The organism is Aquimarina spinulae, assembly GCF_943373825.1.
GTDB classification, from domain to species: Bacteria; Bacteroidota; Bacteroidia; order Flavobacteriales; family Flavobacteriaceae; genus Aquimarina; species Aquimarina spinulae.
Genome location: NZ_CALSBP010000002.1, coordinates 2,335,318 through 2,450,660 on the forward strand (window position 1 = coordinate 2,335,318; position 115,343 = coordinate 2,450,660).

Sequence of the window (115,343 nt, forward strand, 5' to 3'; positions counted from 1 at the left end):
ATTTGCTGTGGCCAAGATAGGAAACATAGATGTAGGAGAATTCCCATTGTTATTAGCCCCAATGGAAGATGTAAGTGATCCTCCTTTTCGTGCATTGTGCAAAGAGCAAGGTGCCGATGTAGTGTATACAGAATTTATTTCTAGTGAAGGGCTAATTCGTGATGCTGCCAAAAGTGTTATGAAACTTGATATTTATGAAAAGGAACGTCCGGTTGGTATTCAGATTTTTGGAGCCAACTTGGATTCAATGCTTAAATCTGTTGAGATTGTAGAAGCATCGGGCCCTGATATTATTGATATTAATTTTGGGTGCCCTGTAAAAAAAGTAGTAAGTAAAGGTGCAGGAGCAGGGATTCTTAAAGATATTGACCTCATGGTTTCTCTTACCGAAGCTATGGTTAAACACACCAAATTACCCGTTACTATAAAAACACGATTGGGTTGGGATCACAATTCTATCAGGATTGTAGAAGTTGCAGAACGGTTACAGGATGTAGGAGCCAAAGCCATTTCTATTCATGGTCGTACACGAGCACAGATGTATAAAGGTAATGCAGATTGGAAACCTATTGCCGAAGTAAAAAACAATCCGAGAATGCACATTCCTGTATTTGGTAATGGCGATGTAGATACTCCCGAGCGTGCTATGGAAATGAGAGATCAATACGGTCTTGATGGGGCCATGATTGGTCGTGCCAGTATTGGTTATCCCTGGTTTTTCAAAGAAGTAAAACACTTCTTTAAAACCGGCGAACATTTACCACCACCAACTATAGAAGAACGAGTAAATGCAGCTCGTAGACACTTACAAATGGCAATCGATTGGAAAGGTGAAAAACTAGGTGTTTTTGAAACCCGTAGACATTATACCAATTACTTTAAAGGAATACCTCATTTTAAAGAATACCGAACCAAAATGGTAACTAGTGATCTCTCCCAGGATGTATTTGCTGCTTTTGATGAAGTACAGTCCACATTTTCAGGATTTGAGTTCGTATAATTTTTTTTATTCCGAACCTAATTCACAAGATATTTTATAGCATAGTTTTCAGAATAATACAACGTATTGCTTTAAATTTTAGAAGAGGTCAATTCACTAACTTCTGATTAATCCTGCTAGAGGCCAATAAAGAAGCTATAAAACCGATAATAGTAATCGTAAAAAAGACTACAACAAAGCTAATTACAGTAATACGAGTCGGATACGGTAATGAGGGGGTAATCATTAATAATCCAAATTGTTGTTGTAATACGATAAGTATAAACCCTAATAACAAACCTAATATTGTGCCCAAAACGGTCATAAGCGAACCTTGAAACAAAAATATTTTTCTAATACTAGGCAGAGAAGCCCCTACATTATAGAGCGTTTTTACATTGCTTTTCTTATCAATAATCATCATAATAATAGCTCCAGCAACATTAAACAAAGCAATAATAGCAATTAACGTAATCACCAGATAGGATACTAAGTTTTCAGTATTCAACATCTTATACAGTGTATCGTTAAGTTGCATTCTGTTTTTTACAATCACATTATGATCAAAAATCTGTTGTAATCCTTTTATCACCACTTCTTCATTAGCTTGTGGTAATAGTTTAAGCTCTATATGAGTCACTTTATCTTCTGGTAATTTCAACAATTTGCGTACTAATCCTGTAGTTGCAAAAATGTATTTTTTATCAAGTTCTTCATTTACGCTATACACCCCAATATTTACAGCTTTCTCTGATCTAAATGCTTTTGAAGGATCACTGGGAATACCTTTACCTGGCTTTGGCACATAAATACTAAGCAGATTTGTATAGGTTTGCTCTACTCCCATATTAAGTTCTCTGCTAATTCCATTACCCGCAACGATCTGGAAATCATTATCGGTTAACCAATCCCCAAATACCAGTATACTATCGGTGTGAATAACATTGTGATAATTAGCATCTACCCCTTTGATATAGGACATCTTTTGTTTACCCACAAACTCTAAGAAAACACGCTCTTCTACTATTTCAGAAAAATGAGCAACTCCTTCAAGTTTAGCTAGCTTTTCTTTTTGAGTATCGGTGAATGTAAATGTCTTTCCGCCTGACGGAAAAACCTTAAGATCGGGATCAAAATATGAAGAAAATTGAAGGCTAAAATCCTTAAGCCCCGCAAATCCTGATAACACAAGAAATAATGCCATCGCTCCTATGACCACGCCAGTTGCAGCAATAATTGTAATAATATTAATGGCGTTGCTACTACCAGGAGAAAACAAGTATCGCTTTGCGATGTAGTATGAAAAATTCAAATCCTTATGATGAGCATTAGATATGTATGAAATTTTAATTCTGCAATAAAGATAAGAGAAAAGAAAATTCTATTTCTTCTACTTTCTATGATTTTTCTATTTGTGAGGACTGCTAAAAATTACTTCTTTTTACGTTTTTCGAGAAGTTCGGGATTATTTATAGGATCTTCTTTACCCTTTACAGCCTCTTCTATATTAGAAATATACTCGAGAGAATCGTCAATAAAATAGGATAATTCTGGCATACGACGTAACTGATTTTTAGTACGTTGTGCTACCTGATGTTTTATTTGTGATTTTACCTGGTTTACTTCTTTTAATACTCTTTCTCCTTCCTGATGTGGGAAGACGCTCATATATACTTTTGCAATAGAAAGATCTGTAGTTACGCTTACTTTGGTAACGGAAACCAAAATCCCCTGTACTCCCGCTTCACGTAATGCAAGTTGTATCACATCGGCTACATCGCGTTGTAATACTCCTCCAATTTTTTTCTGTCTGTTTGTTTCCATGGTGCAAAAGTACAATTTATATGTATTTTTGCGACATAGTGATAAAAGTATATTATGAACCACATCAATAAAATAGAACACCTGGGTATTGCAGTTAAAGATATTGAGCAAGCAAATACATTATACGAGAAACTTTTGGGAGTCGCTCCTTATAAGCAAGAAGCCGTAGAAAGCGAAGCTGTAATCACCTCTTTTTTTAAGGTGGGAGATAGTAAAATAGAATTACTGGCCAGTACCCGGGAGGATGGACCTATCGGAAAATTTATTGCCAAAAAGGGAGAAGGTATTCATCACATCGCTTTTGATGTCGATAATATCGAATTAGAACTGGATCGATTAGAAAAAGAAGGGTTTCAATTAATCAATAAGGTGCCTAAACCTGGCGCTGATAACAAATTAGTTGCTTTTCTACATCCTAAAAGCACAAATGGGGTCTTGATAGAGTTATGCCAGGAAAAACCTATTGATCAGGATATTACAAAATAAATACTATCGTTTTTATAGCTCTTTTTTCCTTTTTTAAAGAAGAATCAAAGCCTTTATCTGGTTTAAGAATGAAAGACAATTAAAATAATAGAAAAAAATGTTGGCGTGTTTATATCAAATCCTTAAATTTGCCCTCCGTTTTAGGTCCCATAGCTCAGCTGGTTAGAGCACCTGACTCATAATCAGGGGGTCCTTGGTTCGAGCCCAAGTGGGACCACCTAGTTAAAAAGCTGTTTCTTGTATTAGAAACAGCTTTTTTTGTGCACTCATGATACTATATCTTTATTTATAAGCTCGCTTTTTACAAAACCCGTGTGCTATATGGCATATTTCAAACTGTTAAGCCACTGATCATAGGATTATTCTACTACTTTTGACTCACAAAAAAGGATATGCTATGTGGCTAAGATGTTATAAAATTACTTTGCTTTTTTTGATTTCTTGTATAGGATATGGGCAATCATATAAAGTGCCGGATTCCTTGAGAAAGAAAACATATGAGGAATTAGAAATTGACTTTAACAACAATATTGAAATAAACTCTTCCAAAACAGGTTTATTTGCTGAAGCATATATATCAAAAAGTAAAAAAGAGAACAACATTTTTGAAATTGCTAATGGGTATTATCTTTTTTGTAGACTTAATGACGATAATCCTAAAATTACTTTACAATATGCAGACTCAATTATTGCAATAACCAAAGATAGTTCTTACAAAAAGTATCCTACAAGAGGGTATCTCTATAAAGGGTTCTCATTAAAGTCCCAAGGAAAATACAATAAAGCATTAGAAGCCTATTTAACTGGTCTTCATTATGCAAAATCAAAGGATGATTTAATAAATTTTATTGCTATAAAACATAATATAGCGATATTAAAAGATGTGTTGGGTAATTATGATGAAGCCTTAAAAGAATATAGAGAAAATTTAACATTTATAAAAATGCAGGATACTATATTCAAATATAGGCCTCACCATATTGCCACTATTTTCAGAATGTCATATACTTTTAATAACCTTGAAATGCTTGATTCTGCACATTTTTATGTAAAAAAAGGAATTGACCTTTCTTTATCTGGAAAAAAGAAATATTATTATCCCGCTTTATTGATTAGTGTTAGTGTAAATAGTTATAAAAGAGGGAAATATAGTGTAGCTATTGATAGTCTGAAGAAAGCTATTAAGTTAATAGATAGAAAAACAGTTGCATATACGTATCTAGGGAAAAGTTTATTGAAACTAAAAAAACAAGATGAAGCTTTACTGTATTTAAAAAAAGTGGATTCTATAACTCATACCTTCAATTATTCACCTGAAACACGAGATGCTTTTACTATATTGATTGATCATTATAAAACTATTAAGGATAAAAATAATCAACTTAGGTTATTGAAAAAATTAATAACATTGGATAGTGTTACAGATAAAAAATACAATAGGTTAAGTATTAATTTAGTAAAAAACTATGATACAGCTAAGTTAATTAAAGAACGTGACAATATCATCGCTACCCTAGAAAAAGAAAACACCAAAATCTCATCCCAAAACATCATCATATCGATATTTTTGGCAGTAAGCATGTTGGGTTTTGGATATTATTATCACCGGCAACGTTTGTATAAAAAACGCTTCTTAAAACTACTCGATACAACTACTAATCCTGATCAAAAAAAAGAGCCTTCTAATGATGTATCAGCGTCACCATCCATTAATAAAGAAACAATAAACCATCTGCTAGATCGACTACAACAATTCGAAGAAAAGCAAGGCTATCTAAAATCAAATCTTAATGCCAAAGATCTTGCAAAAAGTTTTGGATCTAATTCTAGTTACCTTTCTAAAGTGGTCAATACCTTTAAAGAAAAAAGTTTTAGTAGTTATGTCAATGATCTGCGTATCAATTATGTAATTGATAAACTACGTGAAGATTCTATTTTTAGAAAATATACCGTAAAAGCTATCGCACAAGAAATTGGTTTTAATAATGCCGAAGCCTTTTCTAAGGCATTCTATAAAAAAACAGGAATCTATCCTTCATATTTTATAAAAGAACTAGAGAAACAGCAGTCGATATAAGAAAATCACGTTACACTAATTTCATCTCCTATAGCAATGGTAAAATCTTTGCTATCAATAAGCTTAAAATATCTTCCAAACCAGATTTTTCGCTCTGATAATCGATATTGTGATAAGATTTTAAAAAGTTCTTCGCCTTTTTCTTTCGTTTCTTGATTTACTGTTCTTACTGTACACTTAGCACATGATAGAGTTTCAAGATAAAAAACAAATATTTTTAATAACAAGAGGCCAGTATTTTCAGAATTATAATTAAGGTCAAAATTTATAAATGCAAATGTCAAAATTTATAAATCCTTACTTACCCTCCTTGTAATAAGCAGATGATAGCTTTTATCTTTATCTCGAATCAATGATGACTTTACAATTTCTCAAACCATTATTTTATTTAGATTCTTTTGAGTAAAGGAAATTATGATGTCATAAAATATTTTTAATCATAAAACATTAATTTTTTAATCATGAAAAAATCACTTTTAAACTTAGGAAGATTTTTACACAGAGACGAACAAAAACACATTAAAGGAGGGCATATGGACATGTCCTCAGATAATTGTAAAGATGAATGTGAAACTTCTGCAGACTGTCCAAGTGGTCAAGCTTGCCATACATTTGATCAATCTAAATCTTGTCCTTCACATCCAAAAGTTAAAATTTGTATGTAAGCATTTTGAAAGATTGCCTGAGTTTCAGGCAATCTTTTAGCTTTTCTTTTTAGTAAACCCAAATAATAATAGACCAATAATTACAACTCCTCCTCCTATAAGCTGCTCGGCATATAATGTTTCCCCAAAAGGAAACGCAAGTAACACCGCAAAAAACGGAATAAGATTCATAAACAATGTCGAGGTTGTTGCTCCCAATTTAACGACACAGAAATAAAATGCCGTATATGCAATTCCGGTTCCTAATATCCCCATAAATAAGATACTACCCCAAAAAGATATATCGGCAGGAACATCGGTTGTTATAAATTCTGGTAGTGAGAAAACCGCAAACAAAACAAAGGCCATGAGCGAGGTAATCGTGGTCATCACAACAGCATCTACATGAGGAAGGTATTTACTTACAATGACCTGAGAAAGTGAGAATACAATAGCCATACCCATGATATAAACATCCCCTATTTCGAACTGCAATTCTGCCAGTTTACTAAAATCTCCTTTTACCAAAATAATCGCCACTCCAAAAAAACTAATCGCAATAGCAATCCATTGTATTAATTTCACTTTTTTTCTTTGCAATAAAAAAGTAAAAACAGCAGTAATTGCAGGGCTTGTTGCAATAATAAGAGATCCATTTACAGCACTGGTAGTTTTTAATCCCAGATTAAAAAAGTATATGGTTAAAAAGATTCCGAAAAAGGAAGTAAGAAACATATACCACCATTCTTTTGCAGAAAATCTGAGTTTGAATAACGAGTTCCCAAATCTTATATACACAAGAAGAAACAACGAGACAACTCCAAAGAAAAATCGCAAAGCAGCCACACTTACGGGAGAATAAAACTCTAAAGCTATTTTTACCACATGAAAATTAGCTGCCCAAAAAAGCATGGTTAGTATCAAAAACAGAAACGTAATTATTTTAGTCATTATAGATATATGTTATTTATGGTTGGGTTCATTAAGGAGTTTTTTAAACTGAAATTATCCCTTATTTTAAAAAACAAAGGTCTCAAAATGCTGTACTTCTTCTTCGAACTCCAGAAGAAAATCCTTATCTCTATCGTAATATTTTGCTTTGGTATAATCCTCTCCAGCAAAAGTTTTAATACTCTCATAATCTTTCCATTTGGTCACTGTCCATACATGGCAGATATCATCTTCAAATCTTCTTAAAATTTCTACACCTAGTATTCCATCAACAGATTTATAATCTGCAACACCACTTTCTATTAAGTATCGCAAATATTCCTCGGCATCTTCGGCATTAATTTTCCCATGCCATTTTCTTGTAATTACACTTGATTTATAATTCATACTACTAAAATTAATTACACTGGTGCAAATATAAGATAATATTTTTACTACCAAAACTTGTTTTACTGGTTATAATTATTTTACTTTGCACCATGAATAATGTAGAACATATACAAAACAGCCTTTTAGACGGAGGAAATCTATCTCTCAATTTTATCAATACGATTAAAGACAGGCTGGTTGCAGATCCTATAGACTACCTTACCGGGAAAGAGGAATGGATTGCCTGGTTAAAACGCGTTGATATTTTAGAAAATGAAACATCAAACTTTGATGAAGCTAGTTTTAATCTAAAGGAAGTTATAAGGAAAAGAGAATTTTTGCATCGTGTATTTCAAGGACTTGTTTTTCAAAGAGAAATCAAAGAAAAAGATCTTAAATGTTTTGATACACTCTTACAAAAAATCAGAAGATCCACTAAAATTTTTGTGGTAGACAATAAGCCTCAAGAACACTTGGAGATAGACCCAAATGATCTAAATAGCTATATCTTAAAAATTGGAAAAGCGGCTCATGAACTATTGATGTCTGAAGAAATAGATCGGGTAAAAGAATGTGGTAATTGCGGTTGGATTTACTTCGATTCGAGTAAAAACAAATGTAGAAAATGGTGCAATATGGATACTTGTGGTAACGAAGTAAAAGCCAGAAAATATTATGAAAGCAAAAAAAACAAAGTATAAAACTATATAAAAATGAAAAATAGAAAAAACATTTCGTCTGGTAGCCCCTGGGAAGATATTGTAGGATACTCCAGAGCTGTAAAAGCAGGGAATATCATCGAGGTTTCTGGTACTACCGCTACCGGTAAAGATGGTGATATTATTGGTATAGACGACCCTTATCTTCAGACCAAAACAATTATAGAAACTGCTAAAAATGTTTTGGAAGATATGGGATATAGTTTAGACAATGTGATACGAACAAGAATTTATACTACCGATATATCTCAATGGGAAGCTATAGGAAAAGCACATGGAGAATATTTTGGCACTATAAAGCCCACTACCGCAATGGTAGAAATAGCCAAACTAATTAATCCTGATATGTTGGTAGAAATAGAATTTACAGCCATAGCAGATTAATTATACAAAAATGAATTAAAAATTAGTACTAACCCTTAAATACTCATAATTATGAATTGTAATGTAGAATGTTTACCTAATGATTGTTCAGTAGTAAGAGAAAAGAGCACTACCAAAATTTTTATTCAATCCATTACCGATTGGTTAAAAACTTTTAGAATCCCCGGAGCCGAAGATGCTTCAAGATTTAAATAGTGTCAATTTCAACAATCTATATGATATGAAATAGACCACATAAATCATCTTAATTTATAAAAAAAGAGATCAAATAGATGGTCAAAAATTAGAGATAACGAATCTGCCGAGTCATTATATTTTAGAGATCCTGATAAAAAATTTAATTGAAATAAGTATTTATGAAAGATAAAATCTACAACTCAAAAGCTCTATTATACAGGTCAGAAATGATGGCAGCATACAGGAAAGAGGTCTCACTACCATATCTGTCAGATTTTGATGTAGTATTAACTTCGGATGAAGCTTATCAGATTCAGAAACATTTGGTACAGAAAGTATCAGAAAATGATACTATAGTTGCTTACGAAGCTGGTATGACTTCTGAAGGTTCTCAGAAAAAATTTGGGGCAACTCAACCACTTGCAGCAGCACGATTTACTTCTGGACTTTATTTCGACACTACAGAAATTAAACTCTCTGAATTTCAAAATCCAATTCTCGAAACAGAAATCGGTTACCGAATGAAATCAAAAATCACAAAAAAAGTAACTTTAGGTACAGTAAAAGGATTGGTGAAAGAAATTATACCTATGATCGAAATCCCGGATATTAAACATCCAGATATGTCCAGGTTAACTCAAAAAGATATGATTGCTACTAATGGTGCAGGCGCTGTAATTATTCAAGGAAAACCAGTGAATCCAGATGTAAATATTAATGAAGAAATCATAACCCTAGCATTGGGTAAAGAAGAAATTAGCAGAGGAAAAGGAAGTGACGCTATGGGAGACCAATGGACATCACTAGTATGGTTAATCAATAAGACCTTGGATCAAGGATACCCAATTACGCCAGAACACATCCTTATGACTGGTACAGTTGGGCAAATAGTACCACTAACCAAAGGTTCTTATACTGCCCTATATGGATCCCTGGGAACGATTGAATTTACAGTGGTCTAGACAGGTGCATAGAGTGGGTAGGTAAAGAATCTCCATACTACTCAAAAAGACATTGATCGTTTTATAGCGATTTAACAAAAACAGGAGCATGAAAAAATTTACCGTATATCAAATAGATGCTTTCACCAAAGAAAAATTTAAAGGAAACCCTGCAGGAGTTATAATTAACGCAACAGGATTAGATGATACTCAAATGCTGGCTATCGCACGAGAATTAAATAACTCTGAAACAGCATTTATCTTCCCCTCTGATGGCAAAGACAATGATGGTGTTATACGATATTTTACACCTACAGTAGAGGTTCCTATTTGTGGTCACGCAACTATTGCTGCTATGTATGCCAAAGCCATATCCGAAAATCTGAATTCTTGTGTATTAAGGATGAAAACCAAAGTAGGGGTTTTACCATTTACTATCTATAAAAAAGATGATGATTATAAAATAGAAATGACACAAGGCTCTATCAGTTTTGAGCCACCTTTTAGTATAGAAATTCAACATCAAATTATAGCTGCACTTGGGCTAAAAAGTGCTGATATAGATGAAAAATGTCCTATTCAAATTGCTTCTACAGGACATTCTAAAGTAATGATAGGCATCAAAAATAATAAAACACTTAATGCTCTTAAACCCAATAATAGCAAGCTTAGTGAACTCAGCAAAATAATTGGATGTAATGGGTATTATGTTTTTACGTTTGATTCTACTGATAAGGATTGTTTGATCGATGGGCGCATGTTTGCTCCTGCTATAGGTATAAATGAAGACCCCGTTACTGGGAATGCTAATGGTCCTTTAGGTGCTTATTTAATTCATCATGAATTGGTTACATATAACGGTAAAGAATTTACGTTTAAAATCAAACAAGGTGAAAAAATGAAGCGCACAGGCTATATGAATGTTCATGTGACCTGTGCACATAATCGACCAAAACAAGTACAAATTACAGGCAATGCAATAGTTGTATTTAAAACCACAATAACTATATGAAAACAACAAAAATTCAAAAAATAGCAGCTTTCTCTTATAACAATACAGGAGGAAATCCTGCAGGTGTTGTAATAACAGATAAAATGCCGAAAGAAGAAGAAATGTTTAGCATTGCTAAAGAAGTGGGATTCTCTGAAACTGCTTTTTTACACCCTAAAGATAACGGATGGCGTATTCGGTATTTTTCTCCTGAAATAGAAGTCGATTTTTGTGGTCATGCTACCATTGCCACAGGAGCAGGCCTGGGACAAAGCCATGGAGAAGGAACATACAAGCTGTTTTTAAACAACGGAGAAATTAGTGTTGCCGTTAAAAAAACCACGGGAAATGATTTTAAAGTAACATTACAATCACCAGAAACTTGGTCAAAACCTGCGCCGCAAACTGTTATAGATGATGTTCTTGATTTATTTAACCTTCCTGTTTCGGCACTTCATGCAGATTTTCCGATTCGATATGCTTTTGCAGGAGCCAAACACCTTATTCTTGTAGTAAATGATCGAAAAACGATAGCCGATATGAAGTATAAATTCGAAAAAACCAAAACTCTTATGCTTAAAGAAAGCCTGGTCACTATAAGCTTATTGTGGTTAGATGACAATAATGTATTTCATTCCAGAAACGCATTTGCCTCAGGAGGAGTATATGAAGATCCTGCTACAGGAGCTGCTGCTGCGGCTTTAGCTGGTTATTTACGTGATATAAATTGGAAAGGAAATAATAAATTCGAAATCATCCAGGGAGAAGATATGGGATCTCCATCACGACTAATAGTAGAATACACTCCTACAATAGGATCTAGCATAAAAATATCAGGAAGTACACGGGATATTTAGACAAAAATCTGAACAACCAACTCAAATAAAAAACATGAAGACAAATGAAGCATTAAACATACCCAAAAGTAATGGACACTATGCTATGTGGGTAGAACATAAAGGCTCCCTTTATTTAAGCGGGCAATTACCAATACATCCAATCACCAAAGAAGTACCTGCAGGTATCGAAGCACAAACAAAATTATTATTACAGAATATAGAACTCACGCTAAAAAAAGCCGGAAGCAGTAAAAATCATATCATTAGAAATGAGATTTTTATTAATGATGTTGCACATTGGTCAACAATAGATAAAGTATATGCTGATTTTTTTGGAGATCATAAACCCGCCAGAGCAGTAGTTGGTAATGCCGAATTACATCTCGGTTGCCTCATTGAAATCATAACAACAGCAGCAATAATCTAATAATCAATACTAAAAAAATGAATTCATCTATATTAAAAAAATACGCAGATCTATTGGTACATTACTCCCTTGATATACAACCGGGAGATAAATTATTTATTCAAACTACAACACTTGCAGAACCATTAGTGCGAGAAGTTTTTAGAACTGCTATCAAAGCCGGAGCACATGTAGAATACCAATTGGAGTTTAGTGAAGCTCATAAAATTAAAATTGATAATTCTGAAGAAAAGCAATTAAACCAACCTCCTGTATTATACGCACATGCGATGGAGCATTTTGATGCTTATCTTAAAATTATGGCTCCTCATAATCTCATCGAAAATCAAAATATAGATACTCAAAAACAACGAAAGCACAAAGAAACTTTAAAACCAATAACAGAACATTATTACAAAAGAACTGCCAATGGCAGTTTAAAACGAACCTTGTGTTTATATCCAACACAAGCCGGTGCTCAAATGGCAGGCATGTCACTAGAAGAGTATTCTCATTTTGTCTTTAACGCTTGCCACCTATTTAATGAAGATCCTAAAACATCCTGGTTACACATACGGAAAGAACAACAAAATATTGTTGATTATTTAAACAAGGTAGACAAGGTACAGTATATCACCAAAGGAACCGACATACAGTTTAGTGTTAAAGGACGAAAATGGATAAACTCTGACGGGCGAACAAATATGCCCAGCGGAGAAGTATTTACCGGGCCAATTGAGGATAGCGTGAACGGAACAGTATATTTTAGCTTACCTTCTGTCTTTGAAGGTCATATCGTAAAAGGAATTACACTAAGGGTTAAAGATGGTAAAATTATAGACTGGAAAGCAGAAGAAGGACAAGAATTATTAGACGACATATTTAAAGTTCCGGGAGCTAATTATTTTGGAGAAGTAGCTATCGGAACCAATTACAATATACAGCAAGCCACAAAAAACATTTTATTTGATGAAAAAATTGGAGGCACTATACATATGGCAGTAGGGCAATCGTATTTTCAAACTGGTGCTAAAAACAAATCTATTATCCATTGGGATATGATAACAGACATGACACAAGGAGGTCAGATATTAGCAGATGGAAAACTGATCTATGAAAATGGAAAATTTCTTATATAATACATAAATGATTAACAAAACAAACCTTAGAAGCTTTTTTATCCACGTTTCAGAAGAAAGAAAACTATACCAATTTAATGTCCTCCTTAAATAACATATGAATATATTCGGCATGCACTTCTGCATGGTGTTGATTTTCTAGGCAATGAAATAGTAGATGAATCAATCCATAATCACCCAAACTATCCCTATACTCATACCTCGCCTTATTTTTTACCCATAAAATAAAACAACATAAATGACCTATCTCCCCTAACTTTTGAGCATCTTTTAAGCATTCTCTAAACTCATCTAATGTCATATGAGCATATTCATCATACTTCTTTTTGCAGAAGTCATAATCAAAAGTATGCTTATACGATTGTAATTTTCGGTTTTGTATTTCGTAGTTAATACCACTCATAACATAAGAGTAATTTACACCAGGTTAAGTATTCATATCCTCATAAATATACGATTTGAAGTTATCTCTGTTTTTACAAAACGCATGCCAGGACTTTAAAAAATTAACCCAAAAAGCTTAAGTAAATCTTAAAGTTTTAATTAATGGTTTATATTTTTATTATTAGGAATAATTCCAATACAAAAATACAAAATTAGGAATTATTCCAATAGATATATTTCACTTTTATGCCTTTATTTTTCAACTTATTATTATAAAAAGCAAAAATACAAGGAAGATCTAATAATACACAACTTATTGTTTTACAGAGTTTTAACCTTTAAAGCCTATGAGTTTTGTTAATAAAACCTGATAAGTTTATTTTAAAAAATCAAACATGTCTATTAAATTTACTTTGAATTTGATACGATATGGTATGTTTTTTGGGGAAAGAACTACTATAATGAAAATTGGGAAAATAAATCAAATCTAGAATTATGCAGTATAAAGTAATTGATGCAAAAAGCCAGTATTTTGGTAAAGTATTGGATTTCGAATCCTGCTCCACTTTAAGCGATCTGGGAGGAGTACTCTTAAAGATCGAAAGAAACAGGGTTTCACTTTTTAAATTTAACGAAGTAGAATTGGTATAATTGCCATTCTACTTCTTTCAACTTTCCTTATTATTTATTATACATAAATACTTATAAAATAAGTTATCTTAGTTCAGTAATTCGTTTTACATATTTGCCAATTACATCAAACTCAAGGTTAACAACACTTCCCTCTTTAAAAGTGTTAAAGTTTGTATGCTCATAAGTATATGGAATAATAGCAACACTAAATTCGTTCTTTTTAGAATTAACTACAGTCAAACTAACTCCATTAACCGTTACCGATCCTTTTTCTATAGTGATATTATTTAGTGAAGGATCATAATCAAAAGTAAAATACCAACTTCCATCAGCCTCTGTGATTGCTGTGCAAATTGCAGTTTGATCTACATGACCTTGTACAATATGCCCATCTAACCTATCGCCTAATTTCATTCCCCTTTCCAGGTTTACTACGGCATCAACCACAAGGGTATTAAGATTAGTCTTATCCAACGTTTCTTTGATCGCCGTAACTGTATACATATCTTCATTAATAGACACCACTGTTAAACAAACCCCATTATGCGCTATACTTTGATCAATCTTCAATTCTGAAGTAAAATTCGCACGTACTGTAATATCCAGATTTTCTTTATTAGTTTGTAAAGAAGTAACAATTCCTAATTCTTCGATGATTCCTGTAAACATAAATGCGAATTATTTAATTAAATTTGTGACCTTGAAGTTTGAAGTCTGATTTTAGATTTCAAAAATACTGATAAAGTAGTTTATATAATGAAGAAAGAAGAAAAAATAAGATTAGGGATTTCTATTGGCGACCTTAACGGAATAGGAAGTGAAGTTATCCTTAAAACTTTTGAAGATTCGCGAATGTTAGATTTTTGTACTCCGGTAATTTTTGCCTCGGTAAAAATTCTTTCTTTCATAAAAAAACAATATAAAAGCAACATAAACCTTCATGGTATAGATAAGACATCTCAGATTCTGGATGGTAAAATAAATGTTCTTAATGTTTGGAAAGAAGCCGTTAGTATTAATTTTGGGCAAGAAGATGAAAAAGTAGGAAGCTATGCGATCAAATCACTTAAATCTGCAACCGAAGCTTTAAAAAATGATCAAATTGATGTGCTGGTCACTGCACCTATTAATAAACACAGTATTCAATCTGAAGAATTTAAATTCCCAGGACATACTGATTATCTGGATCAGGAACTAGAAGGAAATAGTCTTATGTTTATGATTACCGATGATTTAAAAGTTGGATTACTTACCGATCATGTGGCCGTTAAGGATATAGCCGATACCATTACACCAGAATTGATTGAACAAAAAATAGATACTATTCATCATGCGCTTAAACAAGATTTTGGTATCTCAAAACCAAAAATTGCGGTACTAGGAATTAATCCACATAGTGGAGACAACGGCGTAATTGGTAAAGAAGATGAAGATGTATTAAAGCCAACGATCCAAAAAATTAATGAATCTGGCATATTAGTATATGGACCCTATGCAGCAGATAGTTTTTTTGGTTCTAATAATTATAAAGCTTTCGATGCTGTTGTAGCTTCATATCATGATCAGGGATTAATTCCTTTTAAAACACTCTCTTTTGGCAAAGGAGTAAATTATACTGCAGGCCTACATAAAGTTCGTACTTCTCCAGATCATGGTACTGCTTTTGAAATTGCAGGAAAAAACCTAGCCGATAATAGCTCATTTAAAGAAGCTGTTTTTGCGGCATTAAAAATTTTTAAAAATAGAAATGAATATAATGAACTAACTAAAAATCCTCTAAAAAAACAACCTCGTAAACCGCAAAATAAGTCATGAGAGGTTAGGAATTAAGTATAAAAATGATCCTCAAACCTATTACCTTAATCCTTAAACCTAATTAATCACTAACAATCTGATATAATTTTGTTTACAAAAATACTTTCATAACGAATTTTTATTATCTTTGCACCCGCCTTTATCAAATTGATAGGCACTTGAAACTGATGATGAAATGATACAACTTAAAGAGTATACTATTCCTTTTGTTGGGCTGAAGCAAGGATTACACCAGTTTGAGTATCAAATTGACAATACGTTCTTTGAACATTTTGAGTATGATGAGTTTAATTCATCTGCAGTAAAAGTTGATATGGAGTTTAATAAAAAAACAACTTTATTAGAACTTCAATTTAAAGCAACTGGAACTGTAAATGTAAATTGTGATCTCACCAATGAACCTTTTGACTTACCTATTAAGAATGAATTCTTTTTGGTAGTGAAGTTTGGAGACGAATATAATGATGAAAATGAAGAGCTTCTTATTATTCCTCACGGGGATTATGAAGTAAACGTTCAACAATATATTTATGAGCTTATTGTTTTGGCTATGCCATCCAAAAGAGTTCATCCAGGTGTTGAAAACGGAACATTAGAATCAGACATACTTGAAAAATTAGAAGAATTAAGTCCAAAAGAAAAAACAATAGTAAACAACAATGAGGAGACAGATCCTCGCTGGGATAAATTAAAAAACTTATTAAACGATAAACAATAGCTAAGCAATGGCACATCCTAAGAGAAAAATATCGAAAACAAGAAGAGATAAAAGAAGAACGCATTATAAAGCTTCTGTACCACAAATAGCTACTGATCCAACTACTGGAGAGGCGCATTTATATCATAGAGCACATTGGCATGAAGGTAAATTATACTATCGTGGTCAAATTGTTATCGACAATACTGAAGAAGAAGTAGCGTAAGGATACTGTTAAAATTTTAAAGAGAGCTCTCACAAATGTGAGAGTTTTTTTGTTTTTAGTTGAATATGTGTCAAAATCCCGTTATTTTGCGCCATATTTGTGTATAATTTAGTAATTTCGACAACTTTTTGAGCGCATTTTTATGCTATAGTTTGTGAAACTAAAACTAAGATATGAGTAAAATCACAGCCGCTATCACCGCTGTAGGTGCATACGTGCCAGACTATGTGTTATCTAATGATATATTAGCAACAATGGTCGAAACTAACGACGAATGGATAACCAGTCGTACAGGTATCAAAGAACGCAGGATACTAAAAGATAAAGATAAGGGAACATCTTTCTTAGGTATAAAAGCGGCAGAAGATCTAATCGCTAAAAAAAATCTCGACCCTAAAGAGATTGACATGGTGATTTTTGCAACTGCAACTCCAGATCTTCCAGTTGCTGCAACCGCAGCATACACAGCTTCGAAGATTGGAGCCGTTAATGCTTTTTCCTACGACTTACAGGCAGCTTGCTCCAGTTTTTTATATGGAATGTCTACTGCCGCCAGTTATATAGAATCAGGAAGATATAAAAAAGTGTTAGTAATAGGAGCCGATAAAATGTCCTCTATTATTGATTATACCGATCGTACCACTTGCATCATTTTTGGTGACGGTGGTGGTGCAGCTCTTTTTGAACCCAATGATGAAGGCTTAGGTCTTCAAGACGAATACCTGCGTACCGATGGTATAGGAAGAGAGTTCTTAAAAATTGAAGCTGGAGGATCTATTCTACCTCCATCAGAAGAAACTGTAGCCAAAAGGCAGCACTTTGTTCAACAAGACGGAAAAACTGTATTTAAATATGCAGTTTCTAATATGGCAGATGCCAGTTCTAAGATTATGGAACGTAATAGTTTAACAGGACAGGATGTAAATTGGCTTATTGCACATCAAGCCAATAAACGTATCATCGACGCTACAGCCAAAAGAATGGAGCTAGATGAAAGTAAAGTTCTTATGAATATCCAACGATATGGTAATACAACCTCAGCCACCTTACCATTATTGTTACACGATTACGAGAAACAACTCAAAAAAGGAGACAACATAGTATTTGCCTCATTCGGTGGAGGCTTTACTTGGGGATCCATTTATCTTAAATGGGCCTATAATTCCTAAACAACTAAAACACACAATACCCACATTATGGATTTAAAAGAAATTCAGAATTTAATTAAATTCGTAGCCAAATCAGGGGCTAGCGAAGTAAAGTTAGAAATGGATGACATTAAAATCACCATTAAAACTGCATCAGAAGATGGTAAAGAAACGACAATTGTACAACAACTGCCAGTAACCCCTCAGGTGGTAGCTCCTGTACAATCACAACCAACACCTACTGCAATTACTCCTGCAGCAGTTGTAGAAGAAAAAAGTGCTTCTGACGATAATTCAAAATACATAACTATCAAATCACCTATAATAGGTACTTTATACAGAAAACCATCACCAGACAAACCTACATTTGTAGAAGTTGGTGATTCTATAAAAGAAGGTGATGTACTTTGTATTATTGAAGCAATGAAACTCTTTAATGAGATCGAAAGTGAAGTTTCTGGTAAAATTGTAAAAGTATTAGTTGATGACTCTTCTCCAGTAGAATTTGATCAACCACTATTCTTAGTAGACCCATCATAATTAATCCCATAATTTCAAACCTTTAAATTTCAAATCACATATCAAGAATTGAAATTTGTTGTTTGATTATTGTAATTTCTAAGAAGTTATGTTTAAAAAAATTCTAATTGCAAATAGAGGTGAGATTGCATTGCGTGTAATCAGAACCTGCAAAGAAATGGGGATAAAATCTGTTGCGGTATACTCTACAGCAGATGCAGAAAGTTTACATGTACGTTTCGCAGATGAAGCCGTTTGTATCGGACCTGCACCCAGTAACGAATCCTATCTTAAAATGTCTAATATTATTGCTGCCGCAGAAATCACAAATGCAGATGCAATACATCCAGGCTATGGTTTCCTTTCTGAGAACGCTAAGTTCTCTAAAATTTGTGAAGAGCATGAAATAAAGTTTATTGGTGCCAGTGCCGAAATGATTGATCAAATGGGTGATAAAGCCTCTGCAAAAGCTACTATGAAAGCAGCAGGAGTGCCTACAATCCCAGGTAGCGAAGGTATCTTGGATTCTTTTGAAGAAACCGAGAAGCTTGCCGATGAAATGGGGTACCCTGTAATGCTAAAAGCTACGGCTGGTGGTGGTGGAAAAGGTATGCGTGCTGTATGGGCAAAAGAAGACTTGAGAAAATCATGGGATAGTGCCCGCCAGGAAGCAGCAGCCTCATTTGGTAATGATGGTATGTATATGGAGAAACTCATCGAAGAACCACGCCATATAGAAATTCAGATTGTAGGAGATAGCAACGGAAGAGCTTGTCATTTATCTGAAAGAGATTGCTCGGTACAACGTAGACACCAAAAGCTTACAGAAGAAACTCCTTCGCCATTCATGACAGATGAATTGCGTAAAAAAATGGGAGAAGCTGCAGTAAAAGCTTCAGAATTCATCAAATATGAAGGTGCAGGAACAGTAGAATTTTTGGTTGACAAACACCGTAATTTCTACTTTATGGAAATGAATACCCGTATCCAGGTAGAACACCCTATCACAGAACAAGTAGTTGATTATGATCTAATTAGAGAACAAATTCTTGTTGCTGCAGGAGTGCCAATTTCGGGTAAAAATTATTTCCCACAATTACATTCTATAGAATGCAGAATCAATGCCGAAGATCCATATAAAGATTTTCGACCTTCACCCGGTAAAATTACCAATTTACATATACCAGGAGGTCATGGTGTACGAGTAGATACTCATGTATATAGTGGATATATTATTCCGCCTAACTACGATTCTATGATTGCCAAATTAATAACCACTGCACAAACACGTGAAGAGGCGATTAATAAAATGAAAAGAGCGTTAGATGAATTCGTTGTAGAAGGTATAAAAACTACCGTTCCCTTTCATAGACAGCTTATGGACGATCCAGATTATATCTCTGGAAATTATACCACTAAGTTTATGGAAGATTTTGAAATGGAAGACCCAACTGAATAACAACCAATTAAGCCTCAGCAATGAGGCTTTTTTTATACCTTTTACTTTTGCTATCAAAATTGCATTTTCTAGATAATAAGCTATATTCTTAATCCTCTTTTAAGAACAACTTCTTAAAAGGGATTTTCTACTATTGTAACTATATAAGAAATCGTAAAATCTCTTTAGGAACGACTATATTTGTTTTTCAAACAAATCAAATTCTTCTTCTATGAATTTTAGTTATTGGGAACATAAAACTTGGTTATCTAACATCGATTTTACTGTTATCGGAAGTGGAATTGTAGGACTTACTTGTGCATTAAGATTACAAAACAATTTTCCAAAAGCTAAAATTCTTATTCTGGAGCGTGGTATATTACCAAATGGAGCCAGTACCAAAAATGCAGGTTTTGCTTGTTTTGGAAGCCTATCAGAAATTCTAGACGACCTAAATTCGCATAGCGAAGAAGAAGTACTACAGCTTGTTAAAAAAAGGCACAATGGGCTTCAACTATTGAGAAAACATCTGGGAGATCAGACTATTGGCTATTTTCAAAATGGCGGTTATGAACTTTTTACCAAAAATGACCAGGCTCTTTATGAAGACTGTTTTTCAAAAAGAGAGCAAATAAATACGTTATTAAAACCAATTTTTGAAGATGATGTTTTTAGCACAAGTCCTAACATTTTCAATTTTGGAAACATCCAGTCTCAATACATCATAAATCAATTTGAAGGTCAAATCGATACCGGAAAAATGATGGAAGCACTACTAAAAAAAGTTCGAAATTCTGGCATTAAGATTCTAAACAATTGCACAGTCGAAACTTTTGATGATGACAACACTTCTGTTAAAATAAAAACCGATCAGTTTACGTTCTCTACACACAAAGTATTGATCGCTACAAATGGCTTTGCTTCTCAATTAGGAATTGAGGAGGTAAAACCCGCTCGCGCTCAGGTCTTGATTACCCAACCCATAGATAATTTACATATTAAAGGAACATTTCATCTAGATAAAGGATATTATTATTTTAGAAATATTGATAACAGAATCCTATTTGGCGGAGGTCGAAATCTAGATTTTAAAGCTGAAGAAACTACAGATTTGGCTCAAACTGAATTGATACAACAAAAATTAGAAGAAATTTTACGAGATGTAATTTTGCCCGATATTAATTTTGAAATCAATCATCGCTGGAGCGGAATTATGGGAGTAGGAAATCAAAAACAATCTATTGTTAAACAATTATCCCAAAACGTATTTTGTGGCGTGCGCCAGGGCGGAATGGGCGTTGCAATAGGAAGTTTGGTAGGTGCAGAATTAGCTGATCTTTTATAAGTCGATTCCTGTTGAATTATGAAAAAATACTTCCGTTTTATACTTAAAAGCTGCATCGCATTTATCATACTAAGTGTGCTGTGGGTATTACTATATACATGGGTTAATGTTCCTGCTACCCCGTTAATGGGAATTCGAAAATTACAATCTAAAAATAAATATACCATTCGCCATCAATGGGTACCATTATCCAAGATTTCTAAGAACCTACAACTAGCAGTTATTTGCAGCGAAGATCAACGATTTATTAACCATAATGGTTTTGACAAAGAAGCTATCGAAAAAGCAATGGCAGAATACAAATCTGGAAAACGATTGCGAGGTGCAAGTACGATTTCTCAACAAACTGCCAAAAATGTTTTTTTATGGCCGCATCGCAGCTGGGTACGAAAAGGGTTCGAAACTTATTTTACATTTTTGATAGAAACTTTCTGGAGTAAAGAACGTATTCTAGAAATTTACTTAAATAGTATAGAAATGGGAGATGGGATCTACGGAGCCGAAGCTGCTGCCCAGTTTTGGTTTAATACCTCTGCCGCAGCACTCAATAAGGACCAGGCTGCAGCTATCGCAGCAATACTTCCTAATCCCATACGCTTTTTGGCAAATCCGCCTTCGGCATACACCAAAAAAAGAAAACAATGGATTATGACACAAATGCGTAATTATGGTACTTTAGTATTTGATAAGAAATAGTACTATGAATCCACAAAAAATCAAAGAAGAAATACTAAATCAATGTCAAAACTATGTGGATCAAAGATTACAAAGAATTCAAAATACTATTGCTGGTATTCAAGAATCTTTAACTTCTGAAACCAAAAGTACTGCTGGAGATAAACACGAAACCGGGCGAGCTATGTTACAATTAGAGCGTGAAAAAGCAGGAAAACAATTAGCCGAAGTACAAAAATTGCAAGAAGTCTTAGCCAAAATTAACATTTCTCCTTCAGAACATATTCATTTAGGTAGTCTGGTGATTACCACACAAGGTTATTATTTTATTAGTATCTCTGTTGGCAAACTCTCTATAGACGATAAATCCTATTTTGCCATAGCTGCTAATTCTCCTATTGGTAAATTACTATTAGGGAAAACTACTGGTGATCGTTTTAGCTTTAATGGAAATGAAATTGTAATCAAAAAAATCTCTTAACTAAGGAATAAAAAAATCTGGTTTTAATCATAGTACTATTAAATTTTTAAACCTATATAGCATACAAAAATGATTTTAAGTAAATTGCCAGTTCATAATACCAGTTCTGATTTAAATTTACTCATAAGAAAAATGATGGATTTTTGGCTTAGATGAAAAAGAAAATTCAAGCATAGCAGGGCTACGGTTGTATTTTATTTTGAAATATTAGGTAAAAAGACGCGGTTTTATTGAGTAAATTTAGATTGGAAATGGTATAAATCATCTTTTTACCATGAAGAATTTTTTTGTGCTTACCCTAATGGGGGTATTGCTCTTTTCGTGTAAACCATACGAGAATACCAAAATCAGAAAAAACCAAATCACTTATGAAGATTTTAGATCTGATCAAAGATTATATCCTACAGATGATGGTTTACTAAAATACATAGATAAAGGAAAAGGGCCTGCAATTGTATTATTACATGGCGTACCTACCTCGGGATGGTTATATCGCAAAATGATCGACCCTTTGGTTGCAAATGGATTTAGAGTGATTGTACCCGATATGCTGGGGTATGGTTCTAGTGATTCTCCCGAAGGTTTTGAAATCTACAATGCAGAAAATCATGCCAAACGCTTGCTAGAACTTATGCAAGCATTAGGGATCGATACCTGGTCTCATGTAATGCACGATGCTGGTGGACTATGGACCTGGGAGCTTTTGAAACAAGCGCCCGATAAAATTGAAAAACTAATTGTATTAAATACTATTATTTATGATGATGGATTTTATCCTCCTGTACGTATGAAACCGGGAGGTCTTGCCAAGACGGCAATGTGGGGCTATAGAAATGGTGTTACAACCAATACTTTGCTCAAAAATCTATTTAACCAGGGGTTGAAAGAAAACGTCTTAAATTCTCTTGATGTAGAAGGATATAAAACTCCTTTATTAGAAGGTAAAACACATGCCATGTATTATTTCTATAGTCAAACCTGTAATGAATTACCGGACTACTCAGAAGTTTTTGAAAATGTCAATATGCCTGTTACGGTTATATGGGGCATACATGATACTATGCTACAATGGCCTCCGCAACAAGTGCGTGCAGCTAATGCACTAAAGGTTAAAAATGAAAATATTCATTTTATAGATGAGAAACATTTTTTACAAGAAACAAAAGCAAAAGAAATCACATATAAAATTGTTGAGTTTTTGTACAAATAAAGAATGGTCTTTTAGATTAAAATTGTCTTTTTAATAAGTAACAAATCCCTTATTAACGACATTAACTAAAAACACTTATAATTTCGTAAAAAATCTAAAAAATGAACACAAAGAAAGAATTAGAAAATTTTGAATTTGCAAAAATCGACATGAGCAAAATTTATGGTGGAGCAATCTATCTAGAACATGAAAAAGTAAAAGGAAATGTAACCGCTGAATAATGCATTGTATCGAGGCATTTCAAAACACAAATAACAAAGGCTATTCTATAAAGAATAGCCTTTTATGTTATAATTTCAAAGAACATTTATAATGTCATTAAACCATTTTATAGTATCCTTTTTTGAGATAAATTAGATTCTTGCTTACTGTCCTCTTATTAAGGATCATGAGTTAAAAAGGTTATATGTTATATTTTTCAGTTTAAAGACAAATTCCTTACCCAGTCTTTTAACTCTACTCTAAAAATAGTCCCCTTAATTAGCTCCTGGATTTGATGAACCTCTTCTCTACTTACTGCCAAATCAATCTTCTCAGAAGGTGTTCTTAATAATAGAGATCTGCATTGTTGCGAATTTTTGCATTGCCTACAGCATTGAGATTCTATAGTGGTAGTACAAGAATTTGAAAAATCCTTCAATTCATTTAAAGTAAGTAAAAATCCAATATCTCTAAATACCAACTGAACTCTAGGCATTGAAATATGCTTTTCTTGTTTCCAAAAGAAAGAAATACCTAATTCGTTACTGTATATTTTATCTATAGCGCTCATCCTGAATACATATTTGAATCAAAAATAATAACTATTTATAATAAATCTAAATAAAAATAAGTTAATTTATATCTTTCAACTTTAATTGAAGCGATACTTCTCCATTCCATTCGTTTTCATCGATAGTATACGCGGCTTTAAAATACTGCCCTTCGGTTATCAAATTGTATTTAGGACCAAGATTAAAGCCAATAGTACCTATAGCAACTCCATTTTTTTGCACTCTACATTTTAAATGCTTCTCATCGGCTCCTACACATTTTCCGTACCCGGTATCATTTAATCCTTCTGTCATAAAAACCGGAGCCATATTTCCTGGGCCATATGGAGCGAATTGTTTTAAAATACGATAAAATTTAGGAGTGATTTGATCTAGTTCTAGAGAGGCATCAATAGATATTTCGGGAATAAGCATCTTTTTATCAATAGTAGAAGATACTATTTCTTCAAACTTTTGCTTAAACGGCAGGTATTGCTTTTCTTCTAATGTTAACCCTGCAGCATATTTATGGCCTCCAAACTGTTCTATATGCTCTGAGCAGGCTTCTAATGCATTATAAACATCAAACCCTTTTACAGATCGTGCAGAAGCTGCTAATTTCGAACCACTTTTTGTAAAAACCAAAGTCGGGCGATAATACGTCTCTGTTAATCGTGATGCGACAATACCTATTACTCCTTTATGCCAATTTTCTTCATACACCACTGTGGTATACCTATCCTCTTCTTTATTTTGAAGTATCTGTTCCAATGCTTCCTGAGTTATGCTTTTATCCGCATCTTTTCTATTGCTGTTGTAAAGTTCTATTTCTGCAGCATATTGCAGTGCAATATCAAGATTTTCTTCTGTCAACAAATTAACAGCATGTAATCCATGTTTCATTCTTCCGGCTGCATTAATCCTGGGTGCAATGATAAACACCAGATCTGTTATCGTTAACGTTTCTTTTTTTACTTCAGACAACATTGCCCTAAATCCAATTCTGGGATTTGCATTAATAACTTGTAAGCCATAATATGCCAATACACGATTCTCACCTGTTATGGGCACAATATCTGCACCAATTGCAGTAGCCACCAAGTCCAAATATGGAAACAAATCTTCTATAGTTTGATTTTGATGAACTGCCAATCCCTGTATCAATTTAAACCCTACTCCACAACCGCATAATTCTTTATATGGGTATTCACAATCTTTACGTTTTGGATCTAAAACCGCAACCGCATCAGGAATTTTATCTCCTGGTCTATGGTGATCACAAATAATAAAATCGATTCCTTTTTCTTTGGCATACGCTACTTTTTCTATAGCTTTAATTCCACAGTCTAAAGCAACAATAAGAGAAATATCATTATCATGAGCATAATCAATTCCCATATACGATATCCCATATCCTTCATTATATCGATCAGGGATATATGTAGCGATTTGATTGGATAAGGTTTTTAAATAAGAAGACAGTAGTGCCACAGATGTGGTGCCATCTACATCATAATCACCATATACCATTATGTTTTCGCCATTAGCAATTGCTTTTTGGATTCTGGCAGTTGCCTTATCCATATCTTTCATCAAAAAAGGATCATGTATATCATCTAAAGACGGTCTAAAGAATTTTTTGGCCTGATCAAAAGTTGTTATCCCTCTTTGCACTAATAACGAAGCAATTATTGTATCTACATTAAGAGTTTTTGCCAAATTTTCTATTGTTGAAATATCAGGCTTTGGTTGTAGTGTCCATCTCATTCGTGTGGTAAATTCCTATATTAAAAAATCCAAAGTACAAAAAACATCCTGACCTCTCTTGATTTGACATTAGTTTTGTATTTTGCTTTGCTAAAAATTATACATTTAAACTAAAAAAAATATACTATGGCATTAGTCACTCCATTATCGGCTGATCATGATCCGGGAACCAGAGAATTAGCAGAATTTTTTAATGAAACTTTAGGATTTTGTCCTAATTCTGTACTTACCATGCAAAGAAGGCCAGCTATTTCTAAGGCATTTATTAATCTTAACAAAGCCGTAATGGCAAATGAAGGTAGAGTAACCTCTGCATTAAAACGTATGATTGCCTGGGTGAGTAGTAATGCTACAGGGTGTAGATATTGCCAGGCACATGCCATTCGCGCAGCCGAACGATATGGTGCAGAACAAGAGCAATTAGATAATATATGGGAGTATAAAACACATCCCGCTTTTAGTGATGCAGAACGTGCAGCACTTGATTTTTCTCTTGCTGCATCGGTAGTACCTAATGCTGTAGACGATACTATCAAAGAAGAATTATATAAATACTGGAATGAAGGAGAAATTGTAGAAATGTTAGGAGTAATTTCTTTATTTGGATATCTAAATCGTTGGAATGATTCTATGGGTACAATGGTTGAAGAAGGAGCTATTGAATCTGGTGAAAAATACCTAGGGAAACACGGTTGGGAAAAAGGAAAGCACATTTAATCTTTTCTAGAACTAAAGATTATAAGAGAATATTTCGTACTAGAAACCTGTCGGGATATTAATATCCTGACAGGTTTATTTTTACTTTCCTAAATGATCTAAACAGAAATGATTTTCTCTTTAACTGCTTTAATAACTAAACCAGCTGTATTCTTCACACCTAATTTACCCATTAAATTTTTGCGATGCCCTTCAATTGTTCTTACACTTAGAAAAAGTTGTTCTGCAATTTCTGCTGTGGTATACTCTTGAGTAATCCCTTCTAATACTTCGAGTTCTCTAGAGGTAAGATGATAATCTTTTCGTATCGCAGGAGGTTTTGAGGTTTTATGCTTCAACCCTTTTAATAACGCTTCTGATACAAAGGAATTAAAATAAAATCCATTTTCGTATGTAGATCGTATTGCAATTTCTAACTCATGCTGGGTAGTATCTTTTAATAGATATCCATTAGCTCCCGCTTCCATCAAATAAGAGATCATTCTTTCTTCTGTATGCATTGTTAGAATAATAATTTTTAGATCAGGGTACAATTCTTGTAATTTTAGAGTTGTATCCACACCGTTCATATCTCCCATCTCTAAATCCAAAAGGATTACATCCGGAACCACATTATTCAACTGTGCTAATAGGTCTTTACCACTCACCGCTTCTAATACCAAAGAAATATTGGCCATTCTTTTTAACAGTGACTTTATACCTTCGCGAAATAAGTTATGATCATCAATCAGTCCTAGTTTTATAGTTTCCATGATTAATTGTGATTAAAATTGTTAATGCTTCTTTTTACTTAGGGGTTTTTTTACTGTTTTATAGTCAAACTGGTATTGCAATTTTCACTTTCATACCTGAGCTCTTTTTAAAAAAATGTATCTTTCCTGAAAGTACCGATAATCTACTTTCTATATTTTTGAGCCCCAGCCCTTTTTTATGCAAAAGGTTTTTTTGTTTCAAACCCTTCCCATCATCTTCATAAAGTATAATTAACGAATTTTCTTCATTTTTTAACTCAACATATATTGCAGAAGCTTCTGCATGTTTAAGCGTATTCGTAATTAATTCCTGAATAATTCTATACAGGTTAAGTTCTTTTGATTTGGCTATCGTTTTTATCGTATTATTTTTAAAACGCACTTTAATCTTTCCCGAGTCATTTATAGTTTGCACCAAACTTTGTGTTGCCTCTATCAGTCCTAACTTTTCCAGAACTACCGGTCTTAGATCTTGAGAAATGCTACGTACACTTTGTATCATATCATCGAAAAAAGAGCTCATTTTTTTAGCAATGCCTTTAAGCTCTTCTGGTGGCAATTCTGGTGTAATTTGCCCAAAATACAATTTGGTTGTGGTTAGCATAGCTCCCACATCGTCATGCAATTCTTTGGCAATCCTACTCCGTTCTTCTTCCTGACTAATAATCGAGGTTTTTAGTAATTCTTTCTGATAATCTGATTCTATTTTTTGATGTTTCTCTTGTTGTGCTAACAATCTGCGCTGATAAAGAATAAAAAATATAATTACCGATAATGATAGCAAAAAAATTACCACCATACCAATGATTATAACCTTTAACGCAACAGCTTCTTCGGGTTCGCCCATAAAATAAATAGTATAAAAAACAGTAAAGAGTTACATCAAATACAATAGTTATACTTCTTGTTTTTTATTAGTAACATGCTATATTCTACAGCTCTTTACTTTTTAATTAATTATCTTTTCCAGACTAGTCTATTATCTGTGGGGTACAAGATTTTGAATGCTCATAAATAAACGGTCCTGTTTTAGTCTAATTCTAATAAAGACCAAACATCATGACTTCTGGGTTTACTTTTTTCCAATTAAGTATTGGTTTTTTTGTTCACTATTATCTGGAGGAGCTTCTTGCTGTCTAGCAATAAATGAATTCAATGAGGTTAAAAATAATAAACGAATTGTTTTCATGATTTTAGGTTTTAAAAGTTTACATAAATATAGCTCAAAAAAACAGTAAAACCAGCACTTCGGGACAAAATCATTCGATCAAAAAATCATTATTTTCACTAGTCTCCTTTTTGGGTTTTACCCATATAGCCACCGTATAAAAAATAGCTAACACAATATTTATCACAGCATGTAGTCCCCAGACCAAATAACTAGCTTCTGTTGATCCTTTAAACATGCTATTATTAATATAAAACAAGATTAAGTTACTAGAAAAATAAATCAAGAACCCTGAATTGATCCAAAACATAGGATTCGTTTCCAGGGCACTATATTTTACTTCCTTAAGCAATGCATAAAAATAACTTAGGGACAAAAAAATAACTATCGCTCCCATAAGTGTTGTCGCATTAGAATTAAAAGTAAACAAATCTTGAAAAAACATGATATTGACAACAGCAAATACCATAAAGCCAATACCTAAAATAGTAAAGAAATATTTTGAAAATGTTTGAGATAAGGCCCTTTTATAAATATTAACAATCAATAAAAACTGAATTACCGTAAAAAAATGATATACTGGTAAATTATTTATTTTTTGATACCAAAGTACATTTGATATAAATTCTACAATTAGAGTTACTAAAAGTAAGTATCCAAGTCTTAACTGTATTTTATTTAGTGATTTAAATTTCAATACAGATAATAGTAAAGGTACTAATATTATAAAAGATGAAATATTACCTAAAATTTCAAAAAAATCTATACTCATTATTATTTGATTATAACTGAGGGGGACATGTAGGTGGACAAGGTTTGGAGTATTCAATAAACACTTCATTATCGCTATATTCGATCATACCGGCTCGTTGCAACATGTTTTCTATTGGTTCTTTAGGTGTGATCCCAATAACAGGAGTAAACGATATCATATCCTTATACTGAAACTTGTTCATATCTAATCCGGGATAAAACTTTATTTTTTCGATACCATTTGGCAGATAAGGATTAATCAAATCTGCTGTTACCGTATAAAAAAGTACTCTCTCCATTGGCTTTTTCTTTTCCTTTACGGTAAACAAGTCATCAACCAGACTCATATCTACCTCTTCCCAATTATCATGAATCATTTGCTTAAAGGTTAGCGGTACAATTTCTGATCCTAGTTCGTCTTCTTTATTTTGTGGTTCTTTGATATTAGGTTTTTGAAAAGCTTCCAGGCCAAAGTACTGTATATTTCCTTCTATATCAACAATCTTAAAAATTGGAAAAAATGTAAACTTTTCTTTATATCCGCGTTTCAAGGCCATGTACATAGTAAAAGTTTTAATCTCTTGTATAGCATTAAAACGTTTAACATCATCTTTGCTCATACTAAAATAATACACTCGTTCATATTGCCCTACAACAGGATCTAGTTTATGAAAATGATGTGTTAATTGTAGTACATCTGCATTTCTCCACAGCGTGGTAGATTCTTTAAAAATTTCTTCAGTAATTAGGGTGTTTTCTTGTGTGATTACGTTTTCCATGTGATACTATATTTATAAGTTAATAATTAGTATTAAAGTTAATCAAAAAAAACCTGCGCACTTTGTTACAAAAGGAATTTACAGGTAATTACCATATAAAAACACGTATTTACCACGTATTTTAATTTCTAGTATTTTTTCGATTTTTTATATGTCTTTTTTAAGAAAACATCCAGACACTACTAACTATGTAAAACGTAAGTGATTTACACAAAGAACTCATCTTGAGTAATGCTTTTGCCACAACATCATTTTCTTAGATAATATCGATAACTTTTATACAGCAGGTACATGGAAATTAGTAGAATACATATGGCCCACATCCAATAGGTACCAGACAAATGAGCTGCAATCATTTGCGTATCAGAATATTGTACTTTACCATCTCGTTCGAATTGTTTTGTAAATAGATACCCTATTTGTAGGTATGAACTTAACACACATTGAGTTCCTAAAAACAAGAGTGTAAAAGCCTCGAGATTTCTTACTCTAAGAATTGCGATAAAAAAGAGAAGTGCAGCAAAAACACTTAGGATAATTAATGCCAGCAGTTCATGAATCCATAAGCATAATGATAATACCATTATTATAATTAGTGACCATAGTGCAATTTTAGAACTCATTTTATTTCTGGCCGAAGCTATAAGTATAGCCCCCGAAATTGCCGGACCTAATAAACCTCCTGCTGCAGTAATACCTCTGGCAATTTTAAAAGGCAAGTAACTTGTCGAAACATTAGAGTACGCTATACCTCCTCCGTTTTCGTATATTTCGAGATAGATAAACTTACCTCCCACCAATATTGCTGTTAAGCCATGGCCCATTTCATGAAACCAGGTACCTAATAGTAATAACGGGTATTGTATAAACCCAAAATAGGGAAGTTGCCACAATAAAAAAACAAGCAAGCTAATTCCTAGTATAGAAAGCAAGGGGTAGTTTTTCACGCAATCAAAGTTTTATACCTAAAATATAACGCTTTTTATGGCTAAAAATTGAAGTACTCTATTTCTTACCTTTTACAATAATTACAATTTCGCCTTTTGGAGGCTTATTTTCAAAATGCTTTATGACTTCTGCTACGGTTCCTCGTATAGTTTCTTCGTGAAGTTTACTTAGTTCTCGTGATACCGAAACTTGTCGATCTGCATCAAAATAGGTTGCAAAATCGCCTAATGTCTTAATCAATTTGTGTGGCGATTCATAAAACACCATTGTTCTGGATTCTTCAGATAAAAATTTTAATCTGGTTTGCCTTCCTTTTTTTACTGGTAGAAACCCTTCAAAGATAAATTTATCATTAGGTAAACCACTATTAACTAAAGCCGGCACAAAAGCTGTTGCTCCGGGAAGGCATTCTACTGCTATTCCCTGCTCTACACATGCTCTGGTGAGTAAAAATCCAGGGTCACTTATTGCGGGAGTACCTGCATCACTTATTAAGGCAATAGTTTCTCCTGCACTTAATTTTTGAATAATACGATCCACCATTTTATGCTCATTATGCATATGATGACTTTGCATAGGAGTTGTTATCTCAAAATGCTTCAACAATTTTCCACTGGTTCGGGTATCTTCGGCTAATATCAAATCTGCCGCCTTAAGAACTTTTATCGCTCTAAAAGTCATATCATCAAGATTACCAATTGGTGTGGGTACGAGGTATAATTTTGACATTAAGGTCTTATTTTTTTACCAATAGTGTAGGAAACGATAAGAATTAAAATTGCATATACTGATAACCCTATAGGGTGTTCTGCATGATAATGTGCTAACGTAGCCAATACTAAATCAAAGAAAAATCCGGCATATGCCCACTCTTTGAGCCATTTTATTTTATTTGTTAGAATAGCTATTATTCCTAATACTTTAGCCACTGCCAATGGAATTATGATGTATGTTGGATAATTAAAACTTTCAAAAAAACCTTTTACCATTTCAGTTTTAAAAAAATACATCTGAGCAGAGTACAGCATTATAGCGCATAAAGCAATCGTGGCAATCCAATATATAATTTTCATAATCTGTATTTAGTGATCAAATTTACTAAGAACAATATCCATAAAACGCTCTTCATACTCTTCTTTACCTTCCCAATTTTGATAATCGGGTTTTATCATAGTTGTAATAAATTCTTCTGCTTCGCTTTTACCTCTTAATGTATTTAATTGGGATAATACACGATTATAATCGGGAGCACTCCCCCCAAAAAGGTATTTTATAAATGCTAAACGATCATTAAGACCAATATGAATTTCTTTTCTTAATTGATCATTAAGAGATTTAGGTCGATCATTGGCATCTGATATATCTTCTACAGTTGGAGTAACATTCTCCTTATCATTTTTTTCATATGTTGATTGAGGAGGAATCGAATCTGAAAAAGAAACCGGTTCTTCTGCTACTTTACTACTTGCAGGCACAAAAAGATCTTCGGTAACTCTCGCATTAATTTCTTCAATAATAATCTCGGGCTTATTTTTAATAGTATCAACACTATCCTCTTTTTGTTCCTGATCACTCTTTGGCGAAGAAAATTCCTCAGGAATAGATTCTTGTTTTTTATCAGAAATTGGTTTGGGATCAATAATTGCTTTGATTTTTTGCCTTACTTTTTTCAATTCATCTGATTCATTTGATGTATCAGAGGTATCTGGTTCATTAGTATCCAGGGCTTCTTTAATCTGACCAATAGTAGGCTGTGGCCCTGCAAAATGAGATTCAGAAAAATTAAGAATAGTTAACTTTTCATATAACTCTCGGGCTTCTTCCTGTAACTGAGATAAGGTAGTCTTATCCTTAAGTTGTAATATTCTATGGGCAATACTTATAAGTTCCGCTTCCAATTTCTTCTTCATAACTTTCTTATTCGTTTACAATACTGCTTTTTGTTTTTTAATAAATTTACCTCATCTTTAGAGTAAGGAGAAGGGATTTCTTTAATTGATGCTGAAAAATACAAAATGTTTCTCGAAAATACGGTAAATCATAAAGAGCAATTTGGGTGGATAGAAGTAATCTGTGGTTCTATGTTTTCGGGTAAAACCGAAGAATTGATTCGCAGATTAAAGCGTGCACAATTTGCCAAACAAAATGTTGAAATTTTTAAACCTGCAATTGATGTTAGGTATAACGATGAAATGGTAGTCTCTCATGACGCTAATGAGATTCGTTCTACTCCTGTTCCTGCAGCAGCTAATATTAGAATTCTTGCCGATACCTGTGATGTTGTTGGCATCGATGAAGCACAATTCTTTGATGATGAAATTGTAGCGGTCTGCAATGATTTGGCAAATAAAGGAATTCGCGTTATCGTTGCAGGATTAGATATGGATTTTAAAGGAAATCCTTTTGGCCCTATGCCAGCATTAATGGCTACAGCAGAATATGTGACCAAAGTACATGCTGTTTGTACCAGGACAGGAAATCTCGCGCAATTTAGCTATAGAAAATCTGCAAAAGATGATTTGGTTTTATTAGGAGAAACAGACGAGTATGAACCTTTAAGTCGGGCTGCATATTATAAAGCCATGCTGAAAGAAAAAGTAAACCAAATGGAGGTTAAAGATCCTAAAGAAGTATCAAAAAAAACTGAAAAAACTGATGAGTAGTGTAAAAGAAACCGTTTTGCAAATCAACCTGGCTCATCTTACTCATAATTTTAATTATTTAAAAAGCAAGGTTAACTCTAATGTTAAAATCTTAGCTGTAGTAAAAGCTTCGGGATATGGTAGTGATGCTTCTGTAATTGCAAAACACTTAGAAAAAATAGGAGCAGATTATTTTGCCGTTGCTTATGTTTCAGAAGGTATTACACTTCGAGAATCAGGAATAAAAACTCCTATTCTGGTATTGCACCCACAGCCTGTAAATTTTCAAAAATTAATCGAATATCAATTAGAGCCTAGTCTATATAGTTTAAGAGTTCTCAAAACATTTATAACAACAGCTACTGCTTTGGGTCAAAAAGAGTATCCGGTTCATATCAAATTTAATACGGGGTTAAACCGAATCGGTTTTTGGGAAAATGATGTTGACCATATTATTGAAAATCTCAATACAACTGAAGCGATTAAAGTAGTTGCTCTTCTTTCTCATCTGGCGGCTAGTGAAGATGCTTCAGAAAGAGATTTTACCATACAACAGATCAATTCTTTTAAAAAAATTGCTAATCATATGATTGATAAGTTAGGATACACGCCCATACTTCATCAATCTAATACTTCTGGGATTCTTAATTATCCCGAAGCACATTTTGGTATGGTACGAGCCGGGATAGGATTGTATGGATACGGAAACGATGCAAAATACGATACCGCATTAAAGCCTGTAGCAGGATTAAAATCGGTAATCTCACAAATTCATAAATTAGAACCCGGAGAATCATTAGGGTATAACCGAGCATTCATTGCTTCAGAATTTACAAAAACCGCTACCATACCTATCGGGCATGCCGATGGGATTAGCAGACAGTATGGAAATAAAAAAGGATTTGTAACCATACATAATAAAAAAGCTTATGTTATTGGTAATGTATGTATGGATATGATCATGGTAGACGTTACCCATATTGATTGTAAAGAAGGAGATGAAGTGGTTATTTTTGATGCAGATTCGAGTGCAGCCATAGTCGCCGAAAATTCGGGAACAATCTCTTATGAACTACTTACTGCAATTTCTCCCAGGGTAAAACGTGTTGTTGTCGAGGATAATTGATTTTTAACGAAAAACGAAACATATTAGACAGAACCAATCTTATAATTATTTTAATTTTTCGTTAAATTAGTGCATTACTAACTATCTAAATAAAATTAATTATGGGGTTTTTTAAGGATTTTAAATCTTTCTTACTAAAAGGAGACATCGTTGCACTAGCTACTGCCGTTGTAATCGGAGGTGCGTTTAATAAAATTGTTGGTTCTGCCGTAGCAGATATTATAATGCCTATTGTTGGTGTTATAACCGGTGGAACAGATTTTACTCAAAAGTTTATTGCTCTCGATGGTGGAGAATATGCTACTCTTGCTGCTGCCCAAGAAGCAGGAGCTGCGGTTATGACCTATGGTAACCTGATACAAGCAATAATTAATTTTATTATTGTAGGTTTATTTATCTTTATGGTACTTAAAGCATATGAAAAATCTAAAAAGAAAGAAGAAGAAGCTCCCGCAGCACCAGCAGGACCAACTCAAGAAGAGTTATTAGCAGAAATACGAGATTTATTAAAAAAATAAAATACTCAATAGTATACCGAATTATCTATAGCTACCGCTATACTACATATTCTAACACTAAACCGCCCAAATTTAGGGCGGTTCTTTTTTTACACATTGTTATATAATAAACAATTAGTATAAATTTTTATATTTTCAACATAAATGCTTGTCGTCTAGGAAATATTCCTCAAATTTGTATGAAATTAAAAGGTGTATGACTTTCGCTATGCGAAAATGAAAACAAAAATAAACTGATGAAAGTAGCTGTAGTAGGTGCTACCGGTCTGGTAGGAACCGTAATGTTAAAAGTATTAGAAGAAAGAAATTTTCCGGTAACAGAATTAATTCCTGTAGCGTCAGAACGCTCTATTGGGAAACAAATTTCATATAAAGGCAAGGAGTTTTCTGTAGTAGGACTTGCTTCTGCCATAGAAATGAAACCAGATGTTGCCTTATTCTCTGCCGGAGGAAGTACTTCTCAAGAATGGGCTCCAAAATTTGCAGAAGCAGGAATAACTGTTATCGATAACTCGTCTGCATGGAGAATGGATCCTACAAAAAAACTAGTTGTTCCAGAAATCAATGCTAAATCATTGACCAAAGAAGATAAAATTATTGCTAATCCTAATTGTTCTACTATACAATTGGTTATGGCTTTGGGTCCATTACATGATAAATATAAAATAAATCGTGCTGTGATTTCTACGTACCAATCTATAACAGGTACCGGAGTAAAAGCAGTACAGCAATTAGAAAATGAATATGCTGGTGAAAAAGGAGAAATGGCATATCCATATCCTATTCACCGTAATGCCATCCCGCACTGTGATGTATTTCAGGAAAACGGATATACCAAAGAAGAGATGAAATTGGTAAACGAAACTCAAAAAATCCTTGATGACCGCACTATCGCAGTAACAGCAACAGCAATTCGTATTCCTGTAGTTGGTGGGCATAGTGAGAGTGTAAATCTCGAATTTGATAGTGATTTCAATGAAAACGAAATACGACAACTTCTAAACGAAACCTCTGGAGTTACTGTACAGGATAATCCTGATACCAATACGTATCCTATGCCAATCTATGCCGAAGGCAAAAACGATGTTTTTGTAGGTAGGATTAGAAGAGATCACTCTAGGGAGAATGCTCTTAATATGTGGATAGTATCAGATAATCTGCGTAAAGGAGCTGCTACCAATGCAGTGCAGATAGGAGAATATCTGGTAGAAAATGAACTTATAGGTTAATCTTTCCTAACAATACTATTAAAAAACCCTTGCTTTCTGAATATAAGCAAGGGTTTTTTTAGTTAATCATGATAATTTTTCATTCTCTTACTTTAGGCACAGATATATGATTTCCTAAAAACAATGCATTCAAAAACAGACGATTGGTGCCATACCAAGAACCTCTAAAATTAGGATTATCAGCAAATAGAATTACACGACCACTACCTAATTTACTTACAACTAGCGAAGCCGAAGGTTTTAAGTAATTTTCATAATTATCGGCAGAAATATAACCATCTATATGTGCGTTTTCTGTATACTTGGCAATCGTAGAATATGGGTTTTTACTGGGGGCAATAAACACTTCATTATTTTTATATACCGGAAGAGAAGTATCGCGATACCCAAAACCTAAAGGATGAGTGATATCCAGGTTAACTTCAAAAATAGCACCTCCCAGGCGCTCACGACCAATATGCTCTCCTGCATCAACATATGGTAATCGCTTTATTACTTTACTCTTTGTTGTATCCTTTGTTTTTTTGGTAAGTTTCTCTTTTACAATTTTCTTATCAATCGCCCATTTTGAAGCTCTAGCAATAGTAACCAAGGTATTTCCTTGTGATACCCAATCTTTTATTTTTTTCTGACGAAGAGAATCTAATGTATTATATCTTCCCGAAACCATAACCAATACATTATATTTCTTTAGAGGTACATTGCCAAAATCACTCATCTGTAATTTTGTTATAGGCATATGCACTCGTGTATCCAGCAAATGCCATACTTCTCCTGCTTCATAAGAACTAACGCCTTCACCAACCAATAATAATGCTTTTGGTTTATCCAATTTCTGAAAATTTCTGCTTCCCAAATCAATTCCTGATACACTAAAACCAGAATCGACAGAATATATGGGCACATCATACTTATCCTGTGCTTCCTTAATGATTGCATACACCTCGTCATTGGTTTTCTTCTGCTTACTTACCGGTACCATCACACTACCATAATTAAAGCTTTTATTTCCTTCTGAAGTTATACTACTAAAAGGTTTAAATGCCGAGGCTACTTTTAATCCTTTAGACTGCATAAAATACAAAGCCGCCGGAGCATTATAATCATCCCAATCCATAACATATGCATAGTCTGATTTTGATACTTTTGAAACATTTACCAATCCATCTGTCGATAGAATTTCTTCACTCATGTCGGCAGATTTTATGCCTTTATATTTCATATTATAAAAATTGGCTATGCTCCATGCCGAAGCATCATAAAATACGCTATCTCGATACTTATTATAGGTTTCAAAAATCGTTTGTACCATACGTTGCTGAGGCTGCTTTACAGGCACCACAAAACGTGCCCCTTTTTTATAAACCTTTATATGATGAAGTAATAGTTTATCGATAAAAGCTTTATTTCTATTATGATCGTATGCATCTCCGAACTCATATGCATCATTTCCTTTTTTGAAAGTATTGCTAACTGCTGATTTAAAAAAGTCTTGTTGGTATTTACGTAGTTTGCTCTTATTATCAACCGCAGCTTTAACAGTAGCAATACTAGATATATACTGATTACGAATTGTAAATGGAAACGATATGGTTCCATACTCCGTATCCTGTAAATGTCCGCGAGAACTAGCTTGTTCAAACAATAGTGCTAATGCTCCTTGTAAATCGGGATAAGAAGAACCATATCCAGGATAGGTGCCATCAAAAGCTTCTTTGGTAAAATAAAATGAGCCAATATTATCCAAAGCTTTAGAAAAATACGGAGCAAACAAATTGTTTAGATCCTCATAATTTTCTTTGGGCATAATAGGATCCTGAGAACCAATGGGTTTCATAGGTTCAAAAAAATAGGTGCTATTCGTTCCCATTTCATGAAAGTCGGTTACTACATTAGGATACCACTCATGATACCATTGTAGTTTTCCTCGACTCTCTGGGTTAATACCTAATAACCAATCACGATTAAGATCAAACCAATAATGGTTAGTACGTCCCCGAGGCCACATTTCGTTATGCTCTGCATCATAATTATCACTCACCAAAGGGGTTCCTCTATATTGGTTTGCCCATTGCGTATGTCTGTCCCGTCCATCTGGATTAATTGTCGGATCAATAAAGATTACAGCATTTTCTATATAATTTTTTACTTCTGCGCTAGTAGATGCCACCAGCGTATATGCTGTTAACATAGCAGCTTCTGAACTAGAAGGTTCATTACCATGTACATTATATCCTAATTGAACAAAAATAGGTACTGCATCATAGTTAGTAGGTGTCTCAGAAGGATTTGTAAATGCTAAATGCTGCTGTTTTAGTACAGAAAGCTTATTTAGGTTTTCTGGAGTAGAAACAGTAAGTATTACCAATTTTCTGTTTTCATGAGTTTTTCCATAGCTAGTGATCGTTGCCCGATCAGAAGTTTGTGCAAGTTTAATAAAATATGCTACAATTTGATCATGGCGAGTATGTTGCTGTCCAATAGGATATCCAAGAAATTCTTCGGGCGAAGGGATTTCTGAATTAAAAGGTGCTTTGTCTTTAAGGAAATAATCCTGCGCAGTAGCAGAAAAAACAGAGAATACACAAACCAAAAAGTTGATTTTTAGCAAGTTCATTAGTTTCATTAGTTTTTAGATTAAATAGATTAGCCACATAAAAATAATTGAAGTCACTTATAATAAAGAGACAGATCAATGTATAATCTCGAAAGGTATTTTTTTAACTCTGGTTTTCCTTGACATTTGTAAGGTTTTTAACATTTCTCCCTCTAATACAGCAATTTAATCCCTTAAAAAATATTAAAAATGAATAAATTGATTTTAATCTTAAGAATACTATTGGGAGCGATGTTAGTCGTTTTTGGAAGTAATAAATTTTTTGAATTCATGCCTGCTTTTGAATTCGCCAATCCCGATGCTGGTATTTTTTTTGGTGCATTAGCCAATAGTTATGTACTAAAAGTAGTAGGGATTATCGAAGTGATTGTCGGACTTTTACTTCTTACAAATAAAGCAGTTCCCTTTGCTCTGGTATTATTAGCCCCTATTTCTGTAAATATTATTTTGTTTCATGCCACATTAGATCCTGCCAACATTGGTCCCGGAGCATTAGTTTTCCTTATAAACGCTTTTTTAATATTTAAATATTGGGACAAGTATAAAACACTTTTCTAAAACCAAAATTTTTCGTTTCTTACAGAAAATTCTGACTGCTCCTGCATATTAATCCTACATACTGCTATACCCCAAAGCAATATGGTAGAAACCTTACTTTCTTTACAGGTTAATTGCGGAGCAGTCTTTTTTATATTTTCTTTAGCATTTATAGACACATCTTTTGATAGATTTGTGAATCATATTAACGCATTACATCATGAAAAAAGCATTCTTTGTATTATCCATCATTACAATAATGATAGCCTGCAAAAACGAAACTAAAGAAGAACCCTCTAAAACTACCATTGCATTGAACTACCCTGAAACTAAAACAGTAGATACCGTAGATACGTATTTTGGTACTCAAGTAGAAGATCCATATCGGTGGTTAGAAGATGATCGTAGCAAAGAGACCGAAGACTGGGTAGCTACACAAAACAAAACCACTTTTGGGTATTTAGAAAATATTCCTTTTAGAAAAGATCTAAAAAAACGTTTATCAGACCTTTGGAATTATGAGAAAGTTGGCTCTCCTTTTAAAGAAGGAGACTATAGCTACTTTTATAAAAATGACGGGCTTCAAAATCAATATGTTATCTATCGTTTTAAGAATGAAGGTGATGAGCCTGAAGTTTTTCTAGATCCTAATACCTTTAGTAAAGATGGTACAACATCTCTGGGTGGAGTATCTTTTTCTAAAAATGGAAAACTTGTAGCCTATTCTATTTCTGAAGGAGGTAGTGACTGGCGTAAAGTAATTGTTAAAAATGCTGAAACCAAAGAGATCATAGAAGATACTATTGTTGATGTTAAGTTTTCTGGGATATCCTGGAAAGGTAACGAAGGGTTTTACTACTCTAGCTATGATAAGCCAGAAGGAAGTGAGCTTTCTGCCAAAACAGATCAACATAAGGTATACTACCATACTTTGGGTACTTCTCAAAAAGACGATGCCTTAATTTTTGGCGGTACACCAGAAGAAAAACACCGATATATTGGTGCAAGTGTTACAGAGGATGATCAATATCTTATTATTTCTGCAAGTGTTTCTACTTCTGGAAATAAGTTATTTATCAAAGATCTTACAAATCCAAATAGTAAACTCGTTACTATTATGGGAACCACAGATAGTGATACTTATATTATAGAAAATGTAGGTTCTAAGCTCTACCTTGTTACCAATCTAAATGCTCCTAACCAGAAGATTGTAACGGTAGACGCCTCTAATCCAACCCCAGAGAACTGGAAAGATTTTATTCCTGAAACCGAAAATGTATTAAGCCCTAATACAGGAGGAGGATACTTCTTTGCAGGATATATGGTTGATGCTGTTTCTAAAGTAATGCAGTATGATTATGATGGTAAATTGATTCGTGAAGTAGCGTTACCAGGAGTAGGAAGCGCAAATGGATTTGGTACTAAAAAAGAAGAAAAAGAACTGTATTACTCCTTTACCAACTATAAAACACCTAGTAGTATTTATAAATACAATATTGCAGAAGGTACCTCAGAATTATATCGTAAACCAAAAATCGACTTCAACCCAGAAAATTACGAAAGCAAACAAGTTTTTTATACTTCTAAGGATGGCACAAAAATCCCAATGATTATTACCTATAAAAAAGGGATAGAGCTTAATGGTAAAAATCCAACCATCTTATATGGATACGGTGGGTTTAATATTAGTCTTACTCCAGCGTTTAGTATTGCCAATGCGGTATGGATGGAGCAAGGTGGAGTATATGCTGTACCTAACCTAAGAGGTGGTGGTGAGTATGGTAAAAAATGGCACGTTGCCGGAACAAAATTGCAGAAACAAAATGTATTTGATGATTTTATCGCTGCAGCAGAATACCTTATAGAAAACAAATATACATCTAGTGATTATTTGGCTATTCGTGGTGGGTCTAATGGAGGATTACTTGTTGGTGCTACGATGACACAGCGACCAGATCTTATGAAAGTAGCATTGCCAGCTGTTGGTGTTTTAGACATGCTACGCTATCATACTTTTACCGCGGGGGCAGGATGGGCCTATGACTATGGTACATCAGAAGAAAGTAAAGAGATGTTTGACTACATAAAAGGATATTCTCCTGTACATAATGTAAAAGCTGGAGTACAATATCCAGCTACCCTGGTTACTACAGGGGATCATGATGACCGTGTTGTACCAGCACACTCCTTTAAGTTTGCTGCACAGCTACAAGCCAAACAATCAGGAGATAACCCTACATTGATTAGAATTGAAACCAAAGCAGGACATGGTGCAGGAACACCGGTAAGCAAAACTATAGAACAATATGCCGATATTTTTGGTTTTACACTCTACAATATGGGATATGAAGTATTACCCGAAAAAGTTACCGACGAAGTAAAAGGGTAACCTTTTTAACTGAGAGTCGTAAATATCTCCGCAAATTATAGTTTGTGGAGATATTTTCTTTTACATATGTTAGGGGTTTACTTTATGGATTGTAATTGTTTTACAAAATAGGAAGGATAGATCCCTGTCTTTTTATAAAAAAACTTAGAAAATACTTCAGCAGAATTAAAACCAGCTTCAGCTGCTAATGCCTTAATCGTATAATTTTGAAATTTACTATTTGTTTTTAACTCTTTTATAATATAGTTTACTCTAAGGTCATTTATATAATGAGTAAAACTCTTTTTTCTGTAAAATTTGATCACCTTGGTTAAGTATTTAGAATTCGTCTTTAATTTGGAGGCTAAAACACCTGAAGTAAGATTAGGTTTTAAAAACCATTTATCAGACTCAAAAGTATCTAATCCTATCAAAATCATTTCTACAACCTCATCAGCAATCCCAATTTCTTCTTTTTTAGGAATTATTTCTTTAAAAGACTCCTTCTTTTTCTCTTTCATTAGTTCTTCAAATCGAATCTTATACTTTTTGTTTTTCTGATAATGGATTATAAAAGAAATAATAATTATGCCTATAATAAATATTAAAATCAGCAGCCCATAATTCAATCGATCATTTCGAGTATCCAGTTCGTTGATGAGTTTTTCTTTTTCTTCAATTAAAATAGGAACTTCATAATCCTTATTTAATTTATCAGTGATATATCTATAATTACTATTAAATATACTATCATTATACAACAATCTATTGATATAGTACAATTGGTTATTTTTATCTCCTAGAGATTTATAATAGGCTATAATATCTAAGTAAGCCAACCTGGTTTCTTGAATTAGATAATCAGATTTTTGAGCAAGGGAATCTATTTTTTTGTAGTACCTAATTGCTTCTTCTTTATTGGATAATCCAGCATAAGATTTTCCTAAAAAAAGATATGCATCAATTAGATCATGATTTTCAAGATATGATATTTTTTCTGGCTGCAATACTTCTGTTATACTATTAATAGCCCTAGTATATTTTTGTTTATGATAATAAATTATTCCCTCATTCAACTTAAAAAAACGCATTACTTTTTTTCCTTCAGAAATTCTAAGTCCATCATTATTAATATTCTGAGCAGAGTCTATATCTTTATTTTGAATATATGTATTTACTAATTCGGTAAGAGTAACAAGATAACTTAATGAATCATTTGGTCCTTTGTCTAATTTTGTCTTTCTATAAGCTAATGCCTTTTTAAAAAGTGATTTTGCCTCCTTATATTTTCCAAATTTTCTTTTCAATAAAGCTATATTGTGATTTGAAATGGCTATATAATGCAAGTTATTTGTTTCTTTGGCATACGTTAATCCTTCAAGATAATGATCAAGAGCTATAGTAAATCGACCTTGCTTATGGTATAAATACCCTTTATGCATATAAAAAAAAACAGGAAATTTAGGGTGATTAATGTTTTTTGTTACATGTATACCACTATCGATAAAAACGATACGCTTTTCTATATCATTTGGGTAAAGAGTAGATTTCAAAAAATAACCCATTCCTATTTCAACAATATTATTATTATTTCTAGCCTTTCGTAAGTAGGCTTTTGCATACATATCTGCTTTATCATGACTTGTATCCGAGATATTATAAAACTTATTACTAAGTTGTTTAAAATCTAATTTCGTCAAAGAATCTATAATAGTAGATTTTTTATCCTGACCGTAGAGCAAATTTTGGCACAGTAATATGATACATAAATAAAAAAATACTTGATACTTAACCATTTTAATTTATTAATTATCTCTTTAGATAAGTCTTATCTCCTCAAGATATTACCTTAAAAATTAGAAAAAAGTTTCTCTATTAACTTTTTACCTCGTTTTCTAAACAAAGCAAAGATACATTTAATATTAGGTCTGTAAAACATTAGTTAAATCCAATATAATCAAGGAGTCATAAAATATTTAACTCCATAACGCTATAGTCTTAATTCTAGAATTTCTATCCAATGATTCTAGAATCTGGACTTACTTCTCTTGTAAACCTCTCACTCTTCCTCCTACATTTGACTCAACAAAAAATGGAAATTATGCAAGCCTACCCACAACACGATAAAAATAAATTCATGTCCGATATCTTAAAAACGTTACACCTTACTATGGATACTTTTATCTATAACCTAGCTCACCATACACCTTATGAGATGCTACTCTATCGCTGGATCAATAAGCTATATACCAAAGGAATATCTAGCGAAGAGGCCATACAACTGATCTATAAAGCACGTAATATACTATTGCTTAACCCAAAAAATGGTTTGTGTACCCCCCCAGAGCCTATCGATACCCCTTCTTAAACTTATCTACTTATGTTTATGCATTATAATCAACTATGTACTACACAAAAAGCTTTGGTACATAGCAAATTAATAGCAAGAACAAAAGCTCCCCAAGAGGTCGTACATAAAGTACTCATACATATTAACCCTATATTAAAAATAATAGATCAAGATGTACTTATGATGTACTATATGATGAGCAAAATAGAGCAGAGAATACAGGAAGAATTACGAATATCAAATACTGAATGATGAATATCGAAGTGTTGAAATGTAAAACCGAAAAATTTAAAACAGCAAAATGTAAAAGTAAAAAACCCGATGTGGGGAGTCAGGAACCGGTAGTGGAAAATATCGAATACTGAATATAGAACTAACAATAAAATTTATCTCAATACTCATATCTAAAAACTAAATACTAAACAATGAGAAACATCATTCAAGATCTATTAACACTAGAAGAAAGAGATCAGGCTGAAAAATTAGTGGAACAGCTAGAAACTATGTTTACCAATAAACTAGTAGCCCTGACAGAAAAAGAACGAGGGAGCTATAAGGCCATTAATGAGACCAATAAATTGTTTGTAAATAAAGTTTGGGATTATCGCCAACACAGTAGTACGCTTAGTTCTCCTGATGTAGACTGGGAAGAGTTTGAAAAAGATTATAAAGCTCGTGTATTTGCAGAAAACCTATTGGGTCGTTTAGAAAGCCTGGCTTATCGATTAGAAAGTACCAAAATCCTGCATGATTATGATAATTACCAGGATTCTTTAAATGACTACGCCTATTCTCAGTATAGCAAAGGAGCGGGGAAACCTGGTTTTACCGAAAAAGTAGCCGAACTGAAGCAGTTTTTTAATCGTACCAAAAGTACTCCAAAAACAGATCCTACTTAAGAATAGTTGATATAGACCTTCTGATGGATCAAAAAGACGTTCTGTTAGGCACCTGTGTCTCAAATTTAGGGATTGAGGTTCCAAAATTGGGTACAGGGAGTCTAATTATAGAGAACAGAGACTCAAATTTAGACATTAGCCACTCAACGTTAAGCCTCGAAAGCCTAAATTTTCATCAAAAAAATCCAACAGAAGGTCAAAAAGACGAAACCATTGATAAACAGTATACAAGTTTTAAGTAAAAAGGGTCAAATTTTGACCCAAGAGGCCGAAAATCCTACAGTAACCACCAAATTTTGACCTCGGGCATTAAAAATTGCAAAAAATAAACTAAAGGGAAAACACATTATGAACATCATTATCAAACAGATTGAACTTATAGAGCGTATTGATCAACTCATTCGTTTGCAAGCTACAGGAACGCCAGAAGATCTAGCCTATCGATTAGGAATCTCTAAAACCAAATTGTATCGGGTAATTAATACTATGAAATCCTTAAATGCTCCTATAGAATATGATATTACCACACAGAGTTTTGTTTATGCAGAAGCTGTAGGGTTTACATTTGGATTTTATAAAGATAAAACGAGTACTCGCATAATTAATTATTAACAAAAAGTGACCTTATGAAATAAAAGCTTTCATTAATAAAGTGCAAACCATTAAAGAAACTAAAGTAGATTTTTTCAGCAAAACAATCATCTTCAGGAGTTCTAACTATTCTTGATGCTGGAAACATTCTTTATGCAACATGCCCTTCAGTAATTCTTGAGCCTTCCAATCCATGTCAAAACCCTTCTGGAGGAGGGTCTGGCCAATGCGGGACTGGTACTATGAAATTAACTGGAAGGTCAGATTTAAGTAATACTTCTTACAATGTTACTTTTAGTTATGGGTCCGACAGCCAAGGCAATGTAACAGCTAATAATGTTAATTCAAATATTTCTGGATTTACATTCGGAGTGTCATATAGACACATTGCATCATCGTCTACAGTCTCAGGCAATACTATAACGGTTACAACAAGAGGTGTCTTAAATTATAATGTTTTTGTAGAAGGTGTCGGGACTGTTTTTACTCAAAATGTTCAGCTTAAGGGAACATACAATCCATGTACTAGGGGGAGGTAGTGGTAATTTAGAAGAGATTCTCGAATCTTTCAATTGAAAAATACCTTTTCTCTTAAAAAAATAAAAAATCCGTTTTCTGAAAAGAAGCGGATTTTTTTGTTAAAGTTCAATATATTTGAGTAATGTTAAAAGTAGACAATATATCCTTCGCGTATGATAAACTTCCCGTTTTAAAAAACGTAAGTTTTACTATTGAAAAAGGGCAGCATATTGCCTTAATTGGTGCCAGTGGTTGCGGAAAAAGCACCTTACTTAAAATCATTTATGGCCTTTTACAAGTACAGGAAGGAGAACTATTCTGGAATGATAGTAAAATATTAGGGCCTCTTTTTAATCTTGTTCCTGGTGAAGAAAACATGAAATATCTCTCACAAGGTTTTGAGTTACAATCCTACCGCAGTGTTTCAGAAAATATTGGTCAATATCTGTCTAATTTTCAACCAGAGTTAAAACAAGGGCGGGTAGATGAGTTACTCGACATTGTAGAAATGACCGATTTTGCCAATACCAAAGTCGAAAACCTAAGTGGTGGTCAAAAACAAAGAGTAGCACTGGCAAAAGCATTGGCCAAAAGACCAGAATTATTACTGCTTGATGAGCCTTTTGGGAATATTGATAACTTCAGACGTAGTTCTTTAAGAAGAAATCTATTTAGATATCTAAAACGTAATAAAATCACAAGTATCACCGCTACACATGACAAAACCGATATTCTCTCTTTTGCAGATCAGACCATTGTTATTCGACAGGGTGAAATTTTAACTCAAGAAAATACGATCGCTTTATATCAAAATCCCACCGACTATTATATTGCTTCTCTTTTTGGCGAAGTGAATGAAATACAACTTTCTTCATTTACAACATCTGATAGTCAGGATACGATTCTTGTCTATCCCCATGAGATCGAAGTTAACCCTAATTCTATGACAAAGGCGCGAGTAAAAAATGCGTATTTCAACGGGGGCTATTACTTGATTGAAGCTGTACTAGACCATACCATTCTCTTTTTTAATCATCATAGTAAATTAACCGCTCCCAAAATGGTCGGGATTACAATTCCTGAAGAAATCATTGAGAAAAGAAAACAAATCTAGTTGTTGTAGTGTACTAATTCTAGCTTATTTCCGTCAAAAACACCATACGTATAATGAGTAATCCAGTCTCCTAAATTTATGTATTGAGATTGCTTGTTTAATTGTATTTCCATAGGAAGATGTCTATGTCCAAACACAAAATAATCTCTGTGCTTACTCTCTAGTTTTCTTTTGCAATATTGCACTAACCACTCATTATCTTCTCCTAAAAAAGTCACATCTTCATCTCCCGAAATCAATTTATTTTTAACAGAAAGGTACTGTGCCAGTTTTACTCCAAGATCTGGATGTAACCATCTAAAAAACCATTTTGCTACAGGATTAGTAAACACTTTTTTCATTCGTTTATATCCTTTATCTCCAGGTCCTAAACCATCACCGTGGCCAATAAAAAAAGTGGTGTTGTTAAACGTAAATTCTTTAGGTTTATGATAAACAGGAATATTTAATTCTTCTTCAAAATATCCATTCATCCACAAATCATGATTTCCTACAAAATAATAGACTGGTATTCCCGAATCTGTGATTTCTGCCAATTTTCCCAATGTTCTGGTAAATCCTTTGGGAACCACGGTTTTATATTCGAACCAAAAGTCAAAAAGATCTCCTAACAAGAAGATAGCACCTGCATCTTTTTTAACTTCATCTAACCATTTTACAAATTTTTGCTCTCTGGGGAAACTTTTTTCTGATGTTGGAGCCCCCAAGTGATTATCACTTGCAAAATATATTTTTTTCCCTTCAGGAAGGTTCATACGTATAATTTAAAAGGTAAAGGTAAGAAAAGGACCTAAGATTTAAATGATCTATTCATTATCTGATGCATACCACTCTGCGAATGATGTTTCGGTTTCTTGAAGTTTTAAAGAAAATAACGTAATTCCTTCGGGTAATCGAGAGGTAATCTTTTTAGCAAAATCAATTACCATATTCTCACTGGTAGGCTGATAATCTACCAAAATTACATTATGCCCTCTGTCTTTTAATTCTTTTGCAAGTTCTACGTGTGGTGTGTTTTTGTTAAATACTGTTGCATGGTCAAAAACATCTTCGATATCTTCTTTTACAATTTTTTTAAGGTCTCCAAAATCAATTACCATTCCTAATTTCACATGCGAAGTATCTGTAATCGGTGTTCCAATTACAGTCACACTTAGTTTATAACTATGACCATGAACATTTCTACATTTACCATCATATCCATATAAAGCATGTCCGGTTTCGAAAGAAAATTGTTTCGTGATACGAATTTTACTCATCGTTTACTTTGTGATTTTTGGCAAAGTTACGGAAGATTATCGTCTCTTTCTCTTATTTATAAAGTAAACCACAACCAAAACAATTCCTAATACCAAGAATAATCCATTACCTCCTAAAAAGTTTAGTATATCCATTATTTATTTAGACTTTTAATTTATAATCCAGATTCTACTTAAGAAAACAACGTTATTTTAAATGTTTTCTTATAAAAAACAATTTTTCAAAAACAGAGTTTCACTAATAAAAGCGGGTAAACCCGCTTTATAATCTAATACTGCCAGGTGAAATACGATCTAAAAAAGTAAATCACTATACAATATATATTAACACATAGATCTGCACGCAGCTAAACTTGCCGCACAATGAGAATGACCATCTTCTCTACAATCTACAAAGTCTTGTCTGCATTCGCGCAAACAACTATTCGATCCTCCATTAATACTTGATTGCTCTGCTTTGTTCAATGACTTAACATCATTACGGTTTAAAATGTTTTTTAACATGGTTATAGGTTTTAAATTGTAATGATGTAATTTAGGTAAAATATAGGTCTACAACAAATTTCCCTTTTCTATTGAAGTTTGTTTTTTTATTGATTTTTTTGCGTGAGGGATAGTAGCGATTACCCCACAGTCTGACTGAAAGGAAGTACGAGGAGTAAAAGTGAATAGCCCGACCCTTTGGGTCACGGCCAAAAGAAAATAATCCTAGAAGCAAACACATATGGTATTCATCATATGAGGTGAGCCTCGAAATATTAAATGAGTCATCCTAAAATAAGTTAACAAAAACTCGACTTATTTTAGGACGAAACATGTAATACTAAGTGAAATACAATCTAAAAAAGTAAATCACAATATACAAATATTAACACGCAGATCTACATGCAATATAATCTGCCAGACAGTTAGAACCTCCACTGCTTAGACAACTAATATAGTCTTGTCTGCAAGCGAGAAAACAACTACTTCCTCCATTAATACTTGATTGCTCTGTTTTGTTTAATGACTTAACATCATTACGGTTTAAAATGTTTTTTAACATAATTAAAGGTTTTAAATTTGTAATGATGTAATGTAAAAAAAATAACAAAGGCAAAATTGAGGTTTACCGTAGACTATGTTATTTTTTAAATTTTTCTAATGCTTTTTTAGTAAATTCAGAAAGTACTAACTCTCCAGAAATAGCTGCTCTTTCTATAAGAAGTTCTTCCCAGTGCTCTGTTCCTCTCCAGTTTACTTTTTTCATTTGTTGTATTGCTTCTGGATTATAACCCGCGAGTTTTTCGGCAAATAGTTGTATTTCTTTATCTAATTCTGATATGGTACCAAAAACTCGGGCAAACAATCCTTGTTCTTTTGCCCAGTACGCATTTTTCCATTGTGATGCATCCCATGCAAGGGTTTCAAAAGCTGCTAATCCTATTTTTCTTGATACTGCCGGTTCTATTACAAAAGGGCCTATACCAATGGTTAATTCACTTAGTTTAACCGATGCAGCTTCTGTAGCCAGGCAGTAATCACAAGCAGACGCTAACCCAACTCCTCCTCCTACTGTTTTACCTTGTATTCTTCCTATGATTGGTTTTTTACATTTTCGCATGGCATTAATCACATTAGCAAATCCAGAAAAGAATTGTTTTCCTTCCTCGAGATTTGTTATTGCCATTAGTTCATCAAAAGAGGCTCCAGCACAAAATGCCCGGTCTCCTTCTGATTTAAGAATGATTACAGACACCGATATCTCCTTTGATAATTCATCAAAAGCTTTAGCTAATCTCGCTAATAATTCTGATGGGAAAGAATTACTGGCATGGTGGCCAAATTCTATCGTTGCAATGGTATTTTCGGTATGAGTATATAGACTTCCGTTAGATCTTGGTATCATTATTGTTGTAACTTTTATAGTAAAAGTAACTAATACCAACTGAAGATTAAAATACCACACCTAATTATTTTGGTTGGTATCATTCACCTATCTGGTGACCTCTGTATTAAAATTGTTTAATAAATAATCTTAATACAATCAAATGGCTTATTTCTTAGTAAAAATTAATTGTAATTATCTAAAATATAACACGTTTATATATAGAGATGGTTCATAAAAATATATGAAGAAGATGTTAGAAGAGTTTTTTGAAAAAAACAGATTACGAATAGGGATTTTCTTAATCCTTATCTATGCTCCATTACTATTTGTCCTTATTTATCCTTTTTAAGAAATCAGGGGTAAAAACTTATTTCTAAACTTTATGACTAGTGCTACCCCTCTAAAAAGAGCCCAAACCGTAAACGCTATCCATATCCCATATAGCTTTAAATCAAAAAAGTTACACAAGTAAAGAGTAGGTATAAATCCTAAAAATGTTGCTCCTAGTAATACATTTCTTAAATACTTCATTTCACCCAGGCCTTTAAAAATTCCATCAAAGACAAAAGCCAGACCATTAATGGGTTGTACAATCAAAACAATAAAAAAGACACTATAAAATGTTTCTAACACTATGGTTTCACTTGTAAATACTTCTCCTATTGCATCATAAAATATAAACCCAAATATTGCCAAAATCAAACTCACACCAATACCATAGCTACTTACACGTTTTCCTAATTTCCAAAGGGATTTATAATCTTTTGCCCCTAGTAGTTTTCCGCCAAGGATATTACCTGCTCCGCCATAGCCGTCAATAAAAAAGGCAGTAAACATCCAGATATTCATTGCAATCGTATATGCAGCAATATATTCGTCTCCATATTCTGTAGCATTAGAGGTTGCGAAATATAATGCTGTATTTAATGCTATAGATCGAACAAATAAATTAAGACTCATAGTAACCAATCTACCTAATTCTTTATTTAATGGGAAACGTAATTTGAGACTTACATTGGTTTTAGTCAACAATAATATAAATACAATGACTGCCATTAAAAACTGTGAAATTAAACTTGCCCATGCGGCTCCGCTAATCCCCATTGGAGTAATAAAACCTTCAATCCCATAGACCAAGATAAAATCTAAAACAATATTGGCTACTGCACCGATTACAGCAACAATCATTGGCCAAAAGGTATTCTGCAATCCTCTAAAAATCCCAAAAACAGCAAATGTGAATAAGGTTAAAGGAAATCCCCAAACCCTGATATCATAATAGACTACACAATATTCTAAAATTAAACCTGAAGCATTGTATAATTTAAAAATCTCTTCAACAAAGAAAACCGTAGAGATCAATACAAAAATACTAAGGGCTACATTAAAGAAAATGGCTTGTGCTGGCAATGTTTTTACTTCTTCAATTTTGCCTGCTCCAAGGTATTGAGAAATAATAGCAGATATTGCACTTCGGGTTTGCCCGAGAATCCAAATTAGTGCAGACAAAAAAGACCCTACAATACCTACTGCTGCGAGGGATTCGGTACCGTACTCGGGAATATTACCCACGATAGCGGTATCAGTAATCGATAGTAATGGCTCTGCAATACCAGCAACAATAGCCGGAATAGCCAGGCGGTTTATATTTTTAAAACCAATTACTTTATTCATAAAACGAGTTCATAACAGTGAAATGGGTGTTCGCTTTGTTTCGGAAAATAGATATCATCCAAACGTTGATATCCTCTGATTTCATAAAATTTCTGATTTCTTTTATTTTGACTGAAAGTGTCTAATCTTACCGATTGATATTGATTTTTTCGAGCATAGTCTTCTCCAAAATCCATTAGTTTTTGAGCATATCCCTTTCCCCAATATTTGGGATCAACTGCTACACGATGTATATAAAGATTATTGGTGTTGGCTGTTAACCAAGTTACAGGAATATATTCTTCATCCATTAGCTCTGTAAGCACAATAATCCCTTTGATGTGGTTCTCTTCCTCCAGAACATACAACTCTTGTAGCTCAACATCTTTTTGAAAACGTTCCTGAGTAGGGTAATGCTCATTCCATTGATAGATGCCATTAGCTATCATTGCTTTGGCACAAGCTCTAGTCAATGTGTAAATAGCATCCAGATCAGATAATACTGCTTTACGAATCATATTTTTTTGGAAAGCAGCAAAAATACTAACTTTATATTGCAGTTAATAATCAATGGTTATATTTAAAAAAACTTTAAGAAAAAAGCTCTTTTAGACCACTATAAAAGCTTTAAAAATAATATTATATCAAGAAATGAGTTAGTAAAAGGTCTAAAATTGTAATTTTACACACTGAAACACAAATCATAATAATTAATGAAGAATATATTGGTTCCTTTGGGCTTGTCTGAACACTCAATTAGTATGGCCAGACTTCAATACGCTATAGATTTTGCAAAAGAACTTAAAGCAACAGTCTATGTTGTAGAGGTTTTTAAAGAGCTCCCCAGATCTGGTAGTCTTCCCTCTGTAAACAAAACACTAAAGGAAATCACAGCTTCTTCTATTGAAGAAAAAGTTGCAAAAATTGATAAAAAAGGAGTAGAAGTAATTGCCTTACCATTAGAAGGCGAACTTCTTGAAGCTATCCCTAAGTTCAATTTACAGCACTCTATAAATTTACTCGTTTTGGGAGCAGAAGTTAAGGATATTAAAGACCCTTATTTTCTCGGTGCAATTTCGGGTAGTCTTGTGAAAAACACAGAAATCCCCGTATTGATTATTCCTCAAATGTATACTTTTTCGCCTATCAAAAAGATACTTATGGCAGTTAAATCAGGTATCGTAAAAAAGAAAAATGCGTTAAGTCCTATAAAGGAAATTTTAAGTACTTTTGATGGTGATTTGAAATTGCTTCAAGTAAAAACAGCAAATTTCTTAGCTGAAGATTCTAAGTTTGATAAGGATTTAGGGGAGATTACCTCATCCTATAAATCATCTGAAAATGCTACATTATTTCAAGGGCTTTTAGAACATCTTAATGAAAATTATCCAGATCTTATTTGTGTTTTTAGACGGAAACGAGGTTTCTTTGCTAAACTTTGGGAAGAAGATGCTGTTCTCAAAAAAGACTTTGATAGTAGAATTCCTTTATTAGTTTTAAGAGGATCAGATTAAAAAATACTGGGGATGTAGCTCAGCTGGCTAGAGCGCTTGACTGGCAGTCAAGAGGTCGTGGGTTCGACTCCCATCTTCTCCACTTTAAATCTCCATAACTTTTTCAAAAGTTATGGAGATTTTATATCTGATTACATTAAACTTATTAATCTATAGGGGATAATGGAAAAACGGTTAATCTTAAATTAGTCATTCTATAAGGTACACATCTTAACCAATTTTTATCGTACAATCCTATACTAAAGAAAAAAGTTTTATTCATTTTTTTCGAGTATTCTATATTTTTGATACATTTCCAAAGCGATAGCAAGCGGATCGTCAAAAGGTGCTATGTCAGATATTCCTGGGGTGGTAATCCATTTTTCCTCCCATTGACGCATATCTTCTTTGGTTTGACCATCTTCTTGATGATAATTCACCCATCTAGGCACGTAATAATCCCGGATAAGCCCTGTCCACACTCTACCAGAATAGTCGTTTACCGGATCACCTCCCCAAGTAGTTAATAAGCGTTTGGCGTTAGATTCATAATAGTCTTTCTCCTTAGAGTTATCTCCCCATTTTCGAGCAAAATCTACCCATTTTTGGAGATTGTGATTAGGATGTGAAGCTAGCAATCTATCCATAGTTAATAGTATTTGCATTGTCTCCTCCAGAGTAACTGGTTTTCCATTTTCTTTTGCATCCAAAAAATCTAAAAGTTGTTGATCAGCAACAAGCCCAAGATATTGCACTACCATCTCTATGGCATCAATAGTATACAATTCACTGTTTTTTAGTTCTGGTGCGTTATCTAAAAATGCTCCTACGGCTTCTTTAAATTTTACAGAGCTATGTACTGTTGCATGATCCTCTACTCCTTCAGGTTTCTTATAAGGTCTAAACTGATATCTATGCATCGGATGATCTGTAAATGTTCCAAAAGCAGATTGGTTTAATAGATCAAAAGCTTTTTTCATATCCTCAGGAAATGCTCCATATCGTTGTATACTGTATTGTGCAATCCAGGAGTCTAAGTCAATTTTTTCTTTTCTCCATGCCACATCTGATAGGAGTTCGTAGATGATTTCGTTATTCTCTATACCTTCTGGAGCAAAACCAAAGCCCGCGAGATTCTTTTTGTTTTCATACTGCAATGCTTCAATAGGAATTGATGCATATACATCCAGTTTACCATTAAGAGGTACTTTTCCTCCCATATTTGGGATAAAAGAGTAGATCCATTTTTTTCCAAAGAAACCATCATACATCTTCCAGGAAGGGTCTATTTTCCAAAATACATGATTGTATTCATTAGCCAGATCGAGTATCAGTAATTTATCATCCGGTACTTTAGAGACCAAAGCCCCTAATCGTTCTGGTGTCCAGAACAATTTGCCATTTTCATCTTTATGATAAGGAAAAGTCCACCCCTGCATTACCCATGTAGCATCAGGATTAGCTTCTTTTATCGATTTATAGACCGATGCCCCGTATCCGGATAATTCGGTTAAAGCCACTTCTCGATCTTCAGAAAGAGGAGCATCCATTTCATTAAAACTATCTGCAAGGTAATATTCTCCCTTTCCAAATTCTTTTTCCCACTCTTGTATATAAAGCGTACCGATTTCGATAAAAAGATCACTATCGGGTGATAATATAAATGCATTATTCTCTAGAGGTAATCCTCCTCCCCATCCTAACTCCCGGACTTCTACATCTGGATATATTCTGGTAATAGCTTTGGGCACAAAACCTGCAAACGCATGAATTATCGGGTTCATTCCTAATTCTTTCATACGATCCAACATCTGGTGAGTAAGTTGTACTTGTTTTTGAAAATAAGAATCGGGTAGTGGGCCATCCCATCCATTCAAATTTCCCATTCTGTTCCATGGAAAATGAGCCGGACCTGAAAAATATTGATCTGTTTCCGATTTGGTTAATCCCAATTTTTGAAATACTCTGGATAAAATCGCTTCATGAGCACCTCCAATTAAAGGCATATTAATTCCATGGATTGCCATCCAATCAATTTCTTTCTCCCAACGTTCCCAATCCCAATATGCAGTCGTATACCCATGAGTAACTACATTAAAATAATACCGGTATTGGTAAGGGCTTTCTACTCTTTTGTTTACTGAAGGTAATTCTGCCGGAATATTTATTTTAGAACCAGACCAACTATAGATACTATTGCATTCGCTTTTTAAATACTCATATGCTCCTCGGCAAAGTGCTATTGGTGAATTACCTGTGACACGAATTTTATCATCTTTTTTTTGTAATGAGAACCAGTCTGGTATCGTATTATCTTCTTCTAATTGAAATTCGAAATGACTTGTGTTTTCTTTTCCAATGGTTCTCTCTAAAACATCTCTTGCAGAGAGCTTTTCTTTTTCCTTTTCTTTAGGAGTAGTACAGGATAGTAAACCAAGTAAGACTATTAAAATAAGTTTGCCACTATTATTCCCCAATATTAATTTCATTTGAATATAATTTAAAGGTTTAAAATAAATCTCGAATCAAGAATTCTAAACTAGATTTTATCGATCATGACTCACTCAATTGAATAACTATCTAATCTCTCATTGTTTCTACCAAAAAGAACTACTTTCTTTCCTTTATATGTAAAAGATCGTATTGCTTTTACATCTCCTTTACTTAAGATGCCACTTTCGGTTGCTGAAATAGGAACAAAATTATTCTTTCCATTATTTTTAAGTACCAATCCATAACCAGCATCATTTCTAGGCGTTTCAATTTCTGATTGATATAGGTTTCCGGCAATAAGAATATCTTTTAATCCATCATCATCAAAATCATCAATATGAATATCATTTATAGAAGATAGTTGTGCTTGTTTTGGAAGTTCTACAATTTTGAATTTTCCGTCTCCTAAATTTTCTATAAAAACAGAAGCAAATGTATACGCTTTGGCGTGTAAAGCTTTCTCTAGTTTTTCTTGCCCATATACCTGAATTAGGTCTGCAGAACCAAAACCTTCATAGGTTGGAAATTTTTCTTTTATAAATGGCATTTGGAGCGAGGTACATTCTCGACCACGAAGCGGAAACAAATCTCCATTGTTATAATATCCTAATACAATATCATTGGTCCCGTTATCATCAAAATCATGTGCATAAATCTCGAAAGGTTCTTCGGCAGAGGCTTTATATTTATAGTTTAGACCTAAATTACCCACTATGTAATCCATATCTCCGTCCTGATCAAAATCGGCACTATTAATCGAATTCCACCAACCATCGGTATTCTTAAACAAAGTAGTATCTTTTTTAAAAGTCTTATCTGTGTTTCTAAATACCGTTATAGGCATCCATTCTCCAACTATTACCAAATCAGATAAGCCATCCTGATCAATATCTGTCCATGTTGCATCTGTAACCATGCCAATTTCAGACAATTCTGGAGCAATCGTTTTGGTAATATCTTTAAAAACACCATTGTTGTTTTCTAATAGATAATTTACTGCCGGATAAGGATATTTTTGTGGTGTATGCCTACTCCCAACAAATACATCCAGGTCTCCATCCTGATCATAATCAAATGGTTTTATACAGCTACCACTGGATACTATTTTTGGTAATCTATTATTTTCTTTAGCAAAATTTCCATTGGTATTTATATACAAGCGATCCTGATACATCCTATGATTTGCTGGCCATTCATTCCCGCCACTTACCACGTATAAATCTAAATCGTTATCACCATCTACATCAAAAAATTGGGCAGACACATCTTCAAAAGCTTTTTCTTTTTCCCATAGTGTACTGCCTGAAGGTTGAAAAGAACCATCTGGTTGTTGTGTATACAATGCTGCGGGATGATCTTTTGCTCCACCAATATAAAAATCATCCAATCCATCCATATTTATATCTCCAACTGCAAGTGCAGGCCCAAACTGAGACATTTTATGTGGTAATAAACTTTCTTTTGCAAAGTCATCATACTCATTTTCGATATGCTTATGGGTTATATTTATATCTTTTGTAATATTCGTAAAAAGTGTTGCCACAGTATCCTTCTTTTTTTCATTTGTAAGAGTGGCATTGTTGTGATTAACAGTGATTCTTTTATTAATTTCTGGATGGTTAATCACCTCAACTTTATTGTCTGGCCAAGTTACAGTGACTTTTTGCACCTCGGTATTATTATCCAATCCAACATGTATAATAGGTGCTACTGCAGATTGATATCCTCTTGTGGGGTAGTTTTCGAATATTTGAGTTGTTTTTTCTGTTTGTATTGCAATACTCGTACCTATTCCAAAGGGGTTTTGGGAACTTCCTTTAAACTGAAACTGAACATAATTCTTATTCCTGGTATTATTTTGTAGAATAGTAGCTTCCTGATCAATATTATTAATAACCAAATCCAAATCCCCATCGTTGTCTAAATCTGCATAAGATGCACCATTAGAAAAAGTAGAGCTATCAATTCCCCAGGATGTTGATGTCTTTGAAAAAGTTAAATCTCCGTTATTTTTAAAAAAATAATTTCGGGTTTTTCGTTGTGGCGTTTTATGAACTAACTCTTCGATTACTTTTTTTATGCTTTCTTTATTTTTCTTTGCTTGCTCTAATCGTTTTAGTTTATATTTTCTAAAATCATTGTTTCTAAAATCCCTCTTAAGACCATTGGTAATAAATACATCTTTTAATCCATCATTATCAAAATCTGCAAACAATGGTGCCCAACTCCAATCGGTATTTGATATTCCTGCGAGATGTGCGATTTCGCTAAAACATTCGTCAGAATTGTTAAGCTGTAATGCATTAAACATATATTGATAATGAAATCCATTATCGACAGCATGGTTAAATGCTTTTGGGTTCATCCCACTCATACTGGTTTTGATGCCATAATTATCTTCGGCTACCATATCTAATGAAATGATGTCTAACAGCCCATCATTATTAAAATCTGCAATATCGGTTCCCATAGAAAAATTAGAGGTATGCCCGATAGATGATTTTAGTTTTTCTGTAAACGTGCCATTTCCAGTATTAAAATAAAGGTAATCATGTTCGATATAATCGTTTGCTACGTATATATCGGGCCACCCATCTTGATTAAGATCTCCAATAGAAACTCCTAAACCAAAACCTAGAGAATTTTGTATGATTCCTGCCTGATCAGAAACATCGGTAAATTTTCCTAAATTATTTTGATACAATCGATCTCCTACCAAGTCATTCTTTTCACTTTTATAGTCTTCTGGAGTATTGGTGTTAATAGGAGATACATTATGATTTAATAAAAACATGTCGAGATCACCATCTTTATCATAATCAAAAAATGCAGCTTGTGTACTATATCCCGAAAAATTAAGCCCATATTGGGCTGCTGCTTCTGTAAATGTCCCATTTTGATTATTTATAAAAAGCTCATTTTCTCGATTTTCAGCTTTTCCTTTGCCCGACTTGCACACATAAATATCTAACCAACCATCGGCATTGATATCTGCCATGGTAACTCCTGTTGTCCATCCAAAAGAACCTTTTACTTTTGCTTGTTTTGTATGGTCTTCAAATCTAAAATCACCTTTATTGATATAGAGCTTATTTTCTTTAAGATTGGAAGTAAAATAAATATCGGATAATCCATCATTATTAATATCTCCTATAGCAACACCTCCACCATTATAGAAATATTCATATACCATACTATTCATAGCACTACTCTCGGGTATTTGGTTTATGAAATGAATCCCCGAATGATCTGATAAAACCGAAGTAAATAATGGTTTACTTATTTCAGAATGCGGGTTTTGTTGAGTAGTTTCATTGTTGCGACATGATATTATTAAGGATATACTTAATAGTACTCCAAGTATTTTTATTCTTTTATTATCTGCGATCATGACATATATTGTATAATAGCATAAACACCTAAAAATAATAAAATTCTTAGGTGTTTACTAGTTCTAATAACTAACTCAACTTTCGGGGTTTTTTTACCATCCAGGATTTGGTTTAAGATTGGTATTAATATTTATTTCCTGTAATGGTATGGGATATAAAATATGTTTATCCTGAAAATTCTCTGCAAATGGTTTGTTGTGATTTTCTAGTGTTGTTTTTATCGATTCTGTGGCTGTGCTTCCTCTTTGCCATCTATAAAGATCAAACCAACGAATACCAAATTCCATGGCTAACTCAACCGGGCGTTCATGATGTCGAATTTGATCTCTTAGCTGGCTTTGAGTCATTGTTCCTAATGGAGCAGCTTTGCCTCGTTCTCTAACTTTATTGATCTCTACTATCGCTTGATCTGTTTTCCCATTTTCATTCAAAGCTTCGGCATACATTAGTAAAACATCGGCATATCGAATTAAAGCAATGTTTGTGCCGTTATAAAAGCTTACATCCTGATTAAAAGCGTATTTTTTGAAGTATTTAGGGTGGTTAAGATCACCAGAGACAGCACTATATGCAATAACTGCATCGGCGTCTCTACTATACATTTCAGAATTAGGGTCATCAAAGAAAATACTTTCATATACTCTTTCACTAATTTCTCCTCCTGTAGTTAAATCTGTTTTCATTTCTTCTACCAACCAATCAGAAGGGTAGAATAATTCCCACCCACCAAAGGCATAGGGAGATACCTGAAAGTTAAAAACCTGTCGTTCGTCGTTCCCATTAGCACGATCTCCAGAGAATTGAATCTCAAATATACTTTCATTTCCATTTTCGGCAGCTCCATTAAAATTATCTGCATAATTCGTTAATAAAGAATATCCCATATCGGTTACTTCTCCTAATTTGACTTCTGCCTGGCTCCATTTTTCCTGAAACAAATACGCTTTACCCAATAATGCTTTTGCAGCACCTTGTGTAGCTCTTCCTTTCCATTCTGATGAATGCTCTGTCAATAAATTTGGTTCTGCTTCTGCCAAATCTTTTTCTATCTGCTCCCATATTTTATCAGGAGTTACCTGAGATACAAAAAGACGATCTAATTCGGTTTCATAAGTAGTTACCAACGGCACATTTTCAAAACCGGTTACCAGCCAAAAATAGTATAGTGCTCTTAAGAATTTTGCTTCGGCTACAATCGTATTCTTATTCTCTTGAGACAAAGCTTCCATTTCTGGTATTCTTTGTATGATCTGATTAGCTCGCCCTATACCTGCATAACTACTTTGCCATATATTGTATGGACCTGTATCTTCTGTAGTGTTAGAGAAACTGGCAAGGGATCGGCTATATGTTTCTGCTGTATTATTGGTCACATCATCAGCACGATATGCCATTGCTGTATATACCTCTTCAAAGAAAGCCCACTTACTTCCACTTGCACTATGCATTGCACCATAAGTAGCTGTTAAGGCTTGTAGTGCATGTTCTTCTGTTTGCCAAAAACTAGAATCGGTCAAATTCTCATTGTTAGGAACATTCAAAAACTCATCACTACAAGAGTGCAATATTCCTATACAAAGAACTATAATTAATAAATAACTAATTTTTTTCATTGTTCTGTTTTTTAATTTTTTCTAACTATTACATAGACACGTTAATACCGAAAATAAAGGATCTGGTTAGTGGGTAGAATCCTCTATCAACTCCTCTATTAAATGTTCCTCCATTTCCCAAACCTGGATCAAAACCTGAATAATCTGTAATGGTAAATAGATTATTGGCAGTTGCATATACTCTGATTCTCGAAACAGGAATCTTACTTATTGCAGATTCTGGAATCGAATATCCTATTTGTAGGTTCTTTAGTCTTAAATATGATCCATCTTCTAGAAAATAACTAGAAGGTCTAATGTTATTGTTAGGATCACCAAATGCGTTTCTTGGAATATCTGTATTCGTATTCTGTGGTGTCCAGGCATTAACTAAATCGGAAGACACATTATTTCTATCTGTTCTATACAACCACATTTTTACGCCATTGTAGATTTTATTTCCCTGGGTTCCCTGAAAGAATACACTAACATCGAAGTTTTTGTATTTAGCATTAAGCGTTAATCCATATTCAAAATCAGGAAGTCCACTGCCCATATATTTTTTATCATCATCGTTTAATTGACCATCTCCATTTATATCGGTAAATCGTAAATCTCCCGGAGCAGCATCTGGTTGAACTCCATGCGCATCAATTTCTGCCTGATTTTGAAATATTCCATTGGCTTCAAATAAATAAAATCGACCAATTTCTCCTCCTACTTCTGTACGAGTGGTAGGGAAATTATTAAATTCTATAAAACCATCGGTACGAGCTTCGCCCTCTACTCCAAGCTTTGTAATCTTATTTTTTGAAGTACTTAGGTTTGCAGTAACATCAAAAGAAAAATCTTTGTATTGTTTACTGCTATAGGTAGCAGAAAACTCCCATCCTTTATTTTCTAAATCTCCTGCATTAGTCAAAGGATCTGTGGTAATTCCAGAAGTACCAGGAACTTTAGTAAATACCAACATGTCTGTAGTCTTGGCATTAAAGTAATCAAAAGAAGCCTTGATTCTATTATCTAATAAACCGATATCAATACCAACATTGGTAGTTGCCGTTTCTTCCCATCGAATATCGGGTGTTGGTAGTGAAGTAGCAATTGCACCAGATAGTATTGCTTGTGTTACATCTTCTCCAAATGGATAGTTTAATTGCTGTCCTCCAGAACCAATCCTTGCCAAAAATAAATGATTAGGGATAAGCTGATTTCCTAATGTACCATAACTAAAACGAGGTTTTAGTTGAGTAAACAAATCCGACTTAAAAAAGTTTTCATTATGAACTGCCCAACCCAATGAAACCGAATAGAAAGTACCATATTGATTCTTAGAACTAAAGCGTGACGAACCATCTCTTCTGGCACTGGCCTGCACATAATATCTATTAGCATAATCATAACTTAAACGACCAAAAACAGATTGTAATGTACTGGAAAAATTTCGCCCAAAAGAAGAAGCATCTCCTATCCCGGCACTTAGCGCCTGTATTGCATCAGATGGTAATCTATTATTACTACCTCCCGCCGAGTTAAATACATTTTCTTCTTTAGAACCACCAACAAGGATATCAAAATCATGATCTCCAAATGTTTTGACATAGTTTAACGTATTGTTTAATGTCCAACTGGTAGTTCTTGATCTGGTTTCAGATAAAAAAGGATCTTCATTAATAGACTGTGGTCCAAAATTAAATGCTGGCTGAAAGAAAAAGAAGTGCTCGTTTTCTACATTTAATCCATATTGAAATTGATAACTTAAACCATCAAATAATTTTAAGTTGGCTGCAATATTAAATTGAGTGTATTCATCACGATCAATACGATCGGTTAATTCTCCCTGACCTATTGGATTTCCCGAGCCTAAACCAGTTGCTGGTGTAGCAAATCCATTTAACGAATTTGCATCATAAATTGCTTTATGAGGTAATTGCGAATAGATGTTTAGAAACGGAGAAAAGCTGGCATTACCTCCAGCAAGAGGTTCAAAAATACTTCGTCTTTTTTCTTTGGCATAGGCCAAACCAGGAGAAATCTTTAAACGGTTATCCAACAATTTGATATCCATATTTAGTCGGGTATTAAATCTATTGAAATCTGTATTAATCACAGTTCCTGAATTGGCAAAATAACCTGCCGAAAAATTATAGGTAGTATTTTCAGAACCTCCAGAAATTCCAATATCATGTTTCTGTTCAAAAGCGTTTTTATAATAAGCGTCAGCCCAATCAGAATCTGCATACTGTTCTCCATTAGTAAGATATGGAGCAAGAGTTTCTCCTACATTTGCATACGCTTGGAGTTTTATCTGATCGTGTTGAGCTCTATTTGCCACCTCTATATTATCATTAATAGAATGTGTACTTATATACGAGTTTACCACAACCTGCGGGTCTCCTCTTTTTCCTCTTTTTGTAGTAACAATAACTACTCCATTAGAGGCTCTAGAACCATAAATAGTAGCAGCAGACGCATCTCTAAGAATACTTATATTTTGGATATCGGCAGGGTTTACATAAGATAAATCTCCCGGAACCCCATCAATTACAAATAAAGGATCATTATTATTTACGGTACCCATACCACGAATCCTAATTACCGGAGCACTCCCCGGGGCACCACTGGCTATTGCTACATTAAGCCCAGCTACTTGCCCTTGCAAAGATGTTGCTATATCGGCAGTAGGAATTTTTTGTATCTCTTCTATGTTTACCGAAGTAATGGCAGCGGTTAATTCTGATTTTTTTTGTGTTCCATAACCTACCAAAACTACCTCTCCCAGGCTCTGGGCGTCTTCTTCAAGGCTAATGTTGATTACTTTTTGATTTCCGACCAGAACTTCTTTAGTTACAAATCCTAAATATCTATATACTAATGTTGTTTGCGAATCGGAAACTTCAATTGAATAATTTCCATCGAAATCAGTTTGTGTTCCCTGAGTTTCGTTTCCTTTAATTGTAATTGTAACTCCTGGTAAAGGAGAACCGCTACTATTTTCTGAAACATTACCTGTTATTACTGCATTTTGCGCATAAGTATTAGCGAATCCAAATAGAGTAAGCCCAAGCAGAGTTAAAAGAAATGAATAGCATTGGTTTTTCTTTTTTTTTGCTTCCATAATCACATTGTTTTTTGGTGATAATCCCCCATTTTACGAGGGTTTTAACGTAAAATATTGGCGCAATATAGAATTTTAGTTTCTAAAAAAGCAACTAGTACCTACCAGTTTTTTAAAAGAAAAAATATGATATATTTGTAGCATGAAAACAATTAATGTAGTAGATAATATAGGTGTCCCTAAATACAAACAGATCATTTCATCAATTGAAAGTGCTATTTTATCTGGGGAGTATAAACGTGGAGATAAACTACCATCAATTAACAGTGTAAAGCTTCGGTTTTCCCTTTCGAGAGATACCGTATTACTCGCCTACAATGATTTAAAAGTAAGAGGAATTGTAAATTCTGTTCCTGGTAAAGGGTATTATGTAAAAAGTGAAAGTATTGAAATCGCCCAAAAGATTTTTTTACTGTTTGATGAATTAAATGCCTTTAAAGAAGATTTGTATAATTCTTTTTTAAAAAGCTTAAATAATAATGTAGAGGTAGACATTTATTTTCATCATTTCAATTATGATGTATTTAGCAAATTGATTTATGACAATATTGGTAACTACAATTATTATGTTATCATGCCTGCCAATCTAAATGATATTCCTTCTGTTTTAGATATACTCCCTCAAGACAAAGTGTACATACTGGATCAAACTCGTCAAGAGCTTGCTCAATACCCTGCTATTCATCAAAATTTTAAGAAAGATATTCTAACTGGTTTGGTAAAGGGGCTTCATCTTTTAAAAAAATACCAAAAACTAGTACTCCTTTTTCAGGAACAGAAACAACCTTCGGGAATGTTTGAAGGTTTTGAAATGTTTTGCAATACGTATCACTTTAATAGTGAAGTAATTGACTCTCTTGAAGAAAGAACATTAACTAAAGGAGAAGTTTATATAATTCCAGACGACAGAAGTCTTATTCGTATCATAAAAAAAATCAAAGAGGTAGAGTTTACTCTTGCAAAAGATATTGGTATCATATCCTATAATGATACACTTCTTAAAGAAATTGTAGAAGGAGGTATAACCACTATTTCTACCGATTTCAATAAAATGGGAGAGCGCTTAGCCGAAATGATCATGAATAAAGAACAAATTAGAATCGAAAACATAAATAATCTAATCTTAAGAAACTCTCTTTAGCTTTTGTATCAAATAAATCACATAAAACAACAAATACATCCTAAGCATCATATTGAACTTTTAACCGCAGATCAAAGTTCGAGTGCTATAATAGCTTTAAATTTAGGAGGAAGCGTACAAAGACTATCCATTAAAGGCAAAAGTATAATAGCAGGGTTAGAATTATTAGATTATAATACTACCTATGCCTCTGCTGTTTTATTTCCTTTTGCCAATAGAGTAAAGAATGGAAAATATAGTTTTAAAGACAAACAGTACACCTTAGACTTAAATGTAAAAGAAGAAAACAATGCTTTACACGGTCTAATATATAATAAAACCTTTCAATTTATAAAAGAAGAAATTTGTGTTGATCATGCTACTGTAACCATTGGCTATGAAGAAACTAAAAGAGTAAAAGGATTTCCTTTTAAATACACTATATATTTAACATACACTTTATCTGCTAATGCTTTAGAGCTCTCTGTGGCTGTAATCAATACGGATCAAACCCCTTTTCCTTTTACTATTGGCTGGCACCCATATTTTTTAAGTAGTGATTTACACGAGAGTTTTCTTACTGTTGAAAGCAATAAAAAGCTAGTATTCGACAAGGATATGATCCCTATGAAGATTAAGGATATTACTATAAAAGGGCCTATCCAGATCAAAGACAGACTGTTTGATGATTGCTATATTCTTAATACTAATTCAGCAAAATTTAATACCCCTGACTATTGTTTGATGCTTGAGTCTTCTTCTGAAGAAAATTATCTGCAAGTATTTACGCCTGAAAAAAGAAATATAATAGCCCTCGAACCCAAAACAGGGCCATCTAATAGTTTTAATAACAAACTCGGATTAAGCACCCTGAATCCAAAAGAAACCTATAAGATAAATTGGAAAATTAAACTTCAGAACAATGAATAAAAATGCTCTATTTATACTAATTTCGGTTCTCATATCGTGTTTTGGTTGTAAAAAACAAACAAAGGTAACATCACCCGTCATTACCCCAAAAAAATACCTCTCGTATAGTAAAAACATCCTCAATTATAGCGTTACTCCAAAAGATTCTACAGATAAGTCTGGGTTGATGTTTTCGGATCAGGGAGCATGGTTTGCTTATAGTTTTCCTGATTCAATTCGCCCTTCTCCCGGGTTCTCAGGGCCTTTTTTAATGACTCAGCAAAATGGAATTTGGTGCAGTGAGATGCTTGTAAAACTAAATATTAGAGACATTTCATGGAGTGAATATAAAACAACCGCATACAACAGTCATTTAGAACAGACCTTTACAAACAATGATCTAATACTAAAACAAAAACTAGTATTTGCCTCTGGACATTCGGCATTAATACAGTATACTCTTACCAACAAAACCGATAGAACCATTGAGTTAGCGTATAATTGGAAAAACAAGCAGCTTTTAACAAAAACGCTAAGATTAGAATCGACAGAAAATAAAATCTCTATACACTCCACAAAATCAAATGCTACGGGATATATTGTATTTCCTGATGAAACAAAAATCACAAGCACCGATAGTTCTTATACTACTAAGAGCCAGCAACTACATTTAAAACCAAAAACGACTAAAGAGATTGTGGTTTCTCAGACCTTTATTTTTCCCGAATACTCCTGGGAAGAAGAACAAAAAACGATCGCTACTATTGATTTCGACACTATTTTAAGTAAGCGCAGCATCGAAAAAGAAACACAGTTAACCTCTTTGATCGACGCAAGAAAAGAAAAGTTTCAAGATGATAAATATGCCAAATTAATGGCCAAAGCGCATCTTACCTTACAAAACAATTGGCGTATTCCTGCAGGAGAAATACAACACGAAGGGTTGTTCCCCAGTTATCACTACAAGTGGTTTAACGGGTTTTGGTCATGGGATTCGTGGAAACACGCTGTTGGATTATCCTATTACAATACAGAATTAGCCAAAAAACAAATGCGATTAATGTTCGAATTTCAGAATGAAGATGGTTTTGTAGCAGATTGCGTATACAGAGATACAAGCATAGAAGAGCATAACTATCGAGATACAAAACCACCATTATCTGCATGGGCAGTAATTAAAATTTATGAAAAAGATCATGATCTTGATTTTGTAAAAGAATTGTATCCTAAGCTTAAAAAATACCATTACTGGTGGTATCAAAAACGAGATCATGATAAAGACGGACTATGTGAGTATGGATCTACCGACGGAAGTCTTGTTGCTGCCAAATGGGAAAGTGGTATGGATAATGCCATTCGTTTTGACGATTCTAAAATTCTTAAAAATGAAGAAGGAGCCTATTCTTTGGATCAGGAAAGTGTTGATCTTAATGCGTACCTCTATGCAGAAAAACTGCATTTAGAAAAACTTGCAGAAGCTATTCAGAAAGATGATGATGTAAAACAATACCAGGTAGAAGCAAAAAAATTAAAAGAAACAATTCAAAACCAATTCTATGACCCCGCAGATGGTTGGTTTTATGATACAAACCTAAACGGAACAACATTTATAAAAGGAGAAGGTAGTGAAGGGTGGACACCTCTTTGGGCAAATGTAGCAACCCAAAAGCAAGCAGAAGCTGTGAAAAATAAGATGATGAATCCCAGTAAATTCTACACCAAAATGCCTTTTCAGACCATGTCTGCAGATCATCCAAAGTTTGATCCTTTAAAAGGTTATTGGAGAGGTCCTAATTGGCTGGATCAATCTTATTTTGGTGTAAAAGGATTACGCAATTATGGATTCGATAAAGAAGCAGATCAGGCTACTGCACAAATCATCGAAGGAGCAGAAGGGTTATTAGAAAAAGGGAAAGCAATTCGAGAAAATTATCACCCATTAACAGGACAAGGCTTACATGCACAAAATTTTAGCTGGAGTGCAGCACACATTATAATGTTATTAATAAAGGAATAGATGATGAAATATTCGACCTTACAGGTAACTACTAATCAGGCAGAACAAATACTACAACAATTGTTCGGTATTACAGGAAAAGCTTCTTCTCTTCCTGGAGAAATTGATTTTAATTTTAGGATCAAAACTGAACATGGAGATGGATACATTCTTAAAATATCAAGACCTGATGAACATATTAATTATTTGGAGTATCAACAACAGTTATTAGAATACGTAGAGAAAAATGGAAAAGACCTTATAGCTCCCAGAGTAATTAGAGACAAAGAAGGAAATGACATATCCGAAATTATCGATGAAAATAATGCGCTTAGAAAAGTACGTTTATTATCCTGGATAAGTGGTAGAGTGTGGAGCGGTGTTAATCCGCAATTAGATTCTTTGCGATATAGCTTAGGAGAACAGTGCGGTTTACTAACAAGTGCTTTACAAGGGTTTGATCATCCCGAAGCACATCGGGAATTTGTTTGGGACATCGCACAATCTTTATGGACCACAGAACATGTACACCTGTTTGAAGGAGAAGAAAAGGATATCATTTCTTTCTTTCAAGATAGATTTGAAACTATTCAGGATTCATATGCTACACTTAGAAAATCGGTAGTTCACAATGATGCTAACGATAATAATGTTATTGTTTCAGAAGACTTGATTCATCCCAAGGTTAAAGCAGCAATAGATTATGGAGATGCGATACACACTCAGATCATTAATGATGTGGCCATTGCTTGTGCATATGCCATAATGAATCATAATGACCCACTAGAAGCGGCTTTACCAATACTGCAAGGATACCATGCTACTTTTCCGTTAAAAGAAGATGAAATAAAATATCTGTATGTAGCAATAGCTATGCGCCTGGTAATTTCTGTTACAAAATCGGCTATTAATAAAATCAAAGAACCCGATAATACATACTTACTAATTAGTAAAAAACCAGCTTGGGAAGTACTAAAAAAATGGAGGCAAATTAGTGAGGAGTATGCTCATTATAGTTTTAGGAATACCTGTGGGTACTCTGCACATCCCAATGAGAAAGCCTTTAGCGTTTGGGTAGAAAATAATAACTACTCTTTATCAGAATTATTTCCTTCGGTTCAAAAAAATGAAGTGCGCCTTTTAGATTTGAGCGTATCCAGCAAATGGGTTGGACATCAACAAGAATTTAATGATTTAGACATATTTCAATTTAAAGTAGATCGTCTTCAAAAAGAAAATACAGATAAGATTATTGCAGGCGGATATCTAGAACCAAGAGCACTATACACATCAACTACTTATGATAAAACAGGAAATAGCGGACGAGAAAGCAGAACGGTCCATCTTGGGGTAGATTTTTGGCTCCCTTCTAATACTCCGGTTCATGCAGTATTAGACGGAGAAGTTGTTACAGCATTTAACCATGCCGGAGACAAAAACTACGGAGGATTAATTATACTTAAACATCAAACGAGTTCATTAGAATTCTATACACTATATGGGCATTTAACGGTTGATAGTACGACACAAAAACGGCCTGGAGATAGTATAAAAAAAGGAGAGTGTATTGGATATCTTGGTGATCCGACTCAAAATGGAAATTGGGCTCCGCATCTACATTTTCAGATTATGCTTTCTATGCTGGATTATACCGTAGATTTTCCTGGGGTAGCCTATTACAATCAAATAGAAGTGTGGAAAGCGCTATGCCCGGATCCAAACTCATTATTCAAATTAGAAAGTTTGAGCTCTCAAAGTGATACTACTAATGAAGAATTGATCACTTACCGAAAAAAACACCTTGGCAAAAGCCTGAGTTTGCAATATAAAGTACCCATTAAAATGGTACGTGGATCCGGACAATACCTAATAGATCAATATGGTAAAAAGTATTTAGATACGGTAAATAATGTAGCTCATGTAGGGCATGAAAATTATGCTGTAGTCAAAGCAGGACAAGAACAAATGGCCTTGATTAATACTAATTCTCGTTATCTACACGACAATATAAATCAATTAGCCAAGGAATTGATAGAGACCTTACCTCCGGAGTTAAATGTATTGCATTTTGTTAATTCCGGAAGTGAAGCTAATGAACTAGCCATTAGAATGGTTAAAGCTGTAACCAGAGAACGTGATATCATAGCTTCAGAAGTTGGGTATCATGGAAATGCCAATATGTGCATCGATATTAGTTCCTATAAATTTGATGGTCATGGAGGTCATGGAGCCCCAGAGCACACTCATATATTCCCTTTACCTGATGCGTATAGGGGAAAATACAGAGGAGAAAATACGGGAGAGCGCTACGCTCTAGAGGTTCAGAATTGTATTAATGATGTACATAAAAAAGGAAGAGGAATTGGTGCTTTTATTATAGAACCTATTATAAGTTGCGGTGGCCAGATCGAATTGCCAGACGGTTTTTTACCTAAAGCCTACGAATATACTCGTGCCGCAGGAGGATTATGTATATCTGATGAAGTACAGGTAGGATGCGGAAGACTAGGAAAAACGTTTTGGGGATTTCAATTGTATGATGTAATCCCTGATATTGTAACCATAGGGAAGCCTTTAGGTAACGGACATCCACTGGCTGCAGTTGTTTGCACACAAGAGGTAGCCAACAAATTTGCTAATGGAATGGAATACTTTAACACCTTTGGAGGAAACCCGGTTTCTTCAGCCATAGGGGCGGCAGTTCTTAAAACCGTAAAACGCGAAAATCTACAATCTCACGCTTTAGAAATTGGAGAATTTCTAAAAGAAGAACTACAAAAATTAGCTATAAAATATCCAATCATAGGAGATGTTCGGGGACAAGGATTATTTCTTGGTTTTGAGCTTGTAGATAATAACATGAATCCTCTGGCGGATCATGCTGATTATTTGGCCAACAGGATAAAAGATCATGGCATCTTAATGAGTACAGATGGTCCGGATCACAATGTATTAAAAATTAAGCCTCCTATTATTTTTACTAAAGAAAATGCAGAAGAATTAATTTTTTATCTCGATAAAGTATTTGCAGAAGACTACATGCAGAGTATTAAAGAAATATAACACAGTCATGAAATTAAAACATCTAATCATATTAGCAGAGATAATAGGAATATATAGTTGTAGTAAAGAGCCTTTACAACCTGTTTCAGAACAAACGAATCATTTTAATCATCAGGTATTCGAAGAAAATAAACTGCCTCCCAGAGCTACATTTTTTGGCTTTGAATCCAAATTGATAAAGCAAAAAGAAAAGTCGAAACGTTTTTTAGGTCTAAACGGAGATTGGAAATTTAATTGGGTAAAAGATCCTAAGCAGCGTCCAACAACTTTTCAACATACTAAATATATAGACCAAGACTGGGGTACAATTCCTGTACCTGCAAATTGGGAAGTTCAAGGATATGGAAAACCAATCTATCTCGATGAGAGGTATCCTTTTACAACCAAATGGCCTAATGTTTCCGAAGATTATAATCCTGTGGGAACGTATAGAAAATTTATTCATTTAGATGAAAACTTCTTATCAGAGGATGTTATTCTTCATTTTGCGGGAGCTAAATCTGCCATGTACGTATATATAAATGGTCAGTATGTAGGCTATTCTCAAGGAAGTAAAACACCCGCAGAATTTAATATAACCCAATACCTTAACAAGGGAGAAAATCTTATCGCATTACAACTTTTTCGATGGAGTGATGCTAGTTATGTAGAGAGCCAGGACATGCTTAGAATGAGTGGTATAGAAAGAGATGTGTATTTATATACACAACCCAAAGTATTTGTTTCTGATTATTATACCTACACCAACTTAGATGAATCCTATACCAAAGGAGTTTTTAAAGGAACCATATCGGTCACCAATAATCTTGAAGATGCCGTGACCAGAACGGTATCTGTTACTGTATTAGATGGAGAACATACTATTTATACTGCTTCAGAAGAGGTAAAAATACCGGCACAATCAAAAATTGATTTTACTACAGAAAAAATAATAGACAACGTTAAAAAGTGGTCCGCCGAAATTCCGAATCTATATAATTTGGCAATCACTTTAGAAAACCCTGATCAGGGTAATAGTAATCAATATATTAATCGACATGTTGGATTTAAACGTGTAGAAATTAAAAACAGTCAGGTTTTAATTAATGGTAAAGCCATTTATATACGTGGTGTAGATCGGCATGAGACTGATCCGTTTACAGGACATGTAGTCTCCAGAGCTTCTATGGAACAAGATATCAGGTCGATGAAGCTAAATAATATCAATGCCGTACGAAGTGCACATTACCCTAATGATCCCTATTGGTTAGATCTATGTGATCAATATGGATTATATGTTATTGATGAAGCCAATATAGAAAGTCACCCATTGGCTATAGACGAAAAAACTCAAATCGGTAACGAGATGAGTTGGTTGCCTGCACATATGATGCGAACACAAAGAATGTTCTATAGAGATAGAAATCACCCATCTATCTATTCCTGGTCATTAGGAAATGAAGCGGGAGAAGGAGAAATTTTTAGAACCACTTATAGATGGTTAAAAGAACACGATGATAATCGAATTGTACAATATGAACCTGCCGGTAAAGAAGAGTATACCGATGTGTATTGCCCGATGTATCCAAAACCAGAATACCTGATTCATCATGGCCAATCTGATTCTGATAAACCTTCGATCATGATCGAATATGCACATGCTATGGGTAATTCTGTTGGCAATCTACAGGACTATTGGGATATTATTGAAAAATACCCAAATCTTCAGGGAGGGTTTATCTGGGATTGGGTAGATCAAAGTTTAGAATATAAAGACGAAAACGGAAATCCATATTTAGCATACGGGCATGATTATCATCCTGATCTACCTACAGATGGTAACTTTTTAAATAATGGATTAGTAGATCCATATCGAAATCCACACCCGCATTTATCCGAAGTAAAGAAAGTATATGAACCTGCACAATTTTATACGACCAGAAAAGGAGTTATAGAAATAGAAAATAAAAACTTCTTCGAGGATTTTACTGATAAAAGTATTTCATGGAAAGTATTAGAAGATGGTGTTAAAATAGCAGAAAGTAATGGAATTTCGGCATTTGTATTACCCGGAGAGAAAAAAGCAGTAACTCTAGAAAAATTCCCTAAGGTTTTAGACAAAAACAAAGAATACATTCTAGAGGTAAGCTTACTTCAAAAAGATGCGAACTCATTACTTCCTAAAGGGCATGAAATTGCATGGGATCAATTTGTTATTCAAAAAGGAACTGGATTTATGAATACGCCTTCAGTTTCTAATGATTTAAAAATCACATCTAAAGATCAATCTATTGACATCCAAAACGAAATAGTGAATCTGAAACTTGATAAAAAAACCGGTGAAATTATTTCCTGGAAACATCATGGAATTGTGATTACCAATCACCCTATTAAACCTAACTTTTGGCGCCCTCCTACAGATAATGATTTAGGTAATGGTATGGATAAATGGGCCAAAATATGGCAAGATGCTTCTTATAATTATAAAGCAAAACTTGTCGAAAACCCTGTTACAAAAAACTCTGGTGTTTCTTATAAAGTAGCCTATACACTTCCTGCAAACGAAGCAAATGTAGCTGTAACGTATCATATTAATGCCAATGGAGAAATGACAGTAGATTTTAGCTTTGCTCCAAACCAGAGTGATTTACCTAACATCCCTAGATTAGGAATGTACCTTACGGTACCGAACACATTTCAGAAGGTATCCTGGTATGGTAATGGGCCAGAAGAAAGTTATTGGGATCGCAAAACGGGAGTTAAAGCAGGAATATATACGGGTGTCGTAGATTCGCAATTTCACACCTACTCCAGACCACAAGAAACGGGGAATAAAACCGATGTAAGATGGATGAAAATTGCTTCGAGTACAGTAGCTATTAAGACCAACAGCTCTTCATCATTACTCAATAGTAGTGTTTGGCCTTTTGCTATGACCGAATTGGATTTTAACAGCGAAAAAGATGGTGCGGCTTCTGCCTCGGGATTAGTTCCGGTTACTAAGAAACACGGAGCAGATATTAAAAAAGGAAAAACGATCCAATGGAATATCGACTATCAACAAATGGGAGTAGGTGGAGATACTTCCTGGGGGCGTTTAGTACATGATGAATACACCATAAAACCAACAAAACACAACTATTCATTTACAATACAACCAATTAAATAAGAAACTATGCAGTTCATTACATTTATAGGGTTTACATTATTAGTAGCAATAATAGCGTATGTAAAAAGCAGAAAAACAGATGAGTCTTCTTCTGATGGATATTTTCTGGGAGGAAGAAGTTTAACAGGGATCGTTATTGCAGGGTCATTATTATTAACCAATTTATCAACCGAACAAATCGTAGGGTTAAACGGGGCCGCTTTTAAAGAAGGGATCCTGGTTATGGCATGGGAAACCCTGGCGGCAATTGCCATGGTGGTTACAGCCGTATTTTTATTACCCCGATATCTAAAAGGGGGAATAACCACCGTTCCACAATTTTTGCAAAGACGATATGATAAAACCACCAAAACAATCACCTCTGCATTATTTCTAAGCGGGTATGTGGTTGTGCTATTACCTATCGTTTTATATTCTGGGGCATTGGCCATTAATACAATGTTTGATGTGCCTGGTATATTAAATGTTAATGAAACTACTGCTTTATGGATAACCGTTTTTGGAATCGGTATCATAGGATCGATTTATGCCATTTTTGGAGGTTTAAAAGCGGTAGCAGTATCTGATACTATTAATGCAATAGGGTTATTAATCGGAGGGTTATTAATACCAATATTTGGATTGATAGCCATTGGTGATGGTAGTATTTTTGAAGGAATCACTACATTAACGCAATCTCACCCCGAAAAACTCAAAGCATTAGGAGGGCCAGAATCTTCAATTCCGATAGGAACTATATTCACCGGTATGATGCTGGTTCAATTGTTTTATTGGGGGACCAATCAAGCAATTATCCAAAGAGCTTTAGGAGCCAAAAACTTAAAAGAAGGACAAAAAGGATTGTTATTAGCTTCGTTTATAAAAATACTGGGACCACTAATCGTTGTATTACCAGGATTAATTGCTTTTCATATGTTTGGAAACACATTAGACAACCCAGATGAGGCATACCCGATGTTAGTGACCAAGGTGCTACCTGCAGCTTGGGTAGGTTTTTTTGCAGCAGTATTGTTTGGTGCTATTTTAAGTTCTTTTAATTCGGCTTTAAACAGTTCGGTTACCTTATTCGGAATTGATATATACCAATCCCATTTTAACCCAGATGCTACAGAACGACAAACAGTAAATGCCGGAAAAAGTTTTGGTATCATATTAGCAATTTTAGCTATGTGTATTGCGCCGCTAATTGCATATGCACCCGATGGCTTATTTGGGTACTTACAAAAAGTGAACGGGTGTTATAGTATCCCAATTTTAACCATTATTGTAGTGGGATACCTCACCAAATATGTTCCTGCTATTGCTGCAAAAATTGCTATCATTTCTGGTGTTGTTTTATATGTTGCTTATATTTTATTAGATGAATTTGTTTTTGTTGAGCAATTCCCTCATTTCTTACATGTAATGGCTATTCTGTTTGTACTTAATGTACTTATCATGTTACTAATAGGTAAATTTAGACCCCGAACAGAGGCATACCAGCAACACTATACAGAACAAGTTGATATTACCCCCTGGAAACATCTTAATACTGTAGGAATTACGATCTGTTTGATCGTTCTAGGAATCTATATATACTTTGCATAAATGACAAATGAATCATTACTAGAAAAGGTAAAATCTACTTTTCTGAAACGATTTGATATCAAACCCGTATTATCTTTTTCTCCCGGCAGGATCAATCTAATTGGGGAACATACCGATTATAATGATGGGTTTGTCTTTCCTGCAGCAATCAATAAAGGGATCATTTCGGGAATCCAGAAAAATAATGCTATGTATTGTTCGGTCTATGCCATAGATACCAATGAGGTTTTAGAATTTTCGTTACAAAACATACAACCCATCAAAAATGGAGGGTGGAAAAATTATGTATTAGGAGTCGTTGCCGAAATTCTTAAAAGAGATAAAACAATCTATAATTTTGATTTGGTTTTTGCAGGTAATATCCCTCTGGGAGCCGGATTATCATCCTCTGCTGCCCTGGAAAACAGTGTGGCTTTTGGATTAAATGAAGTGTTCGAACTAGGGTTAACCAAAGAAGAAATGATTTATATCTCTCAGCAAGCAGAACACAATTATGTAGGAGTACAATGTGGTATTATGGACCAATATGCCAGTATGTTTGGAAAAGAAGGCAAAGCTTTATTACTAGATTGCAGAGATCTTAAAGCAACCTATTTTTCTATTGATTTTAAAGAATATGATATTGTTTTAATCAATACTAATGTAAAACATAGTCTTGCAGAAAGCGCATATAATGAAAGACGTTCGGTATGTGAAGCAGTCGCAAAACACTTAGAAGTATCTACACTAAGAGACGCCACATATGAAGCATTATTTACCATTAAAGAAGAAATCAGCGAAGACTATTACCAAAAAGCTTTATTTATCATACAAGAAAACGAACGAGTTTTAAAAGTTGCTATTGCTCTGGATAAAAAGGACTACACAATTTTTGGCGAACTACTTTTTGAGTCGCATAACGGGTTACAAAATCAATATAACGTAAGTTGTACCGAATTGGATTTTTTAATTGATCAGGCAAGGCAAAATCCTGATATATTAGGTGCACGAATGATGGGCGGTGGATTTGGTGGTTGTACGATTAACATCATTAAAAAAGGAGCTGCTGATGCATTTATGAATACAGTTGCACCGTTATATCATAAACAGTTCAACAAAACACTAAGTCGATATGATATACAAATTGCACAAGGAACGTATAAAATCACATAATATGATCACAAGATATCTATATCTATTAGGAATACTAATAGGGTTAACCAGTTGTCATCAAAAAATAAAAGTAGATGAGAAAGCCGATAAACAGCACATCATAGAAGTGTTGAAAGCACAGGAACAAGCCTGGTCGAATCATGATCTGGAAGGGTATATGCAAGGGTATTGGAAATCGGATTCTTTAAAATTTTATGGAAGCAGAGGATTAACCTATGGTTGGGATAACACATTAGCCAATTATAAAAAAGGATACCCGACTAAAGCTCATATAGGCACATTAAACTTTGTCATTAGTGATATTTCACGAATTGATGGTGAGTCTTATTTTGTGATGGGAGAATATCATTTGGTACGCAGTGTAGGCAATGCCGATGGTACTTTTATGATCATTTTCAAAAAAATAAATGGTCATTGGAAAATTGTAGCAGATTCCTCATGTTAAATACAGCATTACAAGACTATTCTCACAGACGCTATAATCCACTTACAGGAGAGTGGGTATTGGTATCCCCACACAGAGCAAAAAGACCATGGCAAGGCCAGGAAGAAGAAACCAATACACAATCATTACCATCTTATGATAAAGATTGTTATTTATGCTCTGGAAATATGAGAGCCGGAGGAAAGAAAAATCCAGACTACCAGGATGTTTTTGTTTTTGAAAACGATTTTGCAGCATTACAAAACGAATCTCCTTCTTTTGCTATAGATGAAGAACTGTTTAAAGTAAAAAGTGAAACAGGAATCTGCAAAGTAATCTGTTTTAGCCCGGACCATTCTAAAAGCTTAGCCAATATGCCTGTAGAGGCTATTGAAAAAGTGATTGAAGTATGGCAAGAAGAATATCAAAAATTAGGTGCGCTACCAGAGATTAATTACGTACAGATCTTTGAGAATAAAGGTGCCGTTATGGGATGTAGCAATCCGCATCCTCATGGGCAGATCTGGAGCCAATTTCATCTGCCCAATGAGATCTTAAAAAAAGATGATAGACAACGGCGTTATTTTTCTAAACATGGTACATCGTTATTAGAAGATTATGTGATTCTGGAATTAGAAAAGAAAGAACGCATCGTATTTCAAAATGAACACTTCGTTGTATTAGTTCCTTTTTGGGCTATTTGGCCATTTGAAACCATGATTGTTCCAAAAAAGAAACAGTCTTCGATTATAGAAATGAATCCAAATGAGCGAATCGCTTATTCAGAATGTATTTCTGTATTAACTCGAGCATACGATCAATTATTTGATTGTTCTTTTCCTTATTCTAGCGGGATTCATCAAGCACCAACTCATAATCTTGATCATACCCATTGGCATTGGCACATGAGTTTTTATCCTCCATTATTGCGAAGTGCTACTGTTAAAAAATTTATGGTTGGCTATGAAATGTTCGGGATGCCTCAAAGAGATATAACTGCAGAAACCGCTGCAACAATGCTTTATGACTTAGTCTATTAAAAAAGTAGTAAAGTACTTACTCATACCTAGCACAGAAAACATTGCTGCGCTATCATATCCGAGCAATCGGATTGTATTGTTCTTTTCCTCCTTTCTGGCATTCTAGAGAACTGTTTTCTTAGCTCACTTTTATGCATAAAAAAGAGCTGTATTTCTACAACTCTTTTTTACTTATATAATTTATTTGATAATCAATCTTTATAATGATTTTTCTCAAAAGCACCAGTTTGACCCATTACCGGCATTACCACCAAATTTTATTAATTATTAGCCATATAGAAGCGATAAGTAATATCAAACCAATAAAATGAATTTTCCTTTGTTTAATAAATGTCCTAATACATATATAAAATGCAAAGAAAATAGAAATAATTAAAAAAGATAACGATAAAATAATAATTGACTTTTGGTTACCAAAAGCATTAACTAATCCATATTTCACTTGATTACTATATTGTAAAATGAAAAACATAGTAATCAAGAAAAATGAAATTAATACCGAAATATTTTTATTAATAATTTTCATGTCTAAAACCTATAGTTAAATCCAGAAAGTATAGCTCTGGTATCTGCATTAGTATCTGCTCCTCCTTCATTCTTAGCAGCAGCATCTAACATTACTCCTTTGGGTAGCTTATTTAAATATGCTTTATGTCCCCCGCTCCCGCTAGCGTCTCGCTAGTGGCGTCAATGTTTTGTTAATCCAAATAGATATCCATCGCTATCAATCTCTAATACTGTATGGTCATCCTGATAATTTCTAGCACTACTATATTTCCAATCTACCGAATTGGTTACAAAACCTGATTCGACAGGATTATTGTGAATATAATCTATTTTTTGTTGAATCACTTTATTACTCCATAATTCTATAGGTTTATTGTGCTGCTGCCAAAATTGCATTCTGCTTACAGTAGCATTCTTTTTACCAGCCTTCTCAAACATCCATAACAACCATTCTTTCCTACTTCCCTGAGGATTATTCTCTATTACTTTTAACAACTTTTTTGAAGTATATCCCTTAAAATCCCTAATCAATCCTGAAGGGTCATCATTTGAAGAACGAAATACCAAATGTACATGACTAGGCATAAAACAATACGCATAAACCTCCATACCTTTTCTGATCTACAATATGTAATACTTTCTGACAAAACAGATAAATATTGTTCTCATATAAATACATCGATCCAATACACTGTAGCAAAACTTATAAAGTATAAACCTGATCTATTATAAAATTTATAATTCCTGCTCATTTTGCCAAAATACAATAGTACAGTTTCAAAAAATGAAACTAGAATATCTTAATCCAAATAAAAAACCAGCTACATCACTGCAACTGGTTCTTATCATTTATATATTTTTATACCCTAGCTTTGACGCCACTAGCGAGACGCTAGCGGGAGCGGGGAAGCTGTATTACAAAAATTTAACATTTAAAAACCTCTTGCTAATAATATAACTAAACACTATTACTAACGGATAAGCAATTAGTATATAATTTTTATCTGTAACCATTGTGGTTAAAATTGATATTATGATAGATTCCTGAGTTATTACTAATGATACTAATTCAATACTCAGTATTAAAACTATTATAACCAAATAATTTTTTATCTTTTTAAAATTTGTCAAAAGAAAAAACATCAAATAAGGAATAATTGCAGCACCATATATTAATAAACAACCAAACATATTAAAAGTAAATAACTCCCAATCTTCATGCTTTGGTGTTACAATAAATACTAAATAACTTACTAGTAAAAATATTATTATACCTAATAAATAAGTTAAAAAGCCTAGTCCTACTATTTTTTTTCGATTATTCATTTCTTTAATTAAAAATTACAAAAGTTCGTGTTTCGGTACCTGATTTTTCCCACTCGCCTGAATCTTTGTTTAATTTATAAGAATCTACTTCAGCTGTTACAGATTTATGTTTTCTATTTTCTCCATATTTTTTATTTCTTGCACCCATATAATTATTAATTGCTCCTCTCTGATCTCCAAGAACACTAAATGTTTGCACTCCTTCTCTTAACCTAACTTCTGTTTCAAACACAGCACTATTTTGATCTGTACTTCCACCACTATCCGCGACATAATCAAATGTAAAAGTATCAGCTGTTGTGTTATTTCCTCCTAATGTATATATCAAAGAAAAAACATATTCTAAGTATAATTCAGGTCTATTAGCAATTTTATCTGGAGAATGTCCTTTAAATAAATGTCCTAATCCATTATCATACATTGATCCATCTTCCTTTGAATGGGAATAGCTATCTCCAAGCCTATGTAAAGCATAACCTCTTTGCTGTGTATTTGTAGCTCTACTAAACATGGACATAGATCGACTAACTTCCTTTCTGTAAGAATCATTTCCGGTTAAAGCATGCCAGTCTCTTTGGTTTCTAGGATACATCCAAGTATCTGTTGCAAATAAAATATCCCCTCTCGAAGACATTACGTGATCAGGTTCTTCTGCCCAATAAGCCAAACTCCCTGCATCACTACGACCAGCAACCATGCCAGCTAAATAAACTGTCCAATAATGACCATCTCTTTCGTACATTCCGTCTGGATCAACAAACTTAATAGGATTGTTAAATCCATATCTAAAAGGAGTCCAAGAATAAGCTTTCTCCGCAAGCTTATCAATATTCATCCAACGTCCTAAACTAGCATCATAATTTCTCGCTCCAAAGTCCAACCATTCTAGTCCTAGTTTTGATTGTTCTTCCTTACCATTATAACCATAATTGTGATTTCTACCTCGTAAGTTAGTATTATATCCAGAATGAGTCATGCCGAAGGGATAATAATTCTTCTCCTGTATGATCTCACTTTGCGTTATAGAACCATTTTTATCAGCATCTTTATAAGATAATCGTATGTTTCCTAAATGGTCTTTAAACTGGTACACATACTTATACCCATCGGCTTCATGTTCTACGATTCCTTCCGCATGGTTAAAGAATTCTAACACACCATTCTTATATACATAACTACCGGCATACTCAGTAATTAAAGAACTTCCCTCTGTGGTAATCTTTTTTAATTTTACCCCAGTGGCATCGTAAATATAGGCAATATTTCCGGTATGAGAAGCATTATTTATCGTAACTGTTTTAGGGAGATTTAAATGATTATAGGTTATGCCAGTAATCCCTTTGTTTTGATCTATAGTCATATTACCATTGGCATCATAGGTATAATCATCATTGGTATTGGTACCATCTTCAAACCCACTGGCTCCATCAATTTGTTCTTCTACAGTTAAGAGTTTATTCCCTGTATCATAAGTATACGATAGGTAATCCAATGCCACATTTCCTTTTTTATGTCTTTTTAATGATTTTAGGTTACCGTTCTTATCATAAGTAATCCCAAAAACCCTAAACCAATCCTGCTCACTATTATCCTGACTATTATAATTTGCATCGGTAATTCGATTTAAATTATCATAACTGTATTTGTAATGTCGCTCTACATTATCATTTGCAGTTTTCCAAGTGGTTTCAGAGATATTACCGTTAAACAGTGCAGTAGCCCCATGTTGCGGTGTATTATAATTAATTTTAAAAGCAAAAAGTTTGTTACCAAGAGTGGTATTAGGATCATTGATTTTGGTCAACCAACCTCGTACATTGTATTTGTAATCCACCTCTTGTAATCCTCCTCCTGTTTTCTTACGTTCTAACTGTCCTAAAGCATCATAGGTATTTTCAACAATAGTTTCAACGGCTTGAGTATTGATTTTTTGGGTTTGAGTCAATGCTCTACCCATATGGTCATAAGTAAAGGTATCTATCGTTACAATGGCAGCATTACTACCTTTGGTATGCGTACTTTTGGTTTGTTCTACCTTACCCACAAAATCCAATTGGGTTGCTACGATATCGGTGGTGTTAAGATACTCATTCTTACTCGCTACGTAAATCGGTCTTGATTTATTGTCATACCAGGTAACAGTAGTGATCCAATCATAGGTATCAAGTACTCTTACTTTGCTTCCTGTAGGTAGTGTCTTGGTTTGATCGGTAATAGCTTCGTTATATACCGTACCGGGATTGGTTAATCCTGCAAGATCAAACCCATAATCATCATAATAATTAATAGTATGTAGCTCCAGGTTTGTTTTTGGGAATGCCGCATTACTATAATAGATAGTAGTCCCATCGATCTGGGAAGCAACACCTCGTTGTTCCCATAAGGTAGATTCTGTATTCACAGCTTGTTGTATGGTCTTTCTATCTCGGTTATCGGTAATCTTACCGGTATAAGTAACCCTGCCAAAGACATCGTATTTGGTAAATAGCCAGGCATTATCTGCTTTTAGGTTGGCATCCTGGGTTAGGATGGGTTGATCTAGTTTGTTATAGACAATAGATTCAAAAGTATTAGCATCTCCTTTACCAGGGATTTTCTTTTCAATTAGCCTATTACGGTTATCATATCGGTATTGATAACAGAGTTCGGCAAGCTCACTCTGGCTTACACCATCACTAGCAGTCACTTTAGGGGGGATAACATAAGTTAAATTCCCAAATCTATCGTAAACATAATGAGTGTCGTGTGCTGATCCTGCATTAAAGGTTCGTTTTAATATCACTCTACCTTCCTTATCCTTGTACTCTTTGGTCGTACGATTATTACTGTCTGCTGTAGTCCAGTTCTCATCATGGGTAATCGTGATATATAACTCATTTGCAGGGTAATGCCCATCTTGCGCCAGGCCAGGAGCTTCAGTATCATTGGGGTCGGAAAAATCTACCCTATGGTATACTACCTCATTAGCCTTATTAGTATACCAGTTTGTTTTTATAGTGTGATCTGCATCACTACTACGATTAATTTTCCATGCTTTCCCCGGAGCACCTACTTTTATCACTCGATTAAGAGGGGATTTATCAAAAAGGCGCTCTGAATAGGCATTGATCTGGTTAAGATCAGTTATCTCAGGAAAATCACTGGCATAGGTATCCTTATAATACTGGTTGATATCCGTGTTGATATCGACATTTTGATAACTTCCTATGGTTTTATCAGATTCAAAAGGCAAGTATTGCTTATTCTGTCTGCCATAATCATCGTACTTTATATGAGTAACTATATCCTTGCCATTAGGTGAGGCTTGAATAGCTCTTTCTTGTATAGGTCGTCCTAATCCATCGAAATAGGTTACGTTCTCTATTGTCTTATTTATATCATTGATATTAGAACAGTTTACACTCTCCATTTCGGCTATAGTTAACGCTACTTGCGGAACTGTGGTATGTATATAGTTCTTATCGGATAGCACTACCTGAGCCTGAAGATTCCAGCCTATTAGTAGCAGTGCTATGTATATTATATGTTTTTTCATTCTATATGTTTATTGGTTAATTAATGTTGATCTCCGCAGTCTAGACAATCGATGGGATCACCATTGCCACCACCAGTAGATTTATGTACTGTAATTGGTATGGTTTTTAATACAACTTGCCCTGTTTGAGTATCAGTATACTTCACACTCAATTCATACTCTCCGTTCTCGCTCATTGTTGCAGTATAACTCGATCCACTACCTACATTATGAGTCCATGAAGGACTAGTTATTCTCCATAATTTCCATGGTGTTCTAGTATATTGACCAGAACCACCGCTTACTCCGGTGATTCTAAAAATTTTACTTCCATTAATATTATTAAGATTAGCATAAGCCGGACTAACAGTAACACTCATAGGGTCATAAGATTTTACAACTCTAGTATTTGCGCCCCATTGGTATTGTCCACTTTCTAATCCTCTATCTACTAATCTAAATTTAATAGTATACGTTCCTTTATTAGGGAAGTTATAAGAAAGTGTCGTTCCGGTATTAGGTTGTTTTACATCATTTATAAACCACTGAAATAAATATAATTCTGTTCCTCCTGCTATTCCAGAAGCAAAAAATGTCGTAGTTGTTCCACGTACAATCTCTGATCTAGAAGCACTTACATTAGCTGCGGTTAAGGGGTGGTAAGCGTATAATTGTCTTACGGTACTTTCTACAGCTCTTCCGCTTACATTATCAATAACTTTAAAGTGTACGTTGTGTGTTCCTGTGGTGCTAGGAGTATACACAAATGTAGTTGCTGTACTAGCTTGCTTTGCTTTATTTACATACCATTCATATCTTAGGTTTCCTGTTCCTCCTCCAACATTTGAAGCTGTAAAGGTAGTTGCTGTTCCTTTTGGAATATTGGTGTAATTTGCACTTACAGAAGGAGCATTTAAATCTCTATATCTTATAACAACAGGTGTAGGCTTACTTTTTAATAATCTTTTCTTCACAGTATCATACGCGACTAAAATAATACTGTAGCTCCCTTCATTAACAAAAGTCCTTGTAAAAGAATAAGAGCTATCACACTGTTCTTGATTACCGTTTACAAGCCAAGAATATAAGTAGTTGCTTCCAAGGTTTCCAGTAGCAAATGTTACAGGTTGTCCGGGAGTTACTCCCCCTGAACTTGTTATGTTAAACGTAATTGCGTCATAGGTATTTGGATTTTGCCCTTCATAGTTGTAACTAATCTTTTGAGCGATATGCTGATCGTCATCTAACCCATATGCTAATCTATTAAACTCGTCATACTGATAATAAATAGTATATCCTTTTGGGTCTGTCATACTAGTTAATCCAATAAGAGAATCATAAGTATAGGTAGATACCATCGCATTGGGTAAAGCTGTTCGCAAATTGTCTAAAGTATTTAAAGATCCTGTACCAAAATTTTTCAAAGCTGTCTCTGTTATTCCTAATGCTGTAGAAATTTCCAAGAATGTTGCATTCTCTACTTTGGCTACCGGGTACATCTTATCATAACTCCATATAAAACTGGTAATCATACCATCAGTCTTTTTATATTGAAGAATATTTCCTTTATCATCATATTTATCAAATTCAATATCGGTTTGTAATGCCCCGTTATTTTTTGCCGTTGCAATCGAAGCCTTAAGCGTTTGATGAAAAGTAGAAATAGTATTTACATATGTAATCCGGTTAGTAGTGCTTAATCTTTCAGGATCAGTTCCAATTTTTGTGTATACCTGACTTTGGATAGGTTTTGAAATCCTGTGATCATTGACTAGACTTTGATACGCATTAATCTCTTTTTGAGTTAGCCCTGTTAATTGCGTATAATCTTCTGGATAGAAAAAGACTTGCCGCTCCACTTTATTGGTACTTTGAGAAGTTTGCTCTTTTAATTTATGCAAAGATGAATTGTACTTGTACGCTGTAGTGGTAATGAAATCTTCATTATGTAATTTGGTTATGGTTTGTTCATTTTCCGTTTGGCTATGCCCCATTAGAATACGATATCTCCCAAATACAAAATTACCTTCATCAAAAAGAGTACCTCCTTTAAAACTTATTTTTAAAGCGTTGGTAAATACTTCCTTTATTTTATATCCTTTTGTAAGTTGTTTTTGAGTTTTACCACTACTATTTTTAGTTTTTGATACTACAATCTTACCGTTAGAATGATTTCTATCTATAGGTGGTGGAAAAGGAAACGTTTCAGAAACTATATTAGAAGCTCCTACAAAATTAAGCTCTGTTTTACCGTTAGCTCCATCTTTTTGAATGATCGTTACTTTTTTATATCCCAAATGTCCGCCTGTAGTCATTCCTGAATTTGACCTGTCAGCATCCAGAGCAACAATAGATTGACATATAATATTATATCCGCCACTTCCTGAAGCAACCCAGACTAAAGATTCCTGATCAAAAAGATAGTTAGGTTCTTTATGTACAAAACCTGAAGAGTATCCTTGCTCATCTTTATAATCATATGTTTGAGATAGTACTAATTCATCATTACTGTTATATTTGCTAATTGATGCAACCCGAACACCGCCTGCAGGTTTTTCGTATAATCGAATGTTTGTAGGTTCATCATATAAAACCGACATCGTAGCAATATCTCTTGAAGTAATATCACAATCTCTCCAAGTAGCTTCTGCACTTAAGGTATATTGCCCCGGTAATAGCTCTATATATTCATTAATATTATTATGAGTTAAGCTAACCTGATAAATTATATTTCCTTGGCTGTCAATTAATTTTGCTTTAGGTGTTTTACCAGCAGAAAAATAATCTTCGGTATACTTTTTTACATGTCCGGATACCTTAGTTAGTATTTTAGCCCCCGGGTTTGCTGGATTGGCTGGTATGGTAAATGATTTGGTATCCGTATCAGTAACTACCGATGTACACCCATGTGCAGAATCTCCTGTTGCACTTACTTGTGGGTTAGCTTTATTAACTTCAAACTCATCAAGTTGCAGTCCTCCTATATGTCCATACGTATTTTGCTCATAAGTATACACATCATAGCCCCCGGTTGGATATCCAATTTTATATAAAATTCCGTTCCTTGACCCTTCAAAATCTGGTGATCTGTTTGCTGTTCCAAAGCTAGCAAATTTATTTCCTGAAGTATGAATAAAATATGGAGGAAGTAAATCCTGTCCACTGTTAGCATTAGGGTATCCCCAGTGATCTTTCTTTGTAGATCCTCTGGAGGGTAATGAACCGTGATAGAAAAATGTATATGGAGGTAAACCAAGATTAGTTTTACCAAACTCTTGTATCGATTTTAGTGTTAATCTTCCTGTCTCATAAGAATGGGTAAGATTAAACTTCTTAATCATCGTATTTTGAACACGGTTTTTAACTTGAATTTCTGCGATTGCATAAAAATCTGTACTGGTATCCATAACTTTGTTAGTTCCTGCAACAAAGAGTACTTCTACAGGAGAAGTATCAGAATAAATTCTACGAAGAGCACGTCCACCAATATCTATATTGGTAGAGTTGTATTGTAGTGTCCCGGATATAGTACCTCCACATTGTGAGTTTCCTCCTGTTGGGTGTGTTCTTGATTGACTTTTAATAATATTATGATCCTGAATAGTGTAGGTGTCATACTCAAAAAATAAATTCCTCTTCCCTAAAGCATCTGAAATCTTAGTGAGATACCATGAAGAATTGAAACCACCCTGAGCCAAATAACACAAACTCGTACCAGATTTAATATTTGTAGTAGTTTCATTAGCTCTAAAGGTATAAGTAAAACCATTCGGAGTTTTAAAGATCCATCCTTCTATTTTTGATAAATTTCCATTATTCTGGATAGGAGTAATAGTAACCTCGGATTCTGAAGAGATGATAATATTACCGCCCCAATCAAAATGAAATTTACCTGAATATCCATTAAAATTAAAGTTAAAAATATCGGGTTGAGAATCATAACACCCTTGAGCTATACTTTGCAAATAGCTATAACGAGTTTGGTTTTTTTCTCCATGACTAAGATAATCATAGTCGACTTCTGAGCTCACGGTAAGAAATCCTTTTGTTGTTCCTGAGTTATCATCGGGTAAACCATTTACACTTCTGGTAACTGCACCTCCAGCATATAATGACCAACCCAACCCAATAGAACTGGAAGATTCAACCACTTTAAAACCACCGGATTGATAGCTTAAACTAATGGGAAGATTTATTGTACCATCACTAATTTGATATAATGGTATTTGTTGTTGTATCATCCCCTTATACTCATTGATCTTCATATCAACAAATTTGGTGATACTGGCAGCTTCTGGTGATGGAGAAATTACATTAGGCAAATCGGTCTGCCCATAGAATGTATTGATATTTAAAAGAAATAACAACACATTGAAAACTAGAAATTGTTTCATGATTGAATATAATTTACTGTTGACTTATTACTATTTAGGTTATATATATTTTATTTTCCTGGTGCAAAACCCATAAATCCCCCTAACCAAGTATGAAAACAAACCAGAAATCCTATACTGGTAAAGTCATCTTTAGTAAGCATCTAAAAACATAGGTAAAGCATTATAAATGAACTTGTTTTTTGTTTTTTTATCGTATTCCCAATGCAATATTAAAGCATCCCAGTTTCGTTTTTCGGGACTGAGAAAAAAAAATGAAAGTTTTTTTATAAATGAGATGGAAGGGTTTTGGGTATCAGGTATCTGGTATCAGGTTATAGATATGGGTTACGCTCTTTTAGTTACCCATAGAAGGGTTAATACTATTTGTTTTTTGACCTTTTTTATAGAATCCAAAAGTAAATCCTACCGGTTCTGAGTACACAAAACTCTGGGTGAGCGTATCAAATTCTACAGGTGCATCCAATTCTTTCATGATACAAAGCGTACGATATAATTTGGTTTTAGAGATGCCTAACTTTGCTGCCAGTTCTATGGGAGATCCGGTAGCTTGCAAACGGATAAGCTGATCAATTCGCTCTATCAATTGTATTTGCTTTAACATGATATTCATAACTATAGATTAAAAACGCATACTGTATTTCGAAAAATGATAATCATTGCTTTTTGATTATATTTTTTACCTTATTGGTATCATAATAAAAAGCGAAATTATGGTTTTTCCGTATTCAATATGTAAGGAAAACCGTAAATTCATTTTTAATTCTGGAGGTCATCATTTTCTATTTTACATTTGATATCAGAACGTATGTTAAAAATCAATCTTAACGAAAAAAGCGAGGTGTTTTTGTAATGAGTTTGGTTTGTCTAAAGCATATGTATTCGTTTTATAAACCCTACTCCTAGTATGGGTACTTCTTTGACTTTAGAATTATCAAAAAACAGCCTTATTAGATACTAAACCCGTAAAAAAACATCAACATAGTAGCAATAGGGAGATAAATCCATACATCATATATACATTAATATGTTAAAAAACAGCGATTTATCTTATAAGCACATATTTACAAATACTTGATTTTCAATGAATTATGCTATTTTCATGTTTTCACTCAAAAAAAGAAGGTTACTAGTACAGATACATCATCTAACTTTATGAGAGTATTAAAATAGTAAAGTAAATAGCTACACTTCATCTTTATTAATTCGATACAAAAATTAAACAACACAAAAAAGCAAGGAAGTTTTTGCCCAAAAATTAGTATTAACTTAACTATTATTAGGTATGACGAAATTTATACAATTACTACTATTTGTTCTATTTATAAATTGTGTACAAGCACAAAAAGTTTATGAGGATTTTAATTCGAATACTGCTCAACTTCAATGGATTGCTTCTAATGGTGTTTACGCCTTAGAAGGCAATCCTGAAAATAGTCAATCACAAATAGGCGCGTATACAAAATCACCTTCTCATCCATACAGCTTGTTCTTTGCATCAATAAATCAAGGAATAAACCTGACTACTTTTAACCAAATCAGAATTAAAATCTATAGTAGTTCGCTAAGATCATTTACCATGAAACTAGAAGGAAATAATGGTGCGATAGAGAAAACCACAATGATTACAGAAATTAACAAATGGATCGAGTACGAATTTGATTTTAGTGATGGTAGTTCTATCACCGGATTAAACAAAATCATCTTGTTTTTTGATCCTGGTTCTAATCGCGGAGAGAAGTTTTACTTTGATGATATCGTTGCTTATACCGCCGCGCAGGCAAATACTCAAATCGTTGATACTTTTGAAATTGGAGGTACGAGCTGGAACAGTATTAATGGAGTTTTTAATACCGTTAATAACCCACAATCCTCACAAACACTTAATACAAGCGCTACTTGTGGTTTGTTTACAAAAAACAGTGCTGCGTATTCTTTTGTTTCAACTACTATCGGAACTATTGATTATAGCACTCACAATGAATTACAAATCAAAATTCTACAAAATCAAAACCCTGGAAACGATCAATATACCCGATTTACCGTAAAATTAGAAAACTCGGTTACTCAGGAATCTATTGAAAGAAGAGGGTTTATCGGTAATACGAATACATGGACTACCTACTCTTTTGATTTTAGCTCGATTCCTCAAAACACTACATACGACAAACTACTCATCTTTTTTGGACACAACGATACTTCTAATACTAATTCCTTCTATTTTGATGATGTTCTTTTTAGAACAAAACGTACTTATCCGGCAAATATTGCTCGCACATTAGATCAATTAACTCAGAATTCTTATGAAGTATTCAAATTGCTTAGAACTAATAAGGGTGCATATCGGGATGCTAAACTAATTTCTAATAATAATGATTATCACCCTGGATCTACTGCATCTACAGGAATGGGATTGATCGCCTTATGTATCGCCAATGAAAAAAACTGGGAGCCTAATGCCCCTGATTTGGTTATAAAAACATTAGAAACAATGACAGGGCATACTTCTGGATTTAATTTGGATACAAATGCCAGTGGTTTTGCCAGACATTTTTTTGACTTAAATAATGGAGCAAGGGCCTGGAATTCTGAATATAGCACAATAGATACTGCTATCCTTATGTCTGGAGCATTATTTGCGAAAGAGTATTTTTTGGATTCTTCTGTACCCAACAGAGCTACCACACAGCAAAAGACACGTATTACAACCCTTGTGAATCAATTATGGAATTCTATTACCTGGGATGAAGCTATAGAAAATCCAACCAATGGTACCATATATAGAGATTTAGATAGTGCAGGAAAAGGTGTTCCCGGTACAACAACTTTACCTTATAACGAGTATATCATTGTAGCCGATTTGATACATCGATCGGGATCTACATCGGGTATAGCACTGTGGGATAAGTTTTATAAAAATCCTTATAATACTGATAGTAACGGACAATATCTGCTTCCCAGAGCAACAGCAACCTACACCACTCCCAATACAACAGTGATCAATAATGAAACACTTACAGATAGTAGCGGTAATTTCGTTTCTAGTTTTTTAGTTCAATTTTCATATTACCTAATTCATGACTTTGCATCTAATACTTCTTATGTTAACTATATGAAAAATGCAAAAAATGCTGACAAAAACTGGTGGAAATACGTTTCTGAAAATCAATATTACAGCCCTATCACCAGGTCATCTTTTGAATGGGGGACAGGAGCAGGTGCCGCCAATGCAAAAAATGGCTATCATGCAGACAAAATTTATAATAATGATAATGACAATTGGACTAAAATCGTATCACCTCACATTATTGCCGGTTTTTTACCTGTTGATCAAAATGATGAGATTAAAAACGATATCCTTAATTTATACAAATCGGGAAAAGGAATCTATACATTGCCTAATGCCTCTCAAACCGAAATTTTATGGAGATATAGTAAGGAGGATATTAATTGGAAAGCAGAAACTATTCAAGGTGTAGATTTTTCTACGATGCTTTTTGGTCTATATCATATAGAAGATCCTGGATTTTTTAAGAAATATAATAACTATACTATTACGGGATCTCCCCCTACAAATTCAGCCCCTACAAATGATGTAAAACTGCGTATTACCTTTGATAACTACCCCGAAGAAACTACATGGGAAATCAAAGATGCTAATAACGTGGTAATACACTCGGGGGGACCTTATGGTTCTCAAACAGATGGATCTACCCTTAATATAACCAAAACTCTTGATGAAGGATGTTATAATTTGGTATTCAAAGATACTTATGGTGATGGGATTTGCTGTAGTTATGGTATTGGTTCTTACGAACTAACCAACAGTGCTTCTGGTGCAGTGCTAGCTTCTGGTGGATCATTTACTTCTGAAGATATTAAAAATTTCTGTTTAGGAGATACTACAACACATAACTTTAATGCTGGTACGAAAGCAAATTTAGAAACCTTCGATATTAGTATTCATCCTATTCCTGCAAAAGACTTTATCATAATTCGAATGAATACTACCAAGGATTCGAATTACAGAATCATTAATCATATCGGTCAGATGGTAAAAAAGGGGGAAATATCTGAAAACAGAATAGAATTAAGTGGCTTACCAGATGGAATGTATTTCTTTTCTGCTATATCAAATGACAAAAAATTAACCAAAAAGTTTATCATCAAACAATAACATAAATCTAATTATAAAAAAAGACCCTGATATTATATCTTATTATCGGGGTCTTTTTATATTCTTCTACCTTGGTCAATCAAGAAAAATACACATAAACAGCTATAACGAGCAGGCAAATTATTCCTCCTGCTACTTTTACATATTTCCAGGGAGTGATATCCACTTGTTTTGTATACTCTTGCTTATACTCTTCTTTTCTGGGGTAGCGTCTACCTATACCCAACATGATAAGTACATTCAGTATAAATAATAGTGCCATTACATGTAGAAAATGCGGATAATTTTCTGTTCCAATTACAAAAGGTTTTAGTATAAACTGACTGATAATATATAATAAAGATCCCGAAATAACTCCAATTTTTGCTGCAATAGCAGGAACACGTTTGGTTAGGTATCCCACTACAATAATGGTTAGAATGGGGATACTATAAATTCCATTTGCCTCTTGTAAATAACCAAACAATCCATTTGTTGCATACGCTAAAAGAGGAGCAATACCCATGGATATTAGTGCCAAAAATATTCCGAAGGTTTTTCCGGCCTTAACCACTTTTTTTTCGCTTGCTTCTTTATGTATGTATTCTTTGTAGATATCTATCCCAAATAAAGTAACCGAACTGTTTAAGGCACTGTTAAATGAGCTTAATATCGCTCCAAACAATACCGCTGCAAAAAAACCTACTAAGGATACAGGTAATACTTTACTTACCAGCATAGGATATGCTTCATCAGGATTTACAAGTTCTCCTTTAAACATATGAAATGCTATGATTCCTGGTAATACAACAATAACAGGTCCTAAAATCTTAATATAAGATCCTAGTAAAAGACCTTTTTGGCCTTCTTTTAAATTTTTTGCCCCTAATGCTCTTTGAATAATTGCCTGATTAGTACCCCAATAAAACAACTGTACCAGCATCATCCCAGTAAAGATTGTTGAAAAAGGCACCGATGCTTCTGGAGAACCTATAGCATTAAATTTTTCGGGATGAGATTCTAGCAACACATCAATCCCTCCTAATAAACTCCCATCTCCTATAGCGTATAATCCAAATATAGGGATCATTACTCCCCCTATTAACAATCCAATAGCATTTATGGTATCTGATACGGCTACTGCTTTTAAACCTCCGAAAATTGCATAAATTGAACCTATACCTCCTATCGCCCATACTGTAATCCATAGAGCAGTAGTATCTGATACCCCTATAAGCTCAGGAATATCAAACATTGTATTTATTGCCAATGCGCCCGAATATAAAACTGTTGGTAACAAGATAATCGCATATCCTGTTAAAAATAGTCCAGACGTAATCGCTTTGGTTGTTCTATCATATCTTCTTTGTAAAAATTGGGGTATTGTAGTTATTCCTCCTTTAAGGTATCTGGGTAATAAAAATATTGCAGTGACTACCATAGCTACAGCTGCTAGTGTCTCCCATACCATAACCAGAATTCCTTCTTTATAAGCAGCGCCGTTTAAACCTACTATTTGTTCTGTGGATAGGTTGGTTAATAATAAAGACCCCGCTATTACTGATGCTGTTAAACTACGTCCTCCTAAAAAATAGCCATCAGATGATTTTTCATTAGTATTTCGGGTTAGCATATATGAAATAATGCCAACAATAGCGGTAAAAGCTATAAATATAGTTACTCCCATGTTTTTAAGTTTTTGTTTTTATTTTGCTTTTCATAATCCCATCATCAAAGTTGGATTGTATATTCAATAAAGGGAGAGGAAAAATCCTCTCCCTTTATTGAATAACTCCAAACTATTCAGCTTAAATGGGATAACTGAATTAAGGATTTATTTTATAGGGCTATGGAGTTACAAATTTTAGATCATCGATATGATAGGTATCAGTAGCTGTACCGTCTGATTGCCCGCCATTAAAAAATAAGACTACTTTAGTATTTCCATTACCTGCCGCTGCACTAAAATCAAAAGTGTAGTTTTTCCATTCTCCGGCTACATCAATATTTCCCCATATCTCTACAGCTGTACCGCCTTCGAGTTTTGCTAATAAAGGAACGGTTTTACTCGAATGTATTTTAATACTCAATTTTGAATTCACTGATAAATCTATTACACCTCCAAAATCAATAGCCAGATTATCCCATGCATTGGTTCCGTCATCCGTATATTCTCCAACGTTAGAACTTCTATTAGAGCAGCTAACATTAGGGTTTGCAACTACAGGTACAAATCCAGGGCTGCCTCCCAGTTGAAAATTTTGTTGACAATCAAAATCACTTATAATACTAAGATCAGGAGTAACTCCTGTGCAATCTTCTACAATTATACTACAATCCTTAGATGTGAATTTTAGATCATCGATATAGTAGATATCTGTAGCTGTACCATCTGATTGCCCGCCATTAAAAAACAAGACTACTTTAGTATTTCCATTACCTGCTGCTGCACTAAAATCAAAAATGTAATTTTTCCATTCTCCCGTGACATCAATATTTCCCCATATTTCTGCTGCTGTACCGCCTTCGAGTTTTGCTAATAAAGGAACGGTTTTACTCGAATGTATTTTGATATTCAACTGTGAGTTAACCGATAAATCTATGGCCCCTCCAAAATCAATAGCCAGATTATCCCATGCATTGGTCCCATCATCGGTATATTCTCCTACAGATTCACTTGTATTAACGCCACTTTTATTAGGGTTTTCTACTACAGGTACAAATCCAGGGCTATCTCCTAATTGAAAATTTTGTTGACATTCAAAATCACTTACAATACTTAAATCTGCAATGATACCAGCACAAGGGTCTACAAATTCTTTAAATCTAATATCATCTATATAATAAATATCTTCTGCTGTACCATCTGTCATACCTGCATTAAAAAACAGTATTACTTTTGTGTTTCCTGCTCCTATAGCCGTTCTAAAATCGAAAGTATATTCTACCCATTGATCTATAGTACTTATCGTTTTTGTTATTTCAATAGGTGTCCCTCCATCAAGTTTTACCGTTAATGGGCCTGTTTTCTTGGTAAGAACCTTTATACTTAATTGTGAATTGGTAGATAAATCTATTGATGATTCTAAGTCGATAAATAAATTATCGAAAGGTTCGGTACCATTATCTTTATATTCTCCTACAAATTGGCTTGTGTTAATTCCACTTTTACTTGGGTTCGCTACTACGGGAGCTGTTGTATCCATAGTAGGATCTCCCAGAAATACATTTTGTTGACAATCAAAATCATTTAATATGCTCGAATCCTTTTGAGTATTTTCGCATGGATCAGGAATGATAACGGACACATCAAAAAAGAGATCATCTAAAAAATAAATTTCTTTTGTGCCATCATTTTCTATACCTTGATTAAAGAATATTACAATCTTTGTATGATTTTGATCTTTTTGATCACTAAAATCAAACTGATACTCTATCCATTTATTATTACCATCAAGAGAGACTGTTATTTCTACCGGTACTGAAGTACCTCCTTCTAACCTAACTTTTGCTTCTGCAGAAATATCTGTTTTAATTTTGATTTTAAACAGTGCATGCGTAGATAAATCTATTGGCCCTCCGAAATCTATAACCAAAGCATCCTGGGATCCTGTACCATCGGTATACTTACCAACAAACTTACTTTTATTAATTCCTATTTCATTTGGATTTCTAATCGCCTCTACATTAGGTAAAGTTTGGTTCGATTGACATTCAAAATCTGTAACAATGCTAAGGTCTGCAACAACATTATCATTTTCGCATTGAGCATACGTTATGGTTTGCAATTCTTCTAAGTCATCCTCACACGATAAATTCAACACTAGCATCATAAAAAAGATACAATGTATACTCGAAAAAAACTTTACTATTTTCATGATAAAAAATTTACATTAATAATTAGCTACTTCTTTTATATGCATTGCCATGCCTCCTCCAGAGGCTAGGGACACATCTAATAAAGTAGTATGATTTACTTCTATTGTTTTATTTTTAAAAGCTGTCGGATTATTTAGATAATGGGCTTTATCTCCATCCAGATACAGTTCTGCTACATATTTTTTGTCATGGTCCAAATACTCAAAAGACAGCTCTAATTCTCTACTTTCTTGATTCGTTATACTACCAACAAACCAGCTTGATGAGTTTTTATCCTTTCTTGCTATGGTAAGATATTTTTCGATCTCTCCATTAAGCACCATAGTTTTATCCCAATCTACTGGTACATCTTTTATAAACTGAAATGCTTTTAAATTACCCTCATAATTTTCGGGCAGATCGGCTACCATTTGCAATGGGCTGTACAAAATAATGTACAATGCCAGTTGTTTGGCCAGAGTAGTCTTTACATATTGGTCGGTACGATACTTATCAAATTTTATATCAAAAATACCTGGTGTATAATCAATGGGACCTGCTAATCCTCGCGTAAAAGGAATGATAAGTGTATGTTCTGGAGAATTACCGCCTCCCCACGCGTTAAACTCCATTCCTCTAACACCTTCTCGGGTCATCATATTGGGGTACGTTCTTCTTATTCCCGTAGGTTTTATCGGTTCATGAACATCTAATGTTATTTTATATTTTGCTGCTGTTTCTACAACTTTTCGGTAATGATTTACCATATATTGACCGTGATGAAACTCTTTATTATCAATAAGATGATTTGCATACCCTGTCTTTACTGTATTAATTCCTAATGTGTTATAAAAAGAAAATGCACTATCTAATCTTTTTTCGTAGGTAATAACATCACCAGAAGTTTCATGATGTCCTATAATCGTAACTCCTTTTTCTTTAGCATATGCAACTACTTCTTTTATATCAAAATCAGAGCTTGGAGTTACATAATCAAAAAAACCTGTAGCGCCCTTTACTCCCCAATATTCCCATCCTGTATTCCAACCCTCTATTAATACTCCTTTGATACCATGTTTTGCATTAAAATCTATATATTTTTTTGCATTTATAGTCGTTGCTCCATGTGATGTGCTATTGCCTGACCAGCCTCCTTCATTTTTATTTGCCCAGGAGCTTTTTCCCAAATGCATTTCCCACCAGATACCCGAATATTTCATTGGTTCAATCCACGAGACATCTTTTATTTTTGAAGGCTCATTAAGATTAAGAATAAGAGTGTTGGTTAACAACTCTTTTGCCTCTTCTGCTATTTGGATCGTTCTCCACGGTGTAACAAAAGGGGTTTTTATACGCACTTTATCTCCATTACTCCACGGAACTAGTTCTGATTGCAATACATGATTTTCTTTTACGGCTAATGTCATATCAGAATAATCAGTAAGATTAGCTTCGCTAAAACATAAATAAATAGTACCCCTTGTTTTAATGGTTAATGGTGTATTAACAGCATGTACATTAGGGATTCTATTGTTCTTGGTATCGTCATAACCATCATTCTCTCTCGCGTCTATTTTACTTAAAGTGGTGTGACTATAGATATGTTCATAACTATCATAATCTGCAGGAATCCACCATGCATCGGCGTCGTCTGTAAGTTTGAATTGGGTATGTTCTTTGGTAATTACCAGTTCATCAAGATGTTCTTGTTTTGGAAATTGATATCGAAAACCAAGGCCATCATCATAGATTCTAAAAATAATTTTGAAATTACGTTTAAGATCCAAGGTTTCTTTTAGCGTAATTATTGTTTCGTTATACTTATTTTCAATACTTTTTTGTTGACCCCAAACCGGTTTCCAGTTTGTATGTACTGTATCGGTTACTATAGATATGATTTCCAGATTTTCTTTTATTGCAGGGTTGTTTTTAAACTGAAATCCAACAAAAGAAGTGTCTATAATAGTTTCGGTTTTATGCTGAACTGTATACCAGGGTTCTCCATTAGAGTTAACACTAAAATGTACTACTATTTTAGCGTCCGGAGATTTTAATTCTACTATAGATCCATTTCTTGTATCGCAAGACGAAAAAAGAAATACCATGATCAATATAAGAATGTATTTTACGCTTGTTAACATTATAAGCTATAGTTTAAATTGTAATCTATTTTTTCTCAAAACCGATAAAAGAACACTAACATCCTTTTTTTACCTGGTGTTAGTGTTCATAAACTAAAGTTAGTGATCAGAAAATGAGAACTGATGTGTGAATTTTTGATCCGAACTACCTCCTACAAAAAGGTCGTAGTCTCCTTTTTCGTTCACAAAATTTATAGTACTGTCATAAAACTTTAAATCATTAGCAGTTAGGATAAATTCTATTGTTTTTGTTTCTCCTTTTTTTAGGAATACTTTTTTAAATCCTTTTAGTTCTTTAACAGGTCTGGTAATACTTCCAAATCTGTCTTTGATATATAATTGTGCAATTTCTTCTCCATCATAATTTCCTGTATTTGTAATACTGGCTGTAATCTTGATTTTAGAATTTGGTGTAAGCACGTTAGAGTCTAACGTCACATCACTATATTTAAAGGTTGTATAACTTAATCCATATCCGAATGGAAATAGTGGAGAGTTATCAACATCTAAGTATCTGGAAACGAATCTTGGATTTGCTCCTTCGAGATCCACTGGTCTCCCCGTGTTTTTCATATTATAAAAAACAGGTATTTGTCCTATATTTCTCGGAAACGTAACGGTTAGTTTTCCCGAAGGGTTATAGTCTCCAAATAATACATCTGTAATAGCATGACCACCACTTGTACCTGGGAACCAAGCTTCTACAATAGCATCTACGGTTTCATTTTCCCATGATAAATCCAGAGGTCTTCCATTTAATAAAACCAGTACTATTGGTTTTCCTGTTTTCTTTATTTCGGCAATTAATTCTTGTTGATGCCCCGGGAGTTTAATACTTGTTCTACTCGCTGCCTCACCGCTCATATTTTCTAGCTCTCCCATAACCATAACTACCACATCAGCATTCTGTGCAGTCTTTACTGCTTCTGCAAAATTTGATGTATCTCCTTCTACAACCTCACAACCTTTGGCATAGGTAAACAGGCTTTCTTTTGCCTCAAGAGCTTCTTTTACACTTACTGCTACTCCTTCTCTATTCCCATGGGCAGCCCAATTACCAATGATATGAAACTCATCATTTGCCAACGGACCAATAAGAGCAATCTTTTTTTCTTTATGTAAAGGCAGTACCTCATCTTTATTTTTTAACAAAACGATAGATTTTCTGGCAGCATCTCTAGCTGCTTCTAGATGATTATCATTAAGAATTACTTTGGCTTCCTGCTCTTCATTACAATATTTATAAGGATCTTCAAAAAGGCCTAGTTTATATTTCAATCTCAAAATATCTTTTACAGCTTTGTTCAATCTACTTTCTTCTATTTTACCTTCTTGTATAGATTGCTTCATATAATTTTTATACACTCCTCCCTGCATATCCATATCTACTCCTGCATTCATAGCTAATTCTCCTGCATGTTTTAAATCTTCTGCATAACCATGAGGGACCATTTCATTTATTGAAGTATAATCAGTTACTACAAAACCATTAAATCCCCACTCTTTTCGTAATACCTGATCTAGTAAAAAGGTATTCCCCGTAGCCGGTATTCCATTGAGTTCGTTAAATGAAGTCATAAAAGTTGCTGCTCCTGCATCTAATGCTGCTTTAAAAGGTGGTAAATACACATTTCTTAGTGTATTCATAGACATATCAACAGTGTGATAATCTCTACCTGCTTGTGCTGCACCATATGCAGCATAATGCTTGGCACAAGCCAAAATGGTATTCTTATTAGAAAGATCATTTCCCTGAAATCCTTTTACTCTTGCTTTGGCAATTAAACTTCCCAGATAAGTATCTTCTCCTGCACCTTCTGATATTCTACCCCATCTTGGATCTCTGGCAATATCTACCATAGGAGCAAAGGTCCAATGTAACCCTTCTACAGAAGCTTCTATAGCAGCAATACGGGCACTCTTTTCCATGAGTTCTAAATCCCAACTAGAAGCTTCTCCCATAGGGATAGGAAAAATAGTTTTATATCCATGAATTACATCATATCCAAAGAGAAGTGGAATCCCTAAACGCGTTTCTTCTACTGCAATTTTTTGAAGTTTTCTTGTATAAGCAGAACCGGTAGCATTAAAAATAGCTCCTACTTGTCCTTTTTTAAGATATTCTACATAATTTTTGTCCAGCACAGGCCCTGTAACATCAGCTCCACTAGAGTATAATACGGTTTGCCCTATTTTTTCTTCTAATGTCATTAAAGCCATTAAAGAGTCTATCTTATGTTCTATTTGGGTATCTTGACCTGATAGACCAGGTGATTTTATTTTGTTTTTACAACTAAAACAGAATACTCCAAGAGATATGATCAATAGTATTTTTTTCATCAAAAAAATGATTCTTATATTTATAATTATTTGATTGAATTCTTTTCTAGAATCCTAATTTTGATAGTCCATCTTTTATTTCCTGGTCCTTCATAAAAAGTGACCATAGAAGCTGTGTTCTATGATTTTCTATCATGGCTACAATAGGCCCCTGATCAATCGCTAAATATCCATCAGAATACCAATCCTGTTGTTCTGAGAATGCATCGTAGAAACCATATTCGCCCCATAACTTGTCGTTTAGTTTATAATAGAAATATTCTAATGCTTTTTTTGACTGTTCTGGAGTATAAGGAAAAGAAGAAAGCGCTGCCGTTGGAGTGATAACACTATTATCTTCTGTGGGGCTGTGTACTCCATACCCCCCAGGCTGATCACTTGCTGTAAGTCCCCAACTATTTTCTCCATACCCTTTAAAGCCTTTTGGGTTTTCGATACAGTACTCATAATTGATAAGTGCATGTGCTTTATTTTGATCAAAATAATTTGCATATTGATCACCTAATCCTCTTGGATCTAAACCAATAAAGGAATATTGTGAGAAAAATAAAGGGCCTCCAAAATCCGGGCCTAGAGGTAATACTGTGCCAAAAAATGATTTTCCATTTTTCATCCCTCCATTAGATGCCCATCCATTATCATATGTTTCTTTATCTATAGAATGAGTAGGGGATGATGCTCCTAAAACATAAACGATAAGTGCTTCATTCCATCCACCTATTTTTAAGTTGATATTAAAATTATGGTTTGGTGACCAGTGCCATGTAAGTGATTTTTCTCCCTGAGTGTACCAATCCCATTCTACAGCTTCCCATAATGCCGTTATTCTATCTCGAATATCTTTTTCTTCTGTAGTATTGGCAGAAAAATATTGTCTGTTTATTAATAACCCTTGTATTAAAAATGCGGTCTCGACAAGATCTCCACCATCATCTTGTGCGCTAAAAGGTCTTGTTTTGGCCGTATCACCATAGTACCAATGCGAAAAAACACCGTGATAGGAATCTGCTCCTTCCAGGAACGTCAGTATTTTTTGTAACCGCTCTATAGCTTCTGTTTTGGTAATCCATCCTCTTTCAACTGCTGCAGGAAAACATGCTATTCCAAAACCAGAACCTCCTGTGGTTACTACTCTTTTGGATTGTCCTTCGAATGCATCTTCCTGAGAACGTTCTCTTGCCAAACCACTATTAGGTTCTGCAAAATCCCAGAAATAATTAAAAGTACGTTGCTGCACCAGATCCAATAATTCTTCAAAAGGAATCTCTGGTATTGGATTTTCTTCTTCAAATATTTCGGCTACATCTGGCGGTGGTGGTGTAATATCATCTGTATTACAACTACTAAAAAATAATATCGAAGAACAGATAAATGAGAGTAAAAACATTTTTTCTTTAATTGTTATTAATAATTTCATAGGGTTATATTTTTATTTCTGAAGTCAGAAAATTTTTTCTAATTGAGTTTTGGGTGATATTAATATCCTGGATTTTGGATAAGAAGCCCTCCACTTTTTTGTATTTGATCATTAGGAATAGGAAACACCTCGTGTTTTCCATCTACAAAGGACTTACCATGTGCTCTAAGCACAGTACCTGCTCTTCCTTGTCGTACCAGATCAAAATACCGATCATGCTCAAAAGCAAGTTCATGCCTTCTTTCATTCCAAACAGCCATTTGATCAACACTAACGGCATTGCTTAAACCTGCTCTATTTCTAACCTGGTTTAACGGAGCTGCAGCATCTCCTCCTACTTGCAAAGCTGCTTCGGCATTGATTAATAGTATTTCTGCAAAACGTAGTATTCGTATATTTTTCCCGGTTTCCCAAGCATCAGATAATGCACTTGAGTATGCTTTCTGGTTATACATTGGATTTACTACCGTATTTGCCACTAGCCTGCCATCAAATAAAGTTTCACCTCTAAATATTATAGTACCATCTCTTCTCGTATCTCCTGGTTCGTATGAATCGGCAAGATTTTGGGTAGGAGTATTAAATCCCCAGCCCCAGCCGCCATCGCCTCTAGCTCCCTGGCTTACGCTATATCCTTGTACTCCTGCAGTAGGTGTTTCGCCACGAGCTTGTATTTCAAAAATGGATTCGGTATTATTTTCTCCAATCTCTTTCCAGATATCTTCATAGTTGGCAGTAAGGCCGTATTCTCCAGATCCTATAATTTCATTAGTTAGCTCATACGCTTTTGTCCACTTATTTTGGTACATACTTACTTTGGCCAACAATGCTTTTGCTGCTCCATTAGTTGCCCTACCTAACTCAGAACTATCATATTCACTCTTTTGGGGTAATGCCAGTATAGCCTCTTGTAAATCTGTTTCGATAAAAACATAGGTCTCTTCTTTTGTAGCTCTTTTTAAAAGTTCATTCGGATTTGAATTAAGATCAGGCACATCTCCTATTAAAGGTACACCTCCAAACATTTTAACTAACCTAAAATATAGTAATGCTCTTAAGAATTTTGTTTCACCAATAAGTCTGCTTTTTAATGTATCGTCTAATTCATTAAAGGATTCTAATCTACTTAATGCCTGATTAGCCCTTTGTATACCATCATAATGGGCTTCCCATATTTCATTGAATGATATCGAGGTTGCATCAAAAGTAAGTGCGTCTAATAGATGTTTATCTGTTCCTGTATCTCCCGGATCACTACCTTTATCTGCATCATCTGAAGTAATACTAGAAATTCCATTCCATGAAAATGAACTCATTGGCCATTGTAAAAAACTATTATAAACAGCGTTTACAAGTTCTGAAGCATTCTCAACAGTTATAGCTTCTTCGGTTTCCTGATTTGACTCTACTTCGAGAAAATCTTCACTGCATCCCAATAGTAGGATAAGCATAAAAAACAAAGAAAGGTGATATCGCATTGCGCTTTTTATTAAATTTTTCATATTAATTTTTTTAAAAAGAAGTGTTTATACCAAAATAAAATGACCTGAGTGTGGGATATGCATTTAACTCGATCCCGGCTGTACCCAGAGGATCTCCCGGAAGTTCTGGCGTGTACCCCGAAAATTTCTTGAAAATAAAAGGGTTTTTTGCAGATGCATATATTCTAACTTTAGAGAAAATACTTATAACATCTTTTGGCAAAGAATACCCTAATGTGATATTGTTAATTCTGAAAAAATCTCCTGATTCTAAATAGTAGTTAGAAGACAGTGGCACATCATTAGAAGCAATTGGAGTTGTATTACTCGGTCTACCAGATGTCCATCTATTATTAAATACAGATTGTTCTATATTTTCATTTCCGAATCGCTGTGCTTTTTTTCCGTTATAGACTTTGTTACCTAAGTTACCAAAAGTATCTATCGAAAGGTCAAAATTTTTGTATTCGACACCGAGGTTAAGTCCAAAGAAGTATTTTGGAATATAAGAACCGAAGAATTTTCGATCTCCTTCATCAGTAATACCATTATTATTTACATCTTCGTATACTAATTCTCCTCTGTCATCAATACCAATTGCATTATATAAGAAAAAACTCCCTAAAGGTTGTCCTACAGCTACTTTTTTGGTATACTGCCCATTATCAATATTTCCTCCTTGTTGCTCATTAAAAAACGGGCTGGTTACTTTGGTAAGTTCATTTTCATTAAAGGAGAAACTTCCTCCCAAATTATACTTTACTGTTCCTATAGTATCTGCCCAGTTTAATGTTATTTCTGCTCCTTTATTTACAATTTCTCCTACGTGAGAATTAAAAGGGTCAAAACCAAAAACATCTGGAAGCTGTACTTCTAAAGTAGCATTGGTATTGGTTCTTTGATAGTAATCTAATTCTCCACTTAATTTATGATTTAAAAGAGCAAATTCTAATCCTACGTCAAATTCATTTGTTCTCTCCCAGGTCAGATCTTCATTGATAGTACCTGTAACTGTGATCCCTTGCTGTAGTTCCTGATTAGGTCCAAAGGGAAAAAACCCACCACTACCTGTTGTTGCTGTTATTACATTAAAAGGTACATTTTGATTACCCAACTCCCCATAACTTGCTCTAAGTTTTAGTTTATCAAACCATCCATCTTGCATAAAATCTTCTTTGGTCAATACCCAACCTACACTTACTGCATAAAAATTACCGAATCTTTTTCCGGGTTGAAACTTGCTTGAACCATCTCTCCTAAAAGAGGCATTAAATAAGTATTTACTATTATAATCATAATTTACCCTGGCAATATAGGAGTACAGTCTATCTGATACACTAAATGATCCAGACGAAAGTTGAGTATCATCTTCATCCCCTGTGTTTAGGTTAAATCTAAGATTTGAGTCCAGAGGAACATTATTTCGTACTCCTCTTAAAAATTCTCCTCCACTTTCTTCAGAGGTAATACCTAAAGTCGCTTTAATTGTATGAGATTCACCAAATGTTTTATTGAAGGTGAAATAATTATCTAAAAACCACCTATAATTATTGGTATGTGTAACTGTTAATCTAGTTTTTGCAGGGTTTTCTATCCCTCCTTCAAAGTTTTCTTCAAGATTCGCTGGATTGTTTGCTAAAAAAGAGCCTAATCTATCTTCAAAATTATAAAATCTTCCATATTCTGTTTCTACAGAAAAACGAGATGTAAATGTTAATGGTTCTATTATTTTATAGTCTAGTTTAAATGCTCCCTGTAGCTTAAAGAATTTTTGCTTTTCGTCTTGAAAAAATAAATCTTTTACCGGATTAGATACATTATTAAAAGCTGCAGATGAACCAAACCGTCCTTCTTCATCTCTTATTGGCACAATAGGGGATTGTTTATAAGCATTTGTAAATGCATTAAATCCTTTTGGAGTTATATTAGCCAATTGTGCATTTACATTATGAGAAAAATTAATTTTTTTGCCAATCTTATAGTCGACATTACTACGTAATGTAAGTCTATCAAAATCATTACCTATTAATATCCCTTCTTCTTTATTAAAGCCTGCACTAAAAAAAGAGCGGATTTTTTCTGAACCTCCTGATACTGATAAATTATAGTTAGATATACGACCTGTTCTTGTTATTGCGTCCAACCAATTTGTATTATATTTTTGATTAGAAAAGAAAAAACCACTGGTATCATTATCATTATTAGGATCATCATCATTTCTTAAATCTCTTAGAGCTGCCTCGTTATTATAAGTCACAAAAGATGTTGCATCTGCCAGTTTAACTCTACTTAATATATCACGATACCCTGTATAGGTATCAAAAGAAATTTCCATCTTTCCTGTTTTTCCTTTTTTGGTAGTAATTATGATCACTCCATTAGCGCCTCTGTTTCCATAAATAGCTAGGGATGCAGCATCTTTTAAGATATTCATCGTAAGAATATCTAATGTATTGATGTTATTAATATTATTGGTCAATACACCATCAACTACATATAGTGGTTCTCTACCGCCTTGAATAGTTCCTAATCCTCTGATAATTACTGTTGAAGCCTGCCCAGGTGCATCTGAAGCAATTACTTGTACACCTGCAGCTTTTCCTTGCAATGCTTGAGAAGCATTAATAATTGGTTCTCTGGATAGTTCGTCTCCTTTAACTGTAGCTACCGCACTGGTAAGAATAGATTTTCTTTGGGTTCCATACCCTACAACAACTACTTGCTCGAGTTCTGAGGTATTAGACTCCATATATATAGTATAATCGGTATTTTCTGTTATTAAAATTTCTTTAGTTTTGAAACCTAAATAACTTACCATAAGAGTATCTCCTATTTGAGTATTTATTGTGAATCTTCCATCAAAATCTGTTAATGCCCCTTTGGATGTTCCTTTTACTAAAACATTACATCCTGGTAGTGGCATATTGTTATCAGAATATATTGTTCCGGTAATAGTTTGCTGTGCTATTACACTATTATAGATCAACAGTAAGCAAATGAGAATTTGATTTTTCATCTAAAAATTAATTATTTGTTAACACTAGGTTAAAATTACTTATTGCTGTTGTAAAAACTTTTGTAGTATCAATATATTCTTACAGAAACAAATTTAAATATTTATAAATCAGATATTTATAAAATAAAATACATCAGTATTTTAACATATTGATGTATTTAAGATGTAATTATTTTGAAGAAATAAATGGATGATTTAGAGTTTCATTAAGAAACTTGATAGGCTATCTTTAGCATTAAGCTCTAATTTTTTTCTTAATCGATAACGTTGTAGCTCTACACCCCTTACACTTATTCCTAATAATGGAGCTATATCTTTAGTAATTAATCCAATTTTAATATAAGCACAAAGTTTAAGGTCTTTGGTCGTTAGTTTTGGAAATTTTGATATTAATGATTTGAAAAAATCCTCATGCAATTCATTAAAATTAGATTCAAAGATTTTCCAATTGTCATTACTATTTATATGTTTTTTAGACGAGTCAAGTAGTCGTTTAGTTCTATATTCATTTGTAGAAAACTTTTTTAACCTATTAAGTTCATTCCTTAACTCTATTATCATCTCATTTTTGTTCGTGACTGATAAAGTAGAATTCGTAAGCTCTCGTTTTTTGTTTCTTATTTCCTTTTCGAGGTTTTTCTTTTCAATTACATTTATTTTCTTTTGCATCTCTCGCATGTACTCTTCCTGAAGCGCCAATTGTTGTTTTCTTATCTTTATTTTATTGATTTTATAGACCATAAATAGTAATCCCATTGCCAGAAGCGAGTACAACAATTTCATAATATTAGAGAAATACCAGGGAGGTAACACCTTTAAAGCTATCTGTTTTATTAAATTTTCTCCCTTTTGATTATCATTTTCTAATGATAATGTATAATCTCCATAGGGAAGATTTTGAAGAATCAACTTCCCTTCTTTAACAAATTCCTTTTGATCCACTTCTCCTGATAGTGTATAACTAAAATCATTTCCATAAGATTTTGGCATATATATTTCAAATGCTAAATATTTAGCATCTTCAAATGGTATATGAATAAGTGTATCATATATTGAGAATTGTTTTGTTCTAGAATATATTTTATCTATTACCGGAGTTTGCGAACTCTTTTTATCATTTCGTAAAGCATTTATATTATACATTGCAAAACCATCATTAAGGTTGATCATCCTTAAGGAATCATTTTTGAATATAATCTTTTCATATTTTGCAACAAGACGTTGTTTAATGCCGGCAACATTAATTTTATAGATTTCCTTATAGTTACCATCTGTAAGAGTTAATGTATTTTCACTTTTTCTATCTATAAACCAAGCTTCATTTTTTTCTTTGTGAATAAGTACCTTGTCATCAAAGTCTTTAAACTTCTTAAAGCTACCAATACTGTCTTTTTGTTGAAAATACTGGAACCATTTTCCTGAATTATAAAATACTATATCAGAATCAATTTTAAAAATATTAGTTTGATATTGTTTAAAATTCTTATTCTCTCCATAAGAAGTAACTTTTATTGCTTTAGTATAATTTTCATTCAGTTCTATTCTAAAAACTCCTTTATACGAATGTGTAACCCAAATCACTCTATCAGACTCAAAAACAATATCATTCACCAAAAAAGATAGGTTTTCAATTACATGAGAATGCCAATCATTCCCATCCTTTCTTAAGAAATTAATTCCGTAATAAGTTCCTTGTAAATACTCTTTTTGTTGCCCTGGTACTTTTATAGTACAATAGACACCTCCTGATGTTAGTTTTTGAGATAATCTATTGTCCTCGATCAAAAAACTACCATCATTGTGTCCTGCAATAATTTGGTTTTCTATAATGCTTAAATCCCAAACCTGTCCTTCTGATCCTTCGATAAACTGTAGTTTTTTATCATTAGAATAGGTATAAATTCCGGTATTACTCGCCAGGTAGTATTTTTCATTTAAAAAGGCAACATCATATACTGTTCCTACGGTTCCTGTAAAATCTTTATAATATGAAAAGGGAGTTTTAAAATCAATTTTCCCTAGTCCATTATCCAAAGCTGCCCAAAGATTTCCTTCATGAACTTTTAACCCCAAAACTGTATTGTTTTGCAAACCCGATTCTTTATTGAGGTATTGAAGAGTTTTTGTGTTTAGATTATAAATTATAACCCCATTCTTAATTGTTCCTAATGCCAGGTGCTCTTCATCTAAAAAAACAGCCTTGTTAAGTACGTTAGTATTTAAAAATAAATTGACTTCTTCTGGTAGTGGTGACAACTTATTAGAATCATAAATAAACCCTCCTTCATTCAAATCAAAAAAGAAAAGTTTATTTGAAATTACCGAAACATTGTTTACCGAGCTAATTGTATACTCACTCTCTGAAAACTCAAAAGATATTAGCTTATTTTCTTTTAATTCCTGAACTCCTTTATTTCTGTTAGCAACTATTAATTTATTGTTATAAACAGTAATGTCATATACTCCCTGACTATCTTCAATATATTGGATTTGATTACCATCATATATATAAATCCCTCCTGCAAAGGATTCAAAAACAATATGATCTTTATACGCTATTATTTTCCAAAATTGTTCATTCCTAAATTGGTGATTCGCATCAAAAGAAGAAACTAACGAGGTATATTTATAATTCCCATAAATATCTTTTTCCCAAAACCCAAATTCTTCATAAGACCCTGTATATATCCTGTTTTTTACACATAAAACTGATCTAATTATCGTTTTGTTTGGTAATTCAAATAATTGCCAGGATTGCCCATTATATCGTAATAAGCCTTTATTGTTTGCCACATAAACAACTCCATTAGCATCAATATCAATACCCCAATTTTGGTTATCGGCTTTATAGTTGGCTATAGTATAGTTTTCTATTTCGGGGTGAAATATTTGTGCCTGAACAGGAAAATTAAATCCTAAGGAAAAAACAGTAAATAAGTAAGCTTTTAGTATAGTATCTAATTTCATGTATAAAAATAGTCTCTAAAATTTTCTTGACTCTTTAATTTAAATATACAACAATTAATATTGGTAATACCCTAGTCTAAATGATATCAAATTTTACCTAATTGTTCTTTTTCTTTAGTTATCTATAAACTATTCTAATTCTTTGAAGCTTAAATAGAGTAATTATATTACATCATTTATACATCTTAGTGTTAAAAAACTATCGAAAACACATACTTCAATGACATATTAATATTCTTAAAATCAAATAGTTAAAAACACATCGTTGAAATTAAACACTGGTAATCTTAAGGCTTATATCCTTAATAATAATGAATTTTGTCATAGAATATATATTCAATATTAGACATCAATTTAAACTCAAAAAAACGACTTTCAAAAAAACATGTATTAATTCTTAAAACTTAAAAAAATGAAACTTTTAAAAACTTTAATTTTGGCAATAGTATGCTCTAATGCACTACTAGCACAACAAGTCTATGAAGACTTTGAAAACAACACTGCAAAACTCGCATGGGAAGCGGTAAATGGGACATATACGTTAGAAAACGACCCTGCCAACAATCTTGAAAAAGTAGGCGTATTAACAGCTCCTGCAAATTCAATTGAAAATTTCCCTACACTTTCTGCAACACTTCCGAATGGATTTAACATGATGAAAAATAAAGTAATACGGATAAAAATTTATACTTCAGAAATATTTGATATCCGAATAGACCTTCACGAGGTATCTGGAAGTATTTGGTTTTCCGAAGTAAAACCTATTACAAAAACAAATGAATGGGTTGAATATCAATTTATGATGCCCGACATGAGTACTATAAATAAAATCTCTGTTGTTTTGAGGACTATAAATCCTGTGAAAATTTATTTTGATGATATTATCGGGGCTCCAGAAATGATCCTCGCTGATTTTGAAAATCATGGTAAAACATGGACTGGTACTAACGGAACATTTTCTGTAAAAGAGAACCCTAATAAAAGTAATGAAAATCAAAGCGATTCTACCGGTTTATTTATTAAAAACAGGAATCAACCTTATGCTTTTGTATCTTTAGATTTACCTAAGTATTATTCCTATGATAAAGAATTGCAGATAAAAATCTTACAAAAAATACCTGCCGGGCTAAATGATAAAGAGAAAAAAGAAGCAACGTTTACTAGATTTACTGTAAAATTAGAAAATACTAGAACAGGTGCATCTATAGAACGAAGGGGGGTTATTACGAGCAATGATAATTGGGTTCAATATGCTTTCGATTTAAGCAATATTGAAAATATTAATTCTTATACTTATGATAAACTTTTGATATTCTTTGCTCATAACAATAACAAAAATGCTAATTCTTTTTATTTTGATGATGTTCAATTTACCAGTGAAAGAGTGTATCCTGTAGATAACAGTCGTACTTTACCACAACTTATGAAAAACTCTTACGAAGTTTTTAAATTATTAAGAACCGAAAAAGGAGTGTATCGAGATTCTAAAAGGTTATTTGATAACAACGATTACCATCCCGGTTCTACAGCTGCAACAGGAATGGGCTTAGTAACCTTATGTATTGCCAACGAAAAAAAGTGGGAAACAACTGCTGATCAGGTTATAAAAACGCTAGAAACAGTTACTGGTCATACACCTGGTTTTACATTAGAAGTTAATGCTACAGGTTTTGCAAGGCATTATTTTAATTTAGAGACAGGTCAAAATGAATGGAACCAAGAATATAGTTCTATAGATACCGCTATCCTAATGGCTGGTGCATTTTTTGCTAAAGAATATTTCTTAGACATTTCTGCACCCAATAGAGCAACTACAACCCAAAAATCAAGAATTCAAACACTAGTTAATGAGTTATGGAGTTCTATTAAATGGGATGAGGCTATAGGAGATATATCAAAAGGTACGATCTATAGAGATTTTTATGGTAACGGAAAAGGGAAACCTGATAAAGTTTCTACTCCTTTTAATGAATATATAATTGTGGCAGATATGATTAATAAATCTGGCGCAGCAAATGGGACAACTCTTTGGAACCGATTTTTTAAAAATCCTGATAACATAATCCCTACAGCCACATATACGTATACCAATGCTCAAGGCCATCCTGAATCAAACGTTACCATCACAGATAATCATCATGGTAATTTTCTTTCTAGTTTTTTAGTCCAGTTTTCTTATTATTTAACCAACGGGTTTGCCACAAATACTGCATATCAGAAATATTTTAAAAACGCCCAAAAAGCAGATAAAAACTGGTGGAAATATGTTTCTGAACATGATAATCCTATTTCCAAAGAATCTTTTGAGTGGGGAATAGGAGCTGGTGATGCCAATGCTAAAAATGGGTATCACGCCGATAAAATTAATGATAATTGGACAAAAATTGTATCCCCTCACATCATTGCTGGTTTTTTGCCCGTTGATGAGAATAAAGAAGTTGAAAATGATTTACTAAACCTATACAAATCTGGAAGAGGTGTTTACAAATTACCAAATGCCGCAAAAGATGAGATTTTATGGCGATATAGTAAAGAAGATGTTAATTGGAGACCACAAGCCATTCAAGGAGTTGATTTTTCGACTATGTTATTTGGTTTATATTATTTAGAAAACCCAACTTTTTTCACAAAATACAATAACTACAAACCCGTCACTCATAATTTTTCAGGGTTCACCTGTGAACATTATCCAGTGTGGAATGCTACTCGAACCTATGCTAAAGAAGTAATCGTATACTATAATAACATGATATATATTTCTCTCAAAGATGATTTGATCAATAAAACACCTACTTCACATCCTTCTTCATGGAAAGAACTTGGTAATTGTACTCTAAGACCGATCCCTACTTCAAGATCAATTCCTGCCCCAACCTGTAATTATATGGAATATGGAAAAAAGACCAGTGGAAACTATAGAAGAGGAACTATTGTAAAAGTAAAAGAAAACAAAATATGGAAACTATACCAGGCAAAATGGGATATATCAGCTGCAACTACCTCTCCTTACAATATTCCTGGTGGAGGAGCGTGGGAGTCTCTTGGAGATTGCTCAACCTACAAATCAGCAAAAAAATCAAATTCATCATTTACAGTTTCTCCTAATCCAGCTTCGAATATCATATCGATCAAAGGAAATACAGGTATTACTTCTGTTGAAATTTATAGTATCCAGGGGCGCAAAGTATTGACTTCGGACTCCAAAACAATTGATATATCTGGATTAATTAATGGATTGTATATTCTAAAACTTCATACAAAAGATAGTGTCGTAGAAACGTTTAAAATCATGAAAGAATAAAAATTAGTATTCACTGTGGACCAGGGACAGTAGGGTAAACAAAACTTATAAACCTGATCTAGTTTACAATAAAGAAACTGCCTAAAAAGTATTTTAGGCAGTTTTTTCATGCCTCATTTTACGTATAAAAAGTTTATATGGTACATCGTTAACTATAGCATAATTTTCTACCTTCAGAGTAAAATGTTCGAGCAAATAGAATACTAAAAAAAGTATAGAAAACAATTATTTTGCAAGAATTAAAACATAGAAAGCCTGAGGTTTTAGTTATTTTTAACTACAACCCCAGGCAACTGCTCCCCCGAACCTAACTACGTTTAATGCTTTTATATCGATTAGATCTATAGCGATTTATGGCACTATTGCAATTCTACTATTGCTCGCTCTATCACCTCATCTTTTGCAGTATCTTCTAGATTAAGTACTACAGGAATATCGGGTTCAACTCCATCATCCAGGTGTTTTCCCTGGGCATCGATAAATTCACTGGTAGACAGGCTCCAATACCACCCGTTAGCCAAATATCCATCGGCTACAGATCCGCTTCCTCCTCCTGTTCTTTGTCCTACGGTTTTTATTCTTTCTACCGGATCTACAGAATACAGAAAAGTAGTAGACGCGCTATATACATTTCTATCGGTAAGTACCATTACGGGTTTCAGGTATTTGTTTGCACTGCCCGATGGTTGAAGAGTAACATGGCTATCAGAAAAATCATTTGGTCCCGGACCCGTTTTAAAACGCTCAAAACCGGTATAAATAGGTTTATCTGTAAAATAAGATGCAAATTTGGTTGCCAAAGCCGGATCGCCTCCTGTATTAGCACGCATATCAAAAATGAAACCTTTGGTATCTTTTAAATCCAAGAATATTTGCTCAATTTCATCATCGGAAATCTCAACATTCCACGAAGGAATCCATAGGTATCCGATTTTTCTATCTTGTGGTAAAGTTCCCCATACAGCTCTAAACCCCTGTAATGTCTTTATTTCAGAATTGACTGTATTACCGATATAATTATTCACTAGGATTGTTCCATCTATTCCTACAGGATATCCTTCTTCAAGATCAAAACCAACAGACATCCCATTGGGATTATTCTGATCTTCAATAAGGCTAGAATGACCATCTCTTAAACTTTTGGTAACCTCGCCTAGAATTTCAAAAACTTCTTTTTGAGTCTTAGCACTATTAATCTTTGCTCTAAGGTTATTTCTCAACGTATTTATGTTTACGTTCTTAAATTCCAGCATAGCATATTTCTCTTGTACCAGAGTCGTATACTCATCAAATACAGCAAGTGCATCTGTTTCTGGATTTGGCTCCATCAACGCTTTTTCGCAAGAACTGAACACAGCCAAAAATAGAAGCAGATATATTTTTATTTTTAGATATTTCATTACAATGTTTTATTAAAAAAATTAATTAAATGCATCACACTCTTACTTAGTACGTTTGAAGATGTTATATCGAATAGAGAGTGAATGTGTGCCATACGTTACCGGATATTTCTTAACCTCAGAAAACTTTCTCAGGTGCCATTTATACGCCACAGAAAAGCGATTTGATAATTGATATCGTATACTTGTTCTTACCTGAAAATGTCTGGGTATAGTTCTCAATTCGTAGTACTTAAAGGCAAAACGATCTTCAAGTTTACCGTTTTGATAATCAAAATCTCCATTCTCTAATACACTCTGCGGCACAGAAAAAGCAAACCCTCTACCTTCTCTGAAATAAGAAGCTAATCCTATATCTAAACCAAAACGGAATTTTTTATAGTCATAAATACCCGAAGCCCATAAGGTACTTCCTGTAACATCATACCCACTATTATTACCCAAACCCTCAAAGGTTTTTGTGTATAGATCCAGTACGTCCCATGTTGCCCCAACAAATAGATTTTCTTTAATACGATGAAGATATTTGGCCTGTAACATATAATTATAAGTACTTACCGTATTATCATGAGT

At 33.8% G+C, this 115,343-nt stretch carries 91 protein-coding genes, 2 tRNA genes and 1 pseudogene (1 of these 94 running past the window's edge); 50 read left to right on the plus strand and 44 right to left on the minus strand.

Going from position 1 to position 115,343, the window contains the following annotated elements; translation table 11 throughout:
- Positions 1-7 precede the first annotated feature (7 nt).
- Positions 8-1,000 (plus strand): tRNA dihydrouridine synthase DusB, encoded by a 993-nt coding sequence (gene dusB, locus NNH57_RS15925; protein WP_074407653.1) that lies wholly within the window; start codon positions 8-10, stop codon positions 998-1,000.
- An 88-nt stretch (positions 1,001-1,088) separates the two neighbouring features.
- On the opposite strand, the gene NNH57_RS15930 is transcribed toward dusB, so the two are convergent.
- Both NNH57_RS15930 and rbfA read right to left on the minus strand, forming a co-directional pair.
- Positions 1,089-2,291 carry an ABC transporter permease gene (locus NNH57_RS15930; protein ID WP_108809193.1) on the minus strand — a complete coding sequence of 401 codons (1,203 nt, stop codon included), beginning with the start codon at positions 2,289-2,291 and terminating at the stop codon, positions 1,089-1,091.
- Between the two features lie 119 nt (positions 2,292-2,410).
- A complete protein-coding gene (rbfA, locus tag NNH57_RS15935) occupies positions 2,411-2,803 on the minus strand; it encodes a 30S ribosome-binding factor RbfA (RefSeq protein ID WP_025664582.1) in 393 nt (130 codons plus the stop codon).
- Between the two features lie 63 nt (positions 2,804-2,866).
- On the opposite strand from rbfA, the gene mce reads away from it, so the two are divergent.
- From mce to NNH57_RS15950, 3 genes are all read left to right on the plus strand, one after another.
- Complete coding sequence (gene mce / locus NNH57_RS15940; protein ID WP_025664583.1) at positions 2,867-3,289, plus strand: methylmalonyl-CoA epimerase; 423 nt, start codon at positions 2,867-2,869, stop codon at positions 3,287-3,289.
- Positions 3,290-3,432: 143 nt separating this feature from the next.
- Positions 3,433-3,506, plus strand: a tRNA-Ile gene (locus NNH57_RS15945).
- Positions 3,507-3,686: 180 nt separating this feature from the next.
- Entirely contained in the window at positions 3,687-5,366 is a 1,680-nt protein-coding gene (locus NNH57_RS15950; RefSeq protein ID WP_074406867.1) for a helix-turn-helix domain-containing protein, read from the plus strand.
- A gap of 5 nt (positions 5,367-5,371) precedes the next feature.
- Here NNH57_RS15950 and NNH57_RS15955 read toward each other — a convergent pair whose 3' ends face one another.
- Positions 5,372-5,650, minus strand: a complete 279-nt coding sequence (locus NNH57_RS15955) for an MOSC domain-containing protein (protein ID WP_074406866.1) — start codon at positions 5,648-5,650, stop codon at positions 5,372-5,374.
- Between the two features lie 177 nt (positions 5,651-5,827).
- On the opposite strand from NNH57_RS15955, the gene NNH57_RS15960 reads away from it, so the two are divergent.
- Positions 5,828-6,031, plus strand: a complete 204-nt coding sequence (locus NNH57_RS15960) for a hypothetical protein (RefSeq protein WP_074406865.1) — start codon at positions 5,828-5,830, stop codon at positions 6,029-6,031.
- Between the two features lie 36 nt (positions 6,032-6,067).
- Here the strand turns inward: NNH57_RS15960 and NNH57_RS15965 are convergent, their stop codons facing one another.
- On the minus strand, positions 6,068-6,961 hold the full coding sequence (locus NNH57_RS15965) for a DMT family transporter (protein ID WP_082994792.1): 894 nt from the start codon (positions 6,959-6,961) through the stop codon (positions 6,068-6,070).
- Between the two features lie 66 nt (positions 6,962-7,027).
- The gene (locus NNH57_RS15970) at positions 7,028-7,348 is read right to left on the minus strand and encodes an antibiotic biosynthesis monooxygenase (protein ID WP_074406863.1); all 321 of its coding nucleotides are present in this window, start codon (positions 7,346-7,348) and stop codon (positions 7,028-7,030) included.
- A gap of 92 nt (positions 7,349-7,440) precedes the next feature.
- On the opposite strand from NNH57_RS15970, the gene NNH57_RS15975 reads away from it, so the two are divergent.
- The 8 genes from NNH57_RS15975 (at position 7,441) to NNH57_RS16010 (ending at position 12,926) form a co-directional block, all read left to right on the plus strand.
- The gene (locus NNH57_RS15975; RefSeq protein ID WP_074406862.1) at positions 7,441-8,031 is read left to right on the plus strand and encodes a CGNR zinc finger domain-containing protein; all 591 of its coding nucleotides are present in this window, start codon (positions 7,441-7,443) and stop codon (positions 8,029-8,031) included.
- Positions 8,032-8,043: 12 nt separating this feature from the next.
- On the plus strand, positions 8,044-8,433 hold the full coding sequence (locus NNH57_RS15980; protein WP_108809194.1) for a RidA family protein: 390 nt from the start codon (positions 8,044-8,046) through the stop codon (positions 8,431-8,433).
- Positions 8,434-8,484: 51 nt separating this feature from the next.
- Positions 8,485-8,628: a hypothetical protein gene (locus NNH57_RS15985; RefSeq protein WP_159099329.1), complete on the plus strand. Its 144-nt coding sequence runs from the start codon at positions 8,485-8,487 to the stop codon at positions 8,626-8,628.
- A 161-nt stretch (positions 8,629-8,789) separates the two neighbouring features.
- Entirely contained in the window at positions 8,790-9,572 is a 783-nt protein-coding gene (locus NNH57_RS15990) for a 2-keto-4-pentenoate hydratase (RefSeq protein WP_074406860.1), read from the plus strand.
- A gap of 88 nt (positions 9,573-9,660) precedes the next feature.
- A complete protein-coding gene (locus NNH57_RS15995; protein ID WP_074406859.1) occupies positions 9,661-10,563 on the plus strand; it encodes a PhzF family isomerase in 903 nt (300 codons plus the stop codon).
- On the plus strand, positions 10,560-11,399 hold the full coding sequence (locus NNH57_RS16000) for a PhzF family phenazine biosynthesis protein (protein WP_108809195.1): 840 nt from the start codon (positions 10,560-10,562) through the stop codon (positions 11,397-11,399). Before NNH57_RS15995 ends, NNH57_RS16000 begins: the two co-directional genes overlap by 4 nt.
- Positions 11,400-11,433: 34 nt before the next feature.
- Positions 11,434-11,808 (plus strand): RidA family protein, encoded by a 375-nt coding sequence (locus NNH57_RS16005; RefSeq protein WP_108809196.1) that lies wholly within the window; start codon positions 11,434-11,436, stop codon positions 11,806-11,808.
- 17 nt (positions 11,809-11,825) lie between these two features.
- A complete protein-coding gene (locus NNH57_RS16010; RefSeq protein WP_108809197.1) occupies positions 11,826-12,926 on the plus strand; it encodes an aminopeptidase in 1,101 nt (366 codons plus the stop codon).
- A gap of 64 nt (positions 12,927-12,990) precedes the next feature.
- Here NNH57_RS16010 and NNH57_RS16015 read toward each other — a convergent pair whose 3' ends face one another.
- Positions 12,991-13,329, minus strand: coding sequence for a hypothetical protein (locus NNH57_RS16015; protein WP_074406849.1), 339 nt, complete (start codon positions 13,327-13,329; stop codon positions 12,991-12,993).
- Between the two features lie 476 nt (positions 13,330-13,805).
- Here NNH57_RS16015 and NNH57_RS16020 point away from each other — a divergent pair, with 476 nt between their 5' ends.
- Positions 13,806-13,961, plus strand: a complete 156-nt coding sequence (locus NNH57_RS16020) for a hypothetical protein (RefSeq protein ID WP_159099330.1) — start codon at positions 13,806-13,808, stop codon at positions 13,959-13,961.
- 63 nt (positions 13,962-14,024) lie between these two features.
- On the opposite strand, the gene NNH57_RS16025 is transcribed toward NNH57_RS16020, so the two are convergent.
- On the minus strand, positions 14,025-14,612 hold the full coding sequence (locus NNH57_RS16025) for a riboflavin synthase (RefSeq protein WP_074406848.1): 588 nt from the start codon (positions 14,610-14,612) through the stop codon (positions 14,025-14,027).
- 87 nt (positions 14,613-14,699) lie between these two features.
- Here NNH57_RS16025 and pdxA point away from each other — a divergent pair, with 87 nt between their 5' ends.
- The 10 genes from pdxA to NNH57_RS16075 all read left to right on the plus strand — a co-directional run bounded on the left by pdxA (position 14,700) and on the right by NNH57_RS16075 (position 23,497).
- On the plus strand, positions 14,700-15,758 hold the full coding sequence (gene pdxA, locus NNH57_RS16030) for a 4-hydroxythreonine-4-phosphate dehydrogenase PdxA (RefSeq protein ID WP_108809198.1): 1,059 nt from the start codon (positions 14,700-14,702) through the stop codon (positions 15,756-15,758).
- Between the two features lie 175 nt (positions 15,759-15,933).
- Complete coding sequence (locus NNH57_RS16035; protein WP_074406846.1) at positions 15,934-16,476, plus strand: YceD family protein; 543 nt, start codon at positions 15,934-15,936, stop codon at positions 16,474-16,476.
- 7 nt (positions 16,477-16,483) lie between these two features.
- Positions 16,484-16,681, plus strand: coding sequence for a 50S ribosomal protein L32 (gene rpmF, locus NNH57_RS16040; RefSeq protein WP_024768393.1), 198 nt, complete (start codon positions 16,484-16,486; stop codon positions 16,679-16,681).
- 173 nt (positions 16,682-16,854) lie between these two features.
- Positions 16,855-17,850: a beta-ketoacyl-ACP synthase III gene (locus NNH57_RS16045; protein ID WP_074406845.1), complete on the plus strand. Its 996-nt coding sequence runs from the start codon at positions 16,855-16,857 to the stop codon at positions 17,848-17,850.
- A gap of 27 nt (positions 17,851-17,877) precedes the next feature.
- A complete protein-coding gene (gene accB, locus NNH57_RS16050; RefSeq protein ID WP_074406844.1) occupies positions 17,878-18,369 on the plus strand; it encodes an acetyl-CoA carboxylase biotin carboxyl carrier protein in 492 nt (163 codons plus the stop codon).
- An 88-nt stretch (positions 18,370-18,457) separates the two neighbouring features.
- Complete coding sequence (gene accC / locus NNH57_RS16055) at positions 18,458-19,807, plus strand: acetyl-CoA carboxylase biotin carboxylase subunit (RefSeq protein ID WP_108809199.1); 1,350 nt, start codon at positions 18,458-18,460, stop codon at positions 19,805-19,807.
- Between the two features lie 211 nt (positions 19,808-20,018).
- On the plus strand, positions 20,019-21,131 hold the full coding sequence (locus tag NNH57_RS16060) for an NAD(P)/FAD-dependent oxidoreductase (RefSeq protein ID WP_108809200.1): 1,113 nt from the start codon (positions 20,019-20,021) through the stop codon (positions 21,129-21,131).
- Positions 21,132-21,146: 15 nt separating this feature from the next.
- Entirely contained in the window at positions 21,147-21,827 is a 681-nt protein-coding gene (gene mtgA, locus NNH57_RS16065) for a monofunctional biosynthetic peptidoglycan transglycosylase (RefSeq protein WP_199915453.1), read from the plus strand.
- Positions 21,828-21,831: 4 nt separating this feature from the next.
- Positions 21,832-22,287: a 3-oxoacyl-ACP synthase gene (locus tag NNH57_RS16070; RefSeq protein ID WP_108809202.1), complete on the plus strand. Its 456-nt coding sequence runs from the start codon at positions 21,832-21,834 to the stop codon at positions 22,285-22,287.
- Positions 22,288-22,561: 274 nt separating this feature from the next.
- Positions 22,562-23,497: an alpha/beta fold hydrolase gene (locus tag NNH57_RS16075; protein WP_108809203.1), complete on the plus strand. Its 936-nt coding sequence runs from the start codon at positions 22,562-22,564 to the stop codon at positions 23,495-23,497.
- Between the two features lie 418 nt (positions 23,498-23,915).
- Here NNH57_RS16075 and NNH57_RS16080 read toward each other — a convergent pair whose 3' ends face one another.
- Positions 23,916-24,269 carry a hypothetical protein gene (locus NNH57_RS16080; RefSeq protein WP_108809204.1) on the minus strand — a complete coding sequence of 118 codons (354 nt, stop codon included), beginning with the start codon at positions 24,267-24,269 and terminating at the stop codon, positions 23,916-23,918.
- 61 nt (positions 24,270-24,330) lie between these two features.
- The gene (gene recJ / locus NNH57_RS16085) at positions 24,331-26,016 is read right to left on the minus strand and encodes a single-stranded-DNA-specific exonuclease RecJ (RefSeq protein WP_108809205.1); all 1,686 of its coding nucleotides are present in this window, start codon (positions 26,014-26,016) and stop codon (positions 24,331-24,333) included.
- Between the two features lie 126 nt (positions 26,017-26,142).
- On the opposite strand from recJ, the gene NNH57_RS16090 reads away from it, so the two are divergent.
- Complete coding sequence (locus NNH57_RS16090) at positions 26,143-26,733, plus strand: carboxymuconolactone decarboxylase family protein (protein ID WP_074406836.1); 591 nt, start codon at positions 26,143-26,145, stop codon at positions 26,731-26,733.
- A 98-nt stretch (positions 26,734-26,831) separates the two neighbouring features.
- Here NNH57_RS16090 and NNH57_RS16095 read toward each other — a convergent pair whose 3' ends face one another.
- From NNH57_RS16095 to NNH57_RS16130, 8 genes are all read right to left on the minus strand, one after another.
- The gene (locus NNH57_RS16095) at positions 26,832-27,485 is read right to left on the minus strand and encodes a response regulator transcription factor (RefSeq protein ID WP_034240061.1); all 654 of its coding nucleotides are present in this window, start codon (positions 27,483-27,485) and stop codon (positions 26,832-26,834) included.
- Between the two features lie 64 nt (positions 27,486-27,549).
- Positions 27,550-28,332: a sensor histidine kinase gene (locus tag NNH57_RS16100; RefSeq protein ID WP_074406835.1), complete on the minus strand. Its 783-nt coding sequence runs from the start codon at positions 28,330-28,332 to the stop codon at positions 27,550-27,552.
- A gap of 412 nt (positions 28,333-28,744) precedes the next feature.
- Complete coding sequence (locus tag NNH57_RS16105; RefSeq protein ID WP_074406834.1) at positions 28,745-29,425, minus strand: hypothetical protein; 681 nt, start codon at positions 29,423-29,425, stop codon at positions 28,745-28,747.
- Positions 29,426-29,435: 10 nt separating this feature from the next.
- On the minus strand, positions 29,436-30,185 hold the full coding sequence (locus NNH57_RS16110; protein WP_074406833.1) for a hypothetical protein: 750 nt from the start codon (positions 30,183-30,185) through the stop codon (positions 29,436-29,438).
- Between the two features lie 248 nt (positions 30,186-30,433).
- Positions 30,434-31,132 carry a M50 family metallopeptidase gene (locus NNH57_RS16115; RefSeq protein WP_074406832.1) on the minus strand — a complete coding sequence of 233 codons (699 nt, stop codon included), beginning with the start codon at positions 31,130-31,132 and terminating at the stop codon, positions 30,434-30,436.
- 58 nt (positions 31,133-31,190) lie between these two features.
- The gene (rsmI, locus tag NNH57_RS16120; protein ID WP_108809206.1) at positions 31,191-31,862 is read right to left on the minus strand and encodes a 16S rRNA (cytidine(1402)-2'-O)-methyltransferase; all 672 of its coding nucleotides are present in this window, start codon (positions 31,860-31,862) and stop codon (positions 31,191-31,193) included.
- The gene (locus NNH57_RS16125) at positions 31,862-32,206 is read right to left on the minus strand and encodes a DoxX family protein (RefSeq protein ID WP_306345553.1); all 345 of its coding nucleotides are present in this window, start codon (positions 32,204-32,206) and stop codon (positions 31,862-31,864) included. The genes rsmI and NNH57_RS16125 overlap by 1 nt, the downstream gene beginning before the upstream one ends.
- Positions 32,207-32,215: 9 nt before the next feature.
- Complete coding sequence (locus NNH57_RS16130) at positions 32,216-33,043, minus strand: hypothetical protein (protein ID WP_074406829.1); 828 nt, start codon at positions 33,041-33,043, stop codon at positions 32,216-32,218.
- 105 nt (positions 33,044-33,148) lie between these two features.
- Between NNH57_RS16130 and NNH57_RS16135 the strand changes: the two genes are divergently transcribed.
- From NNH57_RS16135 to NNH57_RS16150, 4 genes are all read left to right on the plus strand, one after another.
- Positions 33,149-33,796, plus strand: coding sequence for a thymidine kinase (locus NNH57_RS16135; RefSeq protein ID WP_074406828.1), 648 nt, complete (start codon positions 33,149-33,151; stop codon positions 33,794-33,796).
- Positions 33,789-34,901, plus strand: a complete 1,113-nt coding sequence (gene alr / locus NNH57_RS16140; RefSeq protein WP_074406827.1) for an alanine racemase — start codon at positions 33,789-33,791, stop codon at positions 34,899-34,901. The genes NNH57_RS16135 and alr overlap by 8 nt, the downstream gene beginning before the upstream one ends.
- Before the next feature lie 101 nt (positions 34,902-35,002).
- A complete protein-coding gene (gene mscL / locus NNH57_RS16145; RefSeq protein ID WP_025664620.1) occupies positions 35,003-35,419 on the plus strand; it encodes a large conductance mechanosensitive channel protein MscL in 417 nt (138 codons plus the stop codon).
- 236 nt (positions 35,420-35,655) lie between these two features.
- Positions 35,656-36,648, plus strand: coding sequence for an aspartate-semialdehyde dehydrogenase (locus NNH57_RS16150; protein WP_074406826.1), 993 nt, complete (start codon positions 35,656-35,658; stop codon positions 36,646-36,648).
- Positions 36,649-36,727: 79 nt separating this feature from the next.
- On the opposite strand, the gene NNH57_RS16155 is transcribed toward NNH57_RS16150, so the two are convergent.
- A complete protein-coding gene (locus NNH57_RS16155) occupies positions 36,728-39,265 on the minus strand; it encodes a M14 family zinc carboxypeptidase (RefSeq protein ID WP_108809228.1) in 2,538 nt (845 codons plus the stop codon).
- A gap of 189 nt (positions 39,266-39,454) precedes the next feature.
- On the opposite strand from NNH57_RS16155, the gene NNH57_RS16160 reads away from it, so the two are divergent.
- Both NNH57_RS16160 and NNH57_RS16165 read left to right on the plus strand, forming a co-directional pair.
- Positions 39,455-39,823 carry a DoxX family membrane protein gene (locus NNH57_RS16160; RefSeq protein WP_074406825.1) on the plus strand — a complete coding sequence of 123 codons (369 nt, stop codon included), beginning with the start codon at positions 39,455-39,457 and terminating at the stop codon, positions 39,821-39,823.
- A 199-nt stretch (positions 39,824-40,022) separates the two neighbouring features.
- The gene (locus tag NNH57_RS16165; RefSeq protein WP_074406824.1) at positions 40,023-42,191 is read left to right on the plus strand and encodes a prolyl oligopeptidase family serine peptidase; all 2,169 of its coding nucleotides are present in this window, start codon (positions 40,023-40,025) and stop codon (positions 42,189-42,191) included.
- Between the two features lie 77 nt (positions 42,192-42,268).
- On the opposite strand, the gene NNH57_RS16170 is transcribed toward NNH57_RS16165, so the two are convergent.
- Positions 42,269-43,870 (minus strand): AraC family transcriptional regulator, encoded by a 1,602-nt coding sequence (locus NNH57_RS16170; RefSeq protein ID WP_159099331.1) that lies wholly within the window; start codon positions 43,868-43,870, stop codon positions 42,269-42,271.
- Positions 43,871-44,190: 320 nt separating this feature from the next.
- On the opposite strand from NNH57_RS16170, the gene NNH57_RS16175 reads away from it, so the two are divergent.
- The 6 genes from NNH57_RS16175 to NNH57_RS16200 all read left to right on the plus strand — a co-directional run bounded on the left by NNH57_RS16175 (position 44,191) and on the right by NNH57_RS16200 (position 47,643).
- Positions 44,191-44,538 (plus strand): hypothetical protein, encoded by a 348-nt coding sequence (locus tag NNH57_RS16175; RefSeq protein WP_159099332.1) that lies wholly within the window; start codon positions 44,191-44,193, stop codon positions 44,536-44,538.
- A 12-nt stretch (positions 44,539-44,550) separates the two neighbouring features.
- Entirely contained in the window at positions 44,551-44,772 is a 222-nt protein-coding gene (locus tag NNH57_RS16180; RefSeq protein ID WP_132066154.1) for a hypothetical protein, read from the plus strand.
- 173 nt (positions 44,773-44,945) lie between these two features.
- Complete coding sequence (locus NNH57_RS16185; protein ID WP_108809210.1) at positions 44,946-45,419, plus strand: hypothetical protein; 474 nt, start codon at positions 44,946-44,948, stop codon at positions 45,417-45,419.
- Positions 45,420-45,767: 348 nt separating this feature from the next.
- Entirely contained in the window at positions 45,768-46,031 is a 264-nt protein-coding gene (locus NNH57_RS16190; protein WP_108809212.1) for a hypothetical protein, read from the plus strand.
- A gap of 221 nt (positions 46,032-46,252) precedes the next feature.
- A complete protein-coding gene (locus NNH57_RS16195; RefSeq protein WP_108809213.1) occupies positions 46,253-46,549 on the plus strand; it encodes a hypothetical protein in 297 nt (98 codons plus the stop codon).
- A gap of 122 nt (positions 46,550-46,671) precedes the next feature.
- On the plus strand, positions 46,672-47,643 hold the full coding sequence (locus NNH57_RS16200; protein ID WP_108809214.1) for an ABC transporter ATP-binding protein: 972 nt from the start codon (positions 46,672-46,674) through the stop codon (positions 47,641-47,643).
- Here NNH57_RS16200 and NNH57_RS16205 read toward each other — a convergent pair.
- The 6 genes from NNH57_RS16205 to NNH57_RS16230 form a co-directional block, all read right to left on the minus strand.
- A complete protein-coding gene (locus NNH57_RS16205; RefSeq protein WP_074406822.1) occupies positions 47,640-48,398 on the minus strand; it encodes a UDP-2,3-diacylglucosamine diphosphatase in 759 nt (252 codons plus the stop codon). The genes NNH57_RS16200 and NNH57_RS16205 overlap by 4 nt on opposite strands.
- A 51-nt stretch (positions 48,399-48,449) precedes the next feature.
- Positions 48,450-48,902: a 6-pyruvoyl trahydropterin synthase family protein gene (locus tag NNH57_RS16210; protein WP_074406821.1), complete on the minus strand. Its 453-nt coding sequence runs from the start codon at positions 48,900-48,902 to the stop codon at positions 48,450-48,452.
- A gap of 868 nt (positions 48,903-49,770) precedes the next feature.
- Complete coding sequence (locus tag NNH57_RS16215) at positions 49,771-49,947, minus strand: hypothetical protein (protein ID WP_159099333.1); 177 nt, start codon at positions 49,945-49,947, stop codon at positions 49,771-49,773.
- A 78-nt stretch (positions 49,948-50,025) separates the two neighbouring features.
- Positions 50,026-50,790: an enoyl-CoA hydratase/isomerase family protein gene (locus NNH57_RS16220; RefSeq protein WP_408608275.1), complete on the minus strand. Its 765-nt coding sequence runs from the start codon at positions 50,788-50,790 to the stop codon at positions 50,026-50,028.
- 327 nt (positions 50,791-51,117) lie between these two features.
- The gene (locus tag NNH57_RS16225; RefSeq protein WP_074406819.1) at positions 51,118-52,446 is read right to left on the minus strand and encodes an MATE family efflux transporter; all 1,329 of its coding nucleotides are present in this window, start codon (positions 52,444-52,446) and stop codon (positions 51,118-51,120) included.
- On the minus strand, positions 52,443-52,943 hold the full coding sequence (locus NNH57_RS16230) for a GNAT family N-acetyltransferase (RefSeq protein WP_108809215.1): 501 nt from the start codon (positions 52,941-52,943) through the stop codon (positions 52,443-52,445). Before NNH57_RS16230 ends, NNH57_RS16225 begins: the two co-directional genes overlap by 4 nt.
- Before the next feature lie 195 nt (positions 52,944-53,138).
- Between NNH57_RS16230 and NNH57_RS16235 the strand changes: the two genes are divergently transcribed.
- Together NNH57_RS16235 and NNH57_RS16240 are read left to right on the plus strand one after the other, a co-directional pair.
- Positions 53,139-53,939, plus strand: a complete 801-nt coding sequence (locus tag NNH57_RS16235; protein ID WP_108809216.1) for a universal stress protein — start codon at positions 53,139-53,141, stop codon at positions 53,937-53,939.
- Between the two features lie 8 nt (positions 53,940-53,947).
- A tRNA-Ala gene (locus NNH57_RS16240) sits at positions 53,948-54,021 on the plus strand.
- A gap of 172 nt (positions 54,022-54,193) precedes the next feature.
- On the opposite strand, the gene NNH57_RS16245 is transcribed toward NNH57_RS16240, so the two are convergent.
- From NNH57_RS16245 to NNH57_RS16260, 4 genes are all read right to left on the minus strand, one after another.
- Positions 54,194-56,407, minus strand: coding sequence for an alpha-N-acetylglucosaminidase (locus NNH57_RS16245; protein ID WP_108809217.1), 2,214 nt, complete (start codon positions 56,405-56,407; stop codon positions 54,194-54,196).
- 71 nt (positions 56,408-56,478) lie between these two features.
- The gene (locus tag NNH57_RS16250) at positions 56,479-59,802 is read right to left on the minus strand and encodes a VCBS repeat-containing protein (RefSeq protein ID WP_108809218.1); all 3,324 of its coding nucleotides are present in this window, start codon (positions 59,800-59,802) and stop codon (positions 56,479-56,481) included.
- 93 nt (positions 59,803-59,895) lie between these two features.
- Positions 59,896-61,416: a RagB/SusD family nutrient uptake outer membrane protein gene (locus tag NNH57_RS16255; RefSeq protein WP_108809219.1), complete on the minus strand. Its 1,521-nt coding sequence runs from the start codon at positions 61,414-61,416 to the stop codon at positions 59,896-59,898.
- Positions 61,417-61,444: 28 nt separating this feature from the next.
- Positions 61,445-64,513: a SusC/RagA family TonB-linked outer membrane protein gene (locus NNH57_RS16260; RefSeq protein WP_108809220.1), complete on the minus strand. Its 3,069-nt coding sequence runs from the start codon at positions 64,511-64,513 to the stop codon at positions 61,445-61,447.
- Positions 64,514-64,655: 142 nt separating this feature from the next.
- Here NNH57_RS16260 and NNH57_RS16265 point away from each other — a divergent pair, with 142 nt between their 5' ends.
- Genes NNH57_RS16265 through NNH57_RS16305 form a run of 9 tightly spaced genes read left to right on the plus strand, consistent with a single transcriptional unit; the run spans position 64,656 to position 78,952 of the window.
- Positions 64,656-65,654, plus strand: coding sequence for a GntR family transcriptional regulator (locus NNH57_RS16265; RefSeq protein WP_108809221.1), 999 nt, complete (start codon positions 64,656-64,658; stop codon positions 65,652-65,654).
- Positions 65,655-65,657: 3 nt separating this feature from the next.
- Entirely contained in the window at positions 65,658-66,563 is a 906-nt protein-coding gene (locus NNH57_RS16270; RefSeq protein WP_074406812.1) for an aldose 1-epimerase, read from the plus strand.
- Positions 66,556-68,559, plus strand: a complete 2,004-nt coding sequence (locus NNH57_RS16275) for an MGH1-like glycoside hydrolase domain-containing protein (protein WP_108809222.1) — start codon at positions 66,556-66,558, stop codon at positions 68,557-68,559. Before NNH57_RS16270 ends, NNH57_RS16275 begins: the two co-directional genes overlap by 8 nt.
- The gene (locus NNH57_RS16280; RefSeq protein ID WP_108809223.1) at positions 68,560-71,601 is read left to right on the plus strand and encodes an aminotransferase class III-fold pyridoxal phosphate-dependent enzyme; all 3,042 of its coding nucleotides are present in this window, start codon (positions 68,560-68,562) and stop codon (positions 71,599-71,601) included.
- Between the two features lie 7 nt (positions 71,602-71,608).
- The gene (gene lacZ, locus NNH57_RS16285; RefSeq protein ID WP_108809224.1) at positions 71,609-74,749 is read left to right on the plus strand and encodes a beta-galactosidase, LacZ type; all 3,141 of its coding nucleotides are present in this window, start codon (positions 71,609-71,611) and stop codon (positions 74,747-74,749) included.
- A gap of 6 nt (positions 74,750-74,755) precedes the next feature.
- On the plus strand, positions 74,756-76,336 hold the full coding sequence (locus NNH57_RS16290; protein ID WP_108809225.1) for a solute:sodium symporter family transporter: 1,581 nt from the start codon (positions 74,756-74,758) through the stop codon (positions 76,334-76,336).
- The gene (galK, locus tag NNH57_RS16295; protein ID WP_074406808.1) at positions 76,337-77,488 is read left to right on the plus strand and encodes a galactokinase; all 1,152 of its coding nucleotides are present in this window, start codon (positions 76,337-76,339) and stop codon (positions 77,486-77,488) included.
- A 1-nt stretch (position 77,489) separates the two neighbouring features.
- Positions 77,490-77,933 (plus strand): YybH family protein, encoded by a 444-nt coding sequence (locus NNH57_RS16300; protein ID WP_074406807.1) that lies wholly within the window; start codon positions 77,490-77,492, stop codon positions 77,931-77,933.
- Positions 77,927-78,952: a UDP-glucose--hexose-1-phosphate uridylyltransferase gene (locus NNH57_RS16305; protein WP_108809226.1), complete on the plus strand. Its 1,026-nt coding sequence runs from the start codon at positions 77,927-77,929 to the stop codon at positions 78,950-78,952. Before NNH57_RS16300 ends, NNH57_RS16305 begins: the two co-directional genes overlap by 7 nt.
- Before the next feature lie 687 nt (positions 78,953-79,639).
- Here NNH57_RS16305 and NNH57_RS16310 read toward each other — a convergent pair.
- From NNH57_RS16310 to NNH57_RS16330, 5 genes and pseudogenes are all read right to left on the minus strand, one after another.
- Positions 79,640-80,211: pseudogene (locus NNH57_RS16310) on the minus strand (REP-associated tyrosine transposase).
- 163 nt (positions 80,212-80,374) lie between these two features.
- Complete coding sequence (locus tag NNH57_RS16315; RefSeq protein ID WP_108808292.1) at positions 80,375-80,785, minus strand: hypothetical protein; 411 nt, start codon at positions 80,783-80,785, stop codon at positions 80,375-80,377.
- 4 nt (positions 80,786-80,789) lie between these two features.
- Entirely contained in the window at positions 80,790-84,320 is a 3,531-nt protein-coding gene (locus NNH57_RS16320; protein ID WP_108808290.1) for a DUF6443 domain-containing protein, read from the minus strand.
- A 20-nt stretch (positions 84,321-84,340) separates the two neighbouring features.
- Positions 84,341-88,693, minus strand: coding sequence for a hypothetical protein (locus NNH57_RS16325; protein WP_108808289.1), 4,353 nt, complete (start codon positions 88,691-88,693; stop codon positions 84,341-84,343).
- Positions 88,694-89,030: 337 nt separating this feature from the next.
- The gene (locus NNH57_RS16330) at positions 89,031-89,306 is read right to left on the minus strand and encodes a hypothetical protein (RefSeq protein WP_074409757.1); all 276 of its coding nucleotides are present in this window, start codon (positions 89,304-89,306) and stop codon (positions 89,031-89,033) included.
- Between the two features lie 672 nt (positions 89,307-89,978).
- Between NNH57_RS16330 and NNH57_RS16335 the strand changes: the two genes are divergently transcribed.
- Positions 89,979-92,870, plus strand: coding sequence for a T9SS type A sorting domain-containing protein (locus NNH57_RS16335; RefSeq protein ID WP_108808286.1), 2,892 nt, complete (start codon positions 89,979-89,981; stop codon positions 92,868-92,870).
- A 79-nt stretch (positions 92,871-92,949) separates the two neighbouring features.
- Here the strand turns inward: NNH57_RS16335 and NNH57_RS16340 are convergent, their stop codons facing one another.
- The 8 genes from NNH57_RS16340 to NNH57_RS16375 all read right to left on the minus strand — a co-directional run bounded on the left by NNH57_RS16340 (position 92,950) and on the right by NNH57_RS16375 (position 110,069).
- Positions 92,950-94,536 carry a solute:sodium symporter family transporter gene (locus tag NNH57_RS16340; protein WP_108808284.1) on the minus strand — a complete coding sequence of 529 codons (1,587 nt, stop codon included), beginning with the start codon at positions 94,534-94,536 and terminating at the stop codon, positions 92,950-92,952.
- A gap of 160 nt (positions 94,537-94,696) precedes the next feature.
- Positions 94,697-96,727, minus strand: a complete 2,031-nt coding sequence (locus NNH57_RS16345) for a carbohydrate binding domain-containing protein (RefSeq protein ID WP_132065798.1) — start codon at positions 96,725-96,727, stop codon at positions 94,697-94,699.
- Between the two features lie 15 nt (positions 96,728-96,742).
- Entirely contained in the window at positions 96,743-98,848 is a 2,106-nt protein-coding gene (locus NNH57_RS16350; RefSeq protein ID WP_108808282.1) for a glycoside hydrolase family 97 protein, read from the minus strand.
- Between the two features lie 99 nt (positions 98,849-98,947).
- Positions 98,948-101,188, minus strand: coding sequence for a glycoside hydrolase family 3 N-terminal domain-containing protein (locus NNH57_RS16355; RefSeq protein ID WP_074409762.1), 2,241 nt, complete (start codon positions 101,186-101,188; stop codon positions 98,948-98,950).
- A 46-nt stretch (positions 101,189-101,234) separates the two neighbouring features.
- Positions 101,235-102,605 (minus strand): glucoamylase family protein, encoded by a 1,371-nt coding sequence (locus NNH57_RS16360; protein WP_108808280.1) that lies wholly within the window; start codon positions 102,603-102,605, stop codon positions 101,235-101,237.
- Positions 102,606-102,664: 59 nt separating this feature from the next.
- A complete protein-coding gene (locus NNH57_RS16365) occupies positions 102,665-104,107 on the minus strand; it encodes a RagB/SusD family nutrient uptake outer membrane protein (protein ID WP_234423390.1) in 1,443 nt (480 codons plus the stop codon).
- Positions 104,108-104,117: 10 nt separating this feature from the next.
- Positions 104,118-107,102, minus strand: a complete 2,985-nt coding sequence (locus NNH57_RS16370; protein ID WP_108808279.1) for a SusC/RagA family TonB-linked outer membrane protein — start codon at positions 107,100-107,102, stop codon at positions 104,118-104,120.
- 195 nt (positions 107,103-107,297) lie between these two features.
- Positions 107,298-110,069 carry a helix-turn-helix and ligand-binding sensor domain-containing protein gene (locus NNH57_RS16375; RefSeq protein ID WP_108808278.1) on the minus strand — a complete coding sequence of 924 codons (2,772 nt, stop codon included), beginning with the start codon at positions 110,067-110,069 and terminating at the stop codon, positions 107,298-107,300.
- 412 nt (positions 110,070-110,481) lie between these two features.
- Here NNH57_RS16375 and NNH57_RS16380 point away from each other — a divergent pair, with 412 nt between their 5' ends.
- A complete protein-coding gene (locus NNH57_RS16380; protein WP_108808277.1) occupies positions 110,482-113,370 on the plus strand; it encodes a T9SS type A sorting domain-containing protein in 2,889 nt (962 codons plus the stop codon).
- Positions 113,371-113,729: 359 nt separating this feature from the next.
- Here NNH57_RS16380 and NNH57_RS16385 read toward each other — a convergent pair whose 3' ends face one another.
- Together NNH57_RS16385 and NNH57_RS16390 are read right to left on the minus strand one after the other, a co-directional pair.
- Positions 113,730-114,770, minus strand: coding sequence for a S41 family peptidase (locus tag NNH57_RS16385; protein WP_082995006.1), 1,041 nt, complete (start codon positions 114,768-114,770; stop codon positions 113,730-113,732).
- Positions 114,771-114,812: 42 nt separating this feature from the next.
- Positions 114,813-115,343, minus strand: partial view of a hypothetical protein gene (locus NNH57_RS16390; RefSeq protein ID WP_132065796.1) — the 3' portion only. The gene runs 243 nt beyond the window's last position; only the last 531 of its 774 coding nucleotides appear in the window; the start codon falls outside the window, past its right edge; it ends in the stop codon at positions 114,813-114,815.

Bases quoted from the DNA above. Each gene is read 5' to 3' on its own strand.
- NNH57_RS15950 (WP_074406867.1), top strand. From the start codon at position 3,687: ATGTGGCTAAGATGTTATAAAATTACTTTGCTTTTTTTGATTTCTTGT.
- NNH57_RS16205 (WP_074406822.1), bottom strand. From the start codon at position 48,398: ATGAACCTTCCTGAAGGGAAAAAAATATATTTTGCAAGTGATAATCAC.
- NNH57_RS16265 (WP_108809221.1), top strand. From the start codon at position 64,656: ATGAAAACAATTAATGTAGTAGATAATATAGGTGTCCCTAAATACAAA.
- NNH57_RS16025 (WP_074406848.1), bottom strand. From the start codon at position 14,612: ATGTTTACAGGAATCATCGAAGAATTAGGAATTGTTACTTCTTTACAA.
- alr (WP_074406827.1), top strand. From the start codon at position 33,789: ATGAGTAGTGTAAAAGAAACCGTTTTGCAAATCAACCTGGCTCATCTT.
- NNH57_RS15970 (WP_074406863.1), bottom strand. From the start codon at position 7,348: ATGAATTATAAATCAAGTGTAATTACAAGAAAATGGCATGGGAAAATT.
- NNH57_RS16225 (WP_074406819.1), bottom strand. From the start codon at position 52,446: ATGAATAAAGTAATTGGTTTTAAAAATATAAACCGCCTGGCTATTCCG.
- NNH57_RS16260 (WP_108809220.1), bottom strand. From the start codon at position 64,513: ATGGAAGCAAAAAAAAAGAAAAACCAATGCTATTCATTTCTTTTAACT.
- NNH57_RS16045 (WP_074406845.1), top strand. From the start codon at position 16,855: ATGAGTAAAATCACAGCCGCTATCACCGCTGTAGGTGCATACGTGCCA.
- NNH57_RS16380 (WP_108808277.1), top strand. From the start codon at position 110,482: ATGAAACTTTTAAAAACTTTAATTTTGGCAATAGTATGCTCTAATGCA.
- NNH57_RS16200 (WP_108809214.1), top strand. From the start codon at position 46,672: ATGTTAAAAGTAGACAATATATCCTTCGCGTATGATAAACTTCCCGTT.
- rpmF (WP_024768393.1), top strand. From the start codon at position 16,484: ATGGCACATCCTAAGAGAAAAATATCGAAAACAAGAAGAGATAAAAGA.
- galK (WP_074406808.1), top strand. From the start codon at position 76,337: ATGACAAATGAATCATTACTAGAAAAGGTAAAATCTACTTTTCTGAAA.
- NNH57_RS15980 (WP_108809194.1), top strand. From the start codon at position 8,044: ATGAAAAATAGAAAAAACATTTCGTCTGGTAGCCCCTGGGAAGATATT.
- NNH57_RS16255 (WP_108809219.1), bottom strand. From the start codon at position 61,416: ATGAAAAAAATTAGTTATTTATTAATTATAGTTCTTTGTATAGGAATA.
- NNH57_RS15960 (WP_074406865.1), top strand. From the start codon at position 5,828: ATGAAAAAATCACTTTTAAACTTAGGAAGATTTTTACACAGAGACGAA.
- NNH57_RS16070 (WP_108809202.1), top strand. From the start codon at position 21,832: ATGAATCCACAAAAAATCAAAGAAGAAATACTAAATCAATGTCAAAAC.
- NNH57_RS16100 (WP_074406835.1), bottom strand. From the start codon at position 28,332: ATGGGCGAACCCGAAGAAGCTGTTGCGTTAAAGGTTATAATCATTGGT.
- mscL (WP_025664620.1), top strand. From the start codon at position 35,003: ATGGGGTTTTTTAAGGATTTTAAATCTTTCTTACTAAAAGGAGACATC.
- NNH57_RS16035 (WP_074406846.1), top strand. From the start codon at position 15,934: ATGATACAACTTAAAGAGTATACTATTCCTTTTGTTGGGCTGAAGCAA.
- NNH57_RS16370 (WP_108808279.1), bottom strand. From the start codon at position 107,102: ATGAAAAATCAAATTCTCATTTGCTTACTGTTGATCTATAATAGTGTA.
- lacZ (WP_108809224.1), top strand. From the start codon at position 71,609: ATGAAATTAAAACATCTAATCATATTAGCAGAGATAATAGGAATATAT.
- NNH57_RS16190 (WP_108809212.1), top strand. From the start codon at position 45,768: ATGAACATCATTATCAAACAGATTGAACTTATAGAGCGTATTGATCAA.
- NNH57_RS16195 (WP_108809213.1), top strand. From the start codon at position 46,253: ATGAAATTAACTGGAAGGTCAGATTTAAGTAATACTTCTTACAATGTT.
- NNH57_RS16325 (WP_108808289.1), bottom strand. From the start codon at position 88,693: ATGAAACAATTTCTAGTTTTCAATGTGTTGTTATTTCTTTTAAATATC.
- NNH57_RS16105 (WP_074406834.1), bottom strand. From the start codon at position 29,425: ATGAGTATAGATTTTTTTGAAATTTTAGGTAATATTTCATCTTTTATA.
- NNH57_RS16165 (WP_074406824.1), top strand. From the start codon at position 40,023: ATGAAAAAAGCATTCTTTGTATTATCCATCATTACAATAATGATAGCC.
- NNH57_RS16210 (WP_074406821.1), bottom strand. From the start codon at position 48,902: ATGAGTAAAATTCGTATCACGAAACAATTTTCTTTCGAAACCGGACAT.
- NNH57_RS16340 (WP_108808284.1), bottom strand. From the start codon at position 94,536: ATGGGAGTAACTATATTTATAGCTTTTACCGCTATTGTTGGCATTATT.
- NNH57_RS16290 (WP_108809225.1), top strand. From the start codon at position 74,756: ATGCAGTTCATTACATTTATAGGGTTTACATTATTAGTAGCAATAATA.
- NNH57_RS16230 (WP_108809215.1), bottom strand. From the start codon at position 52,943: ATGATTCGTAAAGCAGTATTATCTGATCTGGATGCTATTTACACATTG.
- NNH57_RS16000 (WP_108809195.1), top strand. From the start codon at position 10,560: ATGAAAACAACAAAAATTCAAAAAATAGCAGCTTTCTCTTATAACAAT.
- NNH57_RS16245 (WP_108809217.1), bottom strand. From the start codon at position 56,407: ATGAAATTAATATTGGGGAATAATAGTGGCAAACTTATTTTAATAGTC.
- NNH57_RS15975 (WP_074406862.1), top strand. From the start codon at position 7,441: ATGAATAATGTAGAACATATACAAAACAGCCTTTTAGACGGAGGAAAT.
- NNH57_RS16235 (WP_108809216.1), top strand. From the start codon at position 53,139: ATGAAGAATATATTGGTTCCTTTGGGCTTGTCTGAACACTCAATTAGT.
- NNH57_RS15995 (WP_074406859.1), top strand. From the start codon at position 9,661: ATGAAAAAATTTACCGTATATCAAATAGATGCTTTCACCAAAGAAAAA.
- NNH57_RS16215 (WP_159099333.1), bottom strand. From the start codon at position 49,947: ATGTTAAAAAACATTTTAAACCGTAATGATGTTAAGTCATTAAACAAA.
- NNH57_RS16060 (WP_108809200.1), top strand. From the start codon at position 20,019: ATGAATTTTAGTTATTGGGAACATAAAACTTGGTTATCTAACATCGAT.
- NNH57_RS16020 (WP_159099330.1), top strand. From the start codon at position 13,806: ATGCAGTATAAAGTAATTGATGCAAAAAGCCAGTATTTTGGTAAAGTA.
- NNH57_RS16330 (WP_074409757.1), bottom strand. From the start codon at position 89,306: ATGAATATCATGTTAAAGCAAATACAATTGATAGAGCGAATTGATCAG.
- NNH57_RS16375 (WP_108808278.1), bottom strand. From the start codon at position 110,069: ATGAAATTAGATACTATACTAAAAGCTTACTTATTTACTGTTTTTTCC.
- NNH57_RS16335 (WP_108808286.1), top strand. From the start codon at position 89,979: ATGACGAAATTTATACAATTACTACTATTTGTTCTATTTATAAATTGT.
- NNH57_RS16385 (WP_082995006.1), bottom strand. From the start codon at position 114,770: ATGAAATATCTAAAAATAAAAATATATCTGCTTCTATTTTTGGCTGTG.
- pdxA (WP_108809198.1), top strand. From the start codon at position 14,700: ATGAAGAAAGAAGAAAAAATAAGATTAGGGATTTCTATTGGCGACCTT.
- NNH57_RS16110 (WP_074406833.1), bottom strand. From the start codon at position 30,185: ATGGAAAACGTAATCACACAAGAAAACACCCTAATTACTGAAGAAATT.
- NNH57_RS16010 (WP_108809197.1), top strand. From the start codon at position 11,826: ATGAATTCATCTATATTAAAAAAATACGCAGATCTATTGGTACATTAC.
- NNH57_RS16125 (WP_306345553.1), bottom strand. From the start codon at position 32,206: ATGAAAATTATATATTGGATTGCCACGATTGCTTTATGCGCTATAATG.
- NNH57_RS16300 (WP_074406807.1), top strand. From the start codon at position 77,490: ATGATCACAAGATATCTATATCTATTAGGAATACTAATAGGGTTAACC.
- NNH57_RS16180 (WP_132066154.1), top strand. From the start codon at position 44,551: ATGTTTATGCATTATAATCAACTATGTACTACACAAAAAGCTTTGGTA.
- NNH57_RS16360 (WP_108808280.1), bottom strand. From the start codon at position 102,605: ATGAAATTATTAATAACAATTAAAGAAAAAATGTTTTTACTCTCATTT.
- NNH57_RS16150 (WP_074406826.1), top strand. From the start codon at position 35,656: ATGAAAGTAGCTGTAGTAGGTGCTACCGGTCTGGTAGGAACCGTAATG.
- NNH57_RS16135 (WP_074406828.1), top strand. From the start codon at position 33,149: ATGTTTCTCGAAAATACGGTAAATCATAAAGAGCAATTTGGGTGGATA.
- NNH57_RS15965 (WP_082994792.1), bottom strand. From the start codon at position 6,961: ATGACTAAAATAATTACGTTTCTGTTTTTGATACTAACCATGCTTTTT.
- rbfA (WP_025664582.1), bottom strand. From the start codon at position 2,803: ATGGAAACAAACAGACAGAAAAAAATTGGAGGAGTATTACAACGCGAT.
- NNH57_RS16095 (WP_034240061.1), bottom strand. From the start codon at position 27,485: ATGGAAACTATAAAACTAGGACTGATTGATGATCATAACTTATTTCGC.
- NNH57_RS16280 (WP_108809223.1), top strand. From the start codon at position 68,560: ATGATGAAATATTCGACCTTACAGGTAACTACTAATCAGGCAGAACAA.
- NNH57_RS16305 (WP_108809226.1), top strand. From the start codon at position 77,927: ATGTTAAATACAGCATTACAAGACTATTCTCACAGACGCTATAATCCA.
- NNH57_RS16080 (WP_108809204.1), bottom strand. From the start codon at position 24,269: ATGAGCGCTATAGATAAAATATACAGTAACGAATTAGGTATTTCTTTC.
- NNH57_RS16075 (WP_108809203.1), top strand. From the start codon at position 22,562: ATGAAGAATTTTTTTGTGCTTACCCTAATGGGGGTATTGCTCTTTTCG.
- NNH57_RS16090 (WP_074406836.1), top strand. From the start codon at position 26,143: ATGGCATTAGTCACTCCATTATCGGCTGATCATGATCCGGGAACCAGA.
- NNH57_RS16250 (WP_108809218.1), bottom strand. From the start codon at position 59,802: ATGATCGCAGATAATAAAAGAATAAAAATACTTGGAGTACTATTAAGT.
- accC (WP_108809199.1), top strand. From the start codon at position 18,458: ATGTTTAAAAAAATTCTAATTGCAAATAGAGGTGAGATTGCATTGCGT.
- NNH57_RS16345 (WP_132065798.1), bottom strand. From the start codon at position 96,727: ATGAAAATAGTAAAGTTTTTTTCGAGTATACATTGTATCTTTTTTATG.
- NNH57_RS16275 (WP_108809222.1), top strand. From the start codon at position 66,556: ATGAATAAAAATGCTCTATTTATACTAATTTCGGTTCTCATATCGTGT.
- NNH57_RS16320 (WP_108808290.1), bottom strand. From the start codon at position 84,320: ATGAAAAAACATATAATATACATAGCACTGCTACTAATAGGCTGGAAT.
- NNH57_RS16130 (WP_074406829.1), bottom strand. From the start codon at position 33,043: ATGAAGAAGAAATTGGAAGCGGAACTTATAAGTATTGCCCATAGAATA.
- NNH57_RS16185 (WP_108809210.1), top strand. From the start codon at position 44,946: ATGAGAAACATCATTCAAGATCTATTAACACTAGAAGAAAGAGATCAG.
- rsmI (WP_108809206.1), bottom strand. From the start codon at position 31,862: ATGTCAAAATTATACCTCGTACCCACACCAATTGGTAATCTTGATGAT.
- NNH57_RS16160 (WP_074406825.1), top strand. From the start codon at position 39,455: ATGAATAAATTGATTTTAATCTTAAGAATACTATTGGGAGCGATGTTA.
- NNH57_RS16220 (WP_408608275.1), bottom strand. From the start codon at position 50,790: ATGATACCAAGATCTAACGGAAGTCTATATACTCATACCGAAAATACC.
- NNH57_RS15990 (WP_074406860.1), top strand. From the start codon at position 8,790: ATGAAAGATAAAATCTACAACTCAAAAGCTCTATTATACAGGTCAGAA.
- recJ (WP_108809205.1), bottom strand. From the start codon at position 26,016: ATGAGATGGACACTACAACCAAAGCCTGATATTTCAACAATAGAAAAT.
- NNH57_RS16365 (WP_234423390.1), bottom strand. From the start codon at position 104,107: ATGAAAAATTTAATAAAAAGCGCAATGCGATATCACCTTTCTTTGTTT.
- NNH57_RS16355 (WP_074409762.1), bottom strand. From the start codon at position 101,188: ATGAAAAAAATACTATTGATCATATCTCTTGGAGTATTCTGTTTTAGT.
- NNH57_RS16155 (WP_108809228.1), bottom strand. From the start codon at position 39,265: ATGAACTTGCTAAAAATCAACTTTTTGGTTTGTGTATTCTCTGTTTTT.
- NNH57_RS15985 (WP_159099329.1), top strand. From the start codon at position 8,485: ATGAATTGTAATGTAGAATGTTTACCTAATGATTGTTCAGTAGTAAGA.
- NNH57_RS16350 (WP_108808282.1), bottom strand. From the start codon at position 98,848: ATGTTAACAAGCGTAAAATACATTCTTATATTGATCATGGTATTTCTT.
- NNH57_RS16005 (WP_108809196.1), top strand. From the start codon at position 11,434: ATGAAGACAAATGAAGCATTAAACATACCCAAAAGTAATGGACACTAT.
- NNH57_RS16015 (WP_074406849.1), bottom strand. From the start codon at position 13,329: ATGAGTGGTATTAACTACGAAATACAAAACCGAAAATTACAATCGTAT.
- NNH57_RS16175 (WP_159099332.1), top strand. From the start codon at position 44,191: ATGATTCTAGAATCTGGACTTACTTCTCTTGTAAACCTCTCACTCTTC.
- NNH57_RS16315 (WP_108808292.1), bottom strand. From the start codon at position 80,785: ATGAATAATCGAAAAAAAATAGTAGGACTAGGCTTTTTAACTTATTTA.
- accB (WP_074406844.1), top strand. From the start codon at position 17,878: ATGGATTTAAAAGAAATTCAGAATTTAATTAAATTCGTAGCCAAATCA.